At 47.2% G+C, this 115343-nt stretch carries 101 protein-coding genes, 1 tRNA gene, 1 pseudogene and 1 riboswitch (2 of these 104 running past the window's edge); of the genes and pseudogenes, 93 read left to right on the plus strand and 10 right to left on the minus strand.

Annotated elements, in window-relative coordinates:
• From DESLBE_RS21300 to holA, 3 genes are all read left to right on the plus strand, one after another.
• Positions 1-254, plus strand: the final stretch of a protein-coding gene (locus DESLBE_RS21300) for a helix-hairpin-helix domain-containing protein (RefSeq protein WP_005816508.1). 400 nt of this gene lie to the left of the window's left edge; the window shows 254 of its 654 coding nt (coding positions 401-654); the start codon falls outside the window, past its left edge; it ends in the stop codon at positions 252-254.
• Complete coding sequence (locus tag DESLBE_RS21305) at positions 251-2869, plus strand: ComEC/Rec2 family competence protein (RefSeq protein ID WP_144678160.1); 2619 nt, start codon at positions 251-253, stop codon at positions 2867-2869. Before DESLBE_RS21300 ends, DESLBE_RS21305 begins: the two co-directional genes overlap by 4 nt.
• 202 nt (positions 2870-3071) lie before the next feature.
• The gene (holA, locus tag DESLBE_RS21310; RefSeq protein WP_018305635.1) at positions 3072-4070 is read left to right on the plus strand and encodes a DNA polymerase III subunit delta; all 999 of its coding nucleotides are present in this window, start codon (positions 3072-3074) and stop codon (positions 4068-4070) included.
• A gap of 100 nt (positions 4071-4170) precedes the next feature.
• Here holA and rpsT read toward each other — a convergent pair whose 3' ends face one another.
• Positions 4171-4443, minus strand: coding sequence for a 30S ribosomal protein S20 (gene rpsT, locus DESLBE_RS21315; protein WP_005816503.1), 273 nt, complete (start codon positions 4441-4443; stop codon positions 4171-4173).
• 181 nt (positions 4444-4624) lie between these two features.
• On the opposite strand from rpsT, the gene DESLBE_RS21320 reads away from it, so the two are divergent.
• From DESLBE_RS21320 to DESLBE_RS21495, 36 genes are all read left to right on the plus strand, one after another.
• Positions 4625-4957 (plus strand): phage holin family protein, encoded by a 333-nt coding sequence (locus tag DESLBE_RS21320; RefSeq protein WP_015945164.1) that lies wholly within the window; start codon positions 4625-4627, stop codon positions 4955-4957.
• Between the two features lie 75 nt (positions 4958-5032).
• Positions 5033-6115, plus strand: coding sequence for a stage II sporulation protein P (locus DESLBE_RS21325; protein ID WP_011460881.1), 1083 nt, complete (start codon positions 5033-5035; stop codon positions 6113-6115).
• A 59-nt stretch (positions 6116-6174) separates the two neighbouring features.
• Positions 6175-7740 carry a murein biosynthesis integral membrane protein MurJ gene (gene murJ / locus DESLBE_RS21330; protein WP_144678161.1) on the plus strand — a complete coding sequence of 522 codons (1566 nt, stop codon included), beginning with the start codon at positions 6175-6177 and terminating at the stop codon, positions 7738-7740.
• Between the two features lie 8 nt (positions 7741-7748).
• Entirely contained in the window at positions 7749-9350 is a 1602-nt protein-coding gene (locus tag DESLBE_RS21335; protein WP_015945161.1) for a sensor histidine kinase, read from the plus strand.
• Positions 9347-10072 carry a response regulator gene (locus DESLBE_RS21340; RefSeq protein WP_005816493.1) on the plus strand — a complete coding sequence of 242 codons (726 nt, stop codon included), beginning with the start codon at positions 9347-9349 and terminating at the stop codon, positions 10070-10072. Before DESLBE_RS21335 ends, DESLBE_RS21340 begins: the two co-directional genes overlap by 4 nt.
• A 182-nt stretch (positions 10073-10254) precedes the next feature.
• Complete coding sequence (locus DESLBE_RS21345; protein WP_015945160.1) at positions 10255-12051, plus strand: flavocytochrome c; 1797 nt, start codon at positions 10255-10257, stop codon at positions 12049-12051.
• A gap of 112 nt (positions 12052-12163) precedes the next feature.
• Complete coding sequence (locus DESLBE_RS21350) at positions 12164-13216, plus strand: phosphodiester glycosidase family protein (protein WP_005816491.1); 1053 nt, start codon at positions 12164-12166, stop codon at positions 13214-13216.
• Between the two features lie 199 nt (positions 13217-13415).
• Positions 13416-15221: a translation elongation factor 4 gene (lepA, locus tag DESLBE_RS21355; RefSeq protein ID WP_144678162.1), complete on the plus strand. Its 1806-nt coding sequence runs from the start codon at positions 13416-13418 to the stop codon at positions 15219-15221.
• Positions 15222-15441: 220 nt separating this feature from the next.
• Positions 15442-16587, plus strand: a complete 1146-nt coding sequence (gene hemW / locus DESLBE_RS21360; RefSeq protein ID WP_144678163.1) for a radical SAM family heme chaperone HemW — start codon at positions 15442-15444, stop codon at positions 16585-16587.
• A gap of 87 nt (positions 16588-16674) precedes the next feature.
• On the plus strand, positions 16675-17724 hold the full coding sequence (locus DESLBE_RS21365; RefSeq protein ID WP_144678164.1) for a response regulator: 1050 nt from the start codon (positions 16675-16677) through the stop codon (positions 17722-17724).
• Positions 17725-18189: 465 nt separating this feature from the next.
• A complete protein-coding gene (locus DESLBE_RS21370; RefSeq protein ID WP_144678165.1) occupies positions 18190-23253 on the plus strand; it encodes a cell wall-binding repeat-containing protein in 5064 nt (1687 codons plus the stop codon).
• Positions 23254-23658: 405 nt separating this feature from the next.
• Complete coding sequence (gene hrcA / locus DESLBE_RS21375; protein ID WP_005816480.1) at positions 23659-24696, plus strand: heat-inducible transcriptional repressor HrcA; 1038 nt, start codon at positions 23659-23661, stop codon at positions 24694-24696.
• A 17-nt stretch (positions 24697-24713) separates the two neighbouring features.
• A complete protein-coding gene (gene grpE / locus DESLBE_RS21380) occupies positions 24714-25355 on the plus strand; it encodes a nucleotide exchange factor GrpE (protein ID WP_005816478.1) in 642 nt (213 codons plus the stop codon).
• Between the two features lie 25 nt (positions 25356-25380).
• On the plus strand, positions 25381-27225 hold the full coding sequence (gene dnaK, locus DESLBE_RS21385; RefSeq protein ID WP_005816476.1) for a molecular chaperone DnaK: 1845 nt from the start codon (positions 25381-25383) through the stop codon (positions 27223-27225).
• 111 nt (positions 27226-27336) lie between these two features.
• Positions 27337-28470 (plus strand): molecular chaperone DnaJ, encoded by a 1134-nt coding sequence (gene dnaJ, locus DESLBE_RS21390; RefSeq protein ID WP_144678166.1) that lies wholly within the window; start codon positions 27337-27339, stop codon positions 28468-28470.
• A 100-nt stretch (positions 28471-28570) separates the two neighbouring features.
• On the plus strand, positions 28571-29509 hold the full coding sequence (gene prmA / locus DESLBE_RS21395; RefSeq protein WP_015945154.1) for a 50S ribosomal protein L11 methyltransferase: 939 nt from the start codon (positions 28571-28573) through the stop codon (positions 29507-29509).
• Positions 29496-30233, plus strand: coding sequence for an RsmE family RNA methyltransferase (locus tag DESLBE_RS21400; RefSeq protein WP_144678167.1), 738 nt, complete (start codon positions 29496-29498; stop codon positions 30231-30233). Before prmA ends, DESLBE_RS21400 begins: the two co-directional genes overlap by 14 nt.
• 50 nt (positions 30234-30283) lie before the next feature.
• Positions 30284-31603: a tRNA (N(6)-L-threonylcarbamoyladenosine(37)-C(2))-methylthiotransferase MtaB gene (gene mtaB / locus DESLBE_RS21405; RefSeq protein WP_144678168.1), complete on the plus strand. Its 1320-nt coding sequence runs from the start codon at positions 30284-30286 to the stop codon at positions 31601-31603.
• 37 nt (positions 31604-31640) lie between these two features.
• Positions 31641-32771: a PEGA domain-containing protein gene (locus DESLBE_RS21410; protein WP_011460867.1), complete on the plus strand. Its 1131-nt coding sequence runs from the start codon at positions 31641-31643 to the stop codon at positions 32769-32771.
• 43 nt (positions 32772-32814) lie between these two features.
• A complete protein-coding gene (locus DESLBE_RS21415; protein ID WP_144678169.1) occupies positions 32815-33159 on the plus strand; it encodes a histidine triad nucleotide-binding protein in 345 nt (114 codons plus the stop codon).
• Positions 33160-33248: 89 nt separating this feature from the next.
• On the plus strand, positions 33249-33425 hold the full coding sequence (gene rpsU / locus DESLBE_RS21420) for a 30S ribosomal protein S21 (protein ID WP_005816464.1): 177 nt from the start codon (positions 33249-33251) through the stop codon (positions 33423-33425).
• 14 nt (positions 33426-33439) lie between these two features.
• Positions 33440-33892, plus strand: coding sequence for a GatB/YqeY domain-containing protein (locus tag DESLBE_RS21425; protein ID WP_011460866.1), 453 nt, complete (start codon positions 33440-33442; stop codon positions 33890-33892).
• Between the two features lie 62 nt (positions 33893-33954).
• Positions 33955-34413: a YbaK/EbsC family protein gene (locus DESLBE_RS21430; protein ID WP_144678170.1), complete on the plus strand. Its 459-nt coding sequence runs from the start codon at positions 33955-33957 to the stop codon at positions 34411-34413.
• A 70-nt stretch (positions 34414-34483) separates the two neighbouring features.
• Positions 34484-35095: a GDSL-type esterase/lipase family protein gene (locus DESLBE_RS21435; protein ID WP_144678171.1), complete on the plus strand. Its 612-nt coding sequence runs from the start codon at positions 34484-34486 to the stop codon at positions 35093-35095.
• Between the two features lie 311 nt (positions 35096-35406).
• The gene (locus tag DESLBE_RS21440) at positions 35407-37320 is read left to right on the plus strand and encodes a proton-conducting transporter membrane subunit (protein WP_144678703.1); all 1914 of its coding nucleotides are present in this window, start codon (positions 35407-35409) and stop codon (positions 37318-37320) included.
• Positions 37321-37332: 12 nt separating this feature from the next.
• Entirely contained in the window at positions 37333-38319 is a 987-nt protein-coding gene (locus DESLBE_RS21445) for an NADH-quinone oxidoreductase subunit H (protein WP_144678172.1), read from the plus strand.
• Position 38320: 1 nt separating this feature from the next.
• Positions 38321-38977, plus strand: coding sequence for a hydrogenase (locus DESLBE_RS21450; protein ID WP_005816453.1), 657 nt, complete (start codon positions 38321-38323; stop codon positions 38975-38977).
• A gap of 9 nt (positions 38978-38986) precedes the next feature.
• Positions 38987-40486, plus strand: coding sequence for a hydrogenase 4 subunit F (locus DESLBE_RS21455; RefSeq protein ID WP_144678173.1), 1500 nt, complete (start codon positions 38987-38989; stop codon positions 40484-40486).
• Complete coding sequence (locus tag DESLBE_RS21460) at positions 40452-42107, plus strand: NADH-quinone oxidoreductase subunit C (protein ID WP_144678174.1); 1656 nt, start codon at positions 40452-40454, stop codon at positions 42105-42107. The genes DESLBE_RS21455 and DESLBE_RS21460 overlap by 35 nt, the downstream gene beginning before the upstream one ends.
• Before the next feature lie 17 nt (positions 42108-42124).
• Positions 42125-42592: a formate hydrogenlyase gene (locus DESLBE_RS21465; protein WP_011460860.1), complete on the plus strand. Its 468-nt coding sequence runs from the start codon at positions 42125-42127 to the stop codon at positions 42590-42592.
• 116 nt (positions 42593-42708) lie between these two features.
• A complete protein-coding gene (locus DESLBE_RS21470; RefSeq protein ID WP_015945147.1) occupies positions 42709-42981 on the plus strand; it encodes a YabP/YqfC family sporulation protein in 273 nt (90 codons plus the stop codon).
• A gap of 32 nt (positions 42982-43013) precedes the next feature.
• Positions 43014-44225, plus strand: coding sequence for a sporulation protein YqfD (gene yqfD / locus DESLBE_RS21475; RefSeq protein WP_011460858.1), 1212 nt, complete (start codon positions 43014-43016; stop codon positions 44223-44225).
• Positions 44226-44260: 35 nt separating this feature from the next.
• Positions 44261-45232 (plus strand): PhoH family protein, encoded by a 972-nt coding sequence (locus DESLBE_RS21480; protein WP_005816443.1) that lies wholly within the window; start codon positions 44261-44263, stop codon positions 45230-45232.
• Positions 45233-45245: 13 nt separating this feature from the next.
• Entirely contained in the window at positions 45246-47486 is a 2241-nt protein-coding gene (locus tag DESLBE_RS21485; RefSeq protein ID WP_144678175.1) for an HDIG domain-containing metalloprotein, read from the plus strand.
• Between the two features lie 39 nt (positions 47487-47525).
• Positions 47526-47999, plus strand: a complete 474-nt coding sequence (ybeY, locus tag DESLBE_RS21490; protein WP_144678176.1) for an rRNA maturation RNase YbeY — start codon at positions 47526-47528, stop codon at positions 47997-47999.
• Positions 48000-48016: 17 nt separating this feature from the next.
• Positions 48017-48400 (plus strand): diacylglycerol kinase family protein, encoded by a 384-nt coding sequence (locus DESLBE_RS21495; RefSeq protein WP_144678177.1) that lies wholly within the window; start codon positions 48017-48019, stop codon positions 48398-48400.
• A 51-nt stretch (positions 48401-48451) separates the two neighbouring features.
• Here DESLBE_RS21495 and DESLBE_RS26685 read toward each other — a convergent pair whose 3' ends face one another.
• Complete coding sequence (locus DESLBE_RS26685) at positions 48452-48619, minus strand: hypothetical protein (RefSeq protein WP_172625475.1); 168 nt, start codon at positions 48617-48619, stop codon at positions 48452-48454.
• Between the two features lie 342 nt (positions 48620-48961).
• Between DESLBE_RS26685 and DESLBE_RS21505 the strand changes: the two genes are divergently transcribed.
• The 12 genes from DESLBE_RS21505 (at position 48962) to selB (ending at position 61913) form a co-directional block, all read left to right on the plus strand.
• Positions 48962-49381 carry a cytidine deaminase gene (locus DESLBE_RS21505; RefSeq protein WP_005816436.1) on the plus strand — a complete coding sequence of 140 codons (420 nt, stop codon included), beginning with the start codon at positions 48962-48964 and terminating at the stop codon, positions 49379-49381.
• A gap of 322 nt (positions 49382-49703) precedes the next feature.
• On the plus strand, positions 49704-50615 hold the full coding sequence (gene era, locus DESLBE_RS21510) for a GTPase Era (RefSeq protein ID WP_011460854.1): 912 nt from the start codon (positions 49704-49706) through the stop codon (positions 50613-50615).
• A 5-nt stretch (positions 50616-50620) separates the two neighbouring features.
• Positions 50621-51277, plus strand: coding sequence for a deoxyribose-phosphate aldolase (deoC, locus tag DESLBE_RS21515; RefSeq protein ID WP_015945142.1), 657 nt, complete (start codon positions 50621-50623; stop codon positions 51275-51277).
• A gap of 35 nt (positions 51278-51312) precedes the next feature.
• The gene (gene recO, locus DESLBE_RS21520) at positions 51313-52134 is read left to right on the plus strand and encodes a DNA repair protein RecO (RefSeq protein ID WP_011460852.1); all 822 of its coding nucleotides are present in this window, start codon (positions 51313-51315) and stop codon (positions 52132-52134) included.
• Positions 52097-52558, plus strand: a complete 462-nt coding sequence (locus tag DESLBE_RS21525; protein WP_011460851.1) for a DUF4342 domain-containing protein — start codon at positions 52097-52099, stop codon at positions 52556-52558. Before recO ends, DESLBE_RS21525 begins: the two co-directional genes overlap by 38 nt.
• A gap of 362 nt (positions 52559-52920) precedes the next feature.
• Positions 52921-55971, plus strand: a complete 3051-nt coding sequence (fdnG, locus tag DESLBE_RS21530) for a formate dehydrogenase-N subunit alpha (RefSeq protein ID WP_144678178.1) — start codon at positions 52921-52923, stop codon at positions 55969-55971.
• Positions 55972-55974: 3 nt separating this feature from the next.
• Positions 55975-56790 (plus strand): 4Fe-4S dicluster domain-containing protein, encoded by an 816-nt coding sequence (locus DESLBE_RS21535; protein ID WP_011460849.1) that lies wholly within the window; start codon positions 55975-55977, stop codon positions 56788-56790.
• On the plus strand, positions 56790-57473 hold the full coding sequence (locus DESLBE_RS21540) for a cytochrome b/b6 domain-containing protein (RefSeq protein WP_005816420.1): 684 nt from the start codon (positions 56790-56792) through the stop codon (positions 57471-57473). Before DESLBE_RS21535 ends, DESLBE_RS21540 begins: the two co-directional genes overlap by 1 nt.
• A 41-nt stretch (positions 57474-57514) precedes the next feature.
• On the plus strand, positions 57515-58321 hold the full coding sequence (fdhE, locus tag DESLBE_RS21545) for a formate dehydrogenase accessory protein FdhE (protein ID WP_144678179.1): 807 nt from the start codon (positions 57515-57517) through the stop codon (positions 58319-58321).
• A 65-nt stretch (positions 58322-58386) separates the two neighbouring features.
• Positions 58387-58483 (plus strand) — tRNA-Sec (locus DESLBE_RS26690).
• Positions 58484-58573: 90 nt separating this feature from the next.
• Positions 58574-60004, plus strand: coding sequence for an L-seryl-tRNA(Sec) selenium transferase (gene selA, locus DESLBE_RS21550; protein ID WP_144678180.1), 1431 nt, complete (start codon positions 58574-58576; stop codon positions 60002-60004).
• 4 nt (positions 60005-60008) lie between these two features.
• Complete coding sequence (gene selB / locus DESLBE_RS21555; RefSeq protein WP_144678181.1) at positions 60009-61913, plus strand: selenocysteine-specific translation elongation factor; 1905 nt, start codon at positions 60009-60011, stop codon at positions 61911-61913.
• A 229-nt stretch (positions 61914-62142) separates the two neighbouring features.
• Here selB and DESLBE_RS21560 read toward each other — a convergent pair whose 3' ends face one another.
• Genes DESLBE_RS21560 through DESLBE_RS21570 form a run of 3 tightly spaced genes read right to left on the minus strand, consistent with a single transcriptional unit; the run spans position 62143 to position 65124 of the window.
• Positions 62143-63324 carry an ABC transporter substrate-binding protein gene (locus DESLBE_RS21560; protein WP_144678182.1) on the minus strand — a complete coding sequence of 394 codons (1182 nt, stop codon included), beginning with the start codon at positions 63322-63324 and terminating at the stop codon, positions 62143-62145.
• A complete protein-coding gene (locus tag DESLBE_RS21565; protein ID WP_005816411.1) occupies positions 63308-64114 on the minus strand; it encodes an ABC transporter ATP-binding protein in 807 nt (268 codons plus the stop codon). Before DESLBE_RS21565 ends, DESLBE_RS21560 begins: the two co-directional genes overlap by 17 nt.
• Entirely contained in the window at positions 64111-65124 is a 1014-nt protein-coding gene (locus DESLBE_RS21570; protein WP_011460845.1) for an iron ABC transporter permease, read from the minus strand. Before DESLBE_RS21570 ends, DESLBE_RS21565 begins: the two co-directional genes overlap by 4 nt.
• Before the next feature lie 346 nt (positions 65125-65470).
• Here DESLBE_RS21570 and DESLBE_RS21575 point away from each other — a divergent pair, with 346 nt between their 5' ends.
• The 19 genes from DESLBE_RS21575 to DESLBE_RS21670 all read left to right on the plus strand — a co-directional run bounded on the left by DESLBE_RS21575 (position 65471) and on the right by DESLBE_RS21670 (position 83780).
• Positions 65471-66169, plus strand: a complete 699-nt coding sequence (locus DESLBE_RS21575; protein ID WP_005816408.1) for a GTP-binding protein — start codon at positions 65471-65473, stop codon at positions 66167-66169.
• Positions 66156-67187, plus strand: coding sequence for an ABC transporter ATP-binding protein (locus tag DESLBE_RS21580; RefSeq protein WP_058491284.1), 1032 nt, complete (start codon positions 66156-66158; stop codon positions 67185-67187). Before DESLBE_RS21575 ends, DESLBE_RS21580 begins: the two co-directional genes overlap by 14 nt.
• A 67-nt stretch (positions 67188-67254) precedes the next feature.
• A complete protein-coding gene (locus tag DESLBE_RS21585; RefSeq protein ID WP_058491234.1) occupies positions 67255-68010 on the plus strand; it encodes a DUF364 domain-containing protein in 756 nt (251 codons plus the stop codon).
• A gap of 15 nt (positions 68011-68025) precedes the next feature.
• The gene (locus DESLBE_RS21590; RefSeq protein ID WP_058491233.1) at positions 68026-68724 is read left to right on the plus strand and encodes a class I SAM-dependent methyltransferase; all 699 of its coding nucleotides are present in this window, start codon (positions 68026-68028) and stop codon (positions 68722-68724) included.
• On the plus strand, positions 68725-69243 hold the full coding sequence (locus DESLBE_RS21595) for a nucleoside-triphosphatase (protein WP_058491232.1): 519 nt from the start codon (positions 68725-68727) through the stop codon (positions 69241-69243). It abuts the gene before it with no gap.
• 78 nt (positions 69244-69321) lie between these two features.
• Positions 69322-69454, plus strand: a riboswitch (molybdenum cofactor riboswitch).
• An 80-nt stretch (positions 69455-69534) separates the two neighbouring features.
• A complete protein-coding gene (locus tag DESLBE_RS21600) occupies positions 69535-69984 on the plus strand; it encodes a (Fe-S)-binding protein (protein ID WP_011460841.1) in 450 nt (149 codons plus the stop codon).
• Between the two features lies 1 nt (position 69985).
• Positions 69986-70291, plus strand: coding sequence for a DUF2325 domain-containing protein (locus DESLBE_RS21605; protein ID WP_005816397.1), 306 nt, complete (start codon positions 69986-69988; stop codon positions 70289-70291).
• A gap of 395 nt (positions 70292-70686) precedes the next feature.
• Positions 70687-71577, plus strand: coding sequence for a glycine--tRNA ligase subunit alpha (glyQ, locus tag DESLBE_RS21615; RefSeq protein ID WP_005816395.1), 891 nt, complete (start codon positions 70687-70689; stop codon positions 71575-71577).
• A gap of 1 nt (position 71578) precedes the next feature.
• Entirely contained in the window at positions 71579-73651 is a 2073-nt protein-coding gene (glyS, locus tag DESLBE_RS21620; RefSeq protein ID WP_058491231.1) for a glycine--tRNA ligase subunit beta, read from the plus strand.
• 198 nt (positions 73652-73849) lie between these two features.
• On the plus strand, positions 73850-74497 hold the full coding sequence (locus tag DESLBE_RS21625) for a helix-turn-helix transcriptional regulator (RefSeq protein WP_005816391.1): 648 nt from the start codon (positions 73850-73852) through the stop codon (positions 74495-74497).
• A 37-nt stretch (positions 74498-74534) separates the two neighbouring features.
• On the plus strand, positions 74535-75356 hold the full coding sequence (locus tag DESLBE_RS21630) for a pyruvate, water dikinase regulatory protein (RefSeq protein WP_015945133.1): 822 nt from the start codon (positions 74535-74537) through the stop codon (positions 75354-75356).
• Positions 75349-77997, plus strand: a complete 2649-nt coding sequence (gene ppdK / locus DESLBE_RS21635; RefSeq protein ID WP_058491230.1) for a pyruvate, phosphate dikinase — start codon at positions 75349-75351, stop codon at positions 77995-77997. Before DESLBE_RS21630 ends, ppdK begins: the two co-directional genes overlap by 8 nt.
• 304 nt (positions 77998-78301) lie before the next feature.
• The gene (locus DESLBE_RS21640; RefSeq protein ID WP_144678183.1) at positions 78302-78592 is read left to right on the plus strand and encodes a type II toxin-antitoxin system RelB/DinJ family antitoxin; all 291 of its coding nucleotides are present in this window, start codon (positions 78302-78304) and stop codon (positions 78590-78592) included.
• Positions 78593-78625: 33 nt separating this feature from the next.
• Positions 78626-78856 (plus strand): type II toxin-antitoxin system YafQ family toxin, encoded by a 231-nt coding sequence (locus DESLBE_RS21645; protein WP_144678184.1) that lies wholly within the window; start codon positions 78626-78628, stop codon positions 78854-78856.
• Between the two features lie 77 nt (positions 78857-78933).
• Positions 78934-79443: an AAA family ATPase gene (locus DESLBE_RS21650; RefSeq protein ID WP_144678185.1), complete on the plus strand. Its 510-nt coding sequence runs from the start codon at positions 78934-78936 to the stop codon at positions 79441-79443.
• 159 nt (positions 79444-79602) lie between these two features.
• Entirely contained in the window at positions 79603-80061 is a 459-nt protein-coding gene (locus tag DESLBE_RS21655; protein ID WP_243131363.1) for a DUF3795 domain-containing protein, read from the plus strand.
• Positions 80062-80290: 229 nt separating this feature from the next.
• Positions 80291-80980 carry a hypothetical protein gene (locus DESLBE_RS21660; protein ID WP_058491229.1) on the plus strand — a complete coding sequence of 230 codons (690 nt, stop codon included), beginning with the start codon at positions 80291-80293 and terminating at the stop codon, positions 80978-80980.
• A gap of 179 nt (positions 80981-81159) precedes the next feature.
• Entirely contained in the window at positions 81160-82047 is an 888-nt protein-coding gene (locus tag DESLBE_RS21665) for a hypothetical protein (protein ID WP_058491228.1), read from the plus strand.
• Positions 82048-82094: 47 nt separating this feature from the next.
• Positions 82095-83780, plus strand: coding sequence for a hypothetical protein (locus DESLBE_RS21670; protein WP_015945128.1), 1686 nt, complete (start codon positions 82095-82097; stop codon positions 83778-83780).
• A gap of 67 nt (positions 83781-83847) precedes the next feature.
• Here the strand turns inward: DESLBE_RS21670 and DESLBE_RS21675 are convergent, their stop codons facing one another.
• Positions 83848-84957, minus strand: coding sequence for a radical SAM protein (locus DESLBE_RS21675; RefSeq protein ID WP_058491227.1), 1110 nt, complete (start codon positions 84955-84957; stop codon positions 83848-83850).
• A gap of 73 nt (positions 84958-85030) precedes the next feature.
• Positions 85031-85213 carry a hypothetical protein gene (locus tag DESLBE_RS21680; RefSeq protein WP_005816376.1) on the minus strand — a complete coding sequence of 61 codons (183 nt, stop codon included), beginning with the start codon at positions 85211-85213 and terminating at the stop codon, positions 85031-85033.
• 317 nt (positions 85214-85530) lie between these two features.
• Here DESLBE_RS21680 and DESLBE_RS21685 point away from each other — a divergent pair.
• The 11 genes and pseudogenes from DESLBE_RS21685 to DESLBE_RS21735 all read left to right on the plus strand — a co-directional run bounded on the left by DESLBE_RS21685 (position 85531) and on the right by DESLBE_RS21735 (position 96813).
• A pseudogene (locus tag DESLBE_RS21685) lies at positions 85531-87092 on the plus strand (IS3 family transposase).
• A 197-nt stretch (positions 87093-87289) separates the two neighbouring features.
• The gene (locus DESLBE_RS21690; protein ID WP_058491283.1) at positions 87290-87892 is read left to right on the plus strand and encodes a TetR/AcrR family transcriptional regulator; all 603 of its coding nucleotides are present in this window, start codon (positions 87290-87292) and stop codon (positions 87890-87892) included.
• Between the two features lie 20 nt (positions 87893-87912).
• Entirely contained in the window at positions 87913-89595 is a 1683-nt protein-coding gene (locus DESLBE_RS21695) for a PEP-utilizing enzyme (RefSeq protein ID WP_058491226.1), read from the plus strand.
• A gap of 46 nt (positions 89596-89641) precedes the next feature.
• On the plus strand, positions 89642-90550 hold the full coding sequence (locus DESLBE_RS21700) for a PEP/pyruvate-binding domain-containing protein (RefSeq protein WP_058491225.1): 909 nt from the start codon (positions 89642-89644) through the stop codon (positions 90548-90550).
• 185 nt (positions 90551-90735) lie between these two features.
• Positions 90736-91185 carry a DUF2975 domain-containing protein gene (locus DESLBE_RS21705; RefSeq protein ID WP_144678187.1) on the plus strand — a complete coding sequence of 150 codons (450 nt, stop codon included), beginning with the start codon at positions 90736-90738 and terminating at the stop codon, positions 91183-91185.
• 10 nt (positions 91186-91195) lie between these two features.
• Complete coding sequence (locus DESLBE_RS21710) at positions 91196-91405, plus strand: helix-turn-helix transcriptional regulator (protein ID WP_005816366.1); 210 nt, start codon at positions 91196-91198, stop codon at positions 91403-91405.
• Between the two features lie 57 nt (positions 91406-91462).
• The gene (locus DESLBE_RS21715; protein ID WP_018305763.1) at positions 91463-92533 is read left to right on the plus strand and encodes an FAD-binding protein; all 1071 of its coding nucleotides are present in this window, start codon (positions 91463-91465) and stop codon (positions 92531-92533) included.
• Between the two features lie 240 nt (positions 92534-92773).
• A complete protein-coding gene (locus DESLBE_RS21720; RefSeq protein WP_058491222.1) occupies positions 92774-94003 on the plus strand; it encodes a YibE/F family protein in 1230 nt (409 codons plus the stop codon).
• A 288-nt stretch (positions 94004-94291) separates the two neighbouring features.
• A complete protein-coding gene (nrfH, locus tag DESLBE_RS21725) occupies positions 94292-94777 on the plus strand; it encodes a cytochrome c nitrite reductase small subunit (protein WP_058491221.1) in 486 nt (161 codons plus the stop codon).
• A gap of 20 nt (positions 94778-94797) precedes the next feature.
• On the plus strand, positions 94798-96141 hold the full coding sequence (locus DESLBE_RS21730; protein ID WP_011460825.1) for an ammonia-forming cytochrome c nitrite reductase subunit c552: 1344 nt from the start codon (positions 94798-94800) through the stop codon (positions 96139-96141).
• A 228-nt stretch (positions 96142-96369) separates the two neighbouring features.
• On the plus strand, positions 96370-96813 hold the full coding sequence (locus tag DESLBE_RS21735; RefSeq protein ID WP_005816355.1) for a MerR family transcriptional regulator: 444 nt from the start codon (positions 96370-96372) through the stop codon (positions 96811-96813).
• Positions 96814-97074: 261 nt separating this feature from the next.
• Here the strand turns inward: DESLBE_RS21735 and DESLBE_RS21745 are convergent, their stop codons facing one another.
• A complete protein-coding gene (locus tag DESLBE_RS21745) occupies positions 97075-97653 on the minus strand; it encodes a Crp/Fnr family transcriptional regulator (protein ID WP_015945119.1) in 579 nt (192 codons plus the stop codon).
• 246 nt (positions 97654-97899) lie between these two features.
• Here DESLBE_RS21745 and DESLBE_RS21750 point away from each other — a divergent pair, with 246 nt between their 5' ends.
• The 3 genes from DESLBE_RS21750 to nrfD (DESLBE_RS21760) are packed head-to-tail and all read left to right on the plus strand — an operon-like array spanning position 97900 to position 102165.
• A complete protein-coding gene (locus DESLBE_RS21750; protein WP_144678188.1) occupies positions 97900-100356 on the plus strand; it encodes a molybdopterin-dependent oxidoreductase in 2457 nt (818 codons plus the stop codon).
• A 14-nt stretch (positions 100357-100370) separates the two neighbouring features.
• A complete protein-coding gene (locus DESLBE_RS21755; RefSeq protein WP_144678704.1) occupies positions 100371-100991 on the plus strand; it encodes a 4Fe-4S dicluster domain-containing protein in 621 nt (206 codons plus the stop codon).
• A gap of 13 nt (positions 100992-101004) precedes the next feature.
• Positions 101005-102165 (plus strand): NrfD/PsrC family molybdoenzyme membrane anchor subunit, encoded by a 1161-nt coding sequence (gene nrfD / locus DESLBE_RS21760; protein ID WP_144678189.1) that lies wholly within the window; start codon positions 101005-101007, stop codon positions 102163-102165.
• Positions 102166-102244: 79 nt separating this feature from the next.
• Here nrfD (DESLBE_RS21760) and DESLBE_RS21765 read toward each other — a convergent pair whose 3' ends face one another.
• The gene (locus tag DESLBE_RS21765) at positions 102245-102823 is read right to left on the minus strand and encodes a Crp/Fnr family transcriptional regulator (protein WP_011460820.1); all 579 of its coding nucleotides are present in this window, start codon (positions 102821-102823) and stop codon (positions 102245-102247) included.
• Positions 102824-103163: 340 nt separating this feature from the next.
• Between DESLBE_RS21765 and DESLBE_RS21770 the strand changes: the two genes are divergently transcribed.
• The 9 genes from DESLBE_RS21770 (at position 103164) to DESLBE_RS21810 (ending at position 115065) form a co-directional block, all read left to right on the plus strand.
• The gene (locus DESLBE_RS21770; protein WP_144678190.1) at positions 103164-105617 is read left to right on the plus strand and encodes a molybdopterin-dependent oxidoreductase; all 2454 of its coding nucleotides are present in this window, start codon (positions 103164-103166) and stop codon (positions 105615-105617) included.
• A 12-nt stretch (positions 105618-105629) separates the two neighbouring features.
• Positions 105630-106250: a 4Fe-4S dicluster domain-containing protein gene (locus tag DESLBE_RS21775; RefSeq protein WP_144678191.1), complete on the plus strand. Its 621-nt coding sequence runs from the start codon at positions 105630-105632 to the stop codon at positions 106248-106250.
• A gap of 13 nt (positions 106251-106263) precedes the next feature.
• On the plus strand, positions 106264-107433 hold the full coding sequence (nrfD, locus tag DESLBE_RS21780) for an NrfD/PsrC family molybdoenzyme membrane anchor subunit (RefSeq protein WP_144678192.1): 1170 nt from the start codon (positions 106264-106266) through the stop codon (positions 107431-107433).
• A 268-nt stretch (positions 107434-107701) separates the two neighbouring features.
• Positions 107702-108877, plus strand: a complete 1176-nt coding sequence (locus DESLBE_RS21785) for a M20 family metallopeptidase (protein WP_144678193.1) — start codon at positions 107702-107704, stop codon at positions 108875-108877.
• Positions 108878-109020: 143 nt separating this feature from the next.
• Positions 109021-110214, plus strand: coding sequence for a MalY/PatB family protein (locus DESLBE_RS21790; RefSeq protein ID WP_144678194.1), 1194 nt, complete (start codon positions 109021-109023; stop codon positions 110212-110214).
• 439 nt (positions 110215-110653) lie between these two features.
• The gene (locus DESLBE_RS21795) at positions 110654-111340 is read left to right on the plus strand and encodes a molecular chaperone TorD family protein (RefSeq protein ID WP_144678195.1); all 687 of its coding nucleotides are present in this window, start codon (positions 110654-110656) and stop codon (positions 111338-111340) included.
• A gap of 69 nt (positions 111341-111409) precedes the next feature.
• Entirely contained in the window at positions 111410-112561 is a 1152-nt protein-coding gene (locus DESLBE_RS21800) for a 4Fe-4S dicluster domain-containing protein (protein WP_144678196.1), read from the plus strand.
• Entirely contained in the window at positions 112558-114000 is a 1443-nt protein-coding gene (locus tag DESLBE_RS21805; protein WP_144678197.1) for a 4Fe-4S binding protein, read from the plus strand. Before DESLBE_RS21800 ends, DESLBE_RS21805 begins: the two co-directional genes overlap by 4 nt.
• 42 nt (positions 114001-114042) lie before the next feature.
• Positions 114043-115065 (plus strand): deoxyguanosinetriphosphate triphosphohydrolase, encoded by a 1023-nt coding sequence (locus DESLBE_RS21810; protein ID WP_144678198.1) that lies wholly within the window; start codon positions 114043-114045, stop codon positions 115063-115065.
• A gap of 123 nt (positions 115066-115188) precedes the next feature.
• On the opposite strand, the gene DESLBE_RS21815 is transcribed toward DESLBE_RS21810, so the two are convergent.
• On the minus strand, positions 115189-115343 hold the 3' portion of the coding sequence (locus tag DESLBE_RS21815) for a GerMN domain-containing protein (RefSeq protein ID WP_035214582.1). 433 nt of this gene lie beyond the right edge of the window; only the last 155 of its 588 coding nucleotides appear in the window; the start codon falls outside the window, past its right edge; its stop codon occupies positions 115189-115191.

The raw sequence follows: 115343 nt of genomic DNA on the forward strand, positions 1-115343 counted from the left end.
GGCAGACAGCCACAGTCACCCCTAACCTGGGTGCAGCTGCCCCATCACGCTCCTCTAATTTAATCAATATCAATACAGCCGATGCCGCCGAATTGGATAAGCTGCCGGGGATTGGACCTGCGCTTGCTGAACGGATTATTCAATATCGGATGGAGCATGGTCTTTTTCTTCAGCCTGAGGATTTGAAAAAGGTTTCCGGTATTGGGAATAAGACCTATGCCAAGATGGCTGATATGGTCACGGTGGGGCCATGAGGGATCCCTGGATTAGACGCTTAACCGCCTTGCTTATGGGTGGTCTGATAGGAGTTTACACCCCAGAACCCATGTGGTGGATTGTTCTGGGGATTTTTCTATGGGTGCTGCTGCGCATCCTCTTCTGGAGACCCCGGGATTTCTTCGGCCCTGAGTTACGGCCTGAAATCCTCATCCTCTGTGCCAGTATTCTGGTGGGATTTGGATTTGGACAGACGGGAAAACTGGCATTGGCTCCGCCCCTTACTGTGAGCCATGTTCAGGTTGCGGGTAAGTTGCAGGATTGGTCTCTTCATGAAGAGGGAGCGGTGGGATTATTCGAAATTCTGGGACCTGTCGATGTTCCGGAACCCGGGGACTTTTTTAAGAAAAAATACCGTCTGCGGGTTTATTTTGATGCTGAGGGAAATCTTCCGGCGGGGTGGGATCTTGTCCGACCGGGAGATACGCTGGCATTTACGGCCAAGATCGAGCAGCCCAAGCCTCCGGGAACTCAGGGTCAGTTTGATTATCCCCTGTATAACGCTGTCCGTGGCCTTTCGGGATGGATTACAGCCCAAGGTGAGGTAGAGATACTGAGGACCGGCACTGCTGGCTTAAGCTGGCGGGTTCGGAATCATGTGCAGAAGCTCTTGGTAGACTATCCTCAAGCCCAGACCAGCCTGCTGGAAGGAATTTTGTTCGGGGATACAAGCAGGATACCGGAGGAAGCCTTGGAAAGTTATCGGATTACAGGAGTCTATCATGTCTTTTCGGCATCCGGTTCCAATGTGGCCTTTCTCCTGCTCCTTTGCTGGAACTTTTTGTTTTTTCTGCCCCGTTTGTGGCGGTTGGGAATAACCCTTGCCCTCTTGGTTTTTTATGCCCTGCTCTGTGGAGGTAATCCGCCGATTCTGCGGGCAACGATCATGGCGGTCTTTGTTTTATTAGGAAGATTGGGGAAGGGGAGAGAAGCTGGAAGAGGAAATAGTTGCAGGAGCCTCTTGCTTGCTGCCTTCCTGCTCTTTATGTGGCAGCCATTAATTCTCAAAGATATAGGGTTTCAACTTTCCTTTATGGCCACCTGGGGAATACTTGTCTTAAGTGCTGACCTGAAGAAAATGCCATGGGTCAGGGATTGGCCCAAGTCGATTAAGAGTGCTTTTTCTATGACCTGTGCCGCTCAGGCTGCTACCCTGCCTCTGATGATAAGCGCCTTTCACCGCTTATCCATTATCGGAGTTCTGGCCAATCTGTTGGCCTTGTTTGTATTGGGAAGTATTTTTGAACTGGGAATTCTCGCTGTTTTTCTCTCCTTCATTCCTCAGATTGCCCTGCCCTTATTTCAGGTCAGCCTTTGGCTTTTAACTGGGGTAAGTGAATTTCTTATGCAGCTGGCCCGGATTCCCTGGGCGGATGTTTGGGTGGTGAATCCCGGACCTCTCTTTTGGGTATGTTGGTATGGCTGGTTTCTCGTACTTCTTGTGGGGAAGGAAAAGGTTGGCTTTATGATCAGGATGGGGCTGGGGAATTTGTACCGGGTTGGCCAGCCTTGGATTATACGAGGGGTTGCTTTGATGAGGCCGCTTGGAGCAGCCCTGCAAAAGGTAATGCCCCAAAGTGAGAGATGGTGGTCAAAATGCCAAGAATTCATCAAGCGGAATAGGAAGGGCCAGGAGAGTTTCTGGGCCGGGTGGGCAAAGCTGGGGATTAAAGGGGAAAGAGTTCTGGCCGTGGTTCTCCTGCTGCTTTTCTTATGGAGTCCCTGGCATGCACCGGGTGTTCTTCAAGTGACTTTCATTGATGTGGGGCAGGGGGATTGCATTCTCATTGAGACGCCTGAAGAAATCCGGATTATGGTGGATACAGGGCCTAAGACCAGTACCTTTGACGCAGGAGAGCGGGTTATTGTGCCTTATCTCCTGCAGCGAGGGATCAAGCGCCTGGATGCCCTTATTCTGACCCATCCCCATGGGGATCACGTAGGTGGGGCCGGGGCAATTCTTGAGACTATCCCCGTGGGCTGGGTCGGGATTCCTGAGGATGGGTTGGACTGGCTGAACTATGACTCCTTTGGGGAGGGCCAGGCGGAAGATAGTTCTCAGAATAGTTGGGGAGAAGGCGGGCCGGACCGGGAGCTTATCAAGATGCTGGAAAAGATGCCCCTGGAAAGGTTGTCCCGTGGCGATCAATTGACTTTGGATTCCCAGATTACGCTCACTGTGATCGCCCCTGGTGAAGTATTGAGGGGGACCAAGTCTGATGAGAATAATAATTGCCTTGTTTTGCGTTTGGAAAACCAAGCAGGACAAAGTGTGCTCTTAACGGGAGATATGGAAGAAGAGCAGATGGAAGAAATTTATGGCTCAGGGCTGAGCTATGAAGCAGACGTGTTCAAAATCCCTCACCATGGCAGCCGTTATTCTTTAATGACGGATATGCTGGCTCAAATCAATCCCCAAGCGGTGGTGATTCCCGTAGGGAAGAACTCTTTTGGTCATCCCAGCCCACAAGTTCTGGAGTACTGGAGTGAGCGGCAGGTTCCGATTTATAGAACGGATGAGGACGGGACCATTCAGATAAAGCTTGATGGGACATCTGTGGAGGTTATCACCGGCAGGAGTAGGATAAATTGAAGAAACACTTTTAAAAGCACAGCTAAAAATTAAATTTAAAAAAATTATACATATAAATGTATAAAACTTAACGGGGTGGTAAGAATAGGAAGGAACATCTCTTTTCTCCTCCTCTTTCTTTTGCCCCTTCAGTTTTGGAGGGGTCTTTTCTTTTGCTTTCCTGCCTCTCCTTGGTTACAATAAGAGGGTGGGAGGGGCTGTTATGTGGGAAATAGATCAAGTTCGGCAAGGAATTGTCAAGAATCAAATTCCTTCCGTCAATCTTTGGTATGGTGAGGAGCGGTTTTTTATTCAAGAAGCTCTTCAATTATTAAAGAATAGTTATCTTGCCCAAGACCCATCGGGCAGTGGCATAGAAATTCTATCTGGAAAAAGTACCGGACCGGAGCAGATTGTGGAAATCGCCAATACGGTCTCTTTTTTTGGCGGCAAACTGATTATCGTTGAAGATATCCCCTATTTTCAAGATGGTCAAGGGGATGCTTTGGAACCTTTTTTCGCTTATTTTGAAAATCCCAATCCAGGGACTTGTCTTGTTTTCCTTGCCCAAAGTGTGAATCGTGGGCGTAAGTTCTTTAAAGCTATCGAGAAAAAGGGGTCAATCCTGGAATTCGGCAGCCCCAAGCGACAGCAGGAATGGAGTGCTTGGCTGGATCGGGAATTGGCTGCCCGGGGAAAAACCATGAAGCCCCAAGTCAAGGCTCTTTTTCTGGAGTGGGGAGGACATCAGGTAGGGGCCTTAAGTCAGGAGTTGGATAAGCTCGCTTTATTTGTGGAGGGCAAAGAAATCCGGACAGAAGATGTCAGGAGTTTGGTTCCCCAGGCGGTGGAGGCCACTGTCTTTGAACTCTTGGATGCTGTAGCGGCCCGCTCCGCGAAGGAAGCGGTGCAAAAGCTTCAACAAGTGCTGCGCCAGGAACATTCCTTAAAAGTCCTGACTCTATTATCCCGTCAGGTTCGCCTGCTCCTCGGGGCACGAGCGATGCGGCAACAGGGAAGAGGTGTGGAAGAAGCTCCCCGACTCCTGGGTATTAAGCCTTATGAAGCCCAAAAAATATGGCAGAAAGCGGCCCAATTGACCTGGGAGCAATTATCCTGGGCCCTAAGAGAATGTCTGGAAACGGATGTGGCCATCAAGACCGGAAAAGGGGAGCCTGAGTTTCTGCTGGAGCTGATGGTGGTTAAATTTTGTGAGATGTAAGCAATATAAGAAGAGCGTGTCGCTCTGTGTTCATAATATAAACACAGAGCGACACGCTCTTTCTATGTCGTTTTAATTATTCCTATTGTGTATAGACGACTTAGCCCACCTGCGCAAATTGCTTCGCATAACGCTTGGTTAAGCGGGACTTCTTGCGAGCAGCCGTGTTTTTGTGCACTAAACCTTTGGAAGAAGCTTTATCCAAAGCGCGGGTAGCTTTATTTAACGCAAGTTTTGCGGTTTCGGCGTCCGTGCTTAAAGACTCTTCAAAACGACGAATCGTTGTGCGTAAAGTTGATTTGGCAGCCGCATTTTTAATGGTGCGGACTTTAGCGATTTCAACTCTTTTGATTGCGGACTTAATATTTGGCACTTTTGGTCACCCCCTTTGGATCGAATCTTTCCATCAGATTACGCAAAGACTATTTTATCATTGAATCCTAAAATTTACAAGGATTAATGCAGGATAAATAATATTTATAAAATTGTTCAGACTATAAAGGATGTATTTAGGCTAAATGCCTAGAATTCAATTTGAAATGGAGGAACAACCTATGTTAGGAATGATTGTCCGCTTTCTTGTTTCAGCCGTAGTCCTTCTCTTAGTCAGCTACTTAGTACCCGGTCTCAAAGTCGCCGGCTTTACCGGGGCACTCATTGCGGCCGTTGTCATTGCTGTCTTGGGATATGTAGTGGAGCTGGCCTTTGGCCGGGATAAAGTCACCCGTGTGCATCGGGGAGTTGTCGGCTTTTTAGTATCGGCTGTCGTGATTTATGTCAGCCAGTTTATTGTACCCGGCTCGATTCAAGTCAGCATCATTGGCGCTCTTCTGGCATCTCTGGTCATCGGAATTGTTGATGCCTTTGTACCTACTGAACTGCGCTAAATAAATGCATAAAAGGTTCTAAGAAGAACTTGTCCCTCATATTTCTTAGTAAAGAAGGAAAGGGGGACAAGTTTTTTGCTGAAAGAAAATATGTTTTCCACGAAGAAGTGGCGATGGAGTTTTTGGCCCTCGGCCCGCTGGGCTCGCGGTTTTCTTCTTATTTTGCTGACCCTTCTTTTCCTGGGTTTATTCGTTTATGCTTTAGAAGAAGGAACGTCCCGTCAATTGGTCCGTGTTATGGCCCAGCAAAGCTTCCCCTTCGAAGCTCTTATACTGGAAGGAATCCCCGGCTATTCCCAGCCGGAAAGGGAGCATCTTAATCAGATTAGAACTCAAGGGGTCTCCTTAGGGACATTTTTATTGACTGGAGTCAATATCGCCGATGCCCGCACCTATTTCTTCAGCTATTTCACACCCCCGCCAGGGGGGCCGGCCTGGATCGGTTGGGCCTATAATCCCGGGGACCCGGAGTATGAAGGAGAAATACCTGAATTGGAGGAGATTCCCCTTACCCCATCCCCTGTACCGCCAGAGCATGAAGAACCGGCCCTGCCACTGGATGATGAGGTGCTTGTTGGCATCTACCATACTCACAATTCGGAAAGCTATGCCGGCGACGGGGGAGGGGAACGGGATGATAAGGGGGACGGAGAGATAGTCCGCGTAGGGGAAACGTTAAAGGAATCTCTGGAGAAGCATGGCATTCGGACTGTTCAGGCTTTGGATATTCATGATGTTGAGGATTTTAATAAAGCTTACAGCAAGTCTCTGTATACAGCCGCAGCTTTGGTTAAGAACTACCCCTCCATGAAACTCCTCTTGGATCTGCATCGGGACGGGCTGCCTCCGGGAGTCAATAAAGGCACAGTGATGATTCAAGGTAAAGAAGTTGCCCGAGTCATGATCGTCATTGGTCAGAAAAATCCCCATTGGGAAACCAATGAAGCCATCGCTGAAGAGCTGATTGCTTTTGCGGAAGAGAACTACCCGGGATTATTTATTCCCCGCATTACCTATGCCTCGGATGCCCGCTATAATCAGCATTTGCTGGATGGAGCCATTCTGTTTGAAATCGGCAGTCAGCTGAACACCTTTGCAGAAGCGCAAGGGACGGCAGAAGTCTTGGGAAGTCTATTGGCGGATTGGCTGAAAGAATGATATAATTCCATAGTTAGAGAATTTTAGCATCAAGATGAGAGGCAAAAGGGGACGAAATTATGTCAGGTACGCGGACGGTAGCTATGGCGGCCGGACTCTTAATGCTTACACAGCTTGCATCAAGGATTCTGGGCTTCTTAAGAGAATCCTTGATGGCGAATTTCTATGGAAAAACGGGAGTGACCGATGCTTACCAAACGGCATTTATTCTTCCGGATTTAATTTATTGGCTTTTAGTAGGCGGAGTTTTAAGCTCTGCCTTTATTCCTGTATTCTCCGAATATATCCATAAAGGAAAGGAAGAGGAAGGATGGCGGGTGGCCAGTTCTTTCATTAATTTGATCCTTTTGCTTTTAAGCGCTTTGGTTATCTTAGCCCTGATCTTTACTCCCTATTTTATTCGTTTGCAGGTTCCCGGATTTACAGCGGAAAACCAAGCTCTGACCGTCCTGCTCACCCGAATTATCTTGATTCAACCCCTGCTCCTGGCTTTAAGCGGAATTACCATGGGAATCTTAAACTCCTATAAGATCTTTTGGCCCAGTGCCTTGGGTACGGTTCTCTATAATGCCAGTGTCATTCTCTTCGGTGTGATTCTGGCCCGACCTGATGAGCCGGAATCCATCTCAGGTTTTGCCATCGGGGTCGTGGTGGGAGCCCTGCTTAACTTTGTGGTGCAGATACCTGCTCTGCGCCGTCAAGGCCTTCGTTATTATCCCATCATTGATTGGCGGCATCCCGGAGTCCGCAAAATAGCGGTTCTGGCCGTTCCGATTATTCTCAGCTATTCCTTGAACCAAATCCAAGTAGTAGTGAACTCGAACTTAGGATCTCACCTTATCGAAGGCAGCTTGACGGCGGTGTGGTATTCTTACCGTTTATACCAGCTGCCGGTGGGCATTTTTGCTCTGGCTATTGCCGTCGCTGTGTTTCCGACCTTAAACGAACATGCTGCCCTGAATAAGTGGAAGGATTTTGTTCTGACTTCATCCCTTGCTGTGCGTATGGTGATTTTTATTACCTTGCCTATTTCTATAGGCATGATTGTTCTGCGCTATCCTTTGATCCGGGTGCTCTTTGAGCATGGGGCATTTACCCCCACTGACACCTTCGCTACGGCTATTCCGCTTTTGTATTTTGCCGTGGGGATCTCGGCCCAATCTGTGATTCAAATTCTGCCGCGGATGTTTTATGCCCTTCAGGATACCTGGACTCCGGTGGTCATCGGCATTATCTCCATGCTGGCCAATGTGGCGTTCATGTTTCTCCTGGTCAAACCCTTGCAGACTGGGGGATTGGCTTTTGCCACGTCCTTAGCTGCTGTACTTAATGCGATTCTGCTTCTTTACCTCCTGCGCAAGCGCTTAAAATCCATTGACGGCCGGAGAATGTTTGCAACTACTCTTAAGACTTTAGCAGCTTCCGGTGTGATGGGACTGGCAGTCTGGTTTGGGGGGCAGTGGCTGACCTCTCTTGTCGGAGTAGGGAAATTGGCTTCCATCTTTGTCCTGCTGGCGGGTACGTTGCTGGGCGCTCTCATTTTTGCCGCCGTAACCAAGGTCATGGGTATGGAAGAGTTTGAACAGACCCTTGGTCTATTTCAGAAACGTTTCAGGAGAGGGTAATTCTCACCATGAAAAAGCCTAGGCGTTATCTTAGTCTGGAAAAAACAATACTAATATTAATCTGCTTAGTGGTGTTCCTATCTTTATTGGTTACGAATATTTTGGTAAGCGAAGAAGTAGCCACTGCCACGGAAAAAAATATTGCCAGTCGGGCGGTGAATATATCCCGGATCGTGGCCCATTCACCGATTGTAATTGATGGCCTCAGTGGCCGGCGGGATAAAAGGGAGATTCAGACCTATGCCGGTGAATTGATGGACTTGACTAAGGTAAACTATATTGTGGTCATGGACATGAAAGGTATCCGAGTATCCCACCCCAATGTCAATGAACTGGGAAAACCCTTTATGGGGGGAGATGAAGGAACGGTTCTGCAGGGCAAGGAACATATTTCCACAGCTAAGGGAACCTTGGGTTTATCTATGCGGGCCTTCTCTCCCGTATTTGATGAAGAGGGTGAGCAAATAGGCGCCGTCGCTGTAGGTATTCTTATGAATACTGTGGAAGAGGCTGTGCGGGAAAGCCGGTCAAGGACCTATTTCGGTATGGGTTTAGGGTTTATTGTAGGGATCCTGGGGGCAATCTTTTTGGCCAAGCGTATCAAGAAAATTATGTTTGGGCTGGAACCCTTTGCAATCGCCCGAATCCTCCAGGAGCGCAGTGCTATGCTGGAGTCGGTGAGGGAAGGGATTGTGGCTATCGATGCCGAGGGAAAGGTCACTTTAACCAACGCTGAAGCGGCACGTCTTATGAGCCTGGCGGGAATCGGTGATGTCAAAGAGATGGATAGTGAGATGATTCCTGATTCGGTATTTAAACGCGTTCTTGATAAAGGTGAGCCGGTGCTGGATTTAGAATATGATGTCAGGGGAGTTACCCTTCTTACCAACACGGTCCCCTTAAAAGTCGATGGGGAAATTGTGGGCGCTGTCTCAACGTTTCGGGACAAAACAGAAATTAGGCAATTGGGAGAAGAGCTGTCCGGAGTAAAGGTTTATGCGGAGGCCTTAAGGGCTCAGACCCATGAATTTATGAATAAAATTCATGTGATTCTCGGTTTGGTTCATATGAAGAAATATGAACAACTAGGGCCTTATGTAAGTCAGATCGCCCATCAATATCAGACCAAGGGCGGGCCAATCGTCCGCAATATCCGTGATCCAATCCTGGCGGGATTTATCCAGGCTAAAATGAGTAATGCCAGGGAAAACGGCTGTGAACTGGTGCTTAATGAAGAGAGCTATTGCCCCCAGGCCAAGGATTCGTCTATGGTTCATGACCTGGTAACCATTATTGGCAATCTTTTAACCAATTCCTTTGAGGCGGTGAAGGAGAAGGACACTAACGAAGTGGAACTCAGCCTTGTTTATGGTGAAGGGGAATTGCTCATCCGGGTCGCAGACCAGGGATCAGGAATTCCCGCTCAGGTCATGAAGAATATGTTTGTTAAAGGCTATTCCACTAAATCCAATGGCCGCGGTTTTGGGTTGTTTTTGGTTCAGAAGAGTGTGGAACAGCGCAAAGGGCGGATGCAAATTGATTCAGGGGATAATAAAGGCACCACGTTTGAAATATTTTTACCTTATGACCCTTTGGAGGAGACGCTATGATTAAAGTGCTGATTATAGAAGATGATCCCATGGTCGCTGAACTCAATCGTTATTATCTGGAACAAATCGGAGGATTTCAACTGGTTGCCAGTGCCGGAACGGCAGCAGATGCCTTGAAGGTGCTAAAAAAGAAAAAAGTTGACTTGATCCTTCTGGATATTTTTATGCCCGGCATTAATGGTCTGGAATTTCTCACTCAACTTCGCAAAAGCGAGATAGAATCTGATGTCATTATTGTGTCGGCATCCACGGATAGCCAAAGCATTCGGAAGGCCCTGCAACATGGTGCGGTGGATTATCTGATTAAGCCCTTTGAGTATGAGCGTTTTCGGGATGCGCTCAATGTTTATAAAAAAAGAGAACTGCTTATGAAGAACAAGCAAACGCTCAGTCAGAAGGATTTGGATAAGCAGATTTTTAATATGGAAGAGGAAGAGACGGTTGATAAAAAATCTGATCTGCCTAAGGGGATTAGCGGCGATACCTTGAAATTGGTCTGGGATCATATCCTGGCAACTCAGGGTACAGCCTTTACTACAGAAGAAATGGCCTTGCGGGTGGGAATTTCCCGTGTTTCCATGAGTAAATATATAGGCTTTTTACGTGAGCAAGAGGTTGTGAATACAGAGATCAGTTATGGAGCTGTAGGGAGACCGGTAAATTATCATCGGCTCAATCAGTTGAAAGTAAAGGGCTTTAAAAAGTATTTAAAAGAGATTTAATAGAAGTGCCGGGGTGAATGCCTCGGCATTCACTTTCATAAATTACATAACGCTTTATAAACTTACATAAACTGTTCAGTTTCTTGTGAAAGACTTATTATGAACAAAAGAGAAGGTTCAATAGATTGACAAAGGGCTACTGAACTTCCCGACTAAAACTAAAAAAGGAGAGGAAAAGGAGTATGAAAAAGATTAGTGCGTTGATTCTTGCTCTCTTAATGGTCGTTGGTCCTATCACTGGCTGCGGTACAGAATCGGCAGTCAATGAAACGCCTGGAACAAGTACACCTGCCGTACAAGACAAAAGTACCGATATCGTGGTCATTGGTGCCGGTGGAGCAGGAATGACAGCAGCCATTCAAGCGGTCCAGGATGGTGCGAAGAATGTGGTTCTTGTCGAAAAAATGCCTATTACAGGCGGAAACAGTGTCCGTTCTACAGGCGGTTTAAATGCAGCTCCTACAAAATATCAAGAAAGAGATGGCATCAAAGACTCCATCGAGCTTTTTGTGGAAGATACCATGAAGGGCGGACATAATCTTAATGATGAATCACTGGTCAGAACTTTGGCTGAAAACTCCGCTGCCGCGGTAGACTGGGTCAACGACATTGGCGGCGATTTAAGCGTGGTCGGTATGTTTGGCGGGGCCAGTGTAAAACGGATTCACCGTCCTTCGGATACAAGCGCTGTCGGTCCTATGCTCGTTACTACCTTAAACAATAAAGTTGAGGAATTAGGTATTCCTGTTCTTCTTAACACGAAAGCTGAAGAAATTCTTGTGGATGCTAATGGAGCAGTAACCGGAGTCAAAGTAACCGGTGAAGAAGGAACCTACACCATCAAGACCAAAGCTGTGGTCCTGGCTACCGGCGGCTTTGGTGCCAATGCCGAAATGGTCACGAAGTACAAGCCAGCCTTGGCAGGGTTCGCTACAACCAACCATAAAGGGGCCACTGGGGACGGAATCGTTATGGCCGAAAAAATCGGTGCTGGCTTCGTCGATATGGAGCAAATTCAAACTCATCCCACCGTAAATCCTACGGATCAAACGATGTACACTGAAGGGGTTCGCGGTAATGGTGCAATCCTCGTGAATAAGGAAGGAAAACGTTTTATCAATGAATTAGAAACTCGTGATGTGGTTTCCGAAGCCATCTTGAAACAAACAGAGGGTCAAGCTTATCTATTATTTGATCAAGAGGTTCGTGAAAGCTTAAAAGCTATCGAATCTTATATCAAGGGTGGAATCATTGTTGAAGCCGACACGATTGAGGGTCTGGCTGAACAAATCGGCGTTGACCCGGCTAATTTGAAAGAAACTATGGAGAAATATGCCGGATATCAAGCTTCCGGCAGCGACCCGGATTTTGGACGGGCCAGTATGGAATTCCCTCTTACCCAATCTAAATACTATGCCGGCTTATGTGCTCCTGCCGTTCATCACACTATGGGTGGGGTGAAGATCAACACGGAAGCTCAAGTGCTCAATACAGACGGCAATCCTATTCCGGGACTCTTTGCCGGTGGTGAAATCACCGGTGGAGTTCATGGTGGAAACCGCCTTGGCGGCAATGCTGTTGCCGATATCGTCATCTTTGGCCGTATCGCCGGATCGGCTGCTCATGCTTATGTCATGGAAAACGGCGGAACCACGGAACCCACCATTCAGGCAGCAGCTAAACCGGCTGAAGCAAAACCGGAAGTCGAAGCCAACTACAAAGATGGCACCTATACCGGCGTCGGTCAAGGTAAAGGCGGCGAGATTAAGGTAGAAGTCGTGGTTAAAGACGGAGAAGTGATTAAAGTAACCCTGAAAGATCATGCCGAAACCCCCGGTATATTCGAGAACGCTGAAGAGGGCGTGGTGGGAGAAATCATCCGCAAGCAAATCACGGAAGTGGATGCTGTCGGTGGCGCCACCATGACCAGTGAGGGAATCAAAGCGGCAGTAGCTCAAGCTTTGGAAGCAGCGAAATAATTAGGCTATGGGGCAGATCTCTGGTATAATAAAATACAAAGTCCAGTGTTATTATGTCGATTAACTTCATAGAAATTAAGAAGGAGCAAGTCATTGCTTCTTCTTTCTCTTCATGGGGGTGTTGAAAATCAGAGCAGAGTACGAACAATCAGCTGCACAAGCCGGTCAAAAAAAGAAAAGGTCAATCATCTTTATTCTCTTGAAAGCCGTTTTGGGATTCCTGATCCTGTGTCTTCTCGGTATGGCTCTTGCCTTTCTCCTGATTTTTCACGGGCCTTTAACAGGGCTTAAGGAGCTTTATGTAACAACGGCTATGACCACATATAGCCACCAATATTTAGCGACCTGGTTTGTCAGTGAAGAAGAGATTAATAGGATTATGGAGAAAAACAAAGTTTCAGAGCCCAAAGTCAATACGGATGAAAAAGCTGTGAATGTTCTCAAGCCGATCATCGAGGAAAAACCGGCCCTTGAACTGGTAGAGGTTTCCGGAAAAGGTTTTCAGGGATACCTTTTGAAAGTAGGCAATCCTCAGCGGGTCCGTTTAGCCGCCACAGATCAATTAGGGGATCGAGGGTTAAAGGTCTCTGAATTTGTGGAGAATAATCATGCAGTAGCCGGGATTAATGCCGGGGGATTTGCGGATCCTGGAGGAGTGAGCTTTGGGGGGACACCCACAGGAATTCTCATCACTGAAGGAAAGATCATTCACAAGGATAATTGGGAGACTTATAGTTTAATTGGGATAACTAAACATGATGTCTTGGTTGTAGGCCGCTATACTTTGGAACAGATTGAAGAACTGGGCATCCGGGACGCCGTATCCTTCGGCCCCGCTCTTATCGTTAATGGTGAACCCATGATTACCTATGGAGATGGTGGCTGGGGGATTGCTCCAAGGACTGCTATTGGTCAGACACATGATGGGACCATCCTTCTTCTCGTCATCGATGGCAGGCAGTTAGGAAGCCTTGGCGCGACCTTAAAGGACGTTCAGGATATTCTTATCGAACATGGCGCGGTTAATGGGGCGAATTTAGATGGAGGCTCATCGTCTACTTTAGTTTATGAGGGAGAAGTAAAGAACAAGCCCAGCAGCCCTTACGGCCCTCGGGAAGTCCCCACCGCTTTTATCGTTCTGCCGGAATCCCGCCTTGCGGAGTAGGAGCTGTTCAATAGGGGAGAAAGGGTTGAAGAAAAGGACGCTTCAGTAAGTCTGGGGCGAACTTTTTTATTGAACTCCTCTTTCTATTCTTGCTCAAACAAATAATTGGCGGTATAATATTTGTTTAGAATGGATCCTGAAAAAAGACTCGTTTTTTCTGATACGAAACTGGATTTTGTTGAAATGAGGGGTAAAAACTGTGGCACAGGCCTCACAACGTATACGCAACTTTTCAATTATTGCTCATATTGACCATGGTAAATCTACACTTGCCGACCGTTTGATCGAATATACAGGTGCTCTCAGCAAGCGGGAAATGGAAGCCCAGGTCCTGGACAATATGGATCTGGAGCGGGAGCGGGGAATTACCATTAAATTGCAGACCGTTCGTTTGCAATACCCTGCCAAGGATGGACAAACTTATGAATTGAATTTGATCGATACCCCGGGTCATGTTGACTTCACTTATGAAGTATCCCGTAGTTTGGCAGCCTGTGAAGGAGCCTTACTGATTGTGGACGCGGCTCAGGGGATTGAAGCACAGACCTTGGCCAATGTTTACTTGGCCTTGGAAAATAATCTGGAGATTATTCCCGTCATCAATAAGATCGATCTGCCCAGTGCTGAACCGGAGCGGGTTAAGCAGGAGATCGAGGATGTGATTGGCTTGGATGCCAGTGAAGCCATCCTGGCTTCTGCCAAAACGGGAATTGGGATTGAAGATATCCTGGAAGCCGTCGTTGCCAAGGTGCCCCCGCCTCAGGGGGATGACAATACTCCTTTAAAGGCCTTGATATTTGACTCCTATTTCGATGCTTATAAGGGGGCCATATCCTATGTCCGGGTTATGGAAGGACGGGTGGCCAAGGGAACTCAGATCAAGATGATGTCTTCGGGGAAAGTGTTTGATGTGACAGAAGTAGGGATGTTTACGCCGGCTTTAAGAATCGTCGATGAAATCAAGGCCGGTCAGGTAGGCTATATTGCGGCCAGCATCAAGAACGTAAGGGATACTCAGGTGGGGGACACTATCACCGATGCTGAGAACGCAGCCCTCTATCCTCTTCCGGGCTATCGCAAGGCCACACCCATGGTCTTCTGCGGTCTCTATCCTGTGGATTCCAGTGATTACGGACGGTTGAAGGATGCCCTGGAGAAGCTTCATCTCAATGATTCCAGCTTGGTTTTTGAACCGGAGACCTCCAGCGCGTTGGGCTTTGGTTACCGCTGCGGCTTCCTGGGACTTTTGCATATGGATGTCATTCAGGAGCGTCTGGAGCGGGAATATGATTTGAATCTGATTACCACGGCTCCCAGCGTGGTCTATAAGGTAAATAAAACCGATGGAGAGGTTTTAAGTATTGATAATCCCTCCAATCTTCCCAAGGTCGATGAGATTGAGACCATTGAAGAGCCCATCGTCAAAGCCAATATTATGGTGCCTTCGGATTTTGTGGGGGCGATCATGGAGCTGAATCAGGAAAAGCGGGGCAATTTCCTCAACATGGATTATCTGTCCGCTAACCGAGTCACTTTGCACTACGAGCTTCCTTTAAGTGAGATTGTCTATGACTATTTTGATCAGCTTAAATCCCGGACCAAGGGCTATGCTTCCCTGGATTATGAATTAGCCGGATACAAAGCGGCTTCCTTGGTTAAGCTGGATGTTCTTCTCAACGGTGAGCTGGTGGATGCCCTTTCCTTTATCGTCCACAAGGAGAAATCCTATGCCCGGGGCCGCCGCTTAGTGGAAAAATTGCGGGGGATCATCCCCCGGCAGATGTTCGAGGTGCCCATTCAAGCGGTGATTGGGCAAAAGGTTGTGGCCAGAGAGACGGTCAAAGCCATGCGCAAGGATGTCCTGGCCAAGTGTTACGGAGGGGACATCTCCCGTAAGCGGAAGCTTCTGGAGAAACAAAAAGAAGGTAAGAAGCGCATGAAGCAAGTGGGAAGCGTGGAAATACCCCAGGATGCCTTTATGGCGGTGCTGAAGATTGACGACTGAATCATGGGTGTGAATCACGGTGAATCATGGGGACAGGTCCCGGTTTACACAGTTTCAGTTTGTGCAGTTTGCATACTTCATACATCACGTGCCGTTTTATGCTGAAATTTAAATACTTGACAAGAAATGGCGAGCTGTCTGTTCCCTTGAGGGCATGGAGTTCGCTGTCTTTTTATCCAAAAGAATTTGGGGAGTGCTCTCCCCGGAAAGGGGTGAGGCCATGCCTTCCCTTTATATCCATGTTCCTTTTTGTGTGCAGAAATGCAATTATTGTGCTTTTTATTCGGAGCCCTGGCAGGAAGTCAAGGCTGAAGCTTATTTAGCAGGCTTAAACCGTGAGGTTGAGCTGAGGCAGGAGATTGGGTTAAGACAACAAGAGGTTCAGGAGGAGATAGAGACCCTTTTCATTGGCGGGGGGACGCCGACGGCTTTGCCGGAAGCGGAACTGGGCGCTCTCTTAACCATCATTCATGGTCAGTTAAGGTTTAAGGATGGGGGGGAAAAAACCATCGAAGCCAATCCTGGTACCCTTACGGCTGAAAAGCTCCGGCTCCTCAGCCGGCAAGGGATCAATCGCATATCTTTAGGAGTTCAATCCCTTAATGACGACTTGTTAAGACAGATCGGCAGAATCCATCGGACTGAGGAGGTTCGGGAGGGGGTGCAGCTGATCAGGGAGGCGGGCTTTAAGAACCTTAATCTGGATTTGATGTTCGGACTGCCAGGGCAGACCCAGGCCGATTGGCGGGATACCATGGAAGAGGCCTTAAGGCTCCGGCCTGAGCATCTCTCTGTTTATGGGCTGATGGTCGAAGAGGGTACCCCGCTGGCCCTGAATTCGGAATCGCTTACGAATTTGCCTGATGATGACAGCCAGGCCGAGATGTACCACTTGGCCCGGGAGATACTGGGCAAGGCGGGATACCGGCATTATGAAGTCTCTAATTACGCCCTCCCGGGTTATGAATGTCAGCATAATCTTGGCTACTGGCACAGGAAGGATTATTTAGGGATAGGGCCAAGTGCCGTATCTTGCCTGAATAACCGCCGTTATCAAAATGTTGAAGACATTCTTCTCTATGCAAAGATGCTGTCTCAAGGGGAACTTCCGGTGGATAGTCAAAAGAATGAATTTCTTTCCCAACATGAGCAAATGGCAGAACTTTTAATACTGGGTCTGCGTCTTAAAGATGGGGTGAATTTGTCCCAGTTCCAAAAAGAGGTCGGCGCGGAGCTTTTTGAGCTTTATCCTGCTGTTTTGGAGCGTTATCTTAAGGCCGGCGTCCTAAAGATCGAAGAGGGCTCCCTTCTCTTGCAACCGGAGTATTGGTTTGTCGCCAATGGGGTGCTGCAGGAATTCGTGTGAACGATAGCTGTTCAGAGGAGAGCAGTAAGGCTTGATTAGGATGAGTCGGTAGATATGGCATGAATATCAGTGTTAAGGGGAGATTTGATGCTGAGGGTGATCTTGGTTGATGATGAGAAACCAGCCCTTGATCTCATGGAGCTTATGCTCAGCAAGAGGATGGATGTAGAAGTCGTCGGGATGTTTCTGAAACCTGCTGAAGTATTGCTGAGTATTGAGACATTGAAACCTGATGTGGTGTATTTGGATATTGATATGCCCGGCATGAATGGCGTGGAACTGGCAATGCAAATTGCTGAGCAAGATGATCAGGTGGCTGTTGTCTTTGTTACTGCCCATGAGCGCTTTGCTTTGGAGGCCTTCAGTGTCCATGCCTTGGATTACATACTGAAGCCCATTGTTGAGGAAAAGCTGGAACGTTCCCTGGGCAGAGTATACAAACTAAAGAGGCTGGGAAAAGGAAAACCTGAGATTGCAGGACCTTCAATCGCCATAAAGATGCTGGGCGGTTTTGAAGTTAAGAGCGGGAGTCAAATACCCATACGCTGGCTGACTGCAAAGGCTGAAGAGCTGTTTGCTTATTTATTGCTTCATGACTGTTCTGTGTCCAAATGGGTGCTGATGGATAGTTTATGGCCAAATACCGAAACTTATAAAGCTGAGCAAAGCCTATATACCACAATATTTCGCTTGAAACAAGCGTTTAAAGAAAATAATTTAGGCTTCACGATTCAAGCCGTCAAAAAGACCTACCGGCTTATCCCGCCCATGGAATGGTATTGGGATGTCAAGGAGCTGCTCAATCCCCAATCCTTTGATAATGAAAGATCTCTGCAAGAAGTTATGAAACTCTACAAAGGGGATTTACTGGCAGGAAAGGATTATTTCTGGTGTTATCAAAAGAGGCAGGAGATAGCTGGTTGTTATCAGAAAATGGCCTTATGCCTTGCTCAGAGCTATTTTTCCCAAAAGCGCTACCGGGAAGGGATCGAGGTGGCGGAAAAGGTCTTACAGCATGCATCCCTTGACGAAGAGTTCGTGGAAAAGCTGGAGGCTTTACAGAAAATGAAGCTGGATCAACGTCTCAAGCGGCGTATTGATAAGCTGCTTAGTAAGATCCTTGCTGAGGAAAGTTAGCCTGAAATAATAATAATAGTTATCGTGTTCAACTGTTCGAAGGATATAATGAATGGCGATATTATTGAAAAGCCGTGTTAATGCTGAATTACCAAAGCATTAAACACGGCTTTTATGCATAATTAGATAAATTCTGTAAGGTTCCATTGCCAATAAAGCAAAAGAGGCAAAAAAATTCTGAGATTATTAGCGATTACTTAGGCCCTGGCCGGGCTTCTCAATACTGGCATATCCGAAAATTCCTATAATAAAAGTTGACTTCTTCTTGGGAAGCATCGGAAAGTGATAAGAATTATAAATATATAATCAATACTATATTTAGAAAAACAGTGTAATGCCTGGTATTCAAGGGTTTCAGGGAGTTTGTGATTGCGTTGAGCTGTAAGGTTTCTGTGAGGAAAAATAGCTTATTATATACAATAGTGTATTATACATAAAACCAAACGAAAGGAGAGGGATTAAGAAGTGAAGAAAAGTAGAAGGAAAATCACCGAGAAACTCAAGCTGTGCCTGGCAGTGCTTCTAACCTTTGCTATGCTGCTCAATGGACCATTTGGAACATTGAGTGTATTAGCGGAAGTGGGCGAAGTTGGGGCCGGTGAGCAGTTAGGGGAAGGTGGGCCACCAGATGGGGAAGGGACAGATATACCAATGGTACCTTTCTCCGAACCCTTAAAAACTACGACACCTTCTGCAATTGAGGTGAGGAACTATATTGAGGGGATTCGCGATCGGGTTACAGTATCTTCTCTGGAAGAAGGGGATATAGTCAAGATCTATCCTTCTGAAGAAAGTAATACTCCAAGTGGTACCGAAGCTGTTAAGGCTGGACAGACTTCTGTAACGATAGAAATAGACCAACTATCCGAGGTTTACGGAGAAATCTATGTTACAGTGACAAGGCCTGGCTATGAAGAAAGTGATAGAGTACTTGCCACGTATCCGGGAGAGCCTATTCCCTGGCTGATCTACGGTCATACGGGGAACTGGGGTGAAGATGTTAAACTACCAAGAACGCCGTTTGATCAAAGTAAAGCTAGCTATCCAGCATATCCTATTGATGCAAATGGTATTAGCGATGATAACCCATTGGGGATAATTTATAATCAGCATATTATTATTAAGGGAAATGGAAGCAGGGTTACATTTTACGGCTATGCTCAAAATGCATATAAAGACTTTATTTTGTTGCCCAGTGAATCCGTGGCGAAGAAAACAATTGAGTTTGATATGGACCTATCCAAGGTTAGTTATCACAGTATGGAAGGCGCAGGTATTTTGCTTAATAGCAAAATAGACGCGGGCAAGCTGTATGGGTATGCGATTCTCTTTACAGGTGCAGTAAAGAGTGACGATAGCGAAGATATAAGCAAAAGAAAAATTCGCTTATTCCAAATAAATGGAGTAAATGTTAATGATTTTTATAATAAGACAGGTACCAGTGGTGGAGGATTTACTACTTTTAGTGAGATTAAAGAGATTGGCAGTGGCGTAGCCCCTGCTGATGGTAATATACACTCGCTGAAACTCGAAATAACTCCAAGTAGCGTTACACTAGAAGATAATGGAACAAAAAAGTTAGACAACATAGTACTAAATACGGTAAGTAAGGCTGGCAACGGATTTGGCTTTATCGCCAGTCATATTGGACATAGATGCCACATGCTCTCTTACTTTGCGATTACCAATGTGTCCATATCTGATGAAGATAACAATTCTTATCCATGGCCAATATTAGACTTATCGGGAATTCCTGGAAACGGTAGTGTCTATCTGACCTATACACCACCGGTGGATGCAGAGGTTGTAGTTCTTCAACAGTCTACAGACGGAACGAATTTCCACAATGTAACCACCAGTTCAGCTATCACACCTGGGACAAGTTTTATAACCGTACCAGATTTAAATAATGGAACGGATTATTATTACAGGCTATTGGTGGGTGGCGGGGACAATGCAGGGATCTCAAATGTTGTTAAAGTTACCCCATCAGCAAGTGCTAATACGCCGCCGGTAGCGAACAATGTGACAATCAATGGAACAGCAAAAGAGGGTCAAGTGCTGACAGGCAGTTACACCTATAGTGATGCACAGAGTGACGAAGAAGGGGCATCGAAGTTTAAATGGTATAGGGGCAGCGCCGGTGATGGCAGTGATAAGGTGCCTATAGAAGGAGCCTTAGCCAAAACCTATACGGCTACCGCAGCGGACATCGGGAAATACCTTTTCTTCGAAGTGACTCCGGTTGCCAAGACAGGGATTCTAACAGGGGCGGCTGTAGTAAGCGCATCAGCGGGGCCTGTTCAATCACCTAATAGCGCTCCAACGGCAACCGATGTAAGTATTAGCGGCAAGACTGAAATCGGTCATAAGCTGAATGGTAATTATACTTATCAGGATGCAGACGTTGATCTGGAAGAAGGAACAACCTTTAAGTGGTATCGTGGCCAAAAGCAGGATGGGAGTGACAAGGTTCTCATTGATGGAGTGACCTCCCAGGATTACACATTAGGCATGGAAGATCAAGGCCGGTACATTTTCTTTGAAGTCACTCCCAGAGCCGAAACCGGAATTCCAAATGGCGATCCTGTGCTCAGCGTACCGGTAGGCCCAGTGACCATGCCCAAATCTATAAATTTAGAGGGAACGGTGACGGATGAGGAGACAGATGAAGAAATAGCAGAAGCTACTGTCATCCTTAAAGATCTCAGCGGCAAGGAAATCGCCAGAACAAAGACAGATCAAAATGGGAAGTACCTATTTTCCAAAGTCTCACTCGGAAAATATAAGATCATCGTGGAAAATCCCCAATACAGCACCAAGACTATAGATGCTGATATCATGCCTAATAGTTCCAGTGGTGTTGTTAAGCCGGATAGCTCCGGTAATTTAACCTTAACTAAAGATGTTGAATTGGTGGATTTCATCATTACTCTCGTTGCCGACCCTAGCAGTATTGTTGGCGATGGGAATACAACCACCACACTCCATGCCCTGATTACCGATAAGGATAATAATCCGATTCCAGGTATTAAAGTAGACTTCAGCGCCCTTGATGGGAATTCCTCCATCGGGAGTTTCCCTGGTGGTTCTGAAGCAACTACGGATCATGAAGGAAAATGCTCTGTAGTTTATAAGTCAGCGAATCTGTCCGGAATTGAAAGTAAAACTGTTATTGTTCGGGCAGAGGTCGACGATGATATAAGAAATCTTCACGCATCCAGTGAAATTATAGTAACCTTTGAGCCCAGCAGCATCCAAGGCATTGTTTTGGATAATGCAACAGGAAAGCCTGTAGCAGGGGCTATCGTGGAGGTAGCAGAAGATTTTGATGGAGATGGCATCGTCGATTTCTACGCTAAAATGATTACCGGGTCTGACGGAAAATACAAAATTGCCGTACCCAAAGAGAATATGGCTTATAATGTGAACATTACAAAGCCTGTAGTTGTGGATGGTATATCATTGGGAGAAGTAATCTTTACTCATACTTGTATTGTCGGTGAGATCACAGGGGCAGCGGAAGAGAGCTTCGATTCTTCCAAGACCATTACCGGGGTAGCGTTGATGAAAGCCCCTGATGGCAGTGCTCAAAGATTAAGTGGCAGCAGCTATGAAATAGAGCTTGTCGACAGCAATCAAAACCCGGTTTCCATTCCTCCCGGTTCCGGTGCACTGACGAACGAGGGAATATTCAAGGCTGATAACCTGGCACCGGGAACCTACACCATCCATTTGAAACATAATGTCGGCGGCACCGGTCAGAAGCTCACCATAGGAAAGGCGGTAGCCACTGTAAACGCAGAAGGAGAGATCGTGATCAGCACGATCCTGATCGACCCTTATGGCACGGTCACGGATCGTGACACAGGGCTGCCCATTAACGGAGTGACTATGGAACTCTACTGGGCGGATACTCAATTGAACAAGGATAACGGTCGTACTCCGGGGGCATTGGTCAATTTGCCGGCAGACTCGGCTGCAACCAATAATAATGCCAATCCTCAGCCTACTTCAAGTGTTGGATTCTATGCCTGGATGGTCATCCCTGATGGAGATTATTACATTATTGCTAAAAGGTCCGGCTACTATACCTTCGACAGCCGTTATGATAAGCGCAATGAAACCATAGGAAACAGCTGGATCAATAACGGCATTATCCATGTGGGAACCGACATTGTTCTTTACGACATTGTCATGGATCCCCGGGACAGGGATAGAGACGGCAGCGGTGGCTCTGCTCCGGTAGGTCCGGTTACTCCCCCGGTCACTCCTCCTGCGGAGAATACCTCTAATATCGTCAACCCTCAAAATCCAGTGCTGGTTGTCCCAGCCGATCAATTGACTAAGAAGGAAATTTTGATCGAGGCGATAAACCAATACAATGAGCAGGAAAAAGCTAAGGCGCAAAAAGAAAACCGTGTACCTCGGCTGATTAGCGTAGATAACTTAAATGAAAGTGCCTACACCATCAGTATCAGCAACCCTTCAATCGCTGATTTTGACGCCAACGGCCGTTTGAATATTTCTGGAAAAGGGCTGTTTACAATCCTGATCAGTGAAAAGGGCACTAATAATGCTTATGAATACCTGATGGTAGCCTCCCAAGGGTTGCAAAGACTTTCCGGAGCGAACCGGGTGGATACCGCTTTAGCCATTGCCCGGGGCAGCTATTACGGTAAAGTAAAAGCCGTGGTTGTAGCCAGATCGGATGAGTTTCCTGATGCCTTAACCGGAAGTGTGCTGGCCTATAAAAAAGAAGCGCCTGTCCTGCTGGTTGGTCACAGTGAAGCCGATTGTGAGAAACTCATAGAATATCTAAAAGGCTATCTGGAGCCTCAAGGAACGGTGTATATCCTGGGAGGGACCAGGGCAGTAAGTCAATATGTGGAAGACAGTGTAAAAGGCAATGGATTCAACAATGTCATCCGTTTGGGCGGGGTGGATCGCTATGGAACGGCTGCCAGGATCTCCGACCATCTGGACGTTACCCAAGGCAGACCGGTGGTCATTGCTTCAGGACAAAGCTTCCCGGATTCCCTGTCTGTAAGCAGTATTGCTGCGGCACAACAATTCCCTCTTCTTATCGTTAACCCCTATTCTATACCCGATGAGATTAAGGAGGAATTACTGCAACTGAACCCCAGTAAGGTGTATATTATTGGCTTACAAGGGGCGGTCAGCGATCGAGTCAAGGATGAAGTGGCACAGCTTACCGGGATAGGACTAGAGAACATCATTCGGATTGGCGGACAGGATCGTTATGCAAGTACCCTGGCCGTTGCTCAATACTTTGATCCAAGTGGTCGGGGAGTCAGCATCGCTACCGGTCGGGATTTCCCGGATGCCTTGGCCGGAAGCGTTTATTCAGCCAGATTGCAGGATCCCCTCATCTTGGTAGAGAAGAGTCTCAGTGCCGACCTTAGAGAGTATCTGAACGTAAGAAAGCCTTCCGATATCGTCATTTTTGGCGGGCAGGGGGCTGTCAGCTCGGCGATCGAAGAAGAACTCAGGGCTCTGGTAAAATAATGCCTTAGCTAAGAACCGATTCGTATTGATTCCCGGCAAATAAGTCATCATGAAAGAGGGGCATCATAAACAAGAACGCTTGTTTATGATGCCCCTCTTGATAAACTTGATTTGCCGGAGGGGATAAGTTTTAGAGAGTAACTCCACTTGATGTGGAAATACACAATTTTTTATTTCGATAAGCGAAGAAATTGAATTCGAATTCAATTTCTTCGCTTATCGAAGTTCGTCATAGAGAGTTCATCTAAAAGTCTCATTGTATAATCCTTCCCAAACCATTTTTTTACCTTGTCTGCTACTTGACAATATAAATAGTGAGAGGTACTATAATATCATAAATCGTTAGCACTCATTAAGGTCGAGTGCTAACAAGAGGAAAACGAGGGTGGAAAGGCGGTTATGTGTATGCAGATGGACGAGCGAAAAAAGAAGATCCTGCGGGCTATCGTACAGGATTATATCAGTACTGCTGAGCCTGTCGGTTCACGAACCATCGCCCGGAAATTTGATTTAGGCATCTCGCCGGCCACCATTCGTAACGAAATGTCCGATATGGAAGAGTTGGGTCTTATTGAGCAGCCCCATACTTCAGCAGGCCGCATTCCCTCGGATGCGGGTTATCGGTATTATGTGGACTGTCTCCTGGAGAAATCCAGTATTGCCGATGATGTCAAGGATGTTATTGAAAAAGAGACCACGAAAAGAATTGCGGAGATTCAGACGGTCATTGCCCATTCCAGCAAGCTCCTTTCTGAACTCACCCATTTGACCAGTATCGTCATCGGGCCGGACAAGGGAAAGAGCGCCTTTAATCAGATGCACTTCCTGCCTTATGAACCCGGCAAAGCCATCATGGTGGTCGTCAAGGAAAATGGCGTGGTGGAGAATCAGATTGTCGAGATTGGGGAAAATGTAACAGCCGAGGAGCTTCAGAGAATTGCCAACGTATTTAACCATAAGATGCGTGGGCATTCTATGGAAGAAGTGAAACGGGATATGCTTCATGAGATATACAGCGAACTGACTCGTCAACGCTTCCTGATTGACAATGCCTTAGAGCTTCTTTCCGCCGTTCTGAGCAATAGCCCTGAAGAGTCCAGTAAAGTCTACCTGGGTGGAACTCTGAACATGTTGAACCAACCTGAATTCCGGGATGTAGAAAAGATCAGAAACCTCTTCCAGATTTTCGAAGAGGGAGCCCAAATCATCAAAGTATTGCATCCTCAGAAAGAAGGTTTGGCAGTGACTATCGGTGGGGAAAATAAACTGAAGGAACTTCGGGACTGCAGTATTATTACCGGGACCTATTGGATTGATGGAGAGCCTTTGGGAACGATCGGCTTGATTGGACCTACCCGTATGGATTATGGGAAGGCTATGGCCATGGTGGATTACATGACAAGAACGCTCACAGAGCTGCTTACTGTGCGACGAAGGAATTAGGAGAGGTGGTTTCAATAATGGTGAACTGGGGCGGGAAAACCCCCCCATCGGGTCAGACCGAATGGGAAACTAAAAATACTCAAGAGTCAAAGGAAAATTTGACCGATACTGTTGAAGAAATCCTTAGCGAAGCTGTCCAAGAGGAAGAAGTGGGGAATGAATCTTCTCCGGAGCAGGATGTTTCTTTAGAAGAAAAAATACTCACTCTTCAGGCAGAACTTGACCAGACCAAGAACCAGGCAGAGGAATACTATACTCATCTCCAGCGCTTGCAGGCTGAGTTTGACAACTATCGCAAACGGACCCAAAAGGAGAAGGAGGATTTCGCCAAATATGCCTCAGAGCGTGTTGTAGAAGGGTTGCTGCCTGTATTGGACAATTTTGAACGGGCAGTGGAAGCTTCCAAGACCACTCAAGATATGAAGTCCTTTTCCCAAGGAGTAGAGATGATTTTCAAACAACTGCAAGGCATTCTTGCCAAGGAAGGATTGGCGGCGATTGAAGCCGTGGGGCAGCCTTTCGATCCCAACCTACATGAAGCCGTCCTTCAGGTGGATTCAGAAGACTATCCGGAGAGCACCGTGGTGGAGGAGCTTCAAAAAGGTTATTATCTTAAAGAAAAAGTAATACGTCCTAGCATGGTCAAAGTGTCCCGCTAGGTGCGATAAGGAGGAAATAGTGAACATGGGTAAAGTGATTGGCATTGACTTAGGAACCACCAACTCTTGTGTGGCAGTTATGGAAGGCGGCGAGGCTGTCGTTATCACCAATGCGGAAGGGAATCGGACGACTCCTTCTGTAGTTGGTTTTTCCAAGACCGGAGAACGCTTGGCCGGTCAAGTGGCTAAGCGTCAGGCGGTTTCTAATCCGGATAAGACCGTCATCTCCATTAAGAGACATATGGGAACAGATTACAAAGTGAAAATTGACGATAAGAGCTATTCTCCCCAGGAGATTTCCGCAATGATTCTGCAAAAGCTGAAAGCAGATGCCGAAGCTTATCTGGGACAGACGGTCACAGAGGCTGTCATTACCGTACCGGCTTATTTCACCGATGCCCAGCGGCAGGCTACCAAAGATGCGGGAACCATCGCCGGTCTGGATGTTAAGCGGATTATCAACGAGCCTACAGCGGCGGCTTTGGCCTATGGTTTAGACAAGCAAGAGGATCAAACCGTTCTGGTCTTTGACTTAGGGGGAGGAACCTTCGACGTATCCCTGCTGGAGCTTTCCCAGGGTATGGTTGAGGTTAAAGCCACCAGCGGCAACAATAAACTGGGTGGGGACGACTTTGACCAACGCCTGATTGACTATATGGTAGCTGAGTTTAAAAAAGATCAAGGTGTGGATTTGGCCAAAGACCGTGTTGCCCTCCAACGCTTGAAAGAAGCAGCCGAGAAAGCCAAAGTGGAGCTTTCCGGAGTGAGCACCACCAATGTGAACCTGCCCTTTATCACCATGACTGGCGAGGGACCGGCTCACTTGGATATGAATATTACACGGGCTAAATTTGAGGAATTGACCGCGGATCTGGTCGAGGCTACCCTTGGACCTACCCGTCAGGCTTTAGCCGATGCCAAACTCTCTTGGAACGAAGTGAATCAAGTCATTCTCGTAGGCGGATCCACCCGGATTCCTGCCGTACAGGAAGCTATCAAAAAGCTGAGCGGCAAGGAGCCCCATAAAGGTGTCAATCCGGATGAAGTGGTAGCCCTGGGTGCTGCCATTCAAGGCGGAGTTCTGGCCGGGGAAGTGAAGGATATTATTCTCGTGGACGTTACTCCCCTGTCCTTGGGTATTGAAACCCTGGGTGGTGTCTTTACCCGGATTATCGATCGCAATACCACCGTTCCTACCACGAAGAGCCAGGTTTTCTCTACTGCGGCGGACAGCCAAACTTCTGTGGATATCCACGTCCTCCAAGGAGAGCGTGAAATGGCGGCCTATAACAAAACCTTAGGCCGGTTCCAACTTTCCGGAATCCCCCCCGCTCCTCGTGGCATCCCTCAAATCGAAGTGAAGTTCGATATTGATGCCAATGGTATCGTCCATGTTTCCGCTAAGGATATGGCTACAGGTAATGAACAAAAGGTCACCATTACCGCTTCCACAGGCTTAAGCCAGGAAGAAATCGAGAAGATGAAAAAAGATGCCGAAGCTCATGCCGATGAAGATAAAAAGCGCAAAGAATTGATTGACGCTAAGAACCAAGCAGACTCTATGGTCTACCAAACCGAAAAGACCCTGAAGGATTTTGAAGGCAAGATCCCTGACAATGAAGCAGAGCCCATCAAGAAAGCTCTTGAAGAATTAAAGACCGCAGCCGCCGGGGAAAATATCGAGCTGATCAAAGAAAAGACCGAAGGGGTAACCAAGGTCCTCTATCCCATCATCGAGAAGATGTATCAGCAAACCGGCGGAGCAGCACCGGGACCGGACATGGGAGCAGACCCCGGAGCGGGCGGCGCTCAAGGGGATGACAATGTGGTGGATGCCGAATATACTGAAGTAGATAAGGATCAAAAATAATCAGAGTGAAGGAAAGAATTGGGTACAGGGGTTTTCCCCTGTGCCCAATCATCATGTGCTGAAGGCTGATAAGGCTTCAGGAGGGAGAATCAGGAGTGATGGAGGAATAACATGAAACGGGATTATTATGAAGTACTTGGTGTCTCTAATAGCGCAGACGAACAAGAAATCAAAAAGGCCTATCGAAAACTGGCCCGCCAATATCATCCTGATGTGAACCCGGGAGATAAAGACGCGGAAGAAAAATTCAAAGAGGCAACTGAAGCCTATGATGTTTTAAGCGATACTGAAAAACGTGCCCGCTACGATCAAATGGGCCATTCCGCCTTCGATCCCAACCAACAAGGTTTTGGCGGGTTCGGCGGAGATTTCGGCGGCTTTGGGGATATCTTCGATATGTTTTTCGGCGGTGGCGGTGGCGGTGGTCAGCGGCGGCAGGGTCCTACCCGGGGGAATGACCTTCGCTATGACTTAACCATTACTTTTGAAGAGGCTGCCTTTGGTACCGAGAAAGAGATTCAGGTTCCCCGTCAAGAAACCTGCACGGAATGCCATGGCTCCGGTTCAGCCCCCGGCACCCATCCTACCACCTGTTCCCAATGTCACGGAACAGGGCAGGTTAAAGCTACCCAACGGACTCCTTTTGGCGCGATTCAAACAGCAAGAACTTGCCCTGCCTGCAATGGCTCAGGTCAATTTATATCTTCTCCATGTAAGGAATGCAGTGGCAAGGGAACCACACGGAAGGTCAAAACCATTAAAGTCACTGTCCCCCCAGGGTCGGAGGATGGCCTTAACCTTCGTTTCAGCGGCAATGGGGAAGCAGGGCTGCGGGGAGGCCCATCAGGAGACCTTTATGTGGTCCTCAATGTGAAACCCCATAAATTCTTTGAAAGAGAAGGGAACGACGTCTATTGCGAGATTCCCATAACCTTTGTACAGGCCGCCCTCGGGTCGGAGCTCGATGTTCCCACCTTGGATGGCAAAGTCAAAATGAAGATACCCGAAGGCACCCAGACTGCTACGGTGTTCCGGCTGAGGGGTCATGGCATTCCTTACCGCCGCGGCAACGGGAGAGGGGATCAGCATGTGAGAGTGGTTGTGGCCACTCCGACTAAACTTACCGACCGCCAAAAGGAGTTGCTGCGTGAGTTTGGGGAAGTCACCAGCGATCAGCAGCAGATGGGCAAAAAATCCTTCTTCGAGAAGGTCAAAGAAAATATCCGGGACGCTATCGATCTATAGTCAATCTAGTGAATCAGGGGGACAGGTCCCTTGATTCATAGTCGTCCTGAAAACTGAAAAATGGGACCTGTCCCCCTGATTCAAAAAGGAGCACTGAAGCATGAATTGGCGTGAAATTGCGGTAACTGTTTCATCGGTAGGAGAGGAAGCTGTTGCCGATCTTTTTTATCAACTGGGCTGCCCAGGGGTGAGTGTGGAAGATCCGGAGCTTCTTCAAAGTTATGTGGAATCCGGGAATTGGGATTACCATGATTTTGGCGAGATTGCCCTGACCGGAACTTCTGTGGTCAAAGGATATATCTGTGAAGATCACGAACTCCAGCCTAAGCTCCGTCAGCTTGACGAAGGGCTGAAGGAATTGCTTCAGCGCTTTCCGGAGTGGGTTCTCCAGGTGAAAGGCCTGACTGTGCAGGAAGAAGATTGGGCTACCTCTTGGAAAGCTTATTTTAAGCCCGTGCGCATTGGCCGGCATTTTTTGATCAAACCCTCTTGGGAAGAAGTAACCCCTCTGCCTGAGGACATTATCCTGGAGCTGGATCCTGGGATGGCTTTTGGTACGGGAACTCATGCCACCACCTCCTTGTGTTTGGAGACCCTGGAGGAGACGGTGAAGCCGGATATGCGGATCTTTGATCTGGGAACAGGCTCAGGGATTCTGGCTATCGCAGCAGCAAAATTAGGCGCTCAGGTGGAGGCCATCGATTTGGACTCCGTTGCCGTTAAAGTAGCCCAGGAAAATGTGGAACTCAATCAGGTAGCAGACCGGATCAGTGTCCGGCAAGGAGATCTAGGAACAGTGCTGCAGGGACAGGCCGATTTAGTGGTGGCCAATATCATTGCCGATGTTATTCTGATGCTGATCCCTGACTTAAAGCGCATCATGAAAGAGGATGGAGAGTTCCTCGCTTCGGGGATTATCGGACACCGTTCTTCCGATGTGGAAGCAGGATTGGGCGAGCATGGTTTGGAAGTTCTGGAGAAGAAGGAAGATTCAGGCTGGGTCCTCTTGCGGGCGAGGTGGCAACGTGCATCGCTTTAAAATCTCCGAACTGGGGAACCATGTCTTCTGGCTTAAGGGACCGGAAAGAGAACATCTTGTCCGGGTCCTGCGTCTTGCGGTGGGTGACCGGATCATCGGTTTTGACAACACGGGGGCGGAGTACAAGGCAGTCGTTAATAAAATAGAAGAGCAAAGCGTAATCTGCGGCATCCTGGAGCAGGATTACCCGGAAGTAGAAGCTGTTACCCGGATTTATCTGGCAGCCGGCCTCTCGAAAGGGGAAAAAATGGAGTGGGTCATCCAAAAGGGAACGGAATTGGGAATGGCGGGTTTAATCCCCCTGCGCACCAAACGGGCTGTGATGAAGCTGGAAGGGAGCAAGGCTGCAGACCGGGTGGAACGCTGGCAAAAGATCTCCGGCGAGGCGGCTAAGCAATCCCACCGGGTCCGGGAACCGCAGATCTTTTCCGTAACCGATTGGCAGGGGCTTAAAGCTCTGCTTCCGCCGACTACCCAGTGGCTAATTCCTTATGAAAACGAGAAAACCAGGACCCTCTCCTCGGTGCTGAAGGACTTCAGTTCACAAGAGCCGATAGCACTGATCATCGGCCCGGAAGGGGGCTTCGAGGAAGGAGAAGTTCTTTGGGTTCAGGAGCACCTCAACGCCCAAAGCATCTCCTTAGGCCCGCGCATTCTCCGGGCGGAGACGGCCGCCCTTGCCGCTCTCACCTTGGTATTAGGGCATTATGGTGATTTGGGCTGAACCTTTAATCCGTCTGCCTTCAGGCCTAAAAACTATCTGCGGGGGTGACTATGAGTACATTACAGCAAAAAAATCCAGCGTCGGTGTGTTTTGTTACCCTTGGGTGCAAAGTGAATCAGACCGAGAGTGAGGCCTTAGGGCAGCTATTTCGAAATAACGGCTATCATGTGGTGTCTTCCACAGAGAAGGCGGATGTGGTGGTGGTCAATACATGCACCGTGACCAATACCGGGGATGCTAAGTCCCGGCAAACCATCCGGCGTATGGTCAAGGCTCATCCTGACGCTTTCGTGGTGGTTATGGGGTGTTATGCTCAGACCGCCCCGGGAGAAATCCTCGGAATTGCGGGAGTCGATCTGGTCTTAGGAACCCAGGATCGGGGAAAGATCCTGGAACTGATCGACCAGGTGAAAGAGGAACAGCAGCCCAAGAGCAGCGTCCGCACCATCTGGGATGCCAAAACCTTCGAAGAACTGCCCTTGATCGAAGAGGAAAGCAGGACAAGGGCGACCTTAAAAATCCAGGAGGGGTGTAATCAATTTTGCACCTATTGCATTATCCCTTATGCCCGGGGACCGGTCAGAAGCAGAATCCCTGAGAATGCCGTCACAGAGGCGGAAAAGCTGGTTGCGGCAGGGTATAAAGAGATCGTGTTGACAGGAATTCATACAGGGTCTTATGGAGAGGATCTGGGAGAGGATTGGGATTTGGCCCGGCTGGTCAAGGCGCTTGCTCAGATTAAAGGGCTGCACCGTTTGCGCTTGAGTTCTATTGAACCTATGGAATTTACCCCTGAACTTATCGATGTGATCATCAATTATCCCGCGGTCTGCCCCCACCTGCATATTCCTTTGCAATGCGGCAGCGATGCCATTTTAACTCGCATGAAAAGACCTTATACTGTAAAGGAGTTCAAAGAGCTCATTCAACGCTTAACGAGCCTGCAGCCGGGGATTGCCATTACAACGGACGTGATCGTTGGTTTTCCGGGGGAGACGGAGCAAAATTTTCAGGAGACGCTGGAGACAGTTCGTTCCTGCGGTTTTTCCGGAATTCATGTCTTTCCTTATTCCAAGCGCGAAGGAACTCCTGCTGCCAAGTATCCTGAGCAGATCCCCAACAAAATCAAAGAGGAACGTGTCAAAGCTCTCCTGGAAGTGGCCAGAGAGAGCCAGGAAGACTATGTCCGCAGATTTATCGGGCAGAGGGTGGAAGTCTTGATCGAGCGGGTCAGTCCGGAAGGAGTAGCGGCAGGTCATACAGGGAACTATATTCAGGTGCACTTGCCTCCCCGTGAAGGAAAACCCTGGGAAGGCGGCGAATTGGTAGAGTGCGTACTGGAAAAAAACCATGTGCGGGTTAATGGATAACTTTATAGGGTAGCCAACTTTATGGGGGGAAAACCACATGAAAAAAGACAGCCCTTCTGCAAAAGAACGGTTTTTTAAGCCAACAGGGTGGAAAATTACAGGTTTGGTTTTAGTTCTCGTTATCTTACTGGGCCTGGGCGCTTTTTTGATGATGCCCCCAGTGACCTTTCCCGCGCCCCATCTGGTATTCAACCGGCATACCATTCCCCCTTTCATAACTATGGTTGAATCCGGCGGGAAAGTTGCAACCTGGAATAAAGCCAAGGGCGAAATGACCATCGAAAAGACTGGGGACAGTATAAAGCTTCATATCGATACCGACCGGAGCCGGAAAATCCCCATCTATATCAATGGCAGTTATGTGGGGAAATCGCCCTTGAATAAGCGCCTTTTTCCCGGAAAATATGAAATCGTAGCTAAACCTCCCGGATATATGGGCTCTATCCGGCATTTGAAGCTGACCAATGAGTATCCCAAGGATAAACAGGTCACCTTGCCGGTGGATGAACATCATTATCAGGATTACCTGGACGAGATTCTTCGGCTCGGTTATACCCCCATAAGAGTAATGGATTACTATAACCATGTTCCAATAACGGATAAAACCCTTATTCTAAGGCATGATGTGGATGAAGTGGCGGATTATGCCTTAAAAATGGCGGAAATAGAACAGACCCGGGGAGTCAAAAGCACCTACTATTTCCGGTGGCGCACTGCTGATCCGGAAGTGATCCGGAAAGTGAAGGCCATGGGTCATGAAGTGGGGCTGCATTATGAGACGTTGGCTTTCTACGCTCAGGAGATGGGCTTAAAATCAGCCGATGAGGTAACTCCCGCTGTCCGGCAGGAGCTGAGGAGACGCCTGAAATTTGAAATAGCTGAATTCGAACGACTCCATGGGGATATCTATACCATCGCCTCCCATGGAGCGGAAGAGAACAGGCAGCTGAAACTTACCAATTTTCAGGCTGTTATGGAAGGAGAAAATCCTTTGGATTATGGCCTTATCGGAACAGCTTATGGAGCGATCATCGAAAAGTTCACTTATGCCAGTGATGTGGGCGGTATCTGGGAACCGTTCCCCTATCTGCAATTAGAGGATAATAAAGGACCATTTTATTTCCTCATCCATCCTATTCATTGGGCTTCAAGTTTCTCTGAAGATTAGCGAACAGCGGGATTTTTGCATATAATATAGAGGGAGGGTTTTTATGTCGGAGTGCATCTTTTGCAAAATAATCAATAAAGAGATTCCCAGTCAGGTTATTTTCGAGGATGAGCATGTGTTGGCTTTTAAGGATATTAATCCTGTAGCCCCGGTACATCTGCTTGTGATTCCTAAAAAACATAGAGAAAGCCTCAATGACATCGACGTTGCGGATGAAGCTTTGTTAGGGCACATTTTGGTGGTGGCTAAAAAACTGGCACAAGAGTCGGGTATCGCTGATTCAGGTTATCGTGTGGTCAACAATTGTGGTGACGATGGAGGTCAGGTGGTGAAGCATTTGCATTTTCACGTGATTGGCGGACAGCCTTTGGGTGTAAAAATCTGTTGAAAAGCTTTCAGAACTTGACGCAGTCCATCTCATCCAGTATAATTATCTAGTATATCTGTACATGATCCAGTGGAGGGAGGGATAAGATAATGAGCGAAATTAAAGTCGGTAAAAACGAATCCCTGGATAGCGCACTCCGCCGGTTCAAGCGTACTTGTCAGCGTGCAGGCGTATTATCAGAGGCTCGTAAACATGAGCATTATGAAAAGCCTAGTGTTAAGCGGAAGAAAAAATCCGAAGCTGCGCGTAAACGTAAGTTCAAATAAGGAGTTGCACTGAATTGTCCCTGAAAGAACGCCTCGTTGAGGATATGAAGGTTGCCATGAAGGCCAAAGAGGAGGGGAAGGTTAGACTTTCCGTCATCCGCATGGCTCGGGCCGCCATTAAAAATGCTGAAATAGATAAGCAAGTTGAATTTAACGATGAGCAAGTCATCGAAGTCTTAGCTAAAGAAGTTAAAATGCGTCGTGATTCGATCGAAGAGTTTTCTAAGGCGAATCGCCCCGATACAGTGAAAGCCCTGGAAAAGGAAATCTCCGTTCTCATGGAATACCTTCCTCAGCAGCTTTCTGAAGGGGAGATACGCCAGTTAGCCCAAGAGACGATTACCGAAGTCGGTGCTCAAGGACCGAAAGATTTGGGGAAAGTCATGGGCAAAATTACTCCGAAGACAAAAGGACGCGCTGACGGCAAACTGGTTAACCAGATCGTGCGTGAACTTCTAGGATCTTAGCTCACTAAAAGCCTGATTGCATAGTTTAGCAATCAGGCTTTTAACATGTTAAGGAGGTCATTATGTCAGTTGAAATGGTGAAGGAATTTTTTCATAGTAAGGAAATGAAGGTACCTATTCTGAAGTTTAAAGATATCAGTACGGTTGCCAAGGCTGCCGAATCCTTGGGTGTTACCCCGGGGGAAATTGCCAAGTCTCTTCTGCTCCAGGTTCATGATGATTTTGTCATGGTGCTTATGGCCGGGGATAAGAGGCTGGATAACCGGAAGTTTAAGGATACCTTCAAAGGGAAGCCCAAAATGCCTGCGGTTGAGCAGGTATTGGCGATGACCGGGCATCCGGTGGGAGGGGTCTGTCCTTTTGGCTTAAGACAGGAAATTCCCGTTTATTTGGATCAATCATTAAAGGAGTACGCTGTAGTCTATCCGGCTGCAGGCGCTCCTGATGCGGCTGTAAAGCTGACCGTTGCGGAATTGGCAAGGCTTGTGGCAACAGACTGGGTGAACGTGGCTCAGGAGTAATTGATTACCATATCGGGTGCTTGGTGCATAATTTATGTAAGGAGCACATTGAAAGGTGGTAGCAAGCCCTATGCATGGTATCTATCTGGCCTTAGGTGATTCATTAACGACAGGTTATGGGGTGGGGCTCAATTGTTCGTTTGCTACCCTGTATTATTCAACCTTGCTGTCCTGTTTTCCGAATCTAGGCTATGAGAATCTGGGGGTTAATGGTCTGACAAGCAGCCAACTGGTTGCTATGGTTGAACAGCCCCACGTACAGCGTTTAATTATGCAGGCCAGAGTCATTACGGTGACCATTGGCTCAAACGATCTGCTCGCCCTCGGCAAGGGTTTAGCTTTAGGCCAATGGGTCAACCCTGAGCTGACTTTGCGGGATTTCCAACAAAATCTTATGGTATTGGGGGATAAGATAAGAAGGGTTAATTCATTAACCGTGCTCAAGATAGCCAGTATCTATAATCCCTTACCCCCTATGGATAAGCAAACCAATCTTTTTGCTTATACTTTGCTCAAACAGGCCAATCATAGTGTCACGCAAATGGTCAGACAATACGGAGGAATCGTGGTGCCGGTTGCCAAGGCATTTAGCGGCCAGGAAATGCTGCTGCTCAGCTCCGACCATATCCATCCTAATCTGGCGGGACACCAGGTAATGGCAGAGCTCTTTGCCCGATATTAATGAGTCATCTGAATAGGCAGAAAACACACCCGCGTTTTCGGGTGTGTTTTTGCGCAATAAAATGAATTTGCGGGTTTAAGCTTGATTTAGAAGGCTAGGGAGTGGAATGACGGCTCAATTACCCAGGAGCTATGGATCAGGGGGAATAAGCAGGAAAATGCAAGCTTTCGCTACTTGTGTGTTGAGATGGAAAAGGGGTAAGATTAGGAAGTGCGTGTTATATAACAATTACTAATAGGCAACTTGTCCAACCTTAGAAGTTGTTTGTGTTGTAGTACAATTATTTTTATGCTGGAAGGAATGAGGTTGTGATGATAAACATAGAGCGGGGTATTCGGGTAGGAACCATGGGTCTATCCTTAATGATAGCAATCCTGGGCATTCTCTTTCTGGGTTGGAATTTCCATATGGACAACTTTTCAGGGCAGTGGCATGGGGATGGCTTTTCTTGCGATGGATTGACAGCCTTCTTCCTTTTAGTGCTCTTGCTTGGGCAAGGTATTGCATCTCTCTATGGTCTGGGCTATATGAAAGATTATGAGGGGAAGCGTTCTCTCCTCTCCTTTTCCTTATCCTGGGCAGCTTTTCTGGGGAGTATGGCTGGAGTTTTAATCGTTAACAATGGCTTCTATTTTCTTTTTCTTTGGGAACTCATGTCCCTTTTTTCGTTCTTGCTGGTGATATATGAACACGAAGAGAGCTCCAATCGCCGGGCGGCGTTCATTTATTTTGTCATGACCCATGTGGGAACGGTTTTTTTGATTGCGGCAGTTCTCTATCTTTACAGTAAGACCGGAAGTTTTCTCTATGGGGATTGGGCTGCCATAACCCCGACTTTAAGTCCGGGGGAAAAGAACGGTCTTTTTCTATGCTTTCTGATTGGTTTTGGTACGAAGGCGGGGTTGGTGCCTTTTCATATCTGGCTGCCCTACGCTCATCCCGTTGCCCCTTCTCCAGTATCCGCATTAATGTCCGGGGTGATGGTTAAAATTGCTCTCTATATGATGATGAGATGGGTGTGGTTGACTCTGGCCCCCATGGAACTTTGGTGGGGCGGGTTAATGCTGGCACTCGGAGTGCTCTCTGCTTTTATCGGAATTCTCTATGCTTGTGTAGAACAGGATGTAAAGCGTTTGTTGGCTTATTCCACAGTAGAGAATATGGGTATTCTTACGATGGCTTTAGGAACGGCCATGATTGCCCGGACCCTGGGCTATTCGGACCTAGTGGTCCTTGCCCTGGCTGCTTTCTTCTGGCATGGGATTCATCATCTCCTTTTTAAGTCCGGCTTGTTTATGGCCGCGGGAAATATCATCCAGGCAACACATACAAAAAGACTTGACCAAATGGGTGGTTTACTTAAGAAAATGCCCAGGACGGGCTTGTGGGCAATGGTTGGCGCTGTGGGGCTTTCCGCGCTTCCACCCTTGGGAGGTTTTTGGGGGGAATGGTTGCTATTTCACGCCTTATGGAAGACTTCCGTTCAAGTGGAAGGGGGACTGTTCAAGCTGGCCCTGCCCTTGAGCCTGGCAGCTTTGGCGTTTATTTCTGCCTTAGCTCTGGCAACTATGGTGAAGTGGTTTGCCGGAGCCTTCCTGGGGCAGGCTCGGTCGGCAAATGCTGCAAATGCTCAGGAGCTGCCTTGGCCTCAGACGGTATCTATGGCAATGGCCATGATGCTGACCCTCCTGGCAACGCTGTATCCTCAAGGCCTTTGGAAACTAATAAGTGTCCCCATTCACGTGTTGAAAGATACAAGCGATTCTCCACTCACCGACAGTTTAGCTCTGCCGCTTTGGGCAGATTTCTTTAACCTGATCACCCCTTACATCTTGCTGTTAGGCCTTTTTTCAGTGACACTCTATCAGTTATCCGCAAGAAAGCGCAAGAGAGTAGCAGGGACCTGGAATTGTGGTGTGCCCCTAACCCCTCGTATGCAATACACGGGCTTAGGGATAACTATGCCTTTGCGGATAGCTATGAAAAAGGTTTTGGCCTTTCGCCCCATCATCGATAAGAAGTTTGGGGAAACCCCTTATGTGTTACAGTCCCTGCACTATCGTGGCCGAACCCGTGAGATGGCGGAGGAAGTGTTCTATCGGCCTGCCATGAAGTTGCTTTTGCGGTGTGCGGAACGAATTCGCATCCTGCAAACCGGCAGTATTCACACCTATTTAGCTTATATTCTGATCACCTTAGTGGTTGTGTTGATTTGGACTATGTGAGGGGGAAAGCGGATGTTGAATTTTGGAGAATGGAATGGTGGAATAATCTTCTTTTCCATGCTGCACTTGTTGATATTTTTGCTGGCTGCGCCTTTGCTGCAAGGCTGGATAAAAAAAGTAAAAGCCTTTTGGCAGATGCGTCAGGGACCGTCCCTCTTCCAGCCTTACCGGGATCTTTGGAAGTACATGAGGAAAGAAGAGGTTGTCTCAGAGCATGCTTCCTGGATCTTCCTGGTTACGCCTTCACTTGTTTTAGGAAGTACGATCCATGCCGGTTGTGTTGTTCCCGGTCCCTGGGGATGGGCGCCCATCCACTCCATGGGTTCTCTGTTTTGGCTGGCGGCAAGCCTAGGTCTGGCCCGGTTCCTTCTGGCTCTTGCCGGCCTGGATGCGGGGGGAACCTTTGGCGGTATGGGAAGCAGTCGTGAGGTTTTCGTAGCGGCTTTAGTGGAGCCTGGATTTATTCTGAGTCTGGCCGTCCTGGCCCTGATGACAGAGACGACTTCGCTCATGGGAATAAGCGCTGCGCTGCAAGGCCTATCCATCTTTGAAACGCCCCGGATTCTTGCCTTGTTCGCTCTTTTTGTGATCGTCATCGCCGAGCTGGGGAGGATTCCGGTCGATAACCCCGATACTCATCTGGAGTTGACGATGATTCATGAAGGAATGCTCTTGGATTACTCGGGACCCTCTTTAGGTTTTCTGACTTGGGCGGAGCAGTTGAAGCAATTGCTTTTGCTGCAACTGCTGGCTTTCTTGATTTTACCTGTGAATATTCAGGTTATGAACAGCTGGAGCGGGGGAATTCCTTTTGGGATATTGCTTAGCCATGGAATTCTCCAGATCGGTTTCCTCGCTTTACTGGGTACCTTCTTTGCTACCCTGGAGAGCATCAATGTTAAAGTCAGACTTTTTCGGATTCCCAATGTCCTGGCTATGGGTTTGGCCGCGGCTGTCTTGGCTCTCTTAACTCTTTGGATTACGAAAGGGGGGATATGACGTGGAAGGAACGTTGGAAAATCTTCAACAGCTGGTGCTCTTTGCTCTTTTAGCCCTCGGTCTCTATATAGTCGGTTGTGTCAAACTGAAGAAAGCCCTGATGGGTTGGACTTGGCAGGCAGTATTTCTCTCAGCGCTGATTTTCCTGGAAGGAGTAAAAGAATCCGAATGGGAGATCCTTGCCATTGCTCTCCTCTCTTTATTGGTCAAGGGAGGAGTGATTCCTTGGGTGCTAAAACGTACCGCCGATCTATCCCACACCCAATGGGTAGGAGAAGTCTTTCTTCACCGAACCTCTTCCCTGGTGGCGGCAGCGGCCTTAACTATCCTGGCCTATGCCATAACTCAACCGCTGCTCTCCTTAGTGGAGCCTGCACTGCGTAATGGTCTGGCCATTGCTTTTGCCTTGCTTTTTTATGGGCTGTTGCTTATGGTGATTCGCAAAGTAGCCTTGGTTCAAGTGGTGGGAATTCTCTTGATTGATAATGGAATCTTCTTGGCGGGCTTCCTGCTCACCAGCGGTATGCCTCTTTTAGTGGAAGTAGGGGTGATCTTTGATGTTTTAATCGGGGTTTTGATTTTAGGGGTCCTGGCCCAGCGGATGATTCTAAAGTTTGACTCGCTGAATGTTGAGCGGCTTAATTCTTTGAAAGGGTAGGAAAGCTGAATGTTTATAGTTGTTGCCATTGTGGCAGCTTTTTGTATGTTGATCTCCACAAGCAGCCGGGCATTGAGACTGTTCAATAGTTTGGCGCTCATAGCCCTGCTTGGACTGGCTGGGGAAATGATTCTGCGGGTGTTCTGCCAGGGCCCGCAAAGCATTTGGGGAGGTTTTTTTTCCTGGGATGCTTTGAGTGCCTTGCTTCTCGGTGTGATTGTGGTGATTGCCGCTTATGTGATTGTGTATTCCTTTTCTTATATGGAGCATGAGGTAGCAGCAGGGAAGGTCCCCCAAAGCCGGCTGCCCCGGTATTACTTCTGGGTCTGGATGTTTATCGGTACCATGCTTTGGGTGGTCAGTACTCCCAACTTGGGACTCTTGTGGGTAGGCATAGAAGGGACGACGTTGGCGACGGCTCTCCTGGTGGGCTTTTATCGGGAAAAAACCGCTGTTGAAGCCGCCTGGAAATATATCGTTCTTTGTACGGTGGGCATCAGCTTTGCTTTGTTGGGAACGATGATTCTCTATGCAGCATCAGGGAGGATCAATGGCTATAGCCTGGCTGCTCTGGACTGGAGACTTCTGGTGGGAATGGCCCCCCAATTGGATCCGGCCTTAGTCAAGTTGGGCTGTATTTTTGCTTTTATCGGATATGGGGCTAAGGTTGGCTTTGTTCCTATGCACCCCTGGCTGCCGGATGCCCATAGTCAAGCCCCTTCTCCGGTCAGTGCCTTATTATCCGGGGTTTTGCTTAACTGTGCTCTATATGCCATTCTGCGCTGGCATATCCTGGTCCGCCAAACAGGTCTGGGCCCGGATTTTTCCGGAAAGCTGCTGCTTGTCTTTGGATTAATCTCTCTTGGTGCTATGATGGCTTTTATTCTTTTGCAAAAAGACATTAAACGCCTCCTGGCTTACTCCAGTGTGGAGCATATGGGGATCATCGCTTTGGGTCTGGGACTGGGCACTCCTCTTGCTGTGTGGGGGGCCTGTTTTCATCTCATTCTTCATGCATTGACAAAGGCCAATCTCTTTGTGGTTGTTGGCCGTGTGGTGCAGATGATAGGTACTCGCCAGATCCCCAAGATTCGAGGTGTTATGAGCTTATGGCCTTATACGGGTGGGATTCTGTTTATGGGTTTGCTGGCTATTACGGGGATGCCGCCCTTTGGAACCTTCCGTTCTGAAATCAGCATCATGGCCGGATTCTTCCAGAATCATCACCCGATCTTAGGTTTTCTAACGGCTTTATTTTTAGCAGTTATTTTTGCGGGGTTCCTCTATCACTTTTTGGGGATGCTGTTTGGTACACCGGGTGAACGCTGCTTGAAAGATAAGGGAGAAGGCAAAGAAGTGCTTTGGTTAGCTGTTCCCATGATTCTGGTCCTGATGTTGGGAGTGTTCGTTCCGGAACCCCTCAACCAGGCCTTAAATCAGGTTGTGGAATTGATTCTGGGAAGGGGTGGGGAGTATGGAGAGTTCGGCAAGCTTACGCAATTATTTTGAAGAGCGGGTACTTAAGCAACCGGAGGATTTTTCTTTTGGTCTCTGGACAAAAAATGAAGGACTGGTTTGGCTGAAGCCTGCTTGCCTGCCTGAGGTCATGGAGCGGCTCTGGTTGAAGGTTCCACCCCGTCCCTTGCTGATGACCCATGTAGGAAATGATGAACGCAGCTTAGGTCATGGTTTTGTGATCTATCTGCTCCTCCATTTTCCCGGTGATTTCACCCTTACTTTAGGGGCACAGGGAATTGAGAAGAGTTTTCCTTCTTTAACCCTTCTTTGTCCGGCTCTGAACTGGCCGGAACGTGAGGTAAGGGATCTGCTGGGGCTTCACCCTGATGGGCATCCTGATCCGCGCCCTCTCGTTCTTCATCCAGGCTGGGCTGAAGGCTTTTATCCTTTGCGGAAACCTTGTCCTGAGACCCCCGTCCCTATAGGCGGCGAATGCCCAGGGGAGGCACTGAAAGAAGTCTCCTTCAATCCTCAGCCCCTTTCATTTACTGAAGCTGAAGGTGAGGGGACCTTCGAGATTCCGGTAGGGCCTATTCATGCCGGGATCATTGAACCGGGACATTTCCGCTTTCAAACCATTGGGGAAACGGTTCTGCATCTTGATGCCCAGCTTTTTTATACTCACAAAGGGGTTGAGAAGCTTCTGGAAGGCAAGGATCTTGAAGAAGGATTAAAAATTGTGGAGCGGGTGTGCGGAGTGTGTGCGGTCAGTCATGCCCTGGCCTATTGTGAAGCGGTGGAGAAGCTTAAGGGGATGCAGGTTCCCCGCTGGATATTGGGCTGGCGGACTGTGCTGGCTGAGCTGGAAAGGCTTTATAATCACGTGGGGGATATCGGCAACCTCTGCGCCGGAGTGGGCTTTGCCCTGGGCAATGGGAATGCTTTGCAGAATAAAGAGCAGCTCCAGCGTCTCAATCATCAGTTATTCGGGCACCGTTTCCTGCGGGGAAACATCACCCCCGGTGGAGTCAAGAAGATCCCCCAACGGGAGGAAAGGGCATACCTGCAGAGGCGGTTGGCTGAGCTGGAGCAGGATTTTGAAGAGTGGCTGCCGCTGATTCAGGAACATGACGGGTTTCGCCAGAGAGCGATAACCACCGGAGTTCTAAGCAAGCAAAGTGCCCTGGACCTGGGAGTCACCGGTCCGGCGGCTCGTGCCTCAGGAATCTCCCAGGACTGGAGGGAGCGCCATGCTCATCTTTTGTATGAGGAGCTGAAGATGGAGCCTCAGGTGGAGCAGGAAGGGGATGTCTGGAGCCGGCTTATGGTTCGGGTGCGGGAAGTGAAACAAAGTTTTGCCTTACTTGCTGAACTTCTTGAGGGAGACTTTTTACAGGATACAGTGGAGCAGGGCGATTTTGACCTTAACGGCTCAGGAGCTTTTTCGCCCCAGCCTTATTCTTTCGCCTGGGGTTGTGCCGAATCTCCCCGGGGAACGGATGTTATCTGGCTGATGCTGGATGATGAGGGGAAGATTTATCGCTGCCGGATTCGTTCAGCCTCCTATGCCAATTGGGCTGCAGTTCCCTTGGCTGTGCAGGGGAACATTGTTCCGGATTTCCCGTTGATTAATAAGAGCTTTGAGCTATGCTACAGCTGTTGTGACCGTTAGGAAGGGAGGAAAAGCTCATGTGGAATTTGCTGAAACGAAGCTTGAAGATGGGTCGGTTAAGTGAAAAACGATTGGAGCAGGGCGAGGCCCACCTCCGTTCCCTCCGTCAATCCTGGCATATCCGGCACCTGGATTGCGGTTCCTGCAACGGGTGTGATTGGGAAATGTCCGCCCTTCTCAACCCTATCTATGACCTGCAGCGCTTTGGGTTGGATTTTGTAGCGTCTCCGCGCCACGCGGATATTCTGATGTGCACCGGCCCCATGTCCACTCATCTGATTCAGGCTGCGCTGGCAACCTATGAAGGGACCCCCAACCCCAAAAGGATCATTGCCGTAGGGGATTGTGCCCTGGATGGGGGAATGTTTAAAGAGGCTTATGCAGCCCATAATGGTGTGGGAGAAGCGTTACCTGTGGATATCAAGATTCCGGGCTGCCCTCCCTCACCGGATGAGCTGCTGAAGGTCCTGCTTCAGTTAAAATGAACAGATGTAGAATCAGGACATAATCCGTAAGATCTTTTGCCTGCTTTGTCCTTCAAGCTTGGACTATTTAACCTCCTTCCTTCATAAACATGGTTTTAGAAGGGAGGAGGTTATTTATGTTGGATAAACTCACCAAAAATGTAGGGGAAGCGCTGGATTTTCCCCCGGATGTTGCCGGAAACGGGCCGCGTATTACTGTTACCGGCCGTCAGGAAGTTCTTGTGGAAAACTACTTGGAAATCGTTGAATTTACGCCAGAAGAGATTCTTTTACATACAACGGAAGGCCAGTTAACGATTACCGGCAAGGAACTTGTGCTTAAGACAGTATTGGCAACAGAGCTATGGATTGTCGGACAATTTACAGCTTTAGCTTATGCGCAAGGTTGAGTTTTTGTATACTATAGAGGAGGGGACTCCAAATGATTGCTAGGTTCCGAGAGTTTCTGCAAGGGCGTGTTCTTTTTGTGGCCCGGGGAAATCAGCTGCCTCGATTTATTAATGAGGGAATACGCCAGGGCATTGTATTCTATAAAACCCAGCGCTCAGAAAAAGGCGTAAGAGCCCAAGTGAAGATTCAGGACTTCCGCCGCTTAAAGCGGCCTGCCCGCCTGACTCATACCCGAGTGCGCATCGTGGCAAAATACGGATGGCCTTTTGTAGCCGCACGCTGGTGGCGGCGGAAGTTCTTATTGGCTGGGATTATGATTATCGGTGTGGCACTGGCTGTCTTGTCCCAGATGATTCTTTCTATTTCCGTGTCGGGGAATACGACGATTTCCAGTCAGGAGATTTTTGACAGCGCCGAAAAACATGGACTCAAGACGTGGACGCGGCAGGATTCCGTGGATTTAAATGAAGTTTCCAAACTATTGGTTGAGGAATTCCCGGATGCCGCCTGGGTCGGTATCAGCAAACATGGCACTCGTGTGGAGATTAAAGTAGTGCAAAAAGTCCGTCCTCAGGTTCCGGGTGAAGCTGGGAATTTAGTAGCCAGCAAGGCTGGATTAGTTCAGCAGGTTATGGTCATCCAAGGGACGCCGCTGGTTCATGAAGGGGAAATTGTCAAGCCGGGGCAGGTCCTGATTCAAGCACCAAGAGCTATCCACAATCCCAGCGCCAGACCGCGAACGGACCGCCAGCTGCAACAAAAGGATTATATTCCTGAAATAGTTCCCGCTGCTAAAGGCTTTGTACGCGGGAGGGTCTGGTACAGTGCCGAAGCTGTGGTGCCTTATGATGAGGAACGGATCATTGAGAGCGGAAATGTTGCCAAAGGCTGGGGTATAAAATTCGGTGCACGAGTCATAATGGTAACAACACCGGAATCGCCTTTTAATTTGGTCAAAGAGGAAGTTCAATATCATGGGGTAACCTTATGGAGGAATTGGCGGCTTCCTGTCGAAATAGTATCTGTGCAGTATAATGAACTGCAGAAGAAGCAGATTGAACGAAATGAAATGGAAGCTCGCCAGGCCGCAGAGGAATTGGCACGGGCGGAAGTCCATGAGACGATTTCCCCGGGAGCTCGTATTCTGGAGGAAAAGGTTCGTGTCTTGGAACAGGCTGACGGTGAGCGCGTGCGCATTGAAGTAGAGTCGTATGAGGATTTAGCGGTTTACCCGGAGGAATAATTCGTGTAGGAGTTTTAGCACCAGGGGGCGAAAAATTGACGAAAGAAGCAAAGGTCTATTTGCAGGATGCCACTGAAGCAATGAACTTGCTTGGGACGGAAGATGCTCATTTGAAGATGTTGGAGAAACACTTGGGGACACGGCTGGTGGTGCGTGGGGAAGAAATGACCATTACCGGAAGTGTCGATGAGGTTGACAAGACGGAAGCTGTGGTTAAGGAGCTGTTGGACATGGTTCGGCAAGGGCACCTTTTGACTCCCGCAGGCGTTGCTTATGTTATCTCCCAAGTGGAAGAAGGTCATGGTCAAGGCATGGCTGATGCTCTCGCCAAGGTTATTGCCACCACTCACAGGGGGCGCCCCATTAAGGCGAAGACATTGGGCCAGGCAAAGTACCTTGAAGCCTTAGAGAATCATTCCATTGTCTTCGGCATCGGACCGGCAGGTACAGGAAAGACCTATTTAGCTGTAGTGATGGCCGTATTGGCTCTGCGGGCTAAAGAGATTAACCGTATTGTACTGACCCGGCCGGCAGTTGAGGCGGGGGAAAAGCTCGGTTTTTTGCCAGGAGATCTGCAGGAAAAGGTGGATCCTTATTTAAGGCCTCTCTATGATGCTCTTTATGACTTGCTGGGGCCGGAGACGACACAGCGCTATGTTGAAAAGGGGACCATTGAGATTGCTCCTTTAGCCTATATGCGGGGCCGTACTCTGGATGATTCTTTTATGATTTTGGACGAAGCTCAGAACACCACTCCTGAGCAGATGAAGATGTTCCTGACCCGCCTGGGGTATGGGTCCCATGCCGTGGTTACAGGAGATGTGACTCAGGTGGATTTGCCCCGGGGCCATTATTCCGGTTTAAAAGAAGTCCAAAATATTCTCAAAGGCCTACCGGATATTTCTTTTCATTACTTTACTGCTGCCGATGTAGTACGCAATCCTCTCGTTCAAAAAATTATTCAGGCTTATGAAAAGGCTGAAGAAACTTCAGAACCAGGTCAGTGAAAGAAGGATGCGTTTGAACATTCGTAGATTAGGCTCCTTAAAGCTTTTTTCTGATATAAGCACCACTTGGCGGCATATCCAGGTACTGGTGGTGTGTTTTGTGCTGTTCACAAGTATTCTGTCTTCAGGACTCTTTGTCTCCAAACTTCACCTGAAGTTGGGTGATCCCAGCCCTCAGCTTGTGACGGCTCCTTATGAAAAGAATATTGAGGATTTAAAAAAGTATTACCAGGATCAAGAAGCGGCGGCGGAGGCGGTTAAGCCGGTTTATACCCAGGATGAAGAGTATCTGACCAGCATTTCCCGGGATTTGAGCACGGCTTTTACTGCTTTGGAGGAAGCAATAGCCAGTGATGAAGATAAGGCAGATGTGCTGAAAAAACTGCGTCAAGTTGCTCCTTTTAATGTTCTGCCCCAGGAAGCACTGGAAGGCCTGTTGGATTCCTCCCTGGATTTATTGGAAGAAAAAGAGCAGAAAGCCACGGAAGTTATTTTAGTGAATGCCCGCGGTAAGGAGACAGGTGCCCACACACCTCAAGATGTCCCTGCCTTACGCCAAAAGATTAAGCAGGATATTAATGAAGCCTCTTTCCCGGACGAGTTCAAGGCTTTTCTCAACGAGTTCGTGGATGCTAAAATCACTCAGCCCACCTTGCTGGAAGATACAGAGGCTACAGAGAAATTAAGGCAGAACGCACGGGCTTCGGTACTCATGGAATCGCAGCGTTATAAAGCCAATCAAAAGATCGTCGGACCGGGAGAAATTGTTGACGAGAAAATCATGCAGGTTCTGGTGGGCTACGGACTGGTTGAGAACCAGTCTCCTTGGCGTTCTGTTGCCGGTATCGCCTTGATTGTCTTAGCCAGTATCGTTACTATGACATTTTATGCTCATCAATACCGGAAAAACGTTTCCGATATATCTAAAAAATTGCTGCTCATTGCTTTAATGATGTTCCTGGTCCTTGCTATGGGGAAAGCGGTCATCTCCCTGAATCTGGGGGATGCCGAATATAATGCCATGACCGGTATCTTGATCCCTGTGGCCTGGGCTACTATGACCATCGCCATTCTGGTGGATGTGGAGATAGCTTATTTTTCGGCGGCACTTTTGTCTGTATTTGTGGGTTTATTGGCTGATCCCACTATGTCTACCCATTCGGGTTGGCTGATTGCTCTGATCGCCTTGTTTGGCGGCTTTATTGGTGTTCATAGTGTCTCCCTATTAAGCCAGCGATCCGATTTGGCCCGGGCGGGACTTTATATTGCAGCATTCAATGTGCTTACGGCCAGCTGTATTGCTTTAATCTCAGGAATGGGTATCTCTGCCTGGCTGATCAGCATCGGTTTAGGGATTGTGAACGGGATTTTTTCCTCAGTTCTTGCGGTGGGAACTCTTCATTGGTTTGAGACTGGTTTTGGAATTACCTCGGCAGTACGCTTATTGGAACTCTCCAATCCTAACCGCCCCTTGTTGAAGCGGCTTTTGATGGAGGCGCCGGGTACTTATCACCACAGTGTGCTGGTGGGCAACCTGGCGGAAGCAGCGGCAGAAGAGGTACAGGCCAATGCGATTTTGGTTCGGGTAGGAGCCCTATACCACGACATCGGCAAACTGAAGAGGCCTTATTTCTTTATTGAGAATCAGTTCGCCCAAGATAATCCTCATGATAAAATAGCTCCCACTCTCAGCGCCTTGATCATCACCTCCCATATAAAAGACGGGCTGGAGATGGCCAAGGAAGAAAATCTGCCTCAGGTCCTCCAGGACATTATTGCCCAGCACCATGGGGATAGTGTCGTCAGCTTCTTCTACCATAAAGCTATGGAAGATAACGCTAATGTCCCCGAAGAAGCCTTCCACTACGAAGGGCCTAAGCCTCAGACCAAAGAGGCCGCCCTGGTCCTTCTGGCAGATAGTGTGGAAGCGGCAGTTCGTGCTATGAAACAGCCCACGCCAGGGCGTGTTGAAGGCTTGGTTCGTAAAATCATCAAGGACAAGCTTAATGATGATCAGCTTAGTCAGTGTAATTTGACCTTCCAGGATTTAGATAAAATTGCCACCGCTTTTGTCCGGATTTTGAGCGGCATCTTTCATTCCCGGGTAGAGTACCCCGATATGCATACCAAACAGCTGCCGGAACCGGGGAAGCTTGAGGATGTCCGGGAGATGGAGCAAGAGGAGCTTGCTGCGGAAGGAGAATCCGCGGAAGCAAAAGGAGAATCCAAGGCGGAAAAAGCTGATAATTCGTAATGGAAGGGGGTGAGGAGCCGTTTAGGCGGTTCCGCACCGATGTATTTGGATATTAATTGGGAAGAAGGCTCCATTCCTGAAAATGAGCGTGGATCACTTACAGGGCTTTTAGAGCAGGGAATTGCCAAGGCCGTCCATTTATCCGCGGAGTCCGAGGAGGCTGAGGTCAGCCTGACCTTAGTGGATGATGCCAGAATCCATGAACTGAATCGAGATTATCGTGGCGTGGATCGGCCAACCGATGTGTTGTCCTTTGCCCTGCAGGAGGAAAGGTCGGATGAACCTGACATCCTGGATTACGAGGACCATCTGCTTGGTGATATAATTATTTCAGTGGAGCGGGCCAGAGCTCAGGCTATTGATTATGGCCACTCCTTTGAACGGGAACTGGTCTATTTAGCGGTCCATGGAACTCTCCACCTTCTGGGCTATGATCATATGGAAGAAGCGGATAAAGAGGAAATGCGCCGGCAAGAAGAAGCGGTAATGAGTCAAATCGGTCTTTTGCGTTAAGGTAAAGGAAGATGACTATGGGACAATATCATAAAAAACCTTCCAACTGGGAAAGCTTTGGCGATGCTTTTCAGGGAATTCTCTATAACTGCAAAACCCAGAGACATTTTCGCTTCCACTTATGCACCGCCGCATTAGTTCTGCTCATTGCTGCTTGGCTGGGACTGGAGCGCTGGGAATGGGTGATTTTGCTGCTGACCATGGGCAGTGTCATGGCAGCAGAAGCTTTTAATACGGCGGTGGAGCTTGCCGTAGATTTAGCTGAACCAAACTTCAACCCACAGGCCGGCTTGGCTAAGGACGTAGCGGCCGGGGCGGTTTTGATCACGGCGATCATAGCGGTTGCTGTCGGGGTCGTGATTTTTGGGCCTCGTTTAGCCGGCCTGCTTGGGCTGAGTTGAAAAAGGCCTTCGGAGGCGGAGTTTCCAGAAGGCTCCGGATGTCGTCGGGAGTCACCGGATGTCTCCAGGATTTTGCTTTACATCGGTCGCTCCATAAGCTGCGCGGACAAAACTAACGCTCAAGCCCTCCGCTCCGAAAGGTGCCCCGCCAAATCGCTCCTCGAAAGCACTGCTTTCGCACTTGTTCTCAATGGCGGGTTGGAAACGTCCTGTTTCCAACCTTTCTCTGCTGCAGGCTTTTCGCGAAGTTTTGTCTCCGCTCGCTTAAATTCGCTTCCTACCGTAAGGCAAAATCCTTGGGCTGCTTTTCGGGCCTGAGCGAGTGGGGCGTTGTGGGAATGCGGGGCAGGAAGCTTTGCCTGAGCGGCTTTTTCCGCCTTTACCGACGCCGCTTAAGCGGCAGAGTCGGCTGCTGGGAGAAAGCTCCAGGAAAGCTGGACAGCAGAGCTTAAGAAGACCAGCAAACATGACTTTGAAAAAGCCCTGTAAGCCGTAGCTTTACGCACAAAATCCAAGATTCAGGACTAAGCCCCAAGAACCCCGCAAACGAAAGGAGCCGCTATGGACTCACCAGAACAAATTTCTCCAGAGCTAATCGAAGAACTAATCCGCCGGGCCCAGAAAGCCTATCAAAGCGCCTATGTCCCCTATTCCAACTATCCGGTAGGAGCTGCTACCCTTTGGGAATCCGGGCGCATCATCGCCGGATGTAATGTGGAGAACGCCAGCTATGGCTTAACTATCTGCGCGGAGCGCAATGCTGTTTTCCACAGTGCCTATCATGGAGAGCGCCGCTTGAAGGCGGTGGCAGTGGCAGTGCCCACGGATGCCTTTCCTTCGCCCTGCGGTGCCTGCCGCCAGGTGTTGCGGGAGTTTTCCCAGGATTGCCTGGTTATTTTAGTCAATGGCAAGGGGCAAACTAAGATGACCCGCTTGAGCGTTTTGCTTCCTGATTCCTTTGGCCCTGAATTCTTAGGTTAGGCCTTGGCTGGAATTTTTCTAAAACGGTCAGAAAGTATAGGCTGGCGCTGGATAACTTTGCAAGCATAAGTGCAACCAGCGCCTTTGCCTCATTTACGAGCATGGGGTTAAGGCAAACAAAGTATGAAGACAATATCTTCGGGCGAGGCGGGTTTTCTTATTCAAACAGGGCTAGTCCGTTAAAAATTGCCCTTTGCGAAATTTGCGAAGCTAGCTTAGTAAAATTCAGAATGGCCGGATTTTCAACTACCTTTGCAGCCTATCCCTATAACATAGATACCAAAGCAGTCATAACGATTAAACATTAAGGAAGTGAGCAAATTTGCACGGTTCTGAACCTAATAGAGATTTTCGCTCGGGATTTGTCACAGTGGTTGGCCGTCCTAATGCCGGAAAATCTACATTACTTAACCAACTTTTAGGGCAAAAGATTTTAATCATGTCCGATAAACCTCAGACCACCCGGAATAAGATTCATTGTATACTGACCGAGGAAAGAGGGCAGATCGTTTTTCTGGATACGCCGGGAATTCATAAGCCTAAGCACAAGCTGGGCGAGTTTATGGTGGATTCGGCTTTGGAATCCCTCCGGGAAGTGGATCTTATCCTGTATATGGTGGATACGACCGCTGAGTTTGGTGCCGGCGAGGAATACATATTAGAAAATCTCAAGCACGTAAAGACTCCCTGTATTCTTCTGCTGAATAAAATTGATCTTATTGAAAAAGATAAATTATTAAAGCTTATTAAGGACTACTCTGCTTTGAAAGATTTTCTGGCGATTCTTCCTATTTCAGCTAAAACCGGAGAGAATAAGGATGAACTGCTGAAGCTGATTTTCAAAGAAATGCCTCAAGGGCCTATGTATTATCCTGAGGATGAAGTCACGGATCAGCCGGAACGCTTTATTATGGCGGAGCTGGTGAGGGAAAAGGTGCTTCAGCTTACCCGGGATGAAGTCCCTCATTCTATTGCCGTCGTTGTGGAGAGTGTGGAAGAAAAGAAAACCCTGATCAAGGTCCGTGCCCTGATTGTAGTGGAACGGGATTCCCAAAAAGGCATTATCATCGGTCATGGGGGAAGTCTCCTCAAAGAAATCGGTCGTTTAGCCCGCCAGGATATTGAGACCCTGTTGGGCAGCAAGGTCTTTCTGGAGCTCTTTGTCAAGGTTGAGAAAGATTGGCGCAATCGGGGAAGGAGTCTCCGGGAATTCGGATATTCGGATCGGAGTTAGAAAGGATGAGAACAATGAACTTAGCAGGCATGATCGATCATACACTTCTCAAACCGGAGGCTACAGAAAAAGATATTGTGAATCTATGCCATGAAGCCAAGCAGCACAAATTTGCCACAGTCTGTATTAATCCGGCCTATATCTGCACTGCCGCCAAGCTTTTACACGGCAGCGGTGTGGGAGTAGCCACAGTCATCGGCTTTCCTTTGGGAGCGACCATGACGGAGATTAAAGTTCAGGAAATTTTCGCCGCTAAAGCACATGGTGCCCGGGAAGTGGATATCGTGATCAATATAGGCTGGGCGAAATCGGGCAATTGGGAAGCTGTGGCGAAAGATATAACACGGGCTGTGGAAGCGGCTCATTGCTGTGGTGTCACGATCAAGGTCATCATCGAAACCTCTTTGCTTACTGAAGAGGAGAAGCAAAAGGCGGCAGAGATCGTCAAGGCATCGGGAGCGGACTATATCAAAACGTCCACAGGCTTTGCCGGCGGCGGAGCTACCGTGGAAGATGTACGCAATCTGAAAGCCTGGGTGGGTCAATCCGTCAAAGTGAAGGCTTCGGGAGGAATACGTTCCCGTGAGACCGCGTTACAGATGGTGGAGGCCGGAGCTGATCGCCTGGGAACGAGTTCCGGCGTGCAAATAATCACGGTATAAGAACGGGATATTTACAAAGACTATGAGGTGAAGATGTGGGAGTTTACCACGCCGATGCTTTGGTGATTCGAAGCCGGGAGTATGGAGAATCAGACCGTTTGCTCACTTTATTTTCAAGAGAATACGGGAAAATCCAAGCTGTTGCCAAAGGGGTGCGTAAACCGAAAAGCCGTCAAAGAGCAGGAGCCCAGCTGTTTACCTATGCAGAATACCTATTACATAAAGGTAAGTCACTGGATACTGTCAACCAGGTCAGCCCCAGGGAGAGCTTTCCCCATTTATGGACGGACTTAGATATGAGCATGGCGGCTACGGCAATGGCAGAGCTTCTTGATCTGGCAACTCTTCCCGGACAACCTCATCCGGAACTGTTTACCCTCACCTTTTCCAGTTTATTTCTCGTGGAAAGCTGTGATCCGGCTTTGGTTCAGTGTACCTACGCTTTGAAGCTGATGAATTATCTCGGCTATCGCCCGCGTTTAGTGGAATGTGCCGAGTGCGGGCAAAGAGTTCAAGGGGAGCGGTTATTATTCAGCCCGGACGCCGGTGGGGTAGTTTGCCGCCAATGTCAAACTCAGGGAAGTTCTCCCGCCGTCGGGAGATGGGTCAGTGGGGGAAGCCTAGGGCTAATGCGCCAGCTTCTTCAAGGAGAGCTGGAAAAATTGAACCGGCTGCGCTGGAACCAATGGAGCAAAAAAGAGATCCTTGAGGCCTCACAGTATTTTTGCGAACAAACCTTAGATAAATCCTTAAGATCTTGGAGTATGGGGAACCGCTTGGTCAACGTGGGACAAAACCCAAGCGGAAAGGATGATTTAAATGAGCGAAGAGATGTGGACGGAACTGGAGAAAGTTGATATTCTGTGCGACCGCTTAAATCTAAGCTATGAAGAAGCCCGCCGTGCCTTGCTAAGGTCCAACGGGGATGTGATTCAAGCGTTGGCGGATTGCGAAAGAGAGAAAGCCCTTGAAAATGGGATGGTGGGAAAGATGTGGAGCGGCACCAAGAATCGTTTCAACAAGCTTTGGCAAACCCAGGTTAAACTCAAGCACAATGACCATACCGTATTCAGTATCTCTGCTCCCCTTGGCCTTGCCATAGGCTATATGGTGTGGAGACGGCCTGCTCTGCGGGTGCTCGGCTTGGCGGGAGCAGCCATGGCAGCTATGCAGAATTATGAACTGGAACTGGAGTCCATGATGGATGATCATGAGTTTGAACCCTATTATCATGCATCTTACCCCATGAGCTATCATGAAAATGAAATAGGACTTCAATAGGCAAAAGACTTCGGAGAAATGTACTCTCCGGAGTCTTTTCTTATTGAAGCCTTCAGTGCTTATCTGTATTATTTACGGAATAAACAGAAAGTAACTGAAAGTTATCACTTTCTTTATTGTCTAAATTATTTGACAATTCTTATGTCCTATGGCAGAATAGAAAATATATTTTTTCGTTATTGAAAATAAATCTAAAATTCATAGGGGTGATTTTTGACATTTAAATAAGAGATAGTTATTTAAAATATTCACATACAAAACTGCTTTCTTAACACTAGAAAAGACAGTTAATGAGGGGTTTTACGTAAATTTTTGTTTCGGCGAAAGCCGGGGCAATTGTAATAATAAGAGGGGGAGAGTAAATGGAAGTAACTCGTCGTGGGTTCCTTAAGCTTTCTGGGGCATCCCTGTTTGCTTTGGCTTCCGGTCTTGGCTTTGATCCACAGATCGCCCAAGCCCAGGGATTTAGTCTTAGAATTGAAGGAACAACTAAGATTCCTAGCATCTGCCATTTCTGTTCCGGCGGGTGCGGTTTGCTGCTTCATATTAAAGACGAAAAACTCGTTTATCTGGATGGAGACCCGGATAATCCGGTGAATTCCGGTGCCTTGTGTCCGAAAGGGGCCAGTTTGGGTCATGTGGCCAATGCCAAGGACCGTGTCACAAAGCCCAGATACAGAGCTCCCGGGTCCAGCGATTGGCAGGATATTTCCTGGGATGAAGCGATTAATAAGATCGCCTCAAAGATCAAGGAAGTTCGTGACACAACCTGGATGGCTACGGAAGAAATTGGTGGTACAGCCTACAATGTAAACCGCGCTGATGGCATTGCCGTTCTCGGTTCAGCCGAAGTGGATAATGAAGAATCCTACCTGATCAAGAAACTGTCCGAGCTCATCGGAACACCTTATAACGAACACCAGGCCCGGATATGACACGCTCCCACGGTGGCAAGTTTGTCACCTTCATTTGGCCGCGGAGCTATGACCAATTCCTGGACGGATATGCAAAACACGAAATGCTTCCTGATTGCGGGCAGCAACTGTGCGGAGAATCATCCCATAGCTATGCGTTGGATCAATAAAGCCAAAGAAAACGGCGCCAAGGTGATCGTGGTGGATCCACGGTTTACCCGTACCGCCTCCCAAGCAGATATCTTTGCCCAGGTTCGTCCCGGTGCGGATATTGCTTATTTAAATGCAATCATCAATTATATCTTAGAGAACAAACTCTATGATCAAGACTATGTACTCAACCATACCAATGGGCTGTACAAGATCAGTAAAGACTTTAAATTTGCCGATGGACTGTTTTCCGGATTTGATCCCGAGACCAAAAAGTATAATTTTGACAGCTGGGCTTATCAGCTTGATGCCGAAAACAAACCGGTGAAAGCGGAAAGTCTGGATGATCCTGATTGCGTATTTGGCAAGCTTAAAGAGCATTTCTCCCGTTACACTCTGGAAGTAGGGGCCGATATCAGCGGTATACCTGCTGAAAAAATTAAAGAAATTGCTGATACCTTCTGCAATACCAGACCAGGCAGCATTCTTTATGCACTGGGCATGACCCAACACACCACCGGCGTTCAGGGAATCCGCAGTTACGCGATCATCCAGCTGCTTTTGGGCAACGTAGGTAAAGCAGGCAGCGGCATCCAAGCCTTGCGTGGTGAGCCCAATGTTCAAGGCTCCACCGATATGGCCAATCTCTTTAATAACCTGCCGGGTTACTTGCCGGCCCCGGTTCATACGGATAAGGATCTGCGCAGTTATCTGGTGCGCAGCGGCTCGGCTTTTGAAAGGCATATTGTCTCTCAGCTCAAAGCTTGGTTTGGCGAAAATGCCACTAAAGAAAATGATTATTGCTTTAATTACCTGCCTAAGTACAACTCAGGCAAGAATTACAGCATGGTAAAACTTTGGGAAGCTGCCAATAACGGACAATTCAAAATGCTGCTTAACTTTGGCTCGAATTCCATGGTATCCATCCCTAACCGGCAAATCGTCCGTGAAGGCTTGGCAAAGCTGGATATGCTGGTCATCGCGGATGTTTATGAGGTTGAAACCGCCCAATTCTGGCGTGAAAAGGATCCGACCACAGGCGAGCTCCTGGTCGATCCGGCCAAAATCAACACAGAAGTCATCCTGCTTCCCGCAGCTTTCGTTTATGAAAAAGGGGGCACGCTATCCAACTCCGGCCGCTGGATTCAGTGGAAGGATGCTGCTCTGAAGCCGCCAGGGGAAGCTAAGCCTGACCTGGATATTCTGGATCATATCTACCATAAACTTAAAGAACTTTATGCCGGCAGTACCGATCCTAAGGATGAACCCATTCTCAAGGCCCGGTGGGACTATGGTCATGAACCGGATCCGCTGAAAGTTCTCCAGGAGATCAGTGGTTATGATGAAACAACCGGTAAAGTGCTGCCTACCCTGGCTGATTATTTAAAAGCTCCTATCGGCTCAGCTTCGTCAGGCTGTTGGATTTATGCCGGTGTTACAGGCAATGGCAACCTGGCTGCCCGCCGGGACAACAATGATCCCTCGGGGCTTGGTCTATACCGCAATTGGAGCTTCTCCTGGCCGGGTAACATCCGCATCCTTTATAATCGCGGCTCCTGTGATATGAACGGTCAGCCTCTGGATGAGAACCGCAAGCTGATTTGGTGGGATGCGGCCAAGAATTCCTGGGAAGGCAATGACGGTGCCGATGTGCCGGACAAAACCAAAGGCCCGGATACCCCGGAAGGGAAACAGGTTTTCCGCATGAATCCTGAAGGAGTAGGCCGCTTATTCACTGCGAAATATTTCAGTGGAATTCCTGCCACACCCGCAGCGGATGGCTTACCCCATATTGGCGTTAGGCCGGCCGGTCAATGTAATGACGGTCCTTTGCCGGAGTTTTATGAGCCGGTGGAAAGTCCGACGGTCAATAGTCTGCATCCGGATGTAAGCTCTAATCCTACCGTGCCCATCCCGAACTTCCTGCCTGGTGTTACGAACCATGGCAGCAAGGAAGATTTCCCTTATGTACTAACGACCTATGCCTTAGTTGAGCATTTCTGCGCAGGCGGGATTACGAGAAATATTCCCATGCTCAATGAGCTGATGCCGCAGCCCTTTGCCGAGATCAGCAAAAACCTGGCCCAAAAGATCGGAGTCAAAGAAGGGGACATGGTAGAAGTATCTTCTGCCCGTGGCAAAGTTCAAGTAGTCGCTCTGGTAACGGACAGAATTCAGACCTTAAAGATCAACGGTCAGGATTCCGAAACCATTGGTATGCCTTGGAGTTGGGGCTTCGCATCCCTAAGTCCCGGACCGACGACCAACAACCTGACCATCAGCGCCATCGATCCCACTGCAGGCACCCCGGAATATAAATGCTGCCTGGTCAACATAAGGAGGGCGTAGCAGATGAGTAAAAAAATGATTCTCGTGGACACCTCTAAATGTACCGGCTGCAAGGCCTGTTCCGCAGCCTGCAAGGAATGGAATGAGTTACCGGCTGTTAAGACATCATTGGTCAAAAGTTATCAGTCGACCAAAGATTTGGATCCTAACACCTACACTTATATTGCCTTCGATGAAAAGTACGAAAACAATACCATGCTTTGGATGATGCGGAAAGCTCAATGCTTTCATTGCGCCGATGCTGCCTGCTTAAAAGCCTGCTCCTCTGAGGCTATATCCAAAACGGAGACCGGATTTACGATCATTGATGAGGACAAATGCATCGGCTGCGGATACTGCGTGACCAACTGCCCCTTTGATATTCCCAGGATTGATCAGACAACCCAAAAGGCCACCAAGTGCACCGGCTGCTGGGAACGGGTGGAGAATGGCCTTGAGCCCGCTTGTGTCGCCATTTGCCAGCCGGGAACCCTGACCTTTGGGGATGATGCCGAAATGATGCAAAAGGCTGAACAGCGCTTGTCTGAGCTGAAGCAGAGATATCCCAAGGCCAATCTCTATGGCAAGGATGTGGTAGGGGGAACACTTTATAAGTATATCCTCCTGGATACTCCGGAATCCTATGGTTTGCCGGCCAATCCCACGGTTCCCTTTACCCTGACCCTTTGGAAGGATATCGCCCGCCCGCTGGGTGCGATTGCTTGCGGTGGCGCGGCGGCAGCAGTTCTTGTTGGAACTTTGGTCAATGTGGCTAAAGGAAATTACAGCAAGGAGCATTTTGTTGAAGATGACCACCAGGGGAAAGGAGGGTCACTGTAATGGCACAAAACTCCAAACAAGTCCCGGAAGGAAAAGTTCTGAGATTTACAGATGGGGAACGATTCAGTCACTGGGTTCATGCAGTTTCCTTTTTGATTCTTCTCTTTACGGGTTTAGCCGTTTTGTCGGTTACCTTCCGGCCGGCTATGGCCATCGTCGGAGGAATTGACAACGCCCGCATGATTCACCGGGTTGCGGCCCTCTTCTTTGCCGTTGCTGTCGGCATGAAGTTCTTTATCGGTGACACCAAGCATCACTGGGGGTGGATTCGTTCTGTCTTTACCTGGACGAAGGCCGATGTGATGCATGTCAAAGCCTTTGCCGTGGAATTCTTCGGCGGGCATGGCAATTACCCTCCCCAGGCAAAATTTAACGGAGGGGAAAAAATCAACTCCCTCTTCACCATTTTTGGCTCTATCTTTATCACCATCAGCGGGTTGATCATGTGGTTTCCCCAGTACTTCCCCATAGGCTTAGTGCGCATAGCCTATCCTGTTCACGACCTATCCATGATTTTCATGACCACCGCTCTGATCGGGCATCTCTACCTGGCCCTGATCCATCCCGAATCACGGGCTGCTCTGCCGGGCATGCTTAAGGGTTATGTATCCAAAGGCTTTGCTAAGTCCCATCATGGCGCCTGGTATGAGGAGATTGAAAAGCAGGAAAAGGCGGGGAAATAGGTTGATCAGCTGCTTATAATGATAGCTTCATCAGCAAATAAATGATCCGGTCTGCTGCCGGCCCGGGTGCCGGTTTGGGCTTAGGGGCTGGCGGCAGACTTTCTTTAGGAGGAAACGTTGTGCGGAAAAATATTCTGACCACTGAACAAGAAGAACAGCATTTGGTTGCAGTAAAAGATAACTATCTGAAGCTGCAGGGGGAAATAAAGCTTTGGCAGCAGGAGCACGCTTCCAGCCTGGCGGCTGATTTCCGGCTTGAACCTGCTTCCCCGCGGTTTACTTTGGATAATTTGCCTGAAGAAAGCATTATTGATTTGTGGCAAAGACTCAATCAAGTTGCCGATGAACCACAGGAAAAAGCTGATTTGCGCACCCTCCTGGAACAATTTAAGCAGGGCGAGTCTCTGGATAATGCAGCTGCTGCCCGATTGCAACTGGCTCTGGCCGGTGTTGCCCAGATGCTCTGCCAACACTTGGTTCCCAAACCCGGGGAAGATAATCAACCCTTTGGGACTTGCCCGGTCTGCGGAGAGAAACATTTTATGACCCTTTTGGCTCCGCCGGTCGGCAAACGCTACCAGCAATGCCTGGTCTGTGGTTATCAGCGACCTGTCGATGCTTCCGGCTGCGCTTGTTGCGGCAGCATGGATGCCAAAAAACAAACCTACCTTAAATCTGAACAGTATCCTGGGCTGGAAGTGGCGGTCTGTTCTGACTGTGGCTCCTATTTCAAACAGGTGGATCTGAGAAAATTAAGTGTCGACGATCTGGTCTGGGAGGATATACGGACTATGCCTCTCAACTATGCTGCCGAAAAATGGCTGACCGGGCAACATGGTTGGAATTAGGGAACTTTAAAAAAATTGAGTTGCCTATTTGAAAAGCATACCAGGTATGATATATAATACACTATGGGAATGGATGGATCCCGGTGGGTTCCGCGGACTTCAAATCCGTTGTCGGGTGGGTGATCCGGCCGAGGTAGGTTCGACTCCTACACATTCCCGCCAAAGAATGTAATAGTGGTGATTTGCGGACATGATCAATGCAGTGTGCTCTCTGCTCAATTCATGTCCCTTTGCTATGAGGAGGCACTGTTTTTGGAGAAGGATTTAGAACGATTAAAAGCGCTGAGAACCATCGCTCCGATGAATGAAATCCTGGATCATGCTGAAGTCGCGGCCTTGGCCGAGGGGATTGGCAAAGCTGTGCTTGGTGAAACAATAACCCAGGTCATCGATGATTACAGAAAACAGTTGCTTGGAGATAAGTCCTTTGCGGCATCTATGTCCCACCTGTCCCGCCAGGAGATCACCTTGCATTTGGTTCAGGAACTCAAAGATAAGCTCGATGCCCAGGATAGTACCTGCTTGAAAAAATTGATCAATGCCACAGGAATTGTCCTGCATACGAATCTGGGCAGGGCCCCTCTGCCGGATTCGGCCATCGGCTTAATTCAAGAAGTCAATGAAGGTTACAGCAACCTTGAATTTGATCTGGAAACCGGCAACAGGGGTTCCCGCCATACCCATATCGAACCTCTGATTACCCGTTTAACCGGTGCTGAAAGCGCCATGGTGGTCAACAATAATGCTGCTGCAGTGTTTATAAGCCTTAATACCTTAGCTAAGCAGAGAGACGTCATTATTTCCAGAGGGCAACAGGTGGAGATTGGCGGAAGCTTCCGTATACCGGATATTATCGCCTCCAGTGGCTGCACGATGATCGAAGTCGGCACAACGAATAAAACGAAACCAGATGATTATGCCAAGGCCATTACGGAAAATACGGCCGTGTTGTTGAAAGTTCATACCAGCAATTATAAAATCTCCGGCTTCACAGAAGAAGTGCCACTTCAGGATTTAGTGGAGCTGGGCAAAATAAAAAATGTACTGGTGATGGAGGATTTGGGCAGCGGCTGCCTCTATGATCTGAGCAAAATCGGACTGCCCCATGAACCGACTGTACAGGAAGTTATCGCTGGCGGTGCGGATCTTGTCACCTTTAGCGGGGATAAATTGCTGGGCGGTCCACAGATTGGTGTCATCGCCGGCAAAAAGGCTTTGATCGACAAGATTAAAAAGAATCCTTTTGCCCGCATTGTCCGTTGCGATAAAAGTTCTATTGCGGCTTTAACTGCAGTTTTGAAACTCTATATGAATCCTGAAAAAGCCCTTGCCCAGATCCCCGCCTTAAACATGCTGGCCTTAAAAGAGGCAGACTTGCTGCTGCGGGCAGAGGAGCTGGAGCGGCAGCTCCAGGCCGCCTTGGGTGAACGCTGTCAAGTGGAAATCGTGGATGTTCATGATGAAGCAGGGGGTGGCTCCTTGCCGGATGTTCTGTTAAAAGGCAAGGCTGTATCCTTAACGATCGACGGTTTATCGGCCAACCGGCTCCAGGAGCTCCTCAGACAAGAGCCCATCCCGATTATTTGCCGAATTGTTAAAGACAAAGTCCTGCTGAATGTCCGCACCCTGTCGGAAAAGGAATTTCCCCTCATTACGCAAACCATGCAGAGCATCGTGGGGTGAACTGATGAAAAAGATTGTCCTAGGAACCGCCGGGCATATTGACCACGGCAAAACATCCTTAGTGAGAAAACTGACCGGTATTGATACAGATCGCCTTGAGGAAGAGAAGCGGCGGGGGATGACCATTGAACTGGGCTTTGCCTCCCTGGCCCTGCCCTCAGGTCAAACTGTATCCATCATTGATGTGCCCGGACATGAGAAATTCGTGAAGACTATGGTGGCCGGTGTCACCGGTATCGACCTTGTGATGTTGGTCATTGCCGCTGATGAAGGTATTATGCCGCAAACCAGAGAGCATCTGGATATTTTAAACCTGCTCAATGTTACCACCGGTGTCATCGCCCTGACCAAAACGGATCTTGTGGACGACGAGTGGCTGGAAATGATCATTGAAGATATCCGGAATACACTGCAAGGGACAACTTTGGCGGAGAGCCCCATTGTCCATGTATCTTCCGTGACCGGGGAAGGGATTCCCCAACTGAGGGAAACCTTGGATCAGCTTGCCCAAAAGGTCCAAGTCAAGGAAAGTCAAGAATTATTCCGGCTGCCCATCGACAGAGTCTTTTCTATGTCAGGGCATGGGACGGTAGTCACCGGCACGATAACCAGCGGAGTGGTTCACAAAGGCGATACCCTGGCCATCTATCCTTCCGGACTTAATACACGGGTCAAGGGAATTCAGGTCCATAATATGAGTGTCGACGAAGGGACTGCCGGCGATCGGTGCGCCTTGAATCTCACCGGAATCGAAAAATCTGAAATACAGCGGGGCGACACCATTGCTCGTGAAGGAACCCTGATTCCAATCCGGCTTGCGGATGTGCTGATTTATATCGTCAAAGGGAAAGGGAATTTGGTACACAATCAAAGAGTACATGTGCACACCGGAACGAAAGAGGTTCTGGCCCGGGTCAGGCTTCTGGGTACTGATGAGATCCCTGAGGGGGAGAAAGGTCACGCACAGCTGCGTTTTGAAGAACCCATCGTCATTCTGCGCAAAGACCGATTTATTATCCGCAGCTACTCCCCTGCTGTGACCATCGGCGGGGGCTGGGTTTTGTATCATACCACGAAAAACAGACAGCGGTTTTCCCCGGAAAGTATGAATGCTATGAGCATCGGTGAGCATGGCACCAGGGAAGAGTTAGTCACCTTAATCTTAAATTCCTCGGAAAAACCCCTTAGTTCGGGTGACCTTTGGCAGGCTTTGAATACGGAGCGGGCTGAATTACAGGAAACCCTGGATAAGGAAGTCGCTTCAGGAAAGTTAATTATCTTGAAGGAAACTCGTAAATACTTAAGCATCAACCAATATGAAAAATATTTTAATAAAATACAATCCGCCTTCCGGAAAATGTATCAGAAATATCCCTACCGCTACCAGATGGATAAGGAAGAACTGAAAAGCGGGGCTTTTTCCGGGATGGAGCCGAAAGATTTTGCAGCATTGCTGAATTATTTCCTTGCTAATCAGCGTTTGCTTGCGGATGGAAACTACCTGTCGGAACCTGACGGTAAAGCCTTAGCCAGAATTCTGGCAGCCAAGGAAACAGCCCTGATTGAAAAGGTGTTTTTAACTTATGATCTCAACACAGGAAGTATTCAGCAGGCCGCCAAAGATACAGCTATGAAAACAGGGGACGTTGAGGAAGTAGTGAAATTCCTGCTCAAATCAGGCAACCTGGTGGATCTGGGGCAGGGAATTCTCGTCCATAAAGAAGCTTTACAAAAAGTCTGCCAAATCGTCCGCTCGTTAATGGACGCCCAAGGAACCATCAGCGTGGCGGAAATCAGGGATGCCCTGAATATTGGCAGAAAGACCGTCGTCGCTTATTTGGAATACCTCGATAAACTGAAAATCACCCTAAGAAAAGAAGACATTCGCATACCGGGAGCCCACTACTAGGGTGAATCAAGGGGACAGGTCCTGTTTTTCAATCCATGGATCAAGATGACAAATGGCAGTTCTTGGATTTTTGATAAAGGAAAAGGGCTGCTGCGTTAAGGCAGCCTGGGATATGACAAAAGACGGCTTCCGTGGAAGTCGTCTTTTGTTACACCTGCGACGTTTGCTATGTATGATATGACGATTAATTTGAAAAATGGGACCTGTCCCCTTGATTCACCTGCGATGATTATTTAAAAACGGAGTTTGCGACAAGAGCCTTGTATTGCTCTTCGGTCAGATCACTATGATAGAAAAGCTTATAGTAGCGTGCTGTCTCTTGATAGAGATCGTACTGAGCTTGCTCCGGATAGAGCAGCTGGGTAAGCCAAATCATGCCAATATAGCGGTTGACTGAAGGTGGGTTTCCCATCCAGTTATAGGGACCCAGGGGAACTTCATAATATTTACCGTTTTTAATGGATTTTATTTCCTGCCAGGTTTTTTCTCCGGAGACAGTGCTGTAGATGCTATCCGGAGCAAAGACAATCACATCGGGATCCCATAAAACGATTTGCTCCATATCCACAGGGTTGCCGTTGCCTTTGCTGGAGACATCACTGACAACGGCTACGTTATTGCTGATCTGATCGAGAATTTCAGCGTGGTAAGAACCTTTCGCCAGGACATTCAGGCCGTTTTCACCGAGGCAATAAAGCAGATTAGCCTTGCCGTCTTCGCCGACTTTGGCCATAATATCTTCGGTTTTCTTAAATACTTCTTCACAATACTGGGCAAGGACTTCAGCCTCTGCCTCTTTATTAAGCAGCTTGCCTAAGGTCCGGTAGGCTTCGGGCATCGTCTCGGTGGTTGCTCCGATATGGACTGTGGGGATGCCCACTTGATTCATAATGCCATCCATATCTTCAGCAATGCTGGGCTTGGTGTCACCAATGTCGATAATGATCTGAGGATCGGCTTTAGCGATTTCCTCCAGATTAAGGTCGCCTTTGCCATAGAACTGTCCCAGTACCGGAAGGTTAGCATATTTCGGGTCCAGATATTCCTGGGCAGAAGGGTCCCATTTGCCGGCTAAGCCCACAAACTGATCGGCGGCTAAAGGAAAGAGTACGATTTGAGCCATGGTGCCTGAGGCTGCAATCCGGGTGATGTTGGCGGGAACTTCCACAGTGCGCCCGGCTGAATCCGTAAAGCTGACCGATTTGTCCTGGCCGGGATCTCCCTGAGTGGAAGTTTCCGGAGCGGATTCCTTGCCGCCGGGGGCGGCTGCGCTGGGGCTGCAGGCAGTGGTAAAGGTTACCAGGAGCGAAGCAGCTAAGAGCATGGAGATAAGTTTTTTCCTCATAATGTGGATAATGCCTCCTTTTTCTTTATAATATAGTTTTTTAAGATAGTTAAGAGCAGCTTTCACGGAGAGAATCCGCTTTAAGAATGCTCTTGGGAACGCAGACTCTTACCTGATCCTTATAGAGACTTTGAATCTCAACATCCACTCCGTAAAGGGTTTTAATCAGGTTTTCCGAATAGATCTGATGAGGCTGTCCATAAGCGAGAACTTTGCCATCCTTCATCGCCAAGACTTTATCGGAAAAGAGAAAGGTTTGATCGGGGTTGTGGGTGGATTGAACAACCGTGTATCCGTCCTTGGCCAGAGCTTTGATCTGGTTTTGAACCCGGATCTGATTGCCAAAATCCAAGTTGGCGGTAGGTTCATCAAGAATAAGTATTTTAGCTTCCTGAACCAAGGCCCGGGCGATGAGTACGAGCTGCCTCTCCCCGCCGCTGATCTGAGTATAGCCTCTGTTTTTAAGATGAGTGATTCCCAGCCTTTCCATAGCTGCTTCAGCAAGGCGAAGCTGCTTATGGCCCGGTTTGGAGAGAGTGGATACCTGTATGGCGGTCCCCATCAGCACCATGTCAAATACGCTGTAATTAAATGAGGGATAATGGGACTGGGGGATATAAGCGACACAACTGGCCATGTCCTTGATCCCCATATGTTTTACATCCAGGTTATTCAGAGAGATTCGTCCCTTGTACCCATGAAGCAAACCGAGTATACAACGAAATAAAGTGCTTTTCCCTACTCCGTTGGGGCCTAAAATCGATAACAGCTCATAATCCTCTGCTGAGAAACTAATATCCTTGAGAATAAGCCGTTGATCATAGCCAAAGCTGAGGTTGGATACTTCGATACTCAATAGGTCTCCCCCCTTCGGGTAATCAGATAGATAAAGAAGGGAGCTCCGACTAAGGCAGTAAGAATTCCCAGAGGAATCTCTGTGGTAAGCAGATTGCGGGAAAAGTTGTCGACGATAAGGAGAAAGACTGCCCCCGTAAGCATCGTAGCCGGCATCAGTGCAGTGTAGTTGCTTCCCACAAGCCTGCGGGCCAGATGAGGAATGACCAAACCGACCCAGCCGATCACGCCGCTTACCGAGACGCTGGCCGCCGTAACAAAGGTGGCACAGATGATGACCAGCAGGCGGATTTGTTTGGCATTGACCCCCATAGTTTTGGCTTCATCATCACCAAGGGTGAGTATGTTGAGCCGCCAGCGCAGGAGCAGCAAGGGGATCAAGCCGACGGCCATAGGCAGAACTGCGAAAGCAATATCGCTTAGTTTCGACCCGGATAAACTGCCCATCAGCCAATACGTGATCACCGGCAGTTGATCATTAGGGTCGGCGACCAACTTAATAAACGAGGTACCGGCTGAAAAAAGTGAACTCACCATGATTCCGGCTAAGATCAAACCAAGCAGATTGTTGCCCTTGGCTTTTTTACTGATAAAATAAATAATAGCTACAGTAAGGAGGCTGAAGGTAAAAGCACTCAGAATGATTAAGCTATTGCCGCCGTGATGAAGTATAGCCAGGGCAGCACCAAAGGCAGCTCCTGATGAGGCTCCCAGAATATCCGGAGAGGCCATGGGATTCTGAAAAACGCCCTGATAGGCAGCTCCCGCAGCCGATAGACAGCAGCCGACCAAACAAGCCAAAAGAATTCGTGGTAACCGAATGTTGATCAGCACGATTTCCAAACGGTCGGCCCAAAATTGCTCGACGGGAAAAATTTTAGATAAGAGAATTCCGAACAATTCCTTGGGCGGAATGGGATAACGGCCAAGCTGAAAAGAGATAATGATGGTGATCAGTAAAAGGATGCCAAGACCTACGACCATAGAGATGCCTTGGTTTTTACGCTTCATTTTGTTACCGCCTTTAAAAATAAACTGGAGACATTTTTCACTGGGGACATTTTTCACGAGGAATGGGTTAAGTGAAGTAATTTGTTGGAATTTAATATTCACTAAGATTATACAAGTATAAAAAAGTTAAGTCAACGAATATGAGTGAACTAAAATAGATATGAATTAATTAAAATAAACTGGAAATAGAGTTTGATTGGTTGTAAGATAAAAATAAAGTGAAATATATATTGTTATGTATATTTGTATTGGTTTAAATTTAGGGCTGGTGCAAAGGCCAGTTCTTGGCAGAGATATTTCCTAATATAGTGGGTGATGTGGCGCCCGGGCTTGGAGGAGGTTGTCCATGAAACTTATTACTGTGGCGGGGCCCCCGTCATCAGGCAAGACTTCGGTCATCTTAAGGCTGGTTGAGTCTATGCCGGAAAAGAAGAAGATCGGTGTCGTAAAATTTGACTGTTTGACTTCTTTTGATAATTTGAGCTATGAAGAGGCAGGGATCCCTGTGCAGACCGGTTTTTCAGGGAAGATCTGCCCGGATCATTTCTTTGTCAGCAATATTGAAGATGCGGTACAGTGGGGGATTCAATCAGGTTTTGAACTGCTGATCACGGAAAGTGCGGGGTTATGCAACCGTTGTTCCCCTTATATCAAAGGTATCCTGTCCATTTGTGTCATCGATAATCTATCAGGTATCAATACCCCCCGCAAAATTGGGCCGATGCTGAAATTTGCCGATATCGTCGTGGTTACCAAAGGGGATATTGTCTCCCAGGCCGAGCGGGAAGTTTTTGCCTTTAATATCACTCAGGTCAATCCCGCCGCCCGGATTGTCTTTGTCAATGGCATTACCGGACAAGGGGCTTTTATTCTTGCCAAGCATTTGCAGCAGGCCAGGGACATTGAAACCACCCGGGATATGAAACTGCGCTTTACCACACCGGCGGCCGTCTGTTCCTACTGCACAGGTGAGACGAGGATTGGGGAGCCTTATCAGATGGGAATGATGAAGAAGATGGAGTTTGGCAATGATGAAAAGCAATGATTTTTTACACCTGGTCCATAACCAAAGCCTAAAGGATGTGCTTAAGGAGTATCCGATCGGAGCCGATTTTCTGACCAATTTGCGCTTGGGTGATATCAAGGCCGAACTGACCCTGCCGGAGGCATTGCAGGAAGCGGATGAGGAAACTCTCGCCGAGTTTGGCATGGACCCCTTCGGAGTAGTGCAGGGTTTTTGTCAGTTTCTTGAAACCTTTTCCCTGCAGAAAGGTTCCCGCACGGTGATTTCTTTTCTGACCATCCACGGGGGATACAATAAGCGGAAAGAACCTGAGGACATCAACTTTACCATTTATCCCGGCGAGATTATCAGTATTGTCGGCCCAACCGGCTCAGGAAAGAGCCGGCTGCTCAATGATATCGAGTGTCTGGCTCAAGGAGATACACCCACCGGCCGAGTGATCCGGATCAATGGCGCGGAACTGGATGATCTCCAGCGTTTTGAGATGGAAGGAAAATTGGTGGCTCAGCTGTCCCAGAACATGAACTTCGTCATGGATTTGACGGTTCGTGAGTTTTTGGAAATGCATGCCAAGAGCAGGCTGATTCCTCATGCGCAGGATGTAATTGGCCGATGTTTTCAATGTGCCAATGATCTGGCGGGAGAAAAATTTTCCGAGGAGACGAAAGTAACCCAACTCAGCGGCGGACAATCCCGGGCCTTGATGATCGCCGACACAGCGTTTATCAGCGAGTCTCCTATCGTTTTGATTGATGAAATAGAGAACGCAGGGATAGATCGGAGGCAAGCCATCACCCTCTTGGCCCATCGGGAAAAGATCATCTTGATTTCCACCCATGATCCCCTCCTGGGCTTAAGCGCCGATAAACGGATTGTGATTAAGGACGGTGGAATCGCCAAAGTCATCCATACAACAGAGGAAGAAAGAGCCAGCCTCAAAACCATCGAAAAACTGGATAATGTCCTGGGGGAACTGAGAAACCGCCTGCGCTTGGGAGAGATGATTGACCGGCTGCCGGAGTGGGCGGCTCTTGAGTGACGATTGACAATGAATAACGATTGAACGATGAGAAACCATTGAACAATGAGGAAAAGAGGTGCGGAAGATGTGGGAAATCTATGACGCCATGATCAACGGGATTCCTGAAGATTTTTTGGTGGATGAGCTGGTCTGCGGAACGACTCATTCTGTGGTTCGCAGCGGGAACGGCGTGGGCCTGGGGCCCAATCGTCCCTTTGAAACAAGAATGCCTATGCTCACCCAAAATTTGCTGGGCCTGCCCCTGCGGGTGGCAGCAGGCTGTGTCAAGTCCTGGAATTATGTAGAGGCTTCTATCGGATTGGCGGCGATCAACGCTTATTACAATAATCCTCAAGTAGCCAGAGAACATGGTGTAATTTTCTCCGATGCCAAAAGGGTCGAGGACCGCATGAACGACCCCTTTATCATGTCTCAGAATGAAGTGAAAGGCAAAAAGGTTGGGGTGGTGGGTCATTTCCCCCATTTGGAAAGCCTTCTGGAGCCGATCTGCGATCTTTCTATTCTGGAGTGGAGTCCGGAGGAAGGGGACTATCCCCTGCCGGCCAGTGAATTTATCCTGCCGGAGTGTGACTATGTCTATATCACTTGCGCTTCGGTAGTGGATAAGACGCTGCCCAGGCTTCTGGAATTGTCAAAGAACGCCCGGCGGATCACGTTGGTTGGCCCGGGGACCCCGCTGGCTCCTGTACTTTTTGAGCATGGGCTTCAAGAGCTTTCGGGCTTTATGGTTAAAGATAATGCCCGGGCTTTTCGAATCGTAGCCGGGGCCGAGAAAGTGAAGATATATTCCGCGGGACAGAAGGTGACCATAAAAAAATAAGCAAGGGGGAGCAGGATGAATTTCGAATGGAATGAAAATACGGTGAGATGGTATCAGGACGCAGAAAGGTATACCGGTTTTTTCAAGAATATTGCTGAGTTGGTAGGGCCTAAAGTGGCGGAGCACTCTTCTTTATGTGATATTGGCTGCGGCATAGGACTGGTGGATTTAGAGCTGAGCAAAACCATTGACAGTATTACCTGCATAGATAAGAATCCCTATGCCATTGAGATACTTAAACAAAGAATTCAGGCCGAAAATATCAGGAACATCACTCCTTTGCTGATGGATTGCAATGCCATCGAGGCGGGGTGGGATGTTATCTTGATCAGCTTCTTCGGCAGCCGTGAGTTGGAACAATTTTTGCCCCGCTGTAAAAAACTCATCGCTGTGGTGGGCAGAAAGAGCCAGACAGAGCTCTATCCGGAAAAGTATCGGAAATTCCAGAAAAACACCTCTGAAGAGGTAGAGGGAAATTTGAACAGCAAGGGAATAGCTTATTCCCTAACCGAAACGGCTTTTGAATTTGGCCAGCCCTTTCGGTCGGAGGAAGATGCCCGGGCTTTTATCAGGACCCAATCCCATGATATCAACCCCGGAGATTTGGCAGGTTTTCTATCGGAACGTCTTGTGGAAACAGGCAAAGCAGATTTTCCCCTCTATCTGCCGCGCCAAAAGGCTGTAGGAATATTTGAAATCGAAGGGAGGCTGTAAATGCACATCTTTTTGACCGGGGAGATCCAAGTGGGCAAAAGTACCATCGTCGATAAAGCACTGGCTCTTTGCCAGGTAACCTACGCAGGATTCAGAACCTACTTTGGCCCGGACAGAGGTTCTCCCAACCGGCGGCTTTATCTGGCTGCAGCCTCGGGAGAGAAGGTCTATCAGGAAGAAAACAGTGTGGTTCATTTTTGTGAAAATAGTCCCCCCCAAGTCTTTACAGAGCGGTTTGATGGGTATGGGGCAGAACTCGTTCGCTGTGGCGGAAACCAGGCTCAACTTATCGTGATGGATGAATGCGGCAGCCTGGAACGGGAGGCTCTTGTCTTTCAGCAGGAGATCTTAGCAGCCATAGAAGGTCCGGTTCCGATTCTTGGCGTGATCAAGCAGGCCAGCAACGGCTGGACGGATCGGATAAGATGTCATCCCAAGGTAAAGCTGGTTTCCGTGTGCCGGGAAAACCGGGATGCGCTCCCTCACATCATCGCCTTGTATTTGCAGCAGTGTTTATAATGATTAAAATCAATCTGATCAAAACCTATTGAAACATAACTAAACCCAATATATAATAAGAATAGTGATTGAGAAAAACTTCATAATGATCTCCGAGCCGGAGCAACCTAAAGAGTCATCCATGGTTGGTCGGCCAGGGCTGTACGCCCTCGGGGTATATCCAGAAATGGCTATGCCTTCACGTTTGAAAAGGAGGTGGATTCCCAATATGTTGGGTTTAATAGAGGTTCCACTTTCGTTAAAGTGGAACCTTTTAACGTTTAAAGATCGGTTGGACTGGAGCCCGCCAACATGGAGAAAGAAGGTTGGTCAACAATGGGATTGAATTGTATGAAAATGATGGGGATACCGACTTTTGCGGAAAGACCCGATGCCGAATATTTGTTTTTTCCCGGATGTAATCCCTTTGCTGACAGGTCAAAAGGGGAATGGAATATGGTCTGTATGCAGTTGCTTAGGGATAGAAAAATTGATTTTGCCGTTCTGGGTAAAGATCAGTGGTGTTGTGGGGATAAAGCCTGCCAATTGGGCTATGGAGAGCTTTCGGGTTTAATAAGCCAAAGAAATATCACTGCTTGGCAGGAGTTGAAAATAAAGAAGATCGTAACAAGTTGTCCCCGCTGTTTTTATAACTTCCAGCATAAATATCGCCGGTATGGCGGAAACTTCGAAGTTATCCTGCTTTCTAGGCCTTGTGATGAGAAACTGAGTATCCAGACTTTACAGGAAGGGGTTTGGTAAAATGAAGTTAGCGATTATAGGCGGATATAATTTTGAGCGGCACAGCAAATCCATGGGCAAGCTGAAAAATATCGAACTGCGCTTCCACGACGGCGTGCCAAAAAAAAACAACAAAAAGGTATTGGAAAACCTCATCAAGGACACAGATTGTGTGATTATCGTGCAAATGGTCTGTTCCCATTCCAGCATGTGGGATGCCAAAGATGTGGCCAGAAAATATAATAAGAAGATCTACTACTCCCAGGCGAAGGGACTTGCTTCAGTTTTGAGTATGATTGAAAAAGAGCATGGGATTAGGACGGCTTAGTTTGACAAAAGAATCAAATCATACTATAATTATTTCCAAATTGAATCTTATGGTGTGATGATGAGAGGAAGATTCGGGTATCCCTTAAGAGAGTTTGGCAGGGTGGAAACCAGACGGGTAAGCGGATCAGGGCACTTGGAGCACGTTTTAAAGAAGGAGGATTTCCTTGAGAGCTGCCTTTTCAGGAGTTTGGGAACCAGGCGGCTTATATGGAGATCAAGCAGGGTGGAACCGCGGGAAGGATACTCTCGTCCCTGTAGCGAAAGCTACGGGACGGGAGTTTTTTGCATTACAGGAAGCACAAAGACAACCAGGCAGCCGCCTTTGCCAGCCAAGTTTTCTTTAATGTCCCGGTAGCTCAAGAGATTAGGTAGTAAAAAATAGGGAGGTTAACCATGAAATTTCAGGACATGATCCTTTCCCTGAATCAATTTTGGGGAGAACAAGGGTGCATCATTGCTCAGCCTTATGATATGGAAAAAGGCGCCGGAACCTTTAATCCCAACACCTTCTTGCGTGCCCTGGGGCCTGAACCGTGGAAAGTGGCTTATATTGAGCCTTCCCGCCGTCCTACGGATGGACGCTATGGAGAAAACCCCAATCGTTTACAGCATTATTTTCAATACCAGGTTATTATTAAGCCTTCGCCGGATAATATTCAGGAGCTCTATCTGCAAAGCCTGGAACGTTTGGGAGTTAACCCCAAAGAACATGATATTCGCTTTGTGGAAGACAACTGGGAGTCGCCGACCCTGGGGGCCTGGGGGTTAGGTTGGGAAGTTTGGCTGGATGGCATGGAAGTCACTCAGTTCACCTACTTCCAACAATGCGGGGGGATTGACTGCAAACCGGTCTGTGCCGAGATCACCTACGGTCTCGAGCGTTTGGCCATGTATATTCAAAATAAAGAGAGTGTCTATGATATTGAGTATGTAGGAGATATCACTTACGGCGATATCTACCTCCAAAACGAGATTGATTATTCTCATTACAATTTTGAAGCCGCCGATGTGGAAGCCCTGCAAACCTGGTTTGAAATGTATGAGAAGGAAGCCATTCGAATCGTGGAGAAAGGATTGGTCCTTCCTGCTTATGATTATGTCCTGAAATGCTCCCATACCTTCAACCTTCTCGATGCCCGCGGAGCCATCAGTGTGACTGAGCGGACGGGCTATATCGCCCGGGTCCGCAATTTGGCCCGTCTCTGTGCTCAGGCCTATGTGGAGCAGCGGGAACGCTTAGGCTACCCCTTACTCAAAGAACAGTCCGGAAAGGAGGCCGAATAAGATGGCTAAGGATTTTCTCTTAGAGATCGGCACAGAAGAGATCCCGGCGAAATTTGCCCCGGGAGTGCTGAACCAACTTCGTGAGCAAGCCCAGAAATACTGCCAGGAGCTGCGTCTGGATTATCAAGACCTGAAAGTTTACACTACACCCCGGCGTTTTGCCGTGCTTATTCAAGGCCTGGCCGAAAAACAAACGGATTTTACAGCAGAGGTCAAAGGGCCTGCCGTCAAAGCGGCCTATGATGCGGAGGGAAACCCTACTAAGGCTGCTCAAGGCTTTGCCCGGGGGCAAGGGGTGGAGCCCAAGGATCTTTTCGTTCAGGAATTAAACGGTGTGTCCTATGTCTATGCCCGGAAATTTGAGCTGGGCCAGCCTACCTTGCAATTATTGCCCAAGCTTTGCACCGATTTGATCACCGGACTGCATTTTCCCAAGCCGATGCGCTGGGCCGACCTGGAGTTCCGCTTTGCCCGCCCCATTCGCTGGATCGTTGCCTTATTCGGCAGTGAGGTCATCCCCTTTGAGTTTGTGGGGCTGGCATCGGGAAAAGCCTCCCGGGGGCATCGTACCTTAGGCGGACCTGTAACTTTGGATAGCCCGGCGGACTATGAAAAACAAATGCTCCAGGCCTTTGTCATGGTGGACCCGGAGCAGCGCCGGCAATCCGTCTGGGAGCAAATCCATGCCCTCGCCGCTAAAGTGGGGGGAGATGTGGAGAAGGATGACGATCTTCTGGATGAAGTAACCCATATCATCGAATACCCTACCGCTCTGCTCGGCGAAGTGGCTCCGAATTATATGCATCTGCCGGAACCGGTGATCACCACTCCCATGAAAGAGCATCAGCGTTATTTCCCCGTACGGGATAAGGAAGGCAAGCTGCTTCCCTATTTCATTACCGTACGCAATGGGGATGATCATGCCCTGGCGAAGGTCAAGGCCGGGAATGAGAAAGTTCTCAAAGCCCGCTTGGAAGATGCGGCCTTCTATTATCGTGAAGACCAAAAAACACCTCTTGCTGTGCTGGTCGAAAAGCTGGATAAAGTCACCTACCATGAGAAATTAGGCAGTGTCCGCCAGCGGGTGGAGCGGATTCGGACCCTGGCCCGGGGGATAGCAGCTCGATTGGGGATGGAGAGCGAAAAGCAGGACTTGGTTGAGCGGACGGCACTGCTGGCCAAAGCGGATCTGGTGACGTTGATGGTCTATGATTTCCCGGAGCTTCAAGGGATTATGGGAGCGGATTATGCCCGCATGGTTGGTGAAAAGCCCGAAGTGTGCACAGGGATTCTCGAGCATTATCAACCTCGTTTCGCCGGGGATGAATTGCCGCAATCCTACACTGGGCAAATCGTCAGTGTTGCCGATAAGCTGGATGCTATTGTGGGTGCCTTTGGCATCGGGATTCAGCCTACCGGGTCTCAGGACCCCTATGCCTTAAGACGCCAGGCTCAAGGGGTCGTAGGGATCATTCTGGAAGCAGGCTGGGATATCTCTTTGGAACAGCTGATTGCTGCTTCTTATGTGAACTTTGCTGAGCAAGGAATCAGTCTGCTTCCTTTAGCCGATCTGCAAAGTGCTCTCCAGGATTTCTTCCAGCAGCGGCTGCGCTTTGTGCTTCAGGAGCAAGGGGCGCGTTACGATACCCTTGATGCGGTCCTCGCCCAGGGCAGCAATCAGATCACGCGGGCAGCCAGGAAGGCCCAAGTTCTGGCGGCCAAGCGGGAAACAACGGAGTTTGTTCCCTACTCCCAAGCTTATATTCGCTGCTTGAATCTCAGTAAAAAGGCTCAAACTCAGCCTTTGGACCCTAAGAATCTTATCGATCCTACAGAAATTGCCCTGGCTGCAGCTCTTGTCCAGAGACAGGAAGCTTTTGCCGCCCTGATTGAAAAGGGTGACTACGCAGAAGCCTATGCTTTGGCTTCTGAACTCATCCCCATGATTGAAGCATTATTTAATGCAGTCATGATCATGGTGGAAGATGAGATCCTCAAGCAAGCCCGTCTGGCTCTCCTCGGTGAATGTGTCGCCATCCTCGGCTGCCTGGGAGATCTCAGCCTCTTAGCATAATTGGATAAGCCACTGCGGCGCTTTTGCATAATTTCAGCAGAAGCGCCGTTATTTTTTTTTGAATTGGATACTATAAGTTGAAGGAAATAGAAAAATTGTGTGGAATATTTATCTGTGTTACGCAGATTAGTATGTCACATTTGGCACGTATAAGGAATATATGTATACACGAGTGAGAGATGAATGAGGTGAAAAGGGTTGGAGTTTACGGAACGTCAAGCAAGAATTGTAGAAATCGTAAAGAATTCAAGCCCAATTACTGGGGAACAAATCGCTGCAAAGCTTGATTTGACACGAGCGACCCTGCGTCCTGACCTGACGATTTTAACCATGGCAGGGGTCCTCGAAGCCCGACCGAGGGTAGGATACTTTTATAAGGAGAAGAAGAAAACATCACCTTATATGGATCGACTTCGCCAGCTCAGGGTGGGTGATTTTAAATCCCTTCCTATATCTATCCGGGAAAACATCAGTATTTATGATGCCATAGTCACTATGTTTACCCAAAATGTCGGAAGTCTGACAGTGGTTGGGGAAGGCCAAACCTTAAGGGGAATGGTGTCCCGGAAAGATTTGCTTAAATCTACCCTGGGTAAAACCGATCTTCAGCAGGTTCCCGTGAGTATCATTATGACCCGGATGCCTAATATTATTATGACGACAGCGGACGAACCGGTTCTCGAAGCAGCAAGGAAATTAACCCTGCATCAAATTGACACCTTGCCTGTTGTAGAAGCCTTTATTGATGAAAAAGGTGAGGAGCGCTATGAAGTCATAGGACGTTTCACCAAGACGAACGTTACGAAACTCTTTGTTCAGATCGGGTCATTAGGTGCCCAATCATGACCTTTTGGACCCTAATAATTGACCTCGGAGGTGTACAGTGACAAAGGAAATGCCTGTCATATACATAATTTCAGATGCTTTGGGTGAGACGGCTGAATATGTCAGCCGGGCAGCGGCAGCTCAATTTTCGGGGATTCGGACCAAAATCCGCAAGGTACCCTATGTGCAGGATGAAATCCACATTGACGAAATCCTCGAAGAAGCAGCCAAGGAGCAAGCGATTATTGCCTACACCCTTGTGGTAAAAAAACTGCGGAATTATTTAGAAGAAAAAGCCAAAGACTATGGATTGCGAACCGTGGATATTCTCGGCCCTCTGATTAAGATGCTGGCTGATCAGACCGGCCTTTTGCCCAGCTATACCCCTAATGTAACTCATATATTGGATGAACAGTATTTTCGTAAAGTGGATGCCATCGAATTTGCGGTAAAATATGATGATGGCAAGGATCCCCGGGGAGTGCTTTTGGCGGATGTAGTGCTGATCGGAGTGTCCCGGACATCAAAAACTCCCTTAAGCATGTACCTGGCCCATAAAGGCATCAAAGCGGCCAATATTCCGCTGGTCCCTGAAGTCTCTCCGCCGCAGGAGCTTTTCAGAGTTCCCTCACAGAAAGTCATTGGCTTGACGTTAAAGCCGGATCTTTTGAATCAAATTCGCACGGAACGGTTAAGGACTTTAGGATTAGGATCCAGTGCGGACTATGCAAATTATGAGCGCATTGTGGAAGAACTGGAATATGCCCGGGGAATTATGCGTAAAGTAGGTTGCCCGATCATTGATGCCACGGGAAAGGCTATTGAAGAAACGGCATCAAGAATACTAGAGATATTGTATAAGGGGGAGCGAAATGTCTAAGAAGTTTGTTTATTTATTTCGTGAAGGTCAGGCTTCCATGCGGGATTTATTAGGCGGTAAGGGTGCCAATTTGGCAGAGATGACCAATATCGGGCTGCCCGTACCTCCAGGGTTCACCATTACCACAGAAGCATGCAATGACTATTATGCCCTGGGTCGCAACCTGCCGGAAGGACTATGGGAGCAGATTGGTCCGGCTTTAGGAGATATAGAAAAGGCCACAGGGAAAAAATTCGGGGACAAAGACAATCCCCTGTTGGTCTCTGTCCGTTCCGGCGCGAAATTCTCCATGCCCGGTATGATGGATACCATCCTTAATCTCGGACTTAATGATGAGACAGTAGAGGGTCTTGCTGCCTCCACTCAGAATGCCCGTTTTGCCTATGACAGCTACCGGCGTTTTATTCAAATGTTCGGTGATGTGGTGCTGGAAGTAGAGCATCATGAATTTGAGAGAATTCTGGAAGAAGCCAAAGAAAAACAAAATGTCAATTACGACTCGGAGCTTACGGCAGAGAGCCTCAAAGGAGTCGTGGAGGGGTATAAAAGGCTCATTCAGCGCCGTACAGGCAGCCCTTTCCCGTTAGAGCCTATGAAGCAACTGGAACAGGCCATTTTAGCCGTTTTCCGTTCCTGGAACAATGATCGGGCCATTGTCTATCGGAGGATCAATAGCATTCCCGATAATATCGGCACGGCAGTCAATGTGCAATCCATGGTCTTCGGCAACATGGGCAACGACTCCGGTACGGGAGTAGCCTTCACCCGCAATCCCTCCACAGGTGAGAGAGTTCTTTATGGTGAGTATCTTATGAATGCTCAGGGTGAGGATGTGGTGGCAGGTATCCGCACTCCTCAGCCTATCAAAAGCCTCGAAGATGAGAACCAGGCGATTTATGCTCAATTCGTAGAGACCTCCAATAGCCTGGAAGCCCATTATCGGGATATGCAGGATATTGAATTTACCATTGAGCGGGGACGGCTCTATATTCTCCAGACCCGGAATGGGAAACGCACTGCTCCGGCAGCCATCCGCGTCGCCGTGGAGCTGTGCCGGGAAGGAGTTATCTCTAAGGAAGAAGCCATTGCCCGGATTGAGCCTGGTCAGTTAGACCAATTGCTCCACCGCCGTATGGACAGTGAAGCTAAATTAGAGGTTATTGCCAAAGGACTTCCTGCTTCACCGGGGGCAGCCTCCGGCAAGATCGTTTTCGATGCCGATGAGGCTGAGCGCCTGGGTCACACCGGCGAGAAGGTCCTCTTGGTGCGAACTGAGACCACACCGGATGATATCCACGGAATTTTGGCAGCCCAAGGCATTCTGACCAGCCGGGGGGGCATGACCAGCCATGCCGCTGTAGTTGCCCGCCATATGGGTAAACCTGCGGTATGCGGCTGTGAGGCCCTGCGGATTGATTATGCCCATAATACAGTGACTATCGATGGGGTTACTTATCCGGAAGGAACCTTATTCTCCATTGACGGGACGACCGGCCGTGTCATTAAGGGAGCGGTTCCCATGATTGATCCGGAGCTCAGCGAAGAGTTCAAGGAGTTACTGGGCTGGGCTGATGAGATTCGCACACTTAAGGTCCTGGCCAACGCCGATAACCCCCGTGATGCTCAAAAGGCCCGGGATTTTGGAGCCCAGGGCATCGGGCTTTGCCGGACTGAGCATATGTTTATGGATCCGGCCCGTATACCCATCGTTCAGGAAATGATTCTCGCCCAGACTCTGCCGGAAAGAGAAGTAGCCTTAGCGAAACTTCTGCCTATGCAGGAAGAGGATTTCTACGGGATTCTTAAAGTTATGGCCGGGTTCCCGGTAACCATCCGTCTTCTCGATCCTCCCCTCCATGAATTCCTCCCCAATGTCGAGGAACTGGTGGTGGATATCACCAAGCTGAAACTGCAGGGAGATCGTGAAGAAGAACTGAATGAGAAAGAAGTTCTCCTGAGAAAAGTCCGTGCCCTCTCCGAAATGAACCCCATGCTGGGGCATCGGGGCTGCCGTCTGGGGATCACCTTCCCTGAGATCTATGCTATGCAAGCCCGGGCAATTTTCCAGGCAGCGGCCCGCCTTGTCAAGGAAGGCTATGAGATCTATCCGGAGGTTATGATCCCGCTGGTTATTCATGTCAAGGAACTGGCAAAACTCCGCAAAGTCACCGAGGAGGCGGCCCAAACTGTTATGGCAGAACAGGGCGTAACCTTCGCCTATACCATAGGCACCATGATCGAAGTCCCCCGGGCTGCCCTGACCGCCGATGAAGTGGCTACAGCCGCCGATTTCTTCTCCTTTGGCACCAATGACCTGACCCAGACCACCTTAGGCTTCTCCAGGGATGACGCCGAAGGGAAGTTCCTTCCGGCTTATCTGGAGCAAAACATCCTTGAGCACAACCCCTTTGCCGTTCTTGACCGCATTGGCGTGGGCAAGTTGATGAAAATGGGAGTACAACTTGGCCGGGAAGCCAATCCAGGCCTCAAAGTGGGCATCTGCGGTGAGCATGGGGGAGATCCCTCATCCATCGAATTCTGCCACCAAATCGGCCTGAATTATGTGTCTTGTTCACCATTCCGGGTGCCTATCGCTTGCCTGGCTGCGGCCCAGGCGGCTGTAAGCAGCAAGGGGCAATAAAAGTAACCATTAAACAAATATAAACAGGGTATTGCCACTTAATTTTAAGGAGCAGTACCCTGTTTTTTATTGGGTTAGGGAACACTTTTTTGGTTGGATTATGGAACAGTTTTTGATGCGGAAAAGTGGAAATTGGTATATTTATAAAATATAATCAGAGTGTTTATTCCGCTGCTAAATAAGAGATTGCTCTGCTTGCAGCAATTATTCTGTAATTTGTCTGGTTCTATATTGTTAATGGAAATGTGTTAATATGTATATGAAACGTGATACAATGCATATATTAATACAGGAGGTGAACAACATGGCTAAATCGGAAATATTGCATATTAGGGTTGAATCTGGCGTTAAAGCTGGTGTTGAAGCTACGCTTAAAACCTTGGGTCTTTCGACTACCGAAGCTATCAATATTTTCCTTCATCAGGTTATTCTTACTGGAGGGTTGCCCTTCGAGGTCAAAAACCCTCAGTATAACTCCGAAACGCTTGCGGCTATTCAGGAAGCCCGTGATATCATAGCTGGAAAAGTCCCGGCAAAAAGCTATAATACAGTAGCAGAGCTGATGGAGGACTTGAACAGCGATGATGAAGATTAACAGAACCTCTCGCTTCAAAAAGAATACAGGCAAATGCTGAAGCGCGGGTATGATTCCATACTGTTCGAGTATATAGTCGGAGAAATAGCCAATGGTCGGCCATTGGCAGAAAAATATAGTGACCACGCTTTGAAAGGCAGCTTTGAAGGGTTTAGAGAGTGCCATATTCAGCCAGACTGGTTGCTTACTTATATTGCCGAAAACGCCATATTAACTCTGACTCTTACTAGGACAGGCACTCATGCGGATTTGTTCAAGAAATAGGTTGATGTACTCGGTAAATTGGAATTTATCGAGTAGTTTTTAACTAAGGATACTTTGTATTAGGCGGTGATTAGCACATGAAAAAACTGATTTTTATTTGTGGTGCAAGTGGAATAGGTAAGTCGACAATATGCAGTAAGTTATATAGAAAAATGAACAATTCTGCTTTTGTTGATAGTGATTATTGCAGAATGATTTATCCATTTGAGTTTTCTGATGAACTAAAGGCTATTGTCGAGGACAATATGGCTACCATGCTAATCAATTATCTTAAATGCTCAAGTATAGAGAATATAATATTTTTATACGGGTTTCACGGCCCAAGAAAGCAAATATTTAGTAATATAATGACTAAGTTAGCCGATACGGGTATACCCTATGCATTTGTACCAGTTATTTTAGAATGTGAACTGGAAGAAAACATTAGAAGAGCACGGAATGATGGTAGAGATGAAACACGAATAAAATTCGGTATAGAAAATTCAAGAGATGTTTATAATCCTTATGATTATTCACGTCTTGATATAACACACCTCACTGTTGATGAAGCCGTTGGGAAAATAATCAACGTGATTAACCATATTTAATTGGCATATCATGGGTTTGACAAATTCTAATTTGCCTGTCAGTATTATCAAATGTCCCATAATGTGAAAAAATGAGATTGGTGGTATTTGATATGAGATTTACACCGATGATATCCATAATGTGAAAATATTCTTATGGCTATTTGGAGGCTTATGATAATGGATAAAGATTTAACTTCGTTTTGCGGCTTATGGTGTAATGATTGCATCCCTGGAAATGAAAAACTGTATGCGTTGGCATCAGAACTATATCAATTACTTATGGATATTGATTTTAAAGACTATGTAAAAATTAAATCGCAAAAAGTTGCCGAGTTTAGGGATTATGATATATTTATCAATGTATTAGAGGCTTTTGAAAAGTTGCATTGTTACAATTACTGCCGAAAAGGCCCTTGTTCGGAAGCTGGGTGTGCTCAATCCTGTAAAGTCCGTGTTTGTGCAATTAAAAAAGGACTTGAGGGCTGCTGGGAATGTAATGCATATTTTTCATGCGAATACATAGCGGAAATGCAATTATTTCATCCTGATATTAAACATAACTTAGCTATGATTAAAGAACTTGGTACAGATAATTGGAAAGAACGTAGAGGAAGACACTATAATTGGAGCAAGTAATTAGGGATTAGATTTACCCCATAGAGCGGGAATATTAACACTTAATATTTATAAGGGTAAGTATCCTATTTTGTTGTATACACTAGTTAAAGTCTCTATTGAAGGGTGACGACAAAAGCGTTACAGTATTATTAGAAGAAGGCTAACATGGAGAAAACTACGACCTTGAATTTAAGTTACTCCTGACGTGGAAAGAATTCAAAGATTATTATCATTGGAGAGGAAAATGATGAGACTTAGGTTATTAGTTATAATATTTATTTTGACTTTTTTACTTAACGGATGTAATAAAGCCGAAGACAATACATATCAATTAGATTATTTTGAAGTAATTAAAGTTAAGGTAGATAACCTGCATTTGGATAATAGTTGTAAAATTTTTGAAGAAAAAAGAATTGATAATGGAGTTAGTGTATTTCTTTATAAGGATAATGAAAACCATCAAATAAACGGTGGGATTAGTTTAAAAGATAAATCTTATGATCTAGGTGAAGTGTCAGTCGATAACACACCGGACGATTTAATGGGAATTGAAGAAGTCCAGGTGTTTGGAAAGAAGGCAGTAAAGATTTATGGGATTTTGGGTGCCAATTATGCCCAGGCATTTTATCTTCTTGTTGAAGAAAATTTAGAAGAATCAATATTACAAGAATCAATAATACAAATAGAAGGGTATACAGTGGAAATTGATTTAGACGATGATGGCAAGAAGGAAATAGTTTCAACTTTAGGCACAATTCCCGAGACAAAAATATTCACGTTTAAAAATGGCACAATATATGGGTCTGATATTAATAAATCTATTGGGGCAAAATCGGTATTATTGCAAGATAACGATAAAAAATTATTTCAAGTGTACTTCGAGTCAAACAAACCAGAGCAATATGTGTATCATGAAGGTTCTCTTTTGAAAAAGTAGAATTCTTATTTAAAAAATAGAACACTTTTTGAAACAAAATCAACCGGAACATTTAATGTGTTTCGGTTGATTTTGTTTTCCTGTATCTATGATTAATAGGGGGAATTGGTTAGAGTATGGCGAAGTAAAAAGCATTAAGGTGCAAAAATCATTTTGACGCCTCACAAAGGAGGATGCAGATGAAAAGGTCATTGTTCGCGCTGTTGCTTATCTTGGGATTGTTAAGCCTTTTTGGTTGCGGAAATATTATGAATAGCGATGAGAATACAATTCAGAATACAGATGTTACAGTCATCGAAACTGACTTATTGTTTAATGTTGAAGACGTAGCCGACGCTTTTAATGTAACAGAGTCATTTTATTTTCCTGACAGAGAAGCGCTGTTGAAATTGAATGAAGTAGAGCCCAAGGGTTTTTACTATCTCGATGGTGTGCTTCTGGTTTATATTTTTACGAGCGAAGAAGAGTGCGTCAAGGCTATCAAAAATATTAATGAAATACTTACGGAAGAGAAACTTCTGGACGCAGCGACACTGTATTTTAAGCAAGCGGATTTTGAGCCTGTTGTCTATAAAGCCAATAATGCATTGGCAGCTTATGTACCGAGATATACAATACGCACGAAAATGAATCAATCCATGGAACGATTGTCATTTATGAAAGAAGCAAGAGGGAAAGGCCTTACCACTAGAATGTTAAATACTTTGGGCAACTTGGGATATTCAGAGCAAGAAATATTAGATTTACCACAAGAGGATATTGAGCTAATCTTTGCGCCGGGAACTCATCTGGATGGAATGGGATTCGACCCTGATGATGTACAAAAAAGCGAACTCAGTAAGGTTGGGATAGATATGGGTATGAGCGTTATCCTGTTCAACCTGGGTTATGAATATGAGGAAATGTTGGCACTATCTCCTGAAGAGCTTGACTTTATATTCCCGAATGCAGAACTGATAGCTAACTTGGCGGAAAAGGGATTTGATAAGCAGGAAGTCCAAACGTGGGTAGTAAACGAGTCAGGAAGAACATATAAGGAGTTAATTAAAGAAGCGTTAGAAAGGTAATGTAGAAGTGAAATTGGTATGGCTATTGGATTGGAGGGCAGTAAACCATGTCAGCGGAATTAAAAGAATTCAATACCTTAAAACTAAATTTAGAAGACTTTATTGAACTATTGAATCAAGTCTACACAAACGAAGAGCTAAATTCATACAAGCGTGATTATGTAGACAAATACTATAAGCGATCCTTAAAGCTGGATGAGTACATGACCCTCAACAGAGAATCCTCTTCGGGAGAATACTGGTACAATTTTATCAATAATTCTACTCAGATTTCACAAACAAAGGTCTATAAAGGCAAAAGAATTACGGACTTATTCTTTAGTCAAGTGATTTTCTGTTTTAAAAGCCCTAGAAATTTTAGTGACTGTAAGAACTTTAGAAAGGATTTTCCGCAAAGGAACAGTGTGGAAAAGAAATCGGCAGAACGGGTCATAAACTATTTTTTGTGCATTCCTTTGCAAAGTATCGTAAAGGGAGAAGACCCCAAAGCAGCTAAAGCCAACCAACCCATAAATGATAACGATCTAATCGAAAAACACATTATAAGTACCAACTTGAGGGCAGAGAGAAATTTTTTTAAGCTGCTTATAGAGAAAATGGAGAAGAAAGCGGAACTCTCACTGGGTGAGGTAAGGCGAGCGCTCCAAGGGAACGCCGCGAAAGATATCTGCTTTTTGTTCCCGAAAGCGTTTCCATGCTATTTAAAAGCCAAAAAAGTTATTTACAATTTGGAAGAGGCCATGAAAACTATTAATAGTACATCCTATACTTATGCCCATTACTTTCAGCTGCAGGATGAGGTAACAGATGCACTCTTGCAGGTCATGGAGCATGTGGTACTCCCCATGGCCCTGGTAAGGAAATCAAACTATAAAGCAAGCTTCTTCGATTATCTTATGGACTATTGGCTGGAGTTAGAATATAAGCCGGTTCAGCGTATGCTTCTAAAAATGGTCTGCCTGGCAGACGCAAGGGGAGAGCTACATGTCACCAAAGATGAATTGCTGCAACTGATGGGAGATGGCAAGTACCAAGAGTACTTATCCGCCTACCTTATGGAAAAGAATCCAGCGAGTCAAAGTCAATTTGCCAATGATCAGCTGTTTCAATCTTTACTACGAGTCAAGGATAAAGAAAATGAAAAAGTTTACTTAGAGTTTTCTATCGGGGATTATCTTGAGCATTTTGAAAAGAATGGGGTTCAACTTACTCAGGAAGAGGACTTGATGGTCAAAAAATTGGCACAGCTCACGGATTCCACCACTCTGCCCATGGAGGGCTACCCTACCTTTTGCTTTGCGGAGAATGGATATGCAAAGGCGCTGGTCCAACAAGTAAAGGAGGATGAAATTACTCTGCACGTTGACTTTAACGCCTTGATTTTAGAGGGTGAGGTTATCTACCCCGTTCCCAAATTTGCCGGCCTGTGCTATTCATTTATACCCCCGAAAGACTACTCTTTATATAGTCATTTTCTATTTAGTACTCTTTCACCAGAAGATGATATTGCCGCCATAAACGTCGAATTTAAGAATGAGGGCAGACGGGCGCAGTTCACTTTTCAAGTGGATATGCAAAAGGAGCTTACGGCTCAGACACTGGATCTCAAAAGAATTCCAATCAATATTATTGAGAACATACAGGAAATCTGCTTTGTCTTTACCCTCTCCTCCTTCCGGGACATCAAGAGCCGGAAAGGTATACTAAAACTATCCGGTGTTCGCTTCATGTAGAAAAACGAAAACGAGCTTGCCTTCCCCGCTCAGCAAGCCCGTTAAGGATTAATGTCGTCATAAATAATCAGGAACATGACTCATGAAGCAACTTGGTTCCTTTTAAAACATAGTACTCTTCAGGTGTCAGCTCTTCAGGAGTTGGGTGGTGATGAATGATTTGCGTTGCCCTGAACTGTGCGGAAGCGTCAATGCAAGCACGGTAGAAGGCGCATAGAGACTGATCACGCCTGCCCATACTGCCTCTTTGAATATAGTTGCTGCCATAGCATGTCGGACAGATGGGCAGGTATGGACAGCCTGTGCACTCAGCACAGACAAAAGTAGCAGTTTGCTTGAAGTCAATGGATTCATAGATCTGCTCGCGGCTTGTTTCGTTTGCCAAGGGGGTGAAGCACTGGCATGGGTATAGAGTACCGTCCACAAAGTAAGCCTTCATAGATTCGCCACAGCCGCACCACTTTTCCTCACGGGGAAGCTCCCGGCATAGGGCATGGATGGGGTAATCAAGAAGGAAAGCAAGGGGAAACTCTGGATTTGCCTTGTAAAAAACCATAAGCTTTTTTAATTCCCGCTCCAAGATGGGGAGGTCGGTCTCTTTTATCCAGTTGATACCTTGGGCAAAAGTCGAAGTGACTTTAAAGCCCTTTCGATGTAGGAAAATAATGCCGTCTGCGAGATGGGGAAGCGTCTGCCGGCTGATAGTCATCTTGACAGGCTGGTCCGGCCAAGCCTTGGCGAAGAAATCCACGTTGATTTGGTCATAGGAGTTATTCCGGTTTTGGTTGTGCATGCCGGGGGTCCCATCAAGACTTAAGCTGCACCAGAAAGTTCTTCTGTTGGACCACAACCAGTTTGCCACGTCACCATGTATATGAAGTCCATTGGTAGTGGTAAAACATAGATATTTCTTTGGCCAGGTCTTGCTGTGCAGATAGTCATGGGCTCTTTTGATAAGTGGAAAATTTAAAAAAGGCTCTCCACCGAAAAAATCAAAAATGATTTCTTCGTATCCGTCATCAGCGGCCATTTCTTCGTCAATGATCGATTTTGCTGTAGCAAAGGTCATTTCCTCGGATGTTTTGTATTTTTCATAACAGTATACGCAGTTTAGAGAACAACGATTGGTGACAATCATCATGACATTCTTGCGAACGCCTTGCCTGATTTCGCCCATAAATAAGCACCTCCTCTTGGTGGAGGTCCTCCCTCACATCTCTTTTTTGAGGGAGGACCTTCGAACTTGATAATTACAGGAGTAAAACACAGCTGGATTTCAGGCTTTCATATTCACATGTGCCGGTACATTCTCCCGCGCATGATCCTCCGCAGGGGCAACCTTTGGCTCCCGCTAGAATGTATTGGGGCAGGTCCTCATTCACGATGAGAAGTTCGGAGAGTTTGTCCAAAAGCTCATTTTCAAGCTTAAACATGTCAACACCTCCCTTCTGACCTTCTATGGAAGCGGGCCCTTTCCATAGCCTTATTATTTCATGCCGCGGTGGGAATAAACAGGCCACTGGCGCGGTTAAAAATACTCAAAAAGAGTATTAAAAGTACTAAAAATACTATGGCTGGTTATGTAGCAAGCGGGGCATTGTCTCTTAAGGATTTTAAGGACTTTAAGGGCAGCACCCCGTTTTTGCTTAGTTGCAGCCAATGTTTTCGGATTATCCCCCTATGTTAGCATAGTTGTCATAGGCCTCCGAGAGAAGTATAGTGAGTTAAGAGAACTCGGAGGAGGAGAACAATGGCAAAGTATAGCGATGAATTTAAGCATTCAATTATGTTAAAGATGATGCCACCACAGAATCAATCCGTCAGTGCAATTGCAAGGGAAACTGGTTTATCAGAAGCCACCCTGCATGTGTGGAGAAGACAAGCTAGAGCCAAGGGTATGGCTGTTCCCGGCGGGGAACAGGAAGTTGAGCGTTGGAGCACTCAAGATAAGTTCCTGATTGTCATGGAGACTGCTCTCCTTAGTGAAGTGGAAATGGCTGAGTACTGCCGGGGCAAAGGGCTATATGTTGAACAGGTTCAAGCTTGGCGTGATGCCTGTATGCAGGCCAATGGAGGAGTTGCCCAAGAAGCGTCACGTCTTCAGAAAGATCTGCGAGAGAGAGAACGAGAGATTAAGAAATTGGAGCAGGAGCTTCGTCGTAAGGAATCAGCTCTTGCGGAGACTGCAGCCTTGTTAGTTCTAAGAAAAAAGGCAAATGCGATTTGGGGGGACAGCGAGGACGCTTGATCAGCGCCTCGGATCGCAAAAAGGCCATCATGCTGATTAAAGAAGCCACTCAGGCCGGTGCCAGAGAAACGATGGCTTGCAATGAATTGGGGATAAGTCGACGCACTTTACAACGTTGGAGAAGTGAAACAACTCCTCTAGAGGATCAACGACCTTTTGTCAAGCGGCCTTCTCCGCGGAATAAGCTAACTCAAGAAGAAACCCGAGAAATTGTCTCTGTTGTGAATCAACCGGAATATCAGAGTCTTCCACCCAGTCAGATTGTTCCAATGCTCGCAGATCAAGGAATCTACATAGCATCCGAATCGACATTCTACCGCACCTTAAGGCATCATAATCTCCAGCATCATCGGGGTCGTAGTAAAGCTCCCATTAGTAAACCTATTTCAACTCATTGTGCTACTGGACCAAATCAGGTCTGGATGTGGGATATAACATGGTTACCCGGTCCTGCTAGAGGCATTTACTTCTATCTTTATTTAATTCTGGATTTGTTTAGCCGCAAAATCGTTGCGTGGGATATCTGGGTGGAAGAATCCGCTGAAAACGCGAGTCAATTGGTGCGGCGTGCCGCCTTGTCAGAGCAACGTTCCGTGCCGTTAAAGCCGCTTATTCTCCATTCTGACAATGGGAGTCCAATGAAAGGAGCCTCCCTATTAGAGACCTTGTATCAACTTGGGATCACTCCCTCAAGGAGCCGTCCTCGGGTGAGTAATGATAATCCCTACGCAGAATCTATTTTCAAAACCTGCAAGTATCGGCCGAATTATCCTTCAGCAGGATTTGCTGATTTGACCCAGGCAAGAACATGGGTATTCGATTTTGTGCGGTGGTATAACCTCGAACATAGACATAGTGGTCTGAAGTTCTTAACACCGCATCAACGACACACTGGAATGGACCAAACTATTCTCGAAAGGCGACATAAACTCTATGAAGCAGCTAAGGCGGCCCATCCGGAGCGCTGGTCGCGTGATGTTCGCAATTGGAGTTTGAAGCAAGAGGTATGGCTCAATCCAGAGAGTATTAAACCTGAAAATATTAAGGAGAAGAAATTCCCTTAACTTATATGTGAATCTTGGGGTTTAGCGACAACTATGTTGACAAACACCGTTATCCAAATGGGGATACTTTTTTAAGGTTTGACAGGAGAATTATTTTAAAATATAATGAACTTAGCCATTTTGTGTACAGTGTCTATAAAAATGACGATGTCCATAATTCTCAGCAATTTCTTTTTGATGGAGGTGAAAAAGGAATAGTGAAGTTAAGGGAAAAACAAAAAGCAGAAGTTAAATCCGCCCTTATACGGGCCGGTGAAGAGCTTTTCGGAAACAAGGGGTTTACGGAAACAACAGTCGAAGAGATCACTGCCGCGGCCGGTGTAGCCAGAGGAACCTTCTATAATTATTTTCAGACGAAAGAAGATTTGGCGCTGGAGATATTTTACGAAACAGAAGGATTGACAACAGAGCAAGTTGACGATTTTTTTGCCACGACTTTAGGGACAGAGAATCAAATTCAGACTATCATAACGATTGCTGTCGAGTGGACGCTGAGAAAACCTGAGCTTTTTCTGGTTATTTTAATTGAAAAAATGAAGCGCGGGTCAACGCCGGAACATGCTAACGGGACTCTCTTCAGAAGGCTGATCACAGAGGCTTTTGAACGTGGCCAGATGGCTGGCGTGGTAACCAGGGAGCGACTGGCACAAGAGCTTGCCCATGATATCGATGGATTATATATGGTTCACATGGTGAGATGGTACCATTATGGCAAGCAGGGCGATCTCTTATCCATTCTTCTAGCCGCTGTTAACACCTACTTATCGGGTGCGATAGTAAAACAGAAGACATCCTATTGAAATGTGGGGAGGTAGAAGATATGCCCCTTTGGGAAGCTAAGGGATTCTGGATGCGGGATAGTATTCATTGGCCGAGACCGGTACACCCGCTTTTTGTTTCTTATGGGCTTAATCCAGTGGAGATTGGCTCAGTTCACGCTTTTGAGGAATTTTCCATCCCATCCCTTAAATATGAATATCTTGTTCTCCATGGCTATGTCTTTCAGCGTATTGTATCCATTGGGGGAGATCCTCCGCCTGTTATGGAGCGGTTTCCTTTTCTCTTTCATTTGTGGCGGATTAATCCGCTGCTCCGCAGCCGGGTCTTGGGTTTTGAAAAGTTTCTCAGGGAAAAAGGGTTTGAGAATCACGTTCGTGCCTGGCAGGACGTATGGGAACCAGAAGCTCAGGAGCGTCTCAAGCCGATTCGGAACTTTGATCGTGCCAAGGCCGGCCTGGAAGAGCTGGCCAACCAGCTTGAGCGATGCTATGACTATTTATGCTGGGCGTGGAATCCACATAATAAAGTCGTTATGGTCGGTATGTATATCCGTGAACGCTGGCTGGAAGTGTGTAAAAGATTGTTCAATCTGACGGAATTTGAAGCCTACGAATTAGTTCAGATGAACGATCCTGCGGTCTTTAATACAATGAATCGCCTCTTGACCTTGGCACGGCGTGCTGCTGCAGACCCCGCGATTAAGGATAGCTTGTCTCTGCCAAGTGAAAAAGCGCTTGAGCAGCTGGCCAATACTTGGTTTGGGGAAGAACTCGAGGGATTCATAGAAGCGGAAGGGGATCGGCCTGCCGACGGCTTTGAATTTGGACCCACTTGGCGGGAAATGCCGGAGATGGTGGTGGGGATTATCAAGTCCTTAATGGGCGCAGATTACCCAACCACTGAAGACTCTGATTTCCAGGCATACCGGCTGGGGCGGGTCAATGAACTCCGCAGCACTTTAGCCGGACGAGAGAGGGAGGAGTTCGGCACCTGGCTTGAATTAGCAGAGCAAGTTCAACCGCTGAGTGAAATCCATGACTATTTATTGATGACTGTTCCCCTTTGTCATACCCGTTATGCCGCTCTTGAGGCTGGCAAAAGATTGGTTCAGAAAGGTATTCTGGATGGCTCTGAGGACACTTTATTTCTATACCGTGAGGAATTACTCTCGGCGCTAAGAGAAAATAGCCTCCATCCTGATTTAAAGGGATTGGTGGCCAAGCGGAAAGCTGAGCATAGCCGAAATTACTCCCTAATGCCGCCTCAAACCATTGGCAAAGCGCCCATGGTCCCCCCTTTGCATGTATTTCCGCCTATTGCGGCGGAGGGGATGAAGATTTTTCTGAAACAATATTCCCTCATTGAGGTACAAAAAGAAGTGCCGCTGGAACTGTCTGCCGAGGGGGAGTTATTTGGCACCCCGGGTTCTCCGGGTGTTGCCGAAGGACCGGTGCGGATTATCCATACGGCTGAAGAGTTCCACTTGGTTCAAGAAGGTGAGGTTTTAGTCTGCCCGCTTACCACGCCGACGTGGACGGTATTATTTCCGTATGTGGCAGCGTTAATCACCGACTCTGGGGGCGCATTGTCCCATGCGGCCATCGTTTCCCGGGAATACAGACTCCCTTCCGTGGTGGGAACGATTAACGGAACGAAGCTGCTGCATAATGGACAACGGGTTCGTGTGGACGGAGCGGCCGGAGTGATTCAAGTCCTGGATTAATAGATAAAGTGATATAACTAAACGGAACTAAACGGAGAATAATGAGATGAGATATGTGCGGCTGCTTCAAGAATTAAAAAAAGAAGACCTAGCCTTAGCCGGCGGCAAAGGAGCTAACCTGGGTGAACTAGTGGTGGCTGGGATGAAAGTACCCCAGGGTTTTGTCTTGACTGTTGAGGGATACCGTCGCTGTGTCAAGAATATCTCTTTACCGCAAATTAAGGTCACTGACTTACACACGTTACAAGAGGCAACATCTAAAATTCGGGTGGAAATAGAGAACACTGACCTACCCAATGAGGTCGCGGAAGAAGTTCTGGAAACTTATCGGGGGATGGGGAGTCCTGAGGTCGCCGTCCGTTCCTCTGCTACAGCTGAAGATCTTCCTGGTGCAAGTTTTGCAGGGCAACAAGAAACCTATCTTAACATCCAGGGGGAAAGTGAAGTTCTTAAGGCGATAAAGAAGTGCTGGGCTTCACTTTGGACTCCCCGGGCTGTGCAGTATCGTTCACTAAAAGGATTTGGAGAGAGTGAAGTTGCTCTGGCGGTGATCATTCAGGAAATGGCGCCACATGAAGTTTCGGGAGTGGTCTTTACAGTTAATCCTCTTTCGAATGATCCCTGTGAGCTGCTTATTAATGCCACCTACGGCGTTGGTGAGGCGTTGGTTCAGGGAGAAATAGTTCCTGATCAATGGCTGGCCAGACGTCCTGACGGCGCGGTTCTTCAATTCACTCCTGCTCCCAGAAGGGAACAATCTTCTTTGCCCTTCATGCGTACGCAGTACCCTGCCCGAGGGTGCTTAACTTCCCAACAGGTTCGGGAGTTGGTTCGTTTATGCCTTGGCATAGAGGAGCATTTCAATGGAGTGCCTCAGGATATCGAGTGGAGCTATGGCTTAGGGGAATTTCACCTGCTGCAAAGCCGGCCGATTACGACACTTAAGGTCAATTGATTTGCCGGGATGATTCCAGACACAAAACGTCATCTTTTTATAAGGTATTGGCACTTGATTTTTAATTAAGGGAATTAAGTGCCAATGCCTTATTTCATATCTTGAGATGCAATATAAATTTATTGCAAAACGATAAATGCTGTGTTAGATTAAAGCTGGAACTAAACTTATGAGGTGCTTATAGTATGAAAGGAACAACACTTTTTTTAAAGATAGCTGTGCTCCTTATTGGAATTCCGGTTCTGGCTCTGTGTATATTCTGGTTGCCTTCATTTGCAGGTTATTTGCCCAATCTTGTTTTAATCGGTGTGTATGGGGCGGCGGCAGCGTTCTTCTTTGCTCTGTATCAGGCTTTAAAACTTTTAAGCTATATTGATCAGAACAAAGCGTTCTCGGAATTATCCGTATCTGCTTTAAAAAATATAAAGAACTGTGCCATCACCATCAGTATTATCTATGCTGGAATCCTACCTCTCCTGATACCCATAGCTGAAGCAGACGACGCCCCGGGCCTGGCAGCATTCCCCTGCATCATTATTTTCGGCGCTTCTGTGATTGCAGTCTTTGCCGCCGTTCTGCAAAGGCTTTTAAAAGAAGCTATAGACATAAAATCCGAAAATGATTTAACTGTCTGAGGTGAATAATATGGCGATTGTAATCAATATTGATGTCATGTTGGCGAAAAGAAAAATGAGTGTAACAGAGCTTACAGAGAAGGTTGGTATAACCATGGCGAATCTTTCTATATTGAAAAATGGCAAGGCAAAAGCCATAAGGTTTTCAACTTTGGAAGCAATATGTAAAGCCTTGGAATGTCAACCGGGTGATATTCTGGAATATAGAAAGGATAGTTAACTTATCTGCTGAAGGTTGGTTTAAGATTTCATTATTAAAATTTATGAGGTAGACGCAATGTATGATGTTCTTATTATAGGGGCGGGCCCGGCAGGCTCTAGTCTTGCGCGATTAATTGGTGACAAATATAAGGTTTTATTAATAGATAAACGGGACTTGGCCAATGAGAATCCCCACAATCTTGCCGGAAAATGCTGCGGAGGATTATTAGCCCCTGATGCCCAGAAAATGATTGCAAAGCTGGGCTTAGGAATACCTAAAGATATTCTGGTTAATCCGCAGCTTTTTGCTGTAAGAACCATTGATTTAACAAATAATCTGGAGAGGCTCTATCAGAGATTCTATCTGAATATGGATAGGGAGAAATTTGATAGATGGTTGGTTTCTATACTCCCGAAAAAAGTTGATAAAAAGTTTAATTCGGTTTTTAAAGGCTTTGTTGAAATACCGGGCGGATATGAAATTAGGTATATTCATAACGGACAAGAAATATCGGCCAAGACAAAAGCTATTATTGGTGCTGATGGGGCTTTTTCAAAGTTAAGAAGGTTTCTTAATCAAGATATCAATAGTCCTGAAAAGTATATTGCAATTCAGGAATGGTATGAATGTCCCCATCATGTCCCCTATTTTACAGCAATTTTTGATGAAGAAATAAGTGATTTTTACTCTTGGATCATACCAAAGGAGAATTATCTGTTATTAGGTTCGGCTCTTAAACCTAAGGAGAAGGCCAGGGAAAAGTATGAACTGTTAAAAACAAAACTAACCCAGCGGGGCTTTAATTTTGATAACAAAATAAGGACAGAGGGCGCATATCTCTATAGGCCGAAAAAGGTATCACAGTTTTATGCAGGCAGGGATAGCATAGCCCTGGTGGGAGAAGCGGCAGGTGGGATTAGCCCCAGCTCTGCAGAAGGAATCAGCTACGCATTAAAGAGCTCTGCATATTTAGCTCAGAGTCTTGAAGAGGGAATCGATGGATTTCTGGATAGATATAAACTTAAGGTAAAGGGTATCAAATTAAATCTACTTCTTAAAAATTTAAAATCCCCGGCTATGTATAATCCATTGCTCAGACAGTTGGCTATGAAATCAGGTCTGCAAAGTATTGATAGAACAGAGTAAGTCGAATCAGTAAATTGACTGGTTACAGGATTGGTCTATGTATCAGAAGAACAGGGTATCCCGTCGTTTCAGACGGAATACCCTGTTCTTGCCTGTAGGATCAAAAGTATCATTTTAGATATGGGCACGGCGTTATTAAGAAAATTCATTAAAATAGACAGTTTGGCCAAGAACGGGTAAACTTAAACTGTAAAGAAGAGAAAAGAATTCCAACTTATTCACAAGAAATTGAGGTGTATCATGGATAGAAGAGAAGTACGAAAAGGGAGAGTTTTACAAAAGAAAAGCAAATTAGAGCTGCTGATTTACATAGCGACGATTATCTTTTCTGTATTATTTCTTTTTATCGGGAACAGTGTTGCGACTAAAGGGTTAACCGTTTTCAACGGTGACGATTTCGGTGAGACGGTTGTCAAGGCAAAGATTGAAGCGATTACGGACAGAATCTCAGACGATTACAGCCTTGCCGGTGATACCACCATGGTTAAAAATGTTCAGGTGACCTTTGAAGCAACCCTGCTCGATGGCGAAGAAAAAGGGGAAAGGGTAACGGGGACTCAGATCATCGACGGCATGCTTAATATAGGCACACCGGAAGTTGAGCAGGGCGACAAGGTTTTGCTTGTCGCTTATGAAGGTCAGCCAGAAATGGAATGGCAGTTCATGGAATTTGTCAGAACGGATAAACTTCTCATCTTCGGCCTTCTTTTTATCCTCGCGTTGTTAGTGTTCGGCGGTATCAAAGGGCTGAACACCATACTTTCCCTTGTTTTTACCTGTGCCGCCATTTTTATGGTGTTCATTCCAGCCATTCTTTCCGGGAAGAATATTTATTTATCAGCCATAGTGATCTGCTTGTATACGATTGTTGCCACCTATCTGATTATCAATGGGTTTAACAAAAAAACCCTCACAGCCATTCTGGGCTGCTTTGGCGGAATCCTTGTATCCGGAATATTAACCATTATTGTCAATAGGGTTCTTGAGTTAACAGGATATGTAGATGAGGAATCCATTTATTTGACCTATATATCAACCGGGACGCCCATAGATTTAAAGGCCATTATTTTTGCGGCAATCCTCATCGGTGCTTTAGGTGCAATAATGGACGTTTCAATGTCAATATCATCATCTCTTTGGGAAGTGAAAGAAAAGTCAGGAGCTACTTCTTTCAATACTTTATTCAGATCGGGAATGAATATCGGACGGGACGTCATGGGAACGATGGCCAATACCCTTATTCTTGCCTACATAGGAAGTTCTCTTTCTATTGTGTTGCTGCTCAGCGCGTACAGTACATCTTTAATATATCTACTGAACCGGGAAATGATTGTTGTAGAAATTCTGCAGGCGCTGGTAGGCAGCTTTGGGATCTTGTTTGCCATGCCCCTCACTTCCTTTATCTGTGCGATAATATATAAAGAAAACAGTGAACGGATTCATGATGAACCAAGTGTTAAAATCGAATAGGATTTATGAGCCAATCAGAAATAAAAAATGACCTCTAAACACAACAATCTGACCTGACCAGGGTTCGGATTGTTGTGTTTTTCAGTTACCGTGCCATAACTTAAGTCGTAAATTGATCTTATTTCGGGAATAAACGCAAAATTTAGGAGTGATTCCAGTTGTTAAGAATATGTTAATAAATTGTGATGAATTTGTTAATTGGTTTACAAGCTTATATTTCTTATAATTTTAATGAATAGGTCCAGGCGAAATAGGACACCATGGGAGATTTGGGAAAGGAGGTAAGATATGAATAGCGGAGTTGAGCAAGAAAAAACCGGTGTCCCAGGCGGAAAAAGGAAAAAAATCCCTAAACTGTATCTCATCGTAGGCCTTTTTATAGGATTGTTCGCCATACTTATTATTGGAGTACAAGGAGTGCATGCCTTAACAAAAGATTCAAGTTATTGTGTCTCTTGTCATGTTATGGAACCTGTTTATGGAACTTGGAGCCATTCATCCCACCGGGAAATAGCCGGTTGTAACGATTGTCATACGGATCAAACCAATTATGTAACCAAGAGCTATACCAAGATTACGGCAGGGGTTCAACACCTTTACCACAATACCTTCAGTGATCTGCCCGACAGTATTCGCATTAAAGATGGGAGTACGGAGCTGGTGCAGGATAACTGCTTAAGATGCCATGAGGACGTGGTAAGGAATGTCAATATGGATTCCAGCCGACGATGTTTTGATTGTCACCGCTATACCCCTCATAGCAACTATCGATAGAAAGAAAGGAAGGTAAGATTGTGAGAAAAGGTAAAATACTCATAGGATTGCTGGCTGCAATGATCATCAGCATAGTTGCCGTTGGCTGCTCATCGAAAACCTCGCAGCCCGTTGCTTTTCGGGCTGAAATCGCTCCTGGAACCTTATCTGTCGACGAGTACGCCAAGTATTATCCTAAACAATACGATACATTCATGAAAACTGCAGAAATGTCCAATGAAGGCAGCAAATATGGCGGTTCCGAAGAATTTGATAAGCTGACCCAGTGGCCCTTTTTGAAAGAGATTTTCGCCGGTTATGGATTTGCTATTGAATACAATGAAGATCGTGGCCATAACTACACCATTGAAGATGTCACCAAAATCAAACGAATTAATGAAAAAAGCATTGCATCTTGCTGGACCTGCAAATCGGCTAATGTAGCCGGTGTTGTCGAAGAGATGGGCGATGCCTATTATGGTGCTAATTTCCATGATCTGAAGGGTAAAATGACAGAAGGCATTACTTGCGCCAATTGTCATGATCCTCAGACTATGAATTTGGTCATTACCCAGCCACCCTTGCGGGATACTCTCACCCGCTTGGGCAAAGATCCGGACAAGTTGACCACTCAAGAACTTCGCACCATGGTGTGTGCACAATGCCATGTTGAATACTATTTCGCTGGCGATAAGAAAATTGTCACCTTCCCTTGGGATAAGGGCCTTACCCCCACTGACGTCCTGGAATATTATGAAGAAAAGGATTTCTCCGACTGGACACATGCGAAAGCCGGTGTGCGTGAAATCAAGGCTCAGCATCCTGAATATGAAACCTTTATGGGCAGTACCCACGCTGAAGCCGGTTTATCCTGTGCAGACTGCCATATGCCTTACACTATGAACGGCGGCGAAAAGATCTCCTCTCACTGGTGGACCAGCCCTCTTAAGCATATGAATGAGAGCTGCCTGACTTGCCATAGAGAAGGGGAGGAAGCGCTTAAAGAAAGAGTATTCTATACTCAGGACAAAGTTGCCGATATGATGGCTAAAGTAGGAAATGTCACTGTAGAAGCACTTGAAGCCATTGCTGAAGCCGACGCTAAAGGCGGAAACCAAGATGCTCTTAAAGAAGCCCGTGCCTTGCAGCGTAAAGGTCAATTCCTGGTGGATTGGGTTGGAGCAGAAAACTCCATGGGCTTCCATAATCCTCAGTTAATCATGGAAACCCTGAATACTTCCATGGACTATGCTTATCAGGCTATCAATAAGGCTACCGAGTCTATAACCGGTGTCGCAGCTCCTAAATGGGATGTAGAGGCTCCCAAAACCAACACAGAAACCATGAAAGTGTTACATGACAAGGAAAACGCCCCTAAGTCATAAGCAAAATCACCTGATACCCCTTTTAAAAGGACCTTCGCTATCCGAAATATGATAGCGAAGGTTTTTTTGTTTGCTTTTTGCGGTTGAATAGTTACGCAATTGTTATTATAATTAAGCGTGATTATTAATGCTCGGGAAAACTTAAATAAGAATATTGAGATTTTCAGCTAAAAGGTTTACAATCTAGATAGATAAAGATATTGATACTCTAAAATCATCGTCAATCAAATGTTAAGGCCGTCAAAGGTGGTGATAATTTTGCTGGATGAAGAAAAGGGCCTTTACAGCATTGGTACTGTAGCCGAGCTAATCGAGGAGCATCCTGAAACTCTAAGAGTATGGGAGAGAAATGGTTTAATTCACCCTAATCGGGATAAGTACCAAAGAAAATATTCCAATAACGACCTCTTGCGTTTAAAATTTATTAAGTATCTTATGAATGAAAAAGGATTGAACATCGCTGGGGTTAAGCAGATCACTTCTATGTATTCCTGCTGGTACAACCGCAATTGTAAAGGTGGCGGGATGAGAAGCAGCACCATACCTATTAATGAATCCAAACCTTGCTGGAAAATTGAAGGGACTTATTGTTTTATAGCTAGTGATAAAAGTGAGCTTTGCAGTACTTGTGAAATGTTAAAGACTTGCGCTAGCTCTTCAGATTGCAAATAGGCTGAAGAGCAGGTCTTTTTTTGTCTAAAAATTCAATATAATAATTGAATTTATATAAATGATAGTATTTATAGAACGGCCTCGATTTCAACTTGTTCAAGGACAAGAATGGAGAGATGGAACTGTTGAAGTAACCTAATAAATTGCAATGCTTGCCCTGATCCTGCCTTATTTAAAAAGGGCATTCTCTATTTTCCCTCTTTTTGAGAACCAGACCATGGTTCTCTTTTTATATTCATGTTTATTTGAGGTGATCCTTAGTCACTTTCTGTAGATATCTTTCATGGACCGGGCAACAGTAATTCGGCTGACTCCTGCAATTAAAGCCAGATCTTCTTGAGTTATGGAATTCATGTCCACATCAAGCTTTTGCAGTTTTTTATAGACATAGGCAACTTTCTCGGGTCCATTTTTAGAATGCATATGCACCCAATTCGATAGATTGGCGGCGTGATCCAGAGTGAGATTCTTCATAAGAGCCTGAGCAAAATCTCTATTGTCGTGAAAGAAATCTTCAATAAAATAGATGGGAAAATTACAGCGGGTTACATCTGTAAGAGCAAGCAGATGGGTAACCGGAAAAGGAAGACGTTCGAATAAAAGATGTGTCCCGAGAATATCCCCGCTTTTAAGCAGCTGAATCCCCTCTTGGGAGCCATCTTCCAAGACAGTAAAAGAAAACTCGATCCCCTTAACGATAATCTCAAAATTGGCATTGACAGAGTTGATCATTTGGGTTTGCTTGGCTTTTTGATAAGTGAGTGTAGCCTTGGCACAGAGTGCCTCACGCAGTTTTGGTCTCAGGGAGCGGCAAAAAGGATTGCCGGCACACTCTTTCATGAACATACACCTACCCCGGGACATATAAATTACTTTGTCATGTGAAACATATAACTAGAATCATGGCTTATTATATCAAACTACTCTTTTTTGGACAGTATCAAATGATACAACATTTTTGCAGCATTGAATATTAAACCTGTATCAATTGATATCGATTCATGACAAGAGTGACTGATACAATCAAATCATAAGTGATAAAAAGTTCAAGTGCAGCCCAGGTGCAGAAAAACAGGAGGTAAAGACATGGAAGCAAAGGAAAGTTCCCTATTGAATGCAAAGCTATCGCGACGAACCTTTGTGAAGGCATCTGCTGCCACAGCGGTGGTGGTAGGCGCTGCAACAACCAATCCTTGGAGTCCTGCCATGACCGCTTTAGCCGAAGTTGAGAAGAGCGATATTATAGCCAGCTCTGACGAAAAGGTTTTCAGTGGAGCTTGTCGGGGTAACTGTGCGGGGGGATGTTTTTTAAACATTCATGTACGTGGTGGCAAAGTGGTGCGTACTTCTATGAGGGAAATGCCCAACCCAGACTATAACCGGATCTGTGTTAAGGGGTTAACCCATATGCAAAGAATCTACCATAAAGACCGCTTAAAATACCCGATGAAGCGGATCGGCGAGCGCGGCGCCGGTCAATGGGAGCGTATCAGTTGGGACGAAGCCGTAACAACGATAGCGGATAAGTGGCAAGAATATCAAAGAGAGTATGGCAAAGAAGCTTTTGCGATTTACTGGGGTTCAGGCAATTACGGAGTTTTGAGCGGTCAAGGGATGGGGTGTACTACCAATCGATTGCTTAATGTGACGGGGGCATCCAATATCTCAATGACGGTCGATGCCGCTCATGGTCATAGCGCGGGTAACGCCCTTGGGTGGGGGCCGAACTTCACCCTTAATGAACTGGCCGACCTTAAGAATGCTAAAACTATCCTCTGCTGGGGTGCTAATCCGGTCATTTCCCAGCAGCAAAGTACTCATTTTTTGATGGAAGCTAAGGAAAACGGAACAACGTTCATTGTTATTGATCCGATCTACAATATTACTGCCTCCAAGGCGGATAAGTTCGTCCCGGTGCGCCCTGGCACAGACGGAGCATTGGCTTTGGGGATGATGAATATCGTAGTAAGAGAAAACTGGATTGATGTTCCCTTTTTGAAGGCCTCTACTGTAGCCCCCTTCCTGGTTAAAGAAGCTGATGGTCACTATTTGCGCCTTAGCGATTTAGGCCCCCTCGCTGAAGGTCAAAGGGATGATATTGTCGTGCGCAGTGCCGGGGGAAAGATGGGACTTCCCCAAGAGATTACTGATCCGGTGATTGAAGGGTCCTTTGAAATCAACGGACATAAAGTCAATACCGCCTATACCTTGCTTCTTCAGCGTATCGGGGAATATCCCCCCGAGAAAGCCGCGGAGATCTGCAATATTTCCGTCAGCCAAATTGAAGAAATCACCAAAATTTACGCCACCAACAAGCCTTCGACAATTTATCAGTATTTTGGTATTGATCACTATGTCAACGGACACTACAGCATCTTTGATATTTACGCCCTTGCTATGATTACAGGAAATTTGGGTAAATCCGGAGCTGCCTGTGGCATGGGCGAAACCTTGGGAATTAATTTTACGAACCTGGCAGGCACTCTTTTCCCCGCTGGTGCCACAGGTCCATCCCTGACCATGTCAGCCACGCAAATGGACTCTGTCATGAATGAGCATAAGTATGGCAATAAGGATGTTAACGTGAAAGGCATCTATATTACCAATGCCAATGTGGTTGCCAATAGCGCAGAGAGAAAATATACCTTGGACTGGCTCAATAAAATGGAATTCATCGCCGTAGCGGATATGAATATGAATGAAACTGCCCAGTATGCTGATATCTTGCTGCCGGTATCCCATTGGTTTGAGCAAGAGGAGGCTTTCTGCAATTACAGCACTCATCCCTATGTGATTTTTCAGGAAAAGGCCATTGATCCTCTCTATGAATGCAAAGCGGATTTTGAAATCAATAAACTCATCGCCCAAAAGCTGGGTTATGGGGAGCAGTTTAATCTGACTGAGATGGAATACCTGAACTTATGGCTTGATAACGACGAAGCCAGGAGATTAGGGATCACTCTGGAGGCTCTTAGGGAAAAGAGAATTCTTAAGTGCCTGCCTGGTGACCTTTATATTAATGGTGAAAATGGTGTGTTTGCTACACCTACGGGCCGTGCCCAGTTCTATGTGGAAAATCCCGCCCCCAATATGAATTATGATCAACAATGGGATATAGAAAAAGAACGCCTGCCCTATTGGGAGCCACCTAATGAAGTATGGCATGAGAACCCCTTGACTAAAAAATATCCCTTTACGATTATTTCCGATCATGTCCGTTTCCGCACCCATACCCAATGGTGGGATGTGCCGGCATTGCTGGAGCTTGATCCTGAACCTATCCTGAAGATCAGTTCGGAGGATGCCGCTCAATATGGCATTAAGACCAATGACCTAGTTAAAATCTATAATGACCGGGGCCATGTCGTCATGAAAGCGGCAATCAATGATGGATTGCCCCAAGGGGTCCTTACAGCACCAAAGGGTTGGGAAAAACACCAATTCAGAGAAGGGCATTTTGCTGATCTAAGTTCGCGGGTGGTTAATAAAGTCTGTGCCAATAGTGCCTTTTTTGATGTCTTAGTTGCCATTGAAAAGCTATAAAGGAGGAGAAAATGATGCGTTATGCCATGGCAATCGATTTAAAACGCTGCGTAGGCTGTCACACCTGCTCCGTAGCATGTAAAATGGCCAACAATCTGCCCAATGAAATTTGGTGGAACCGTATCCTCACCGTAGGTGGGGAAGCTATGGATACAGCTGCCGGGACCTTCCCGAACAATACCTTGGAGTATCTGCCGGTCAATTGTCAGCACTGCGCTAATCCGGCCTGTGTGAAAGCCTGCCCTGTGGGAGCCACCTATCAACGGGAAGAAGATGGAGTCGTCATCCAGGATTATGATAAATGCATCGGTTGCCGTTACTGCATGGTGGCTTGCCCCTACAGCGGGGTTCGTCAATTCAACTGGAAGAAACCTGAATACCATGTGGATTTTGCCGTAGGGGATGCCAACATCACTCCGCACCAATACAATACCGTATCCAAATGTACCTTCTGTGTTCACCGACTGGCGGAAGGGAAGAAACCGGCCTGTATGGAATTATGCATTGGACGGGCCCGTTATTTCGGCGATATTGATGACCCGGAAAGCGAAGTCAGCAAGGCGATCCAAGGCCGTACCTACTTCCACTTGCTCGAAGAAAAAGGCACCAGGCCGCATGTCTATTATTTAACTTAAGGGAGGTGTAACCATGGCTGTTGTAACCAATACGAAAAAATCAGGTGTGCTTAATCTGTGGAACCTTATCTTTGCCTCTTTCGCTGTCCTTGGAGTCGTGTGCTGGGGGCTGCAACTGAGCAAAGGTTTGCAAGTGACAAACCTAGGCACTCATAATATGTGGGGGCTTTATATCGTGGGCTTTATGATTTTTACGGGAGTAGCTGCAGGGTGCCTTTTATTTGCTGCTGTACCCTATCTCTTTAAGCTGGACGCTTTTAAACCCTATACCCCTATTGCTTCCTACCTGGGAGCTGTAGCCAGTATTGTGGCGGCTTCTTTGTTCATCATCGTCGATATCGGCAATCCGGAGAGAGCCTGGCTCTTTATCACCAGTGGGAACCTTTCCTCCCCGATGTTTTGGGACTTTATCATGCTGGCTTCCTACATGGTAATTTCCGTCATCTTCACTCGTCAGCTTCTCCTCGTCAAAGCAGGGAAGAAAGCGGAAGAGGCCCTTAAGCCCATAGCATGGCTCGCTTTCCTTGCTGGAATTCTCGTCACGGTAACATCCTTTGTTTTCTGTTTCCAAGTTGCAAGACCTCTATGGAACACCCCTGTTCAGCCCTTATCCTTTTTAATAGCGGCTTTGGTGGCTGCTCTGGCGGTCATGATCGTTTTAGCCTGTCTTTTAAATCGAAGTGAGTATATTCATATGCCCACCACCCTGTTGGCAAAAATGGGGAAAGTCGTTGCGGCACTGTTATGTGCAGAACTCATTATCGTAGCAACAGAGGTGCTTATAGGGCTTTATCCGGGAAGCGGTGAAGAACATGCAGCGTTTTCCTGGCTGGTTGCCGGAAAAGGGGCTGTGGGATTCTGGGCAGAGCTGGGTGCTTTGCTTGCAGCGATTGGAATACTGGCAATGCCGGGAAAAGCCCCTAAACGAGGCAGCTTAGCTGCCGGTGCCATTATCGCCCTGATTGCTGTATATCTGGTTAAATCCAATCTCCTTCAAGTCCAATTATTTAATCCGCTGCTCAACTTGCCCGGACCTCCGGTCTATGGGGGAAGCACTGGGCCTTATGTTCCATCTCTTATTGAGATCGGGCTTTCTTTAGGAATCGTGGCCCTGGGTGCTCTGCTTTTGAACCTTGGCTTGAGCAAGCTGAACCTGAGAACTTCCCGGCAATGAAATCTGCCTGTGCCTGCCATCCCTTGGCACTGACCTATGTAAAAATGAGAGGTAATAATTCGCAGAGAATTATTACCTCTCATTTTTTATAGATTTCTTTCATAGCTCTGGCAACGGTGATACGGCTGACTCCTGCGATAAGGGCGAGATCCTCTTGAGTAATCATCGTCATGTCGGTGTCCAGATCCTGAAGCAATTCATAAACCTTCTGGACTTTTTCTGTTCCGTTTCTGGAGCGCATACTTACCCAACGAGTCAAGTTATTCATCATGTCGAGAAGGTTTTCCATCAAAGCCTGGGCAAACACTCTGTTTTCCTTATAAAGCGTTTCCGCAACTTTTAAGGGAATACTGCATTTATGAACTTCGGTAAGTGTCATCATATTATATTCAGGGATTCTCAGGCTTTCAAAAAGTTGGCGGGTTCCCAGGACATCTCCTTTTTTAATTAGATGAATGAACTCTTGAGTTCCATCTTCGTGCAAATTAAAGGTGAAAAGAACTCCCTTAATGATCAGTTCAAGGTGGGGGTTGCCCTGATCCGTGGATTGTATTTGTTTAGGCATTTGGACAATAAGGGTGGAATGTTCGCAGAGGTAAGCCCGGGTTTCCGGATCAAGAGCATCACAGAAGGGGTTACCAGCGCACTGTTTTTTCATAATAACACCTACCCGCCATGATGATAAACATGAACAGTAATCCGTAGTAAGGATTGGGGTTTAATAAAATTGTGAAATATTTTGTTTGGGAGGCTATGCCTTAGGCTTAGTATCTGCACTGCCTATTAATAATACCATACTTCCGGTCACTATGTATTGAAGCAAATGATACAAAAGGATGTATCATTTGCTACAGAAACTTGTATCAAGTGAAGCGCTGGAAAATATCAGATGCTATCGAAGCAGTTTTGATCCCTTGCTACAATACAAGTAGCACCAAATGTACAATTTATCACTAAATATGAGCAGCAGTGGTGTAACTTAAGTGGGAGGGAATGAAATGAATCAAGAAAAGAACAGCCTCAATCCTAATCTGTCCCGCCGCACTTTCTTAAAGGCATCAGGAGCAACTGCGGTCACGGCGGGAGTCGTTGCTGCCAATCCCTGGGGAACGGCTATGACGGCTTTGGCTGATGAGGAACAAGCTTCCGCAGCGGGAGAGGAAGAACGAATCTTCAGCGGCGCTTGCCGCGGCAATTGTGCAGGCGGATGTTTTCTGAATATCCATGTGCGGAATGGCAAAGTGGTAAGAACCTCGGCCCGTGAAATGCCGAATCCGGAATATAACCGCATCTGTGTTAAAGGATTAACCCATGTCCAGAGGATTTATAGCAAGGATCGCCTGAAATACCCCCTGAAACGTGCCGGGGAACGGGGCGAAGGGAAATGGGAACGAATCACTTGGGATGAAGCCATCAGCACCATCGCCCAGAAGTGGAAAGGCTATCAGGATGAGTTTGGCAAATATGCTTTTGGAGTTATGTGGAGTTCGGGAAGCTATGCTGTGCTGAGTGGCGTCGGGATTGGCAGCGCTATCAATCGCCTGCAAAATGCCAACGGTGCCTTGAATATTACAGCAGCTGTAGATATGGCACGGGGACAAGGAACGAAACCGGCTCTCGGTCAAGGTACATTTGTTACAGCTAATGAACCCGCGGACTTAAAAAATGCCAAGACGATTTTCTGTTGGGGGGCTAATCCTGTAGGGGCTCAGCAGCAAAGCACCCATTTCTTTTTAGAAGCCAGGGAGAAAGGTGCCAAAATTGTCGTCATTGATCCCAATTTCAACGCCTTAGCTGCCAAAGCAGATATCTTTGTCCCCGTAAGGCCGGGTTCAGATGCGGCTTTGGCTCTGGGGATGATGCATATTGTGGTCCGGGAAAACTGGGTGGACGAACCTTTTCTGAAGAAATCCACAGGAGCTCCTTTCTTAGTGAAGGAATCCGATGGCAAATTCTTGCGGCAAAGTGATTTAGGAATCCATATCCCTGAAGGTGCCAAGGATGAACTAATTGTCTGGAACCAAGACTCTGACACTTATGGAACAGCCGATACCGTCAGTAACCCGGCGTTGCGGGGCTCTTATACTATCAATGGGGTTAAGGTTACGACAGCCTATGACCTGCTGTTGGAGCGCATTGCTGAGTACCCGCCGGAAAAAGCAGCGGAAATCTGTAATATTCCTGTAGCGCAAATCGAAGAGATCACAGAACTTTACGCCACCAATAAGCCTTCCGCAATCTATGAGTTTTTCGGCATTGATCATTATGTCAATGGCCATTACGGCTATTTTGCTATGGCGATCTTAGCCATTCTCACCGGAAATCTCGGTAAACCGGGAGCTTTTTGCGGCATGGGTGAGAACCTGGCCACCGATTGGATCAATATGGCGGGAACGATGTTTCCCAATGGGGCGAAACCCTCTCTTTCCGTACCTGTTAATATGCTCACTGAAATTCTGGAAACGAAAATATATGGTAAAACCCCCATCGATTTGAAAGGTATCTACTTTACCCATGTCAATCAGATCGGCAACGGCGCCGAGCGCAAAGCGACCCTGGAAGTTATGAAAAAGCTGGATTTTATCGCAGTCGCCGATCTGAATATGAATGAAACGGCTCAATATGCAGATATTCTGCTGCCTGTAGCCCACTGGTTTGAAGTGGATGATGTTTTTGTCAATTACAGCACCCATCCTTATGTGATATTGCAGGAGAAGGCTATTGAGCCTCTCTATGAATGCAAATCGGACTTTGAAATCTATCAATTGCTGGCGGAAAAACTTGGCTGCAGTGATGCCTTTGCCATGGATGAAGAGGACTATATGCGGTTGTGGATGGATACGGATGGTGCCAGAAAATTAGGGATTACCTTAGAGAAGCTTAAAGAAGAGAAAATACTCAGGGCTTTGCCCGGAGACCCCTATATTTATGCTGAAGGTGGAGTATTTGCCACACCTACAGGGCGGGCCCAGATCTATAATGAGGCCCCTGCTCCCAATAATAATTATGATCAGGTGTTTGACATAGCCAAAGAGCGCCTGCCTCACTTTGAACCGCCTCTGGAAGCTTGGCATGAGAATCCCCTCCATGAGAAATATCCTTTCTCGGTGATCCAAGACAAGGGAAGGTGGCGGACCCACTCTCAATGGTGGGATGTCCCGATGCTCAAAGAACTCAGCCCGGAACCCTTTGTGAAAATCAACCCTGCCGATGCGGCTGCCCGCAATGTTAAGACCGGTGATATCGTCAAGCTCTACAATGATCGGGGCTATGTCAAGATTAAAGCCATTGTGGATCGCGGAATTCAACCTGGTGTTTTAAGCCTGCCGAAAGGTCGGGAAAAACAGGAATTCATCGAAGGGCACTATCAGGATCTGACCTCCCGGGTGATGAATATCGTCTGTGCCAACAGTGCCTTTTTTGATGTATTGGTTCAAGTAGAAAAAGCTTAGGAGGGAAAAACGATGCGTTACGCCATGGCAATCGATCTAAAACGCTGTATAGGCTGTCATACCTGTGCTGTAGCATGTAAAATGGCCAACAATCTGCCCAACGAAATTTGGTGGAACCGTATTCTTACCGTAGGTGGGGAAGCTATGGATACAGCTGCCGGGACCTTCCCGAACAATACCTTGGAGTATCTGCCGGTTAATTGTCAGCACTGTGCTAATCCGGCCTGCGTAAAAGCCTGCCCCGTCGGGGCTACCTATAAACAGGAAGAAGATGGCATCGTCATCCAGGATTATGATAAATGCATCGGCTGCCGCTACTGCATGGTGGCTTGCCCTTACAGCGGCGTTCGTCAATTCAACTGGAAAAAGCCCGAGTACCATGTAGACTTTGCCGTAGGGGATGCCAACACTGCCCCGCATCAATACAATACCGTATCCAAATGCACTTTCTGCGTTCACCGGTTGGCTGAAGAGAAAAAACCGGCCTGTATGGAGTTGTGTATTGGACGGGCCCGTTACTTCGGGGACATCGATGACCCGGAAAGCGATGTCAGCAAGGCCATCAAAGGCCGCAGCTATTTCCATTTGCTCGAAGAAAAAGGCACCAAGCCGCATGTCTACTATTTAACTTAAAGGAGGTGTAAGCATGACAGTGCAAACAAAGACCGTCGTACCAACCACCAAAAAGACCCCGTCCAATCTGTGGAATATGATCTTTGCAGCTGTTGCCGTGCTCGGTGCAATCTGCTGGGGGCTGCAGCTGACCCAAGGGCTGCAGGTCACCAATCTCGGCCTGAATAACATGTGGGGCCTCTACATCGTCGGCTTTATGATCTTCACTGGGGTTGCCGCCGGAAGCCTGCTCTTTGCGGCAGTTCCTTATCTTTTCAAGCTGGCTGAGTTTAAACCCTATACCCGGATTGCCGCTTATCTGGGCGCAGTGTCCAGCATCGTGGCCGCCTCCCTCTTCATCATCGTGGACATCGGCAACCCGGAGCGGGCCTGGCTCTTCATTACCAGCGGCAATTTGACTTCACCGATGTTCTGGGACTTCCTGATGCTGGCCTCTTATATGGTGATTTCCATCCTCTTTACCCGTCAGCTGATCTTGGTCCACGAAGGCAAAAAGGCTGAAGGATCTCTGAAACCCATTGCTGTCATCGCCTTCATCGCCGGGCTCTTGGTCACAGTCACCTCCTTTGTTTTCTGTTTCCAAATCGCCCGTCCCCTGTGGAATACTCCGGTGCAGCCCCTATCCTTTTTAATCGCAGCCTTAGTGGCCGCCTTGTCCGTGCAGATGATTCTGGCAGCCATCCTGAATAAGAGGGGTTATATGGAGATGCCCATGGGGCTTATGGCGAAGATGGCGAAAGGGGCAGCTGTTCTGCTGTGCATCGAGCTGATCATCATCGTGGGTGAAATCCTTATCGGCCTTTATCCCGGAGGGGGAGAAGAGCATGCCGCCTTCCTCTGGCTGGTCAGTGGAGAAGGAGCGGTCGGATTCTGGGCGGAAATGGTGACCTTGGTGGCCGCCATCGTGGTTCTGGCCAAGCAGGATACCTCATCCAAGGCAGGGGGAATCTTGATCGGTGCTATATTGGCCTTGGTAGCGATCTATCTTATCAAATCCAACCTGTTGCAGGCCCAATTATTTAATCCCCTCATTACCTATGCAGGCCCGCCGGTTTATGGGGGGACAACAGGCCCATATGTGCCCTCCTTGATTGAGATTGGTTTGTCTTTGGGTATCATTTCTTTGGGAGCATTGCTTCTGAATCTGGGATTAAGCAAGCTGAATCTCGGAGTGGGCAAATAAAAGTAAGGAAAATATGTAAAACGCTGAAAGCCCGCATAAACACTATGTTTTTTGCGAGCCTTCAGCGTTTTTATTGTATAAAATGCTTATTGACAGCTAATAGATTATTTTATTTCATCAAAAAGATACTCGCAAATTACTTGATTCCGGGTGGATATAAGTGAGATGTGTCATATTTAGGAGTAAAAAACTGGGTAAATGTATGGTAATATGACAGAGAAGAGTAAGCTGGAATTGTAATCAAGCAGGAAATGAGGGGGAAGTAATTATGCTGGAAAAAGTGATGAAGGCGGCACATGCCATTGAAGAGACGTTGATAACCATAAGACGGGATATTCATAAGCAACCTGAATTGGCATTGCAGGAGTATAAAACGGCAAAGTATATAGCGGACAGGCTTGGAGCATTAGGGTGTGAAGTCACCGAAAATGTCGGGAGCACTGGGGTCGTGGGACTTCTCCGGGGAAGAGAAACGGGAAAGACCCTGGCTATCCGCGCCGATATGGATGCACTGCCGATCGAGGAAGCGGCCGAGCATGGATTTTGCTCCGCCACACCGGGAGTCATGCATGCTTGTGGCCATGATGCCCATATAGCCGTTGTACTGGGTGCGGCAGAAATTCTGTCCGGCCTGAAGGACTCTCTTGCCGGCAGTATCAAGTTGATTTTCCAGCCTAGTGAAGAATCTCCTATCGGGGGAGCGGACCGGATGATCGAAGAAGGGGTCTTGGAAAATCCCCATGTGGACGCAGCGCTGGGTCTCCATGTCACACCGGAGTTACCTGCAGGCCAAATGGGCTGTAAAGAGGGCCCCTTCTTTGCCTCAGTGGCTTATTTTACTATAGAAATTATGGGGAAAGGCGGCCATGGGGCATTGCCACAGCATTCGGTTAATCCGATTTTGGTAGCTGCAGAGTGTATTCAAGCCCTGCAAACCATCCCCTCGGCTCAAATTGACCCTATGGAGCCTTTTGTTTTGTCCATAGGCTCGATTCATGGCGGGCAAAAATCCAATATCATTCCCGAAAAAGTCACTATTGAGGGGACAGTGCGCTGCTTTGGGGACGAGTTGATGAGCCGCACCGGTCAGATTATGGAAAATCTTCTTCGCTCTATCACTTCAGCTTATGGAGCTGCTTATAGACTAAATTTCCGCTCAGAAGTGAAAACCCTGATCAATGATCAAGGAGTGATCCGATTGATCAAGGAAGCCGGAGAAGAAATCCTGGGAAAAGATCATACTCTGGCTGCCCAACCTGTTCTATTAGGGGATGATTTTGCATCCTTTAGCCAGCTTGTGCCATCTGCTTATATCTATTTAGGAGCTGGGTTTCCGGGGCAACCCAATCCTCCCCTTCACCATCCCAAATTTGACCTGGATGAGGGAGCGTTGCCCATTGGAGCAGCGCTGCTCAGCTATACTGCTCTCAAGTTCTTGAGCTGAATTCGTTGCTGAAACGGATCTTGACACTTTTTCTGTAAAAAGTATATAATTCATATATAAATACTATGTTTTAAACTGGGGTTGGGCGCATAAGAACTATGCATTGTTGATACCCTTAATTGAATTGCTAAAGGAGTGGGGCGATGAGTTACAATTTTGATGAATATATTGATCGTTACGGAACGGAAAGCACGAAATGGGATGCTTTTGAGAATCGTTTTCCCGGTTTGGACGCCAAGGGCTGTATTCCAATGTGGGTTGCCGATACGGATTTTCGAGCACCTCAGGAGGTCATCGATGCTATCGTAGCTAAAGCTGAATTTGGTATCTTTGGTTATCCCAAAGGCAAGGGGAAGTCCTTTGATCAGGCAGTCACGGGCTGGATTTTCCAACGGCATGGCTGGCAGCTTGATCCGGAATGGATAGTGCCCACGACCGGGGTAGTCCCTGCCATTACCCATGCTATTCAAGCTTTTACCCAGGAAGGGGATGGGGTGCTCATCCAGCCCCCCGTATATTACCCTTTTAAAAATACAATCCAAAAGAACAAACGGAGGGTTATTGAAAACCCCCTGCTCCTAGATGAAGAAGCAGAACAATATGAAATTGATTTTGCGGACTTTGAGCACAAGCTTAAAGATCCCAAAACAAAACTGTTCATCTTGTGCAATCCTCATAACCCGGTGGGACGAGTGTGGTCTGAAGAGGACCTGACTAAAATCGGCGAATTATGCCTTAAGCATCAGGTGCTTGTCTTTGCCGATGAAATTCACTCCGACCTGATTTTGAAGGGAAGCCGTCATATCCCCCTGGGCATGCTGGATGAACGATTTAATCAACATGTCATAACTGCCTATTCTGCCAGCAAGACCTTTAACTTAGCGGGGTTACAGACTTCAGTGGTCATTCTTCCCGAACGAAGGATTCGCCAAAGATATATTGAACAATTGGAGATCAATCAGGGGCGGGACATCAATATATTTGGTACTATCGCTTTAGAGGCTGCCTATACTCATGGTGCAGACTACTTGAAGGCATTTCTTGAGCAGGTCGAGAGTAATCTTGATTATGCCCTGGATTATACTGAGAAGCACCTGCAAGGAGTTCGCATTATTAAACCTCAAGGAACTTATTTGGTATGGTTTGATTTCCGGGGAACAGGTCTTACGGCGGATCAAATCGATGCCTTGATCATTGAGAAGGCCAAAGTGGCTGTGGATTTGGGACGCTGGTTCGGAGAAGAGGGAGCAGGTTTTCTGCGTTTTAACTTTGCTTGCCATCGTTCGACACTGGTGAAAGCCTTGGAGCAGATCAAGGAGGCTTTAAAGGCTTTGTAAAATCGATAGTCAGCTATTCCTGGAATGATGTAATTTCTAAAGATCTCCTCTTCGCTCAAAAAGCGCAGGGGAGATCTTTTTTGTGCCTAGAAATCACTACAAATTCAAGCATTCATTAGCAACACTAATGTGTCTGGAGGAAGTTATGGGGATGATCATCTTAAGCTGGTACGGGAGAAAATAAGCATTAAGCGGGCAGGTCCCATGTCTTAGCTATCAGACCGGAGTCTGCCCTCTACCCTTTCTGTAGCGTTTTTTTGGACAAAACCCTATTGGTATTCCTGACATCTTTAGGAGATGAGTTATTATAAAATAAAAGGGATAGAGTGCGGCTTATAAGCCTAAACAGCATTGTGAAAGGCATATCAAATGATATGGAAGAAACGATGGGTACTTTGCTAAAATAGGACTATGTCAAGGTACAAAAAGGAGAATAAAAATGAGTAATAACCGTCAAGAACAAGATGCAATGAATGCTTTTACGATCTCGGATTTCTTCCAACTGCTCTCGATCTCCCTGCGGCTCCCTAACCATGAATTGGCCCAGGCATTTTTGGACGGCAGCTATGGACGAGATGCCCTCTACATTCTTGAGGAGCTTTCCTGCACTCAGGAAGAGATTGCTTCAGTCCGGGAAGCCTTAAAGAACCTTGCCTCGACCGAGGAGGACGTAACCGCTTTCCTCATTCAGATGAGGCGGGAATATACCCGGCTTTTTGATGATCCGAAGAAACCGGCGGTTAGTATATACGAGACCCTCTTTGTGCATAATTCTGAAGACAAAGGAGGGGTCATGCTCTTTATGAGCCCGGCCGCCCTTGACGCCGAACGTTGTTATAAAAGTGCCGGGGTCAGCCTTGTTAAGCAATCCGCAGAACCTGCCGATCATATGGCCACGGAGTTGGAGTTTATGATGTATCTCTACGCTAAGAAGGGGAAGGCCTTACAAGAGGAAAGCGCTGAGGAATTAGCGGTGCTGGAAAAGCAGATTAAAGAGTTCACGGACCTTCATCTCCATAAATGGTGCCGGGCATTTTTTGATAAACTGGCATGTGAAGCCGGACTTACATTCTATCAAGGGTTATGCCGGTTAGGACAAGTAGGGCTGAGCAAAATACTTGCTTAAGTCATGGCGATATATCCTCAGTTAAGTGCATAAACAAAATTCCTTAGAATGAACAAAGGAGTGGGAAGCATGCTTTTTAATCACGGTGCAACTATGCAGCTTGACACAAATCGATGTCTGAATCAGCAGCACAATGGTGTGGAATGCAGCCATTGTGTTTCCCGCTGTCCGGGACAAGCTTTAATCCTCGCTAATCAGCAAATTTATCTGATCCAAGAGCGCTGCCTCGGCTGCGGACTGTGCTTTGCCGACTGCCCTACTCAGGTTTTCAGTTCTTCCCAATGGGATGAAACCACAATTCGCTCAGATGTGGAAGAGCAGGGAGCAAAAATCACTCAGATCTTCTGTGGCTCACATTCGGCTCCCTATCTTAGTAAAGAGGATAAGGAGAAGGGAGCGGTGCAGATTCCCACCTGCTTAAGCGCCTTGTCCAAAGGAGCTTGGTATGAATTAGGTTTGCTCACCGGAGTGGAGCTGCGTCTGGATGAGTGTCATGATTGTCCGCTGAAATCGTGTATCGAGCGAGTCAAGTTTGCCCTGGAAACAGCTATGGAATGGCTGGAAGCTTCCGGCCATACTCCGGATTTCACTCTGATTTATACTGCGGATAAAGCTAAAAAGCGCAAAAAGCTTCAGGCCGTATCCTCAGGATTAAAGGTAACTTCCCGCCGGGATCTGTTTTTAACCTTAATGGGCCGAAAGCATCAGGAGCAGCACAAGGAGCTAAAGGGAGCGCCTGGTCGTGAAGAAAACAAAAAAAGGGCAAGAATCAATGCCTTGCCTGATTGGCAGAAGCGTCTCGAAGATAGTTATTTCCGTAACTATCAGGAAGGAGGAAGTCCTGCTTATTGGCCTTTTATCCAAATGAGCACCGAATGTGTGAACTGTGGCATGTGTGCCAGGTATTGTCCTACTCAAGCGTTGAAGATTCGGGTCGAAGGGAAGGAGTGTATTCATTCCTTCACTGGTGGGCACTGCATAGACTGCCGCATCTGTATGCTGTCCTGTCCAACCCGAGCGATTCTTCGGGATCGTTTACCCAATGCCGCACCTTACGAGGAACAATCCATCTTCAAGGCCTCAGTGGGAAAATGCAAGCTTTGTGAAGCAGAAACTATCACCAGTCAGAATGATTTATGTTACTGGTGTAAGGAAGAACCCTCTCCGGAAGACATTCTTTCGGATGTTCGCCAAAAACTCTTTGGAAAGTTTGTGCCATGATGATCACCACTCAAGCTGAAAAGGTGAGGGGGTGGGTGATCCTCCCTTTTCTCGCCTGCTTTCTTTTACTTGTGACCTCTGTCTATCAACAGATAAGCGACAAACAGGATATATTAGCTCTCCTGCAGCAGGGAGAACCGGCTGCAACCCACTATGAAGAGCTGGAAGGTATTTATAAGACCTATGGGTTATACGATCAGGCTGGACATTTACTGAGTTATGGGGTTATTGCCAGTGCCTCAGGCTATGGCGGTCCCATCACCCTGTTGATCAATGTGAATCAGGAGGGCACTCTGAAAAACGCAGTCTTGGTCGAAGACTCGGAAACCCCCCTCTATCTGCGCAAGGTCCTGGAAGCCGGCTATCCGGAGAACCTGATTGGCAAAACCGTAACTCAGCCCTTGGCGGCCCATGAGGATATTGATAGTGTCAGCGGTGCAACACGCACCACGGATGGGATCATGTTAGCCGTGGAAAAGGGTATGTTTCAGGTAGGAAAGAATCAGTTGGGGCTGACAGTACCCCATCTGAAAACCTTCCATTTTCAATGGCAGGATGGACTTGTCCTGCTGATGCTTCTTGTGGCAATCCTGGCCTCTGCCCGCAACATGAAGAAACTGCGCCCCTGGATCTTGGTGGCGACGGTCTTTGTATTCGGGTTTATGGAAAATTCCTCCTTGACCATCGGCAATTATCTGAGTATCGTTGCTCTGAAAATGCCCGCCTTTTCGGAACGGCCCATTTGGTATGTGATTGTTATAGGGGTTCTGTTGGTCACCTTGCTATGGGGGAGAAATTTTTACTGCTCCTGGCTTTGCCCTTTCGGAGCGGTTCAAGAAGGTTTGTACAAGGCTCTGAATCTGGCCGACTACCGCCCTAACTCTCAGCTGATCTCCGGTGCTCGTAAAAGCCGCTGGTTGTTCCTGTGGCTGGCTGCTATGCTGGCCTTGTTCTTCAATAATCCCGGCATAGCCAGCTTTGAGCCTTTTTCAGTATTTTTTGATGGGGACGGCAATACTTCACAGTGGATGATGATGCTCTTGATTCTACTGTTCGCCATTTTTATACTGCGTTTTTGGTGCCGCTGTTTCTGTCCTATGGGAGTGCTTTTGGATTTTATTGCTTCCGGCCAACGAAAAGGGCAGCAGCTCTTCCGAAACAAGCTGGAGCCGGAGGAGGGAAAGACAGAAAAAGAAGAACGTCAAGGGGAGGAAGAACCGGGCTGGGCAGAACTGGGCCCGGTAGAAGGAGAAGCGCTTGAAGAGGGTGGGATGAAAAAAGAGGTTGCGGCAAGCCGGGCTTGTTCAGGGTGTCAAAAAGGTGAAAGCAAAAGGGAACAACCCCCCTTAAGCTCAGGGGATAAACTGGTGGCGGCAGCCTTAGCAGCTATTTGGATACTGATTATCGGTGCCTTACTTCAAAACATGGGGATAATTTAAAGCCCCCTTTCTATTCTCTGTCCACCCTACGTGCTATAATAAATGCATAAGCCATGCCTCAAAGGAGGAGTGTGTGTGACAGAGACGATTCGAACCCGTATAGAGAGGGAAGAAGGGGAGCGGCTTTCGCCTTATGCCGCCAAAAGCAGTGCAGCCAGAAGAATACGGGAAGAGGAAGAATGCCCTATCCGGACCAAATTCCAAAGGGACCGGGATCGGATTTTGCATAGCAAACCCTTCCGGCGGCTTAAGCATAAGACCCAGGTTTATATAGCTCCCAGCGGGGATCATTATCGGACGCGGATGACCCATAGTCTGGAGGTTTCTCAGATTTCCCGCACCATTGGCCGGGGGTTAAGTCTGAACGAAGATTTGATCGAAGCCATTTCCCTCGGTCATGATGTGGGGCATACCCCCTTTGGTCATGTGGGAGAAGAGGCCATTGCCAAGCTGATCGGGCGCTTTGAGCATAACGAACAATCCGTCCGTATCCTCACGGTTCTCACCGGGGAGGGCAGAGGGTTGAATTTAACTCAGGAAGTTCTGGATGGGGTGATCCATCATACAGGGAAGGGGGTCCCCTATACCCTCGAAGGGCAGATCGTCAAGACCGGGGATCGTATTGCCTACCTTTGCCATGATTATGATGATGCCTTGCGGGCAGAGCTCATTCACCAGGGAGAGCTCCCCGGGAAGGTGGTGTCTACTCTGGGGGATAGTCCCAGCCGTATGATCACTACGATGGTAGTGGATATGATCGAAAGCTCCCAGAACCAAGACTCTATCCGGCAATCCTCCCAAGTTGCGGAGGCTATGCAGGAGTTCCGGGTGTTTATGTTTGAACGGGTTTATAACAGCGTGATCCTCCGTGAGGAGCGGCGTAAAGGTGAATATGTTGTCCAGGCTTTATTCCATTATTACATGAAAAATCTACAGTTTCTCCCTCAGGAATATCTGGTTTGGGCCGGGGGTGATGCGGTCAAAGCCGTAGTGGACTACATCTCCGGGCTGACTGATAACTACGCTATTGATCTCTTTCAAAAATTCCTTGTTCCCAGATATTAAGAGGTGCATGCCGAAATAATCCAGGGTCTGTCGCCAAAAGACAGACCTTTTTTAGTGCCAGCAAAAAGGAGTGCCGCCCACTACCTGAAAAGTAGTTTGGCGGCACTCTCTTAAATACGAATGTTACTTCAAAATTAAGCTTTCATTGGCCGTTACAGGTGTTGATGTATCCAAACCGCCGAGAATAGCTGCCTTAAGTTCCCCTTCTAAAAGGAATTCCACCGAATCCACATCCTCAAGGGTGGTTAAGGAATTGACAATGCTATAGAGGACCATCT

This window comes from Desulfitobacterium sp. LBE, from assembly GCF_007830365.1.
Lineage (GTDB): Bacteria > Bacillota > Desulfitobacteriia > Desulfitobacteriales > Desulfitobacteriaceae > Desulfitobacterium > Desulfitobacterium hafniense.

Bases quoted from the DNA above. Each gene is read 5' to 3' on its own strand.
- DESLBE_RS21305 (WP_144678160.1), top strand. From the start codon at position 251: ATGAGGGATCCCTGGATTAGACGCTTAACCGCCTTGCTTATGGGTGGT.
- holA (WP_018305635.1), top strand. From the start codon at position 3,072: ATGTGGGAAATAGATCAAGTTCGGCAAGGAATTGTCAAGAATCAAATT.
- DESLBE_RS21320 (WP_015945164.1), top strand. From the start codon at position 4,625: ATGTTAGGAATGATTGTCCGCTTTCTTGTTTCAGCCGTAGTCCTTCTC.
- murJ (WP_144678161.1), top strand. From the start codon at position 6,175: ATGTCAGGTACGCGGACGGTAGCTATGGCGGCCGGACTCTTAATGCTT.
- DESLBE_RS21335 (WP_015945161.1), top strand. From the start codon at position 7,749: ATGAAAAAGCCTAGGCGTTATCTTAGTCTGGAAAAAACAATACTAATA.
- DESLBE_RS21340 (WP_005816493.1), top strand. From the start codon at position 9,347: ATGATTAAAGTGCTGATTATAGAAGATGATCCCATGGTCGCTGAACTC.
- DESLBE_RS21345 (WP_015945160.1), top strand. From the start codon at position 10,255: ATGAAAAAGATTAGTGCGTTGATTCTTGCTCTCTTAATGGTCGTTGGT.
- DESLBE_RS21350 (WP_005816491.1), top strand. From the start codon at position 12,164: ATGGGGGTGTTGAAAATCAGAGCAGAGTACGAACAATCAGCTGCACAA.
- hemW (WP_144678163.1), top strand. From the start codon at position 15,442: ATGCCTTCCCTTTATATCCATGTTCCTTTTTGTGTGCAGAAATGCAAT.
- DESLBE_RS21365 (WP_144678164.1), top strand. From the start codon at position 16,675: ATGCTGAGGGTGATCTTGGTTGATGATGAGAAACCAGCCCTTGATCTC.
- hrcA (WP_005816480.1), top strand. From the start codon at position 23,659: ATGCAGATGGACGAGCGAAAAAAGAAGATCCTGCGGGCTATCGTACAG.
- grpE (WP_005816478.1), top strand. From the start codon at position 24,714: ATGGTGAACTGGGGCGGGAAAACCCCCCCATCGGGTCAGACCGAATGG.
- dnaK (WP_005816476.1), top strand. From the start codon at position 25,381: ATGGGTAAAGTGATTGGCATTGACTTAGGAACCACCAACTCTTGTGTG.
- dnaJ (WP_144678166.1), top strand. From the start codon at position 27,337: ATGAAACGGGATTATTATGAAGTACTTGGTGTCTCTAATAGCGCAGAC.
- prmA (WP_015945154.1), top strand. From the start codon at position 28,571: ATGAATTGGCGTGAAATTGCGGTAACTGTTTCATCGGTAGGAGAGGAA.
- mtaB (WP_144678168.1), top strand. From the start codon at position 30,284: ATGAGTACATTACAGCAAAAAAATCCAGCGTCGGTGTGTTTTGTTACC.
- DESLBE_RS21410 (WP_011460867.1), top strand. From the start codon at position 31,641: ATGAAAAAAGACAGCCCTTCTGCAAAAGAACGGTTTTTTAAGCCAACA.
- DESLBE_RS21415 (WP_144678169.1), top strand. From the start codon at position 32,815: ATGTCGGAGTGCATCTTTTGCAAAATAATCAATAAAGAGATTCCCAGT.
- rpsU (WP_005816464.1), top strand. From the start codon at position 33,249: ATGAGCGAAATTAAAGTCGGTAAAAACGAATCCCTGGATAGCGCACTC.
- DESLBE_RS21430 (WP_144678170.1), top strand. From the start codon at position 33,955: ATGTCAGTTGAAATGGTGAAGGAATTTTTTCATAGTAAGGAAATGAAG.
- DESLBE_RS21435 (WP_144678171.1), top strand. From the start codon at position 34,484: ATGCATGGTATCTATCTGGCCTTAGGTGATTCATTAACGACAGGTTAT.
- DESLBE_RS21440 (WP_144678703.1), top strand. From the start codon at position 35,407: ATGATAAACATAGAGCGGGGTATTCGGGTAGGAACCATGGGTCTATCC.
- DESLBE_RS21445 (WP_144678172.1), top strand. From the start codon at position 37,333: ATGTTGAATTTTGGAGAATGGAATGGTGGAATAATCTTCTTTTCCATG.
- DESLBE_RS21455 (WP_144678173.1), top strand. From the start codon at position 38,987: ATGTTTATAGTTGTTGCCATTGTGGCAGCTTTTTGTATGTTGATCTCC.
- DESLBE_RS21460 (WP_144678174.1), top strand. From the start codon at position 40,452: ATGGAGAGTTCGGCAAGCTTACGCAATTATTTTGAAGAGCGGGTACTT.
- DESLBE_RS21465 (WP_011460860.1), top strand. From the start codon at position 42,125: ATGTGGAATTTGCTGAAACGAAGCTTGAAGATGGGTCGGTTAAGTGAA.
- DESLBE_RS21470 (WP_015945147.1), top strand. From the start codon at position 42,709: ATGTTGGATAAACTCACCAAAAATGTAGGGGAAGCGCTGGATTTTCCC.
- yqfD (WP_011460858.1), top strand. From the start codon at position 43,014: ATGATTGCTAGGTTCCGAGAGTTTCTGCAAGGGCGTGTTCTTTTTGTG.
- ybeY (WP_144678176.1), top strand. From the start codon at position 47,526: ATGTATTTGGATATTAATTGGGAAGAAGGCTCCATTCCTGAAAATGAG.
- DESLBE_RS21495 (WP_144678177.1), top strand. From the start codon at position 48,017: ATGGGACAATATCATAAAAAACCTTCCAACTGGGAAAGCTTTGGCGAT.
- DESLBE_RS21505 (WP_005816436.1), top strand. From the start codon at position 48,962: ATGGACTCACCAGAACAAATTTCTCCAGAGCTAATCGAAGAACTAATC.
- deoC (WP_015945142.1), top strand. From the start codon at position 50,621: ATGAGAACAATGAACTTAGCAGGCATGATCGATCATACACTTCTCAAA.
- DESLBE_RS21525 (WP_011460851.1), top strand. From the start codon at position 52,097: ATGAGCGAAGAGATGTGGACGGAACTGGAGAAAGTTGATATTCTGTGC.
- DESLBE_RS21535 (WP_011460849.1), top strand. From the start codon at position 55,975: ATGAGTAAAAAAATGATTCTCGTGGACACCTCTAAATGTACCGGCTGC.
- DESLBE_RS21540 (WP_005816420.1), top strand. From the start codon at position 56,790: ATGGCACAAAACTCCAAACAAGTCCCGGAAGGAAAAGTTCTGAGATTT.
- fdhE (WP_144678179.1), top strand. From the start codon at position 57,515: ATGATCCGGTCTGCTGCCGGCCCGGGTGCCGGTTTGGGCTTAGGGGCT.
- selB (WP_144678181.1), top strand. From the start codon at position 60,009: ATGAAAAAGATTGTCCTAGGAACCGCCGGGCATATTGACCACGGCAAA.
- DESLBE_RS21570 (WP_011460845.1), bottom strand. From the start codon at position 65,124: ATGAAGCGTAAAAACCAAGGCATCTCTATGGTCGTAGGTCTTGGCATC.
- DESLBE_RS21575 (WP_005816408.1), top strand. From the start codon at position 65,471: ATGAAACTTATTACTGTGGCGGGGCCCCCGTCATCAGGCAAGACTTCG.
- DESLBE_RS21580 (WP_058491284.1), top strand. From the start codon at position 66,156: ATGAAAAGCAATGATTTTTTACACCTGGTCCATAACCAAAGCCTAAAG.
- DESLBE_RS21585 (WP_058491234.1), top strand. From the start codon at position 67,255: ATGTGGGAAATCTATGACGCCATGATCAACGGGATTCCTGAAGATTTT.
- DESLBE_RS21590 (WP_058491233.1), top strand. From the start codon at position 68,026: ATGAATTTCGAATGGAATGAAAATACGGTGAGATGGTATCAGGACGCA.
- DESLBE_RS21595 (WP_058491232.1), top strand. From the start codon at position 68,725: ATGCACATCTTTTTGACCGGGGAGATCCAAGTGGGCAAAAGTACCATC.
- DESLBE_RS21600 (WP_011460841.1), top strand. From the start codon at position 69,535: ATGGAGAAAGAAGGTTGGTCAACAATGGGATTGAATTGTATGAAAATG.
- DESLBE_RS21605 (WP_005816397.1), top strand. From the start codon at position 69,986: ATGAAGTTAGCGATTATAGGCGGATATAATTTTGAGCGGCACAGCAAA.
- glyQ (WP_005816395.1), top strand. From the start codon at position 70,687: ATGAAATTTCAGGACATGATCCTTTCCCTGAATCAATTTTGGGGAGAA.
- glyS (WP_058491231.1), top strand. From the start codon at position 71,579: ATGGCTAAGGATTTTCTCTTAGAGATCGGCACAGAAGAGATCCCGGCG.
- ppdK (WP_058491230.1), top strand. From the start codon at position 75,349: ATGTCTAAGAAGTTTGTTTATTTATTTCGTGAAGGTCAGGCTTCCATG.
- DESLBE_RS21640 (WP_144678183.1), top strand. From the start codon at position 78,302: ATGGCTAAATCGGAAATATTGCATATTAGGGTTGAATCTGGCGTTAAA.
- DESLBE_RS21645 (WP_144678184.1), top strand. From the start codon at position 78,626: ATGCTGAAGCGCGGGTATGATTCCATACTGTTCGAGTATATAGTCGGA.
- DESLBE_RS21650 (WP_144678185.1), top strand. From the start codon at position 78,934: ATGAAAAAACTGATTTTTATTTGTGGTGCAAGTGGAATAGGTAAGTCG.
- DESLBE_RS21655 (WP_243131363.1), top strand. From the start codon at position 79,603: ATGGATAAAGATTTAACTTCGTTTTGCGGCTTATGGTGTAATGATTGC.
- DESLBE_RS21660 (WP_058491229.1), top strand. From the start codon at position 80,291: ATGAGACTTAGGTTATTAGTTATAATATTTATTTTGACTTTTTTACTT.
- DESLBE_RS21665 (WP_058491228.1), top strand. From the start codon at position 81,160: ATGAAAAGGTCATTGTTCGCGCTGTTGCTTATCTTGGGATTGTTAAGC.
- DESLBE_RS21670 (WP_015945128.1), top strand. From the start codon at position 82,095: ATGTCAGCGGAATTAAAAGAATTCAATACCTTAAAACTAAATTTAGAA.
- DESLBE_RS21675 (WP_058491227.1), bottom strand. From the start codon at position 84,957: ATGGGCGAAATCAGGCAAGGCGTTCGCAAGAATGTCATGATGATTGTC.
- DESLBE_RS21680 (WP_005816376.1), bottom strand. From the start codon at position 85,213: ATGTTTAAGCTTGAAAATGAGCTTTTGGACAAACTCTCCGAACTTCTC.
- DESLBE_RS21695 (WP_058491226.1), top strand. From the start codon at position 87,913: ATGCCCCTTTGGGAAGCTAAGGGATTCTGGATGCGGGATAGTATTCAT.
- DESLBE_RS21700 (WP_058491225.1), top strand. From the start codon at position 89,642: ATGAGATATGTGCGGCTGCTTCAAGAATTAAAAAAAGAAGACCTAGCC.
- DESLBE_RS21705 (WP_144678187.1), top strand. From the start codon at position 90,736: ATGAAAGGAACAACACTTTTTTTAAAGATAGCTGTGCTCCTTATTGGA.
- DESLBE_RS21710 (WP_005816366.1), top strand. From the start codon at position 91,196: ATGGCGATTGTAATCAATATTGATGTCATGTTGGCGAAAAGAAAAATG.
- DESLBE_RS21715 (WP_018305763.1), top strand. From the start codon at position 91,463: ATGTATGATGTTCTTATTATAGGGGCGGGCCCGGCAGGCTCTAGTCTT.
- DESLBE_RS21720 (WP_058491222.1), top strand. From the start codon at position 92,774: ATGGATAGAAGAGAAGTACGAAAAGGGAGAGTTTTACAAAAGAAAAGC.
- nrfH (WP_058491221.1), top strand. From the start codon at position 94,292: ATGAATAGCGGAGTTGAGCAAGAAAAAACCGGTGTCCCAGGCGGAAAA.
- DESLBE_RS21735 (WP_005816355.1), top strand. From the start codon at position 96,370: ATGTTAAGGCCGTCAAAGGTGGTGATAATTTTGCTGGATGAAGAAAAG.
- DESLBE_RS21745 (WP_015945119.1), bottom strand. From the start codon at position 97,653: ATGAAAGAGTGTGCCGGCAATCCTTTTTGCCGCTCCCTGAGACCAAAA.
- DESLBE_RS21750 (WP_144678188.1), top strand. From the start codon at position 97,900: ATGGAAGCAAAGGAAAGTTCCCTATTGAATGCAAAGCTATCGCGACGA.
- DESLBE_RS21755 (WP_144678704.1), top strand. From the start codon at position 100,371: ATGCGTTATGCCATGGCAATCGATTTAAAACGCTGCGTAGGCTGTCAC.
- nrfD (WP_144678189.1), top strand. From the start codon at position 101,005: ATGGCTGTTGTAACCAATACGAAAAAATCAGGTGTGCTTAATCTGTGG.
- DESLBE_RS21765 (WP_011460820.1), bottom strand. From the start codon at position 102,823: ATGAAAAAACAGTGCGCTGGTAACCCCTTCTGTGATGCTCTTGATCCG.
- DESLBE_RS21770 (WP_144678190.1), top strand. From the start codon at position 103,164: ATGAATCAAGAAAAGAACAGCCTCAATCCTAATCTGTCCCGCCGCACT.
- DESLBE_RS21775 (WP_144678191.1), top strand. From the start codon at position 105,630: ATGCGTTACGCCATGGCAATCGATCTAAAACGCTGTATAGGCTGTCAT.
- nrfD (WP_144678192.1), top strand. From the start codon at position 106,264: ATGACAGTGCAAACAAAGACCGTCGTACCAACCACCAAAAAGACCCCG.
- DESLBE_RS21785 (WP_144678193.1), top strand. From the start codon at position 107,702: ATGCTGGAAAAAGTGATGAAGGCGGCACATGCCATTGAAGAGACGTTG.
- DESLBE_RS21790 (WP_144678194.1), top strand. From the start codon at position 109,021: ATGAGTTACAATTTTGATGAATATATTGATCGTTACGGAACGGAAAGC.
- DESLBE_RS21795 (WP_144678195.1), top strand. From the start codon at position 110,654: ATGAGTAATAACCGTCAAGAACAAGATGCAATGAATGCTTTTACGATC.
- DESLBE_RS21800 (WP_144678196.1), top strand. From the start codon at position 111,410: ATGCTTTTTAATCACGGTGCAACTATGCAGCTTGACACAAATCGATGT.
- DESLBE_RS21805 (WP_144678197.1), top strand. From the start codon at position 112,558: ATGATGATCACCACTCAAGCTGAAAAGGTGAGGGGGTGGGTGATCCTC.
- DESLBE_RS21810 (WP_144678198.1), top strand. From the start codon at position 114,043: ATGCATAAGCCATGCCTCAAAGGAGGAGTGTGTGTGACAGAGACGATT.